The 115,343-nt window shown below is 58.6% G+C and carries 104 protein-coding genes, 1 tRNA gene and 1 pseudogene (1 of these 106 running past the window's edge); 65 read left to right on the top strand and 41 right to left on the bottom strand.

The window, feature by feature from the left end; translation table 11 throughout:
- Positions 1-445: the 3' end of a nicotinate-nucleotide--dimethylbenzimidazole phosphoribosyltransferase gene (gene cobT, locus CR254_RS00530; protein ID WP_097927863.1), read on the top strand. It extends 557 nt beyond the left edge of the window; only the last 445 of its 1,002 coding nucleotides appear in the window; its start codon lies beyond the left edge, outside the window; it ends in the stop codon at positions 443-445.
- Here cobT and CR254_RS00525 read toward each other — a convergent pair.
- Positions 442-1,701 (bottom strand): NAD(P)/FAD-dependent oxidoreductase, encoded by a 1,260-nt coding sequence (locus CR254_RS00525; protein ID WP_097927862.1) that lies wholly within the window; start codon positions 1,699-1,701, stop codon positions 442-444. The two genes, cobT and CR254_RS00525, sit on opposite strands and share 4 nt — an antisense overlap.
- A gap of 79 nt (positions 1,702-1,780) precedes the next feature.
- On the opposite strand from CR254_RS00525, the gene CR254_RS00520 reads away from it, so the two are divergent.
- The 8 genes from CR254_RS00520 to CR254_RS00485 all read left to right on the top strand — a co-directional run bounded on the left by CR254_RS00520 (position 1,781) and on the right by CR254_RS00485 (position 9,927).
- The gene (locus CR254_RS00520; RefSeq protein ID WP_097927861.1) at positions 1,781-2,470 is read left to right on the top strand and encodes an HAD family hydrolase; all 690 of its coding nucleotides are present in this window, start codon (positions 1,781-1,783) and stop codon (positions 2,468-2,470) included.
- Positions 2,451-3,404: a sugar-binding transcriptional regulator gene (locus CR254_RS00515; RefSeq protein WP_097927860.1), complete on the top strand. Its 954-nt coding sequence runs from the start codon at positions 2,451-2,453 to the stop codon at positions 3,402-3,404. The genes CR254_RS00520 and CR254_RS00515 overlap by 20 nt, the downstream gene beginning before the upstream one ends.
- 137 nt (positions 3,405-3,541) lie before the next feature.
- Positions 3,542-4,846, top strand: a complete 1,305-nt coding sequence (locus CR254_RS00510; RefSeq protein ID WP_097927859.1) for an ABC transporter substrate-binding protein — start codon at positions 3,542-3,544, stop codon at positions 4,844-4,846.
- Positions 4,847-4,975: 129 nt separating this feature from the next.
- A complete protein-coding gene (locus tag CR254_RS00505; protein WP_097927858.1) occupies positions 4,976-5,848 on the top strand; it encodes a carbohydrate ABC transporter permease in 873 nt (290 codons plus the stop codon).
- Positions 5,849-5,850: 2 nt separating this feature from the next.
- Entirely contained in the window at positions 5,851-6,681 is an 831-nt protein-coding gene (locus tag CR254_RS00500) for a carbohydrate ABC transporter permease (RefSeq protein ID WP_097927857.1), read from the top strand.
- The gene (locus CR254_RS00495; RefSeq protein WP_097927856.1) at positions 6,681-7,685 is read left to right on the top strand and encodes an ABC transporter ATP-binding protein; all 1,005 of its coding nucleotides are present in this window, start codon (positions 6,681-6,683) and stop codon (positions 7,683-7,685) included. Before CR254_RS00500 ends, CR254_RS00495 begins: the two co-directional genes overlap by 1 nt.
- Positions 7,682-8,449 carry an L-iditol 2-dehydrogenase gene (locus tag CR254_RS00490; protein WP_097927855.1) on the top strand — a complete coding sequence of 256 codons (768 nt, stop codon included), beginning with the start codon at positions 7,682-7,684 and terminating at the stop codon, positions 8,447-8,449. The genes CR254_RS00495 and CR254_RS00490 overlap by 4 nt, the downstream gene beginning before the upstream one ends.
- Positions 8,449-9,927: a mannitol dehydrogenase family protein gene (locus tag CR254_RS00485; RefSeq protein ID WP_097927854.1), complete on the top strand. Its 1,479-nt coding sequence runs from the start codon at positions 8,449-8,451 to the stop codon at positions 9,925-9,927. Before CR254_RS00490 ends, CR254_RS00485 begins: the two co-directional genes overlap by 1 nt.
- Positions 9,928-9,961: 34 nt before the next feature.
- Here the strand turns inward: CR254_RS00485 and CR254_RS00480 are convergent, their stop codons facing one another.
- Genes CR254_RS00480 through CR254_RS00440 form a run of 9 tightly spaced genes read right to left on the bottom strand, consistent with a single transcriptional unit; the run spans position 9,962 to position 18,252 of the window.
- Positions 9,962-10,180 (bottom strand): DUF6500 family protein, encoded by a 219-nt coding sequence (locus CR254_RS00480; protein ID WP_097927853.1) that lies wholly within the window; start codon positions 10,178-10,180, stop codon positions 9,962-9,964.
- Between the two features lie 54 nt (positions 10,181-10,234).
- Positions 10,235-11,380 carry an iron-containing alcohol dehydrogenase gene (locus CR254_RS00475; protein WP_097927852.1) on the bottom strand — a complete coding sequence of 382 codons (1,146 nt, stop codon included), beginning with the start codon at positions 11,378-11,380 and terminating at the stop codon, positions 10,235-10,237.
- Positions 11,381-11,383: 3 nt separating this feature from the next.
- Complete coding sequence (locus CR254_RS00470; RefSeq protein WP_097927851.1) at positions 11,384-12,754, bottom strand: aldehyde dehydrogenase family protein; 1,371 nt, start codon at positions 12,752-12,754, stop codon at positions 11,384-11,386.
- Positions 12,755-12,756: 2 nt separating this feature from the next.
- Positions 12,757-14,121, bottom strand: a complete 1,365-nt coding sequence (locus CR254_RS00465; protein WP_097927850.1) for a glutamine synthetase family protein — start codon at positions 14,119-14,121, stop codon at positions 12,757-12,759.
- Positions 14,122-14,162: 41 nt separating this feature from the next.
- Positions 14,163-14,492, bottom strand: a complete 330-nt coding sequence (locus CR254_RS00460) for a ribonuclease E inhibitor RraB (RefSeq protein ID WP_180955840.1) — start codon at positions 14,490-14,492, stop codon at positions 14,163-14,165.
- 49 nt (positions 14,493-14,541) lie between these two features.
- Positions 14,542-15,579, bottom strand: a complete 1,038-nt coding sequence (locus CR254_RS00455; protein WP_097927848.1) for a TRAP transporter substrate-binding protein — start codon at positions 15,577-15,579, stop codon at positions 14,542-14,544.
- Positions 15,580-15,629: 50 nt separating this feature from the next.
- A complete protein-coding gene (locus CR254_RS00450; protein WP_097927847.1) occupies positions 15,630-16,955 on the bottom strand; it encodes a TRAP transporter large permease in 1,326 nt (441 codons plus the stop codon).
- Positions 16,955-17,521, bottom strand: a complete 567-nt coding sequence (locus CR254_RS00445) for a TRAP transporter small permease subunit (RefSeq protein WP_097927846.1) — start codon at positions 17,519-17,521, stop codon at positions 16,955-16,957. Before CR254_RS00445 ends, CR254_RS00450 begins: the two co-directional genes overlap by 1 nt.
- Positions 17,518-18,252 carry an N-formylglutamate amidohydrolase gene (locus CR254_RS00440; RefSeq protein WP_097927845.1) on the bottom strand — a complete coding sequence of 245 codons (735 nt, stop codon included), beginning with the start codon at positions 18,250-18,252 and terminating at the stop codon, positions 17,518-17,520. Before CR254_RS00440 ends, CR254_RS00445 begins: the two co-directional genes overlap by 4 nt.
- Before the next feature lie 150 nt (positions 18,253-18,402).
- On the opposite strand from CR254_RS00440, the gene CR254_RS00435 reads away from it, so the two are divergent.
- Positions 18,403-19,260, top strand: coding sequence for a MurR/RpiR family transcriptional regulator (locus CR254_RS00435; RefSeq protein WP_097928843.1), 858 nt, complete (start codon positions 18,403-18,405; stop codon positions 19,258-19,260).
- On the opposite strand, the gene CR254_RS00430 is transcribed toward CR254_RS00435, so the two are convergent.
- The gene (locus CR254_RS00430) at positions 19,261-19,734 is read right to left on the bottom strand and encodes an Lrp/AsnC family transcriptional regulator (protein WP_097927844.1); all 474 of its coding nucleotides are present in this window, start codon (positions 19,732-19,734) and stop codon (positions 19,261-19,263) included.
- 148 nt (positions 19,735-19,882) lie between these two features.
- On the opposite strand from CR254_RS00430, the gene cysG reads away from it, so the two are divergent.
- Genes cysG through CR254_RS00400 form a run of 6 tightly spaced genes read left to right on the top strand, consistent with a single transcriptional unit; the run spans position 19,883 to position 25,205 of the window.
- The gene (gene cysG, locus CR254_RS00425; RefSeq protein ID WP_097927843.1) at positions 19,883-21,289 is read left to right on the top strand and encodes a siroheme synthase CysG; all 1,407 of its coding nucleotides are present in this window, start codon (positions 19,883-19,885) and stop codon (positions 21,287-21,289) included.
- Between the two features lies 1 nt (position 21,290).
- Positions 21,291-21,599, top strand: a complete 309-nt coding sequence (locus CR254_RS00420) for a DUF2849 domain-containing protein (RefSeq protein ID WP_097927842.1) — start codon at positions 21,291-21,293, stop codon at positions 21,597-21,599.
- Between the two features lie 3 nt (positions 21,600-21,602).
- Positions 21,603-23,258: a nitrite/sulfite reductase gene (locus CR254_RS00415; protein ID WP_097927841.1), complete on the top strand. Its 1,656-nt coding sequence runs from the start codon at positions 21,603-21,605 to the stop codon at positions 23,256-23,258.
- Positions 23,248-24,000 carry a phosphoadenylyl-sulfate reductase gene (locus CR254_RS00410; RefSeq protein WP_097927840.1) on the top strand — a complete coding sequence of 251 codons (753 nt, stop codon included), beginning with the start codon at positions 23,248-23,250 and terminating at the stop codon, positions 23,998-24,000. Before CR254_RS00415 ends, CR254_RS00410 begins: the two co-directional genes overlap by 11 nt.
- The gene (locus tag CR254_RS00405) at positions 23,997-24,398 is read left to right on the top strand and encodes a DUF934 domain-containing protein (RefSeq protein WP_097927839.1); all 402 of its coding nucleotides are present in this window, start codon (positions 23,997-23,999) and stop codon (positions 24,396-24,398) included. Before CR254_RS00410 ends, CR254_RS00405 begins: the two co-directional genes overlap by 4 nt.
- Before the next feature lie 12 nt (positions 24,399-24,410).
- A complete protein-coding gene (locus CR254_RS00400; protein ID WP_097927838.1) occupies positions 24,411-25,205 on the top strand; it encodes a ferredoxin--NADP reductase in 795 nt (264 codons plus the stop codon).
- 90 nt (positions 25,206-25,295) lie between these two features.
- Here CR254_RS00400 and pepN read toward each other — a convergent pair whose 3' ends face one another.
- Entirely contained in the window at positions 25,296-27,815 is a 2,520-nt protein-coding gene (pepN, locus tag CR254_RS00395; RefSeq protein WP_180955890.1) for an aminopeptidase N, read from the bottom strand.
- Positions 27,816-27,968: 153 nt separating this feature from the next.
- On the opposite strand from pepN, the gene CR254_RS00390 reads away from it, so the two are divergent.
- The 11 genes from CR254_RS00390 to CR254_RS00340 all read left to right on the top strand — a co-directional run bounded on the left by CR254_RS00390 (position 27,969) and on the right by CR254_RS00340 (position 40,743).
- Positions 27,969-30,119, top strand: coding sequence for a malate synthase G (locus tag CR254_RS00390; RefSeq protein ID WP_097928842.1), 2,151 nt, complete (start codon positions 27,969-27,971; stop codon positions 30,117-30,119).
- 73 nt (positions 30,120-30,192) lie between these two features.
- Positions 30,193-30,621, top strand: coding sequence for a GlcG/HbpS family heme-binding protein (locus CR254_RS00385; protein ID WP_097927836.1), 429 nt, complete (start codon positions 30,193-30,195; stop codon positions 30,619-30,621).
- 75 nt (positions 30,622-30,696) lie between these two features.
- The gene (locus CR254_RS00380; RefSeq protein ID WP_097927835.1) at positions 30,697-31,083 is read left to right on the top strand and encodes a RidA family protein; all 387 of its coding nucleotides are present in this window, start codon (positions 30,697-30,699) and stop codon (positions 31,081-31,083) included.
- 175 nt (positions 31,084-31,258) lie between these two features.
- Positions 31,259-32,011 carry a gamma-glutamyl-gamma-aminobutyrate hydrolase family protein gene (locus CR254_RS00375; protein WP_097927834.1) on the top strand — a complete coding sequence of 251 codons (753 nt, stop codon included), beginning with the start codon at positions 31,259-31,261 and terminating at the stop codon, positions 32,009-32,011.
- A gap of 14 nt (positions 32,012-32,025) precedes the next feature.
- The gene (locus CR254_RS00370; protein WP_097927833.1) at positions 32,026-33,402 is read left to right on the top strand and encodes a hypothetical protein; all 1,377 of its coding nucleotides are present in this window, start codon (positions 32,026-32,028) and stop codon (positions 33,400-33,402) included.
- 31 nt (positions 33,403-33,433) lie between these two features.
- A complete protein-coding gene (locus CR254_RS00365) occupies positions 33,434-35,227 on the top strand; it encodes a sensor histidine kinase (RefSeq protein ID WP_097927832.1) in 1,794 nt (597 codons plus the stop codon).
- A 34-nt stretch (positions 35,228-35,261) separates the two neighbouring features.
- Positions 35,262-36,602 carry a sigma-54-dependent transcriptional regulator gene (locus CR254_RS00360; RefSeq protein WP_097927831.1) on the top strand — a complete coding sequence of 447 codons (1,341 nt, stop codon included), beginning with the start codon at positions 35,262-35,264 and terminating at the stop codon, positions 36,600-36,602.
- A gap of 237 nt (positions 36,603-36,839) precedes the next feature.
- Positions 36,840-37,841, top strand: coding sequence for a DctP family TRAP transporter solute-binding subunit (locus CR254_RS00355; RefSeq protein WP_097927830.1), 1,002 nt, complete (start codon positions 36,840-36,842; stop codon positions 37,839-37,841).
- A gap of 103 nt (positions 37,842-37,944) precedes the next feature.
- Positions 37,945-38,652: a TRAP transporter small permease gene (locus tag CR254_RS00350; RefSeq protein WP_097927829.1), complete on the top strand. Its 708-nt coding sequence runs from the start codon at positions 37,945-37,947 to the stop codon at positions 38,650-38,652.
- Positions 38,652-40,049, top strand: a complete 1,398-nt coding sequence (locus CR254_RS00345; RefSeq protein ID WP_097927828.1) for a TRAP transporter large permease — start codon at positions 38,652-38,654, stop codon at positions 40,047-40,049. Before CR254_RS00350 ends, CR254_RS00345 begins: the two co-directional genes overlap by 1 nt.
- A 109-nt stretch (positions 40,050-40,158) precedes the next feature.
- Positions 40,159-40,743, top strand: coding sequence for an exopolysaccharide biosynthesis protein (locus CR254_RS00340; RefSeq protein ID WP_097927827.1), 585 nt, complete (start codon positions 40,159-40,161; stop codon positions 40,741-40,743).
- On the opposite strand, the gene CR254_RS00335 is transcribed toward CR254_RS00340, so the two are convergent.
- Genes CR254_RS00335 through CR254_RS00310 form a run of 6 tightly spaced genes read right to left on the bottom strand, consistent with a single transcriptional unit; the run spans position 40,740 to position 46,644 of the window.
- Complete coding sequence (locus CR254_RS00335; RefSeq protein WP_097927826.1) at positions 40,740-41,012, bottom strand: amphi-Trp domain-containing protein; 273 nt, start codon at positions 41,010-41,012, stop codon at positions 40,740-40,742. The two genes, CR254_RS00340 and CR254_RS00335, sit on opposite strands and share 4 nt — an antisense overlap.
- Before the next feature lie 14 nt (positions 41,013-41,026).
- Complete coding sequence (locus CR254_RS00330) at positions 41,027-42,346, bottom strand: metallophosphoesterase family protein (RefSeq protein ID WP_097927825.1); 1,320 nt, start codon at positions 42,344-42,346, stop codon at positions 41,027-41,029.
- Between the two features lie 28 nt (positions 42,347-42,374).
- Positions 42,375-43,073: a histidine phosphatase family protein gene (locus CR254_RS00325; protein WP_097927824.1), complete on the bottom strand. Its 699-nt coding sequence runs from the start codon at positions 43,071-43,073 to the stop codon at positions 42,375-42,377.
- Positions 43,066-44,142 (bottom strand): HprK-related kinase B, encoded by a 1,077-nt coding sequence (locus CR254_RS00320; protein WP_097927823.1) that lies wholly within the window; start codon positions 44,140-44,142, stop codon positions 43,066-43,068. The genes CR254_RS00325 and CR254_RS00320 overlap by 8 nt, the downstream gene beginning before the upstream one ends.
- Positions 44,139-45,017, bottom strand: a complete 879-nt coding sequence (locus CR254_RS00315; protein WP_097927822.1) for a GAK system ATP-grasp enzyme — start codon at positions 45,015-45,017, stop codon at positions 44,139-44,141. The genes CR254_RS00320 and CR254_RS00315 overlap by 4 nt, the downstream gene beginning before the upstream one ends.
- Complete coding sequence (locus tag CR254_RS00310) at positions 45,010-46,644, bottom strand: phosphotransferase (protein ID WP_097927821.1); 1,635 nt, start codon at positions 46,642-46,644, stop codon at positions 45,010-45,012. Before CR254_RS00310 ends, CR254_RS00315 begins: the two co-directional genes overlap by 8 nt.
- Positions 46,645-46,822: 178 nt before the next feature.
- Here CR254_RS00310 and CR254_RS00305 point away from each other — a divergent pair, with 178 nt between their 5' ends.
- Positions 46,823-48,004, top strand: a complete 1,182-nt coding sequence (locus CR254_RS00305) for a GAK system CofD-like protein (protein ID WP_097927820.1) — start codon at positions 46,823-46,825, stop codon at positions 48,002-48,004.
- A gap of 37 nt (positions 48,005-48,041) precedes the next feature.
- Here CR254_RS00305 and CR254_RS00300 read toward each other — a convergent pair whose 3' ends face one another.
- From CR254_RS00300 to CR254_RS00290, 3 genes are all read right to left on the bottom strand, one after another.
- Positions 48,042-49,022, bottom strand: a complete 981-nt coding sequence (locus CR254_RS00300; RefSeq protein WP_097927819.1) for a zinc-binding dehydrogenase — start codon at positions 49,020-49,022, stop codon at positions 48,042-48,044.
- A gap of 12 nt (positions 49,023-49,034) precedes the next feature.
- A complete protein-coding gene (locus tag CR254_RS00295) occupies positions 49,035-49,631 on the bottom strand; it encodes a TetR/AcrR family transcriptional regulator (protein ID WP_097927818.1) in 597 nt (198 codons plus the stop codon).
- 73 nt (positions 49,632-49,704) lie between these two features.
- Positions 49,705-50,595, bottom strand: coding sequence for a cation diffusion facilitator family transporter (locus CR254_RS00290; RefSeq protein ID WP_097927817.1), 891 nt, complete (start codon positions 50,593-50,595; stop codon positions 49,705-49,707).
- Positions 50,596-50,737: 142 nt separating this feature from the next.
- On the opposite strand from CR254_RS00290, the gene CR254_RS00285 reads away from it, so the two are divergent.
- Positions 50,738-51,706 (top strand): LysR family transcriptional regulator, encoded by a 969-nt coding sequence (locus CR254_RS00285; RefSeq protein ID WP_145996683.1) that lies wholly within the window; start codon positions 50,738-50,740, stop codon positions 51,704-51,706.
- Between the two features lie 125 nt (positions 51,707-51,831).
- Positions 51,832-54,264 carry a GcvT family protein gene (locus tag CR254_RS00280; RefSeq protein ID WP_097927815.1) on the top strand — a complete coding sequence of 811 codons (2,433 nt, stop codon included), beginning with the start codon at positions 51,832-51,834 and terminating at the stop codon, positions 54,262-54,264.
- 42 nt (positions 54,265-54,306) lie between these two features.
- Here the strand turns inward: CR254_RS00280 and CR254_RS00275 are convergent, their stop codons facing one another.
- The 8 genes from CR254_RS00275 to CR254_RS00240 form a co-directional block, all read right to left on the bottom strand.
- The gene (locus tag CR254_RS00275) at positions 54,307-54,765 is read right to left on the bottom strand and encodes a hypothetical protein (RefSeq protein WP_097927814.1); all 459 of its coding nucleotides are present in this window, start codon (positions 54,763-54,765) and stop codon (positions 54,307-54,309) included.
- Positions 54,766-54,999: 234 nt separating this feature from the next.
- On the bottom strand, positions 55,000-56,142 hold the full coding sequence (locus tag CR254_RS00270; protein ID WP_097927813.1) for a M24 family metallopeptidase: 1,143 nt from the start codon (positions 56,140-56,142) through the stop codon (positions 55,000-55,002).
- Entirely contained in the window at positions 56,139-57,362 is a 1,224-nt protein-coding gene (locus CR254_RS00265) for a M20 family metallopeptidase (protein WP_097927812.1), read from the bottom strand. Before CR254_RS00265 ends, CR254_RS00270 begins: the two co-directional genes overlap by 4 nt.
- A complete protein-coding gene (locus CR254_RS00260; protein WP_097927811.1) occupies positions 57,359-59,407 on the bottom strand; it encodes a dipeptide ABC transporter ATP-binding protein in 2,049 nt (682 codons plus the stop codon). The genes CR254_RS00265 and CR254_RS00260 overlap by 4 nt, the downstream gene beginning before the upstream one ends.
- Positions 59,408-59,409: 2 nt before the next feature.
- On the bottom strand, positions 59,410-60,237 hold the full coding sequence (locus tag CR254_RS00255) for an ABC transporter permease (protein WP_097927810.1): 828 nt from the start codon (positions 60,235-60,237) through the stop codon (positions 59,410-59,412).
- Entirely contained in the window at positions 60,234-61,184 is a 951-nt protein-coding gene (locus CR254_RS00250; RefSeq protein WP_097927809.1) for an ABC transporter permease, read from the bottom strand. Before CR254_RS00250 ends, CR254_RS00255 begins: the two co-directional genes overlap by 4 nt.
- Before the next feature lie 71 nt (positions 61,185-61,255).
- Positions 61,256-62,818 (bottom strand): ABC transporter substrate-binding protein, encoded by a 1,563-nt coding sequence (locus tag CR254_RS00245; RefSeq protein ID WP_097927808.1) that lies wholly within the window; start codon positions 62,816-62,818, stop codon positions 61,256-61,258.
- 61 nt (positions 62,819-62,879) lie between these two features.
- Positions 62,880-64,085, bottom strand: a complete 1,206-nt coding sequence (locus CR254_RS00240) for a M20 family metallopeptidase (protein ID WP_180955839.1) — start codon at positions 64,083-64,085, stop codon at positions 62,880-62,882.
- Positions 64,086-64,228: 143 nt separating this feature from the next.
- Between CR254_RS00240 and CR254_RS00235 the strand changes: the two genes are divergently transcribed.
- From CR254_RS00235 to CR254_RS00225, 3 genes are all read left to right on the top strand, one after another.
- Complete coding sequence (locus tag CR254_RS00235; protein ID WP_097927806.1) at positions 64,229-65,014, top strand: GntR family transcriptional regulator; 786 nt, start codon at positions 64,229-64,231, stop codon at positions 65,012-65,014.
- Between the two features lie 126 nt (positions 65,015-65,140).
- Positions 65,141-65,731: a TetR/AcrR family transcriptional regulator gene (locus tag CR254_RS00230; protein WP_097927805.1), complete on the top strand. Its 591-nt coding sequence runs from the start codon at positions 65,141-65,143 to the stop codon at positions 65,729-65,731.
- 28 nt (positions 65,732-65,759) lie between these two features.
- Entirely contained in the window at positions 65,760-66,665 is a 906-nt protein-coding gene (locus CR254_RS00225) for a DMT family transporter (RefSeq protein ID WP_245851324.1), read from the top strand.
- Between the two features lie 23 nt (positions 66,666-66,688).
- Here CR254_RS00225 and CR254_RS00220 read toward each other — a convergent pair whose 3' ends face one another.
- Together CR254_RS00220 and map are read right to left on the bottom strand one after the other, a co-directional pair.
- Positions 66,689-67,045 carry a hypothetical protein gene (locus tag CR254_RS00220; RefSeq protein ID WP_097927804.1) on the bottom strand — a complete coding sequence of 119 codons (357 nt, stop codon included), beginning with the start codon at positions 67,043-67,045 and terminating at the stop codon, positions 66,689-66,691.
- Between the two features lie 74 nt (positions 67,046-67,119).
- A complete protein-coding gene (gene map, locus CR254_RS00215; RefSeq protein WP_097927803.1) occupies positions 67,120-67,869 on the bottom strand; it encodes a type I methionyl aminopeptidase in 750 nt (249 codons plus the stop codon).
- Between the two features lie 280 nt (positions 67,870-68,149).
- Here map and CR254_RS00210 point away from each other — a divergent pair, with 280 nt between their 5' ends.
- The 16 genes from CR254_RS00210 (at position 68,150) to CR254_RS00135 (ending at position 85,108) form a co-directional block, all read left to right on the top strand.
- Positions 68,150-69,322, top strand: coding sequence for an MFS transporter (locus CR254_RS00210; RefSeq protein WP_097927802.1), 1,173 nt, complete (start codon positions 68,150-68,152; stop codon positions 69,320-69,322).
- Positions 69,319-70,482: a thiolase family protein gene (locus tag CR254_RS00205; protein WP_097927801.1), complete on the top strand. Its 1,164-nt coding sequence runs from the start codon at positions 69,319-69,321 to the stop codon at positions 70,480-70,482. Before CR254_RS00210 ends, CR254_RS00205 begins: the two co-directional genes overlap by 4 nt.
- The gene (locus tag CR254_RS00200; RefSeq protein WP_097927800.1) at positions 70,479-70,868 is read left to right on the top strand and encodes a Zn-ribbon domain-containing OB-fold protein; all 390 of its coding nucleotides are present in this window, start codon (positions 70,479-70,481) and stop codon (positions 70,866-70,868) included. Before CR254_RS00205 ends, CR254_RS00200 begins: the two co-directional genes overlap by 4 nt.
- Positions 70,858-72,519, top strand: a complete 1,662-nt coding sequence (locus CR254_RS00195) for an acetate--CoA ligase (RefSeq protein WP_097927799.1) — start codon at positions 70,858-70,860, stop codon at positions 72,517-72,519. Before CR254_RS00200 ends, CR254_RS00195 begins: the two co-directional genes overlap by 11 nt.
- Before the next feature lie 98 nt (positions 72,520-72,617).
- Positions 72,618-73,433 carry a sugar phosphate isomerase/epimerase family protein gene (locus tag CR254_RS00190; RefSeq protein WP_180955838.1) on the top strand — a complete coding sequence of 272 codons (816 nt, stop codon included), beginning with the start codon at positions 72,618-72,620 and terminating at the stop codon, positions 73,431-73,433.
- The gene (locus tag CR254_RS00185) at positions 73,423-73,968 is read left to right on the top strand and encodes a DAK2 domain-containing protein (RefSeq protein WP_097927797.1); all 546 of its coding nucleotides are present in this window, start codon (positions 73,423-73,425) and stop codon (positions 73,966-73,968) included. Before CR254_RS00190 ends, CR254_RS00185 begins: the two co-directional genes overlap by 11 nt.
- Positions 73,965-74,972, top strand: a complete 1,008-nt coding sequence (locus tag CR254_RS00180; protein ID WP_097927796.1) for a dihydroxyacetone kinase subunit DhaK — start codon at positions 73,965-73,967, stop codon at positions 74,970-74,972. The genes CR254_RS00185 and CR254_RS00180 overlap by 4 nt, the downstream gene beginning before the upstream one ends.
- Positions 74,973-74,992: 20 nt before the next feature.
- Complete coding sequence (locus CR254_RS00175; RefSeq protein WP_097927795.1) at positions 74,993-75,913, top strand: tagatose 1,6-diphosphate aldolase; 921 nt, start codon at positions 74,993-74,995, stop codon at positions 75,911-75,913.
- Positions 75,910-77,379: an aldehyde dehydrogenase family protein gene (locus CR254_RS00170; RefSeq protein ID WP_097927794.1), complete on the top strand. Its 1,470-nt coding sequence runs from the start codon at positions 75,910-75,912 to the stop codon at positions 77,377-77,379. The genes CR254_RS00175 and CR254_RS00170 overlap by 4 nt, the downstream gene beginning before the upstream one ends.
- A gap of 51 nt (positions 77,380-77,430) precedes the next feature.
- Positions 77,431-78,168 (top strand): GntR family transcriptional regulator, encoded by a 738-nt coding sequence (locus CR254_RS00165; protein ID WP_180955837.1) that lies wholly within the window; start codon positions 77,431-77,433, stop codon positions 78,166-78,168.
- Positions 78,169-78,184: 16 nt separating this feature from the next.
- The gene (locus CR254_RS00160; RefSeq protein ID WP_097927792.1) at positions 78,185-79,603 is read left to right on the top strand and encodes an L-fucose/L-arabinose isomerase family protein; all 1,419 of its coding nucleotides are present in this window, start codon (positions 78,185-78,187) and stop codon (positions 79,601-79,603) included.
- 95 nt (positions 79,604-79,698) lie between these two features.
- Positions 79,699-80,751 carry an ABC transporter ATP-binding protein gene (locus tag CR254_RS00155; RefSeq protein WP_097927791.1) on the top strand — a complete coding sequence of 351 codons (1,053 nt, stop codon included), beginning with the start codon at positions 79,699-79,701 and terminating at the stop codon, positions 80,749-80,751.
- 30 nt (positions 80,752-80,781) lie between these two features.
- Positions 80,782-82,131 (top strand): ABC transporter substrate-binding protein, encoded by a 1,350-nt coding sequence (locus CR254_RS00150; protein WP_219617964.1) that lies wholly within the window; start codon positions 80,782-80,784, stop codon positions 82,129-82,131.
- A 78-nt stretch (positions 82,132-82,209) separates the two neighbouring features.
- Positions 82,210-83,118: an ABC transporter permease gene (locus tag CR254_RS00145; protein WP_097927789.1), complete on the top strand. Its 909-nt coding sequence runs from the start codon at positions 82,210-82,212 to the stop codon at positions 83,116-83,118.
- 1 nt (position 83,119) lies between these two features.
- Positions 83,120-83,983 carry an ABC transporter permease gene (locus tag CR254_RS00140; protein WP_219617963.1) on the top strand — a complete coding sequence of 288 codons (864 nt, stop codon included), beginning with the start codon at positions 83,120-83,122 and terminating at the stop codon, positions 83,981-83,983.
- A 9-nt stretch (positions 83,984-83,992) separates the two neighbouring features.
- Positions 83,993-85,108: a nucleoside hydrolase gene (locus CR254_RS00135; protein WP_097927788.1), complete on the top strand. Its 1,116-nt coding sequence runs from the start codon at positions 83,993-83,995 to the stop codon at positions 85,106-85,108.
- Positions 85,109-85,169: 61 nt separating this feature from the next.
- Here the strand turns inward: CR254_RS00135 and CR254_RS00130 are convergent, their stop codons facing one another.
- Positions 85,170-86,177: a LacI family DNA-binding transcriptional regulator gene (locus CR254_RS00130; protein WP_219617962.1), complete on the bottom strand. Its 1,008-nt coding sequence runs from the start codon at positions 86,175-86,177 to the stop codon at positions 85,170-85,172.
- Positions 86,178-86,306: 129 nt separating this feature from the next.
- On the opposite strand from CR254_RS00130, the gene CR254_RS00125 reads away from it, so the two are divergent.
- The 5 genes from CR254_RS00125 to CR254_RS00105 are packed head-to-tail and all read left to right on the top strand — an operon-like array spanning position 86,307 to position 92,012.
- Complete coding sequence (locus tag CR254_RS00125) at positions 86,307-87,365, top strand: sugar phosphate isomerase/epimerase family protein (protein ID WP_097927786.1); 1,059 nt, start codon at positions 86,307-86,309, stop codon at positions 87,363-87,365.
- A gap of 40 nt (positions 87,366-87,405) precedes the next feature.
- Complete coding sequence (locus CR254_RS00120) at positions 87,406-88,533, top strand: Gfo/Idh/MocA family protein (RefSeq protein WP_245851323.1); 1,128 nt, start codon at positions 87,406-87,408, stop codon at positions 88,531-88,533.
- Positions 88,518-90,035: a sugar ABC transporter ATP-binding protein gene (locus tag CR254_RS00115; protein WP_097927784.1), complete on the top strand. Its 1,518-nt coding sequence runs from the start codon at positions 88,518-88,520 to the stop codon at positions 90,033-90,035. Before CR254_RS00120 ends, CR254_RS00115 begins: the two co-directional genes overlap by 16 nt.
- The gene (locus CR254_RS00110) at positions 90,032-91,021 is read left to right on the top strand and encodes an ABC transporter permease (protein WP_097927783.1); all 990 of its coding nucleotides are present in this window, start codon (positions 90,032-90,034) and stop codon (positions 91,019-91,021) included. The genes CR254_RS00115 and CR254_RS00110 overlap by 4 nt, the downstream gene beginning before the upstream one ends.
- A 52-nt stretch (positions 91,022-91,073) precedes the next feature.
- Positions 91,074-92,012 (top strand): ABC transporter substrate-binding protein, encoded by a 939-nt coding sequence (locus tag CR254_RS00105; RefSeq protein WP_097927782.1) that lies wholly within the window; start codon positions 91,074-91,076, stop codon positions 92,010-92,012.
- Between the two features lie 71 nt (positions 92,013-92,083).
- On the opposite strand, the gene CR254_RS00100 is transcribed toward CR254_RS00105, so the two are convergent.
- A complete protein-coding gene (locus tag CR254_RS00100) occupies positions 92,084-95,380 on the bottom strand; it encodes a Hint domain-containing protein (protein WP_097927781.1) in 3,297 nt (1,098 codons plus the stop codon).
- A 311-nt stretch (positions 95,381-95,691) separates the two neighbouring features.
- Between CR254_RS00100 and CR254_RS00095 the strand changes: the two genes are divergently transcribed.
- The 7 genes and pseudogenes from CR254_RS00095 to CR254_RS00065 all read left to right on the top strand — a co-directional run bounded on the left by CR254_RS00095 (position 95,692) and on the right by CR254_RS00065 (position 102,552).
- Complete coding sequence (locus CR254_RS00095) at positions 95,692-96,510, top strand: hormone-sensitive lipase (RefSeq protein WP_097928839.1); 819 nt, start codon at positions 95,692-95,694, stop codon at positions 96,508-96,510.
- A gap of 50 nt (positions 96,511-96,560) precedes the next feature.
- Positions 96,561-96,992, top strand: coding sequence for a type II 3-dehydroquinate dehydratase (aroQ, locus tag CR254_RS00090; RefSeq protein ID WP_180955836.1), 432 nt, complete (start codon positions 96,561-96,563; stop codon positions 96,990-96,992).
- A 183-nt stretch (positions 96,993-97,175) separates the two neighbouring features.
- Positions 97,176-98,282, top strand: coding sequence for an ABC transporter ATP-binding protein (locus CR254_RS00085; protein ID WP_097927779.1), 1,107 nt, complete (start codon positions 97,176-97,178; stop codon positions 98,280-98,282).
- 106 nt (positions 98,283-98,388) lie between these two features.
- On the top strand, positions 98,389-99,501 hold the full coding sequence (locus CR254_RS00080; RefSeq protein ID WP_097927778.1) for an extracellular solute-binding protein: 1,113 nt from the start codon (positions 98,389-98,391) through the stop codon (positions 99,499-99,501).
- A 208-nt stretch (positions 99,502-99,709) separates the two neighbouring features.
- Entirely contained in the window at positions 99,710-100,972 is a 1,263-nt protein-coding gene (locus tag CR254_RS18170; RefSeq protein WP_097927777.1) for an ABC transporter permease, read from the top strand.
- A gap of 30 nt (positions 100,973-101,002) precedes the next feature.
- A pseudogene (locus CR254_RS18165) lies at positions 101,003-101,860 on the top strand (ABC transporter permease); the annotation flags it as partial.
- The gene (locus CR254_RS00065; protein WP_145996682.1) at positions 101,857-102,552 is read left to right on the top strand and encodes a hypothetical protein; all 696 of its coding nucleotides are present in this window, start codon (positions 101,857-101,859) and stop codon (positions 102,550-102,552) included. The pseudogene CR254_RS18165 and the gene CR254_RS00065, both read left to right, overlap by 4 nt.
- Here CR254_RS00065 and CR254_RS00060 read toward each other — a convergent pair.
- Genes CR254_RS00060 through CR254_RS00030 form a run of 7 tightly spaced genes read right to left on the bottom strand, consistent with a single transcriptional unit; the run spans position 102,529 to position 108,799 of the window.
- Positions 102,529-103,467, bottom strand: coding sequence for an AEC family transporter (locus CR254_RS00060; RefSeq protein ID WP_097927774.1), 939 nt, complete (start codon positions 103,465-103,467; stop codon positions 102,529-102,531). The two genes, CR254_RS00065 and CR254_RS00060, sit on opposite strands and share 24 nt — an antisense overlap.
- Positions 103,468-103,488: 21 nt before the next feature.
- Positions 103,489-104,286, bottom strand: a complete 798-nt coding sequence (locus CR254_RS00055) for an MBL fold metallo-hydrolase (protein WP_097927773.1) — start codon at positions 104,284-104,286, stop codon at positions 103,489-103,491.
- Entirely contained in the window at positions 104,286-105,068 is a 783-nt protein-coding gene (locus CR254_RS00050) for a TatD family hydrolase (RefSeq protein ID WP_097927772.1), read from the bottom strand. Before CR254_RS00050 ends, CR254_RS00055 begins: the two co-directional genes overlap by 1 nt.
- A 5-nt stretch (positions 105,069-105,073) precedes the next feature.
- Complete coding sequence (locus CR254_RS00045) at positions 105,074-106,168, bottom strand: DNA polymerase III subunit delta' (RefSeq protein ID WP_097927771.1); 1,095 nt, start codon at positions 106,166-106,168, stop codon at positions 105,074-105,076.
- On the bottom strand, positions 106,165-106,773 hold the full coding sequence (gene tmk, locus CR254_RS00040) for a dTMP kinase (protein WP_097927770.1): 609 nt from the start codon (positions 106,771-106,773) through the stop codon (positions 106,165-106,167). Before tmk ends, CR254_RS00045 begins: the two co-directional genes overlap by 4 nt.
- A 6-nt stretch (positions 106,774-106,779) precedes the next feature.
- The gene (locus CR254_RS00035; protein WP_097927769.1) at positions 106,780-107,925 is read right to left on the bottom strand and encodes a D-alanyl-D-alanine carboxypeptidase family protein; all 1,146 of its coding nucleotides are present in this window, start codon (positions 107,923-107,925) and stop codon (positions 106,780-106,782) included.
- A 25-nt stretch (positions 107,926-107,950) separates the two neighbouring features.
- Positions 107,951-108,799 carry an SPOR domain-containing protein gene (locus tag CR254_RS00030; RefSeq protein ID WP_097927768.1) on the bottom strand — a complete coding sequence of 283 codons (849 nt, stop codon included), beginning with the start codon at positions 108,797-108,799 and terminating at the stop codon, positions 107,951-107,953.
- A 135-nt stretch (positions 108,800-108,934) separates the two neighbouring features.
- On the opposite strand from CR254_RS00030, the gene CR254_RS00025 reads away from it, so the two are divergent.
- The 4 genes from CR254_RS00025 to CR254_RS00010 all read left to right on the top strand — a co-directional run bounded on the left by CR254_RS00025 (position 108,935) and on the right by CR254_RS00010 (position 114,516).
- Positions 108,935-109,024: transfer RNA gene (locus CR254_RS00025), tRNA-Ser, on the top strand.
- Between the two features lie 321 nt (positions 109,025-109,345).
- Positions 109,346-110,737 (top strand): IS1182 family transposase, encoded by a 1,392-nt coding sequence (locus CR254_RS00020; RefSeq protein ID WP_097927767.1) that lies wholly within the window; start codon positions 109,346-109,348, stop codon positions 110,735-110,737.
- A gap of 335 nt (positions 110,738-111,072) precedes the next feature.
- A complete protein-coding gene (locus CR254_RS00015; protein ID WP_097927766.1) occupies positions 111,073-112,422 on the top strand; it encodes an MATE family Na+-driven efflux transporter in 1,350 nt (449 codons plus the stop codon).
- An 894-nt stretch (positions 112,423-113,316) separates the two neighbouring features.
- On the top strand, positions 113,317-114,516 hold the full coding sequence (locus tag CR254_RS00010; protein ID WP_097927765.1) for a hypothetical protein: 1,200 nt from the start codon (positions 113,317-113,319) through the stop codon (positions 114,514-114,516).
- 344 nt (positions 114,517-114,860) lie between these two features.
- On the opposite strand, the gene CR254_RS00005 is transcribed toward CR254_RS00010, so the two are convergent.
- On the bottom strand, positions 114,861-115,343 hold a 483-nt coding region (locus CR254_RS00005; RefSeq protein WP_219617960.1), incomplete at its 5' end, for a hypothetical protein.

The raw sequence follows: 115,343 nt of genomic DNA, 5'->3' as shown, positions 1-115,343 counted from the left end.
GCGTGGCACTGGCGTTGATGATGCCGGTTTGGCGCGCAAGGCGGATGCGGTGGATCGCGGTTTGGCGGCGAATTCTTCCCGTGATCCGCTGGACGTTCTGGCCGCACTAGGCGGGCGTGAGGTTGCGGCAATGGCCGGTGCGATTGCACGGGCGCGCTGCCTGAGCATCCCCGTGGTTCTGGACGGATTTATCTGCTGTTCTGCCGCCTTGGTCCTGCATTCGATTGACCCTGACGCCATCGCGCATTGTGTGGCAGGGCATTTGTCAGCCGAGGGCGCGCATGCTCGTGTGCTCGACGCAATGGACCGCCCGCCGCTACTGGATCTAGGCCTGCGATTGGGCGAGGCGTCTGGCGGCACCTTGGCGATTCACATCGTGCGTGCCGCGCTGGCCTGCCATTCGGGCATGGCAACCTTTGCCGAGGCGGGCGTTGCAGGCGGCTAAGCCACTGTCCGCAATGCCTTATGCGCCAACAGGCTTAGATCGAGGGCCTTGGCATATAGCCGTGGTGCGCGCAGCGGTGTTGGCTGGCTCAGAGGCAGGGGTAAGCTGCCCGTGCCCGTCAACATCCCCGCCATCGCCTTGCCAAAGGCCGTGCCCGGCGCGATGCCGCGTCCATTATAGCCGAATGGCGCGTAGATACCGTCGGCCAATTGCACGATGCGGGGCAGCTTATCCGGCGTGATGCCGATGCTGCCGTGCCATGCGCTGTCCCACTTTACGGGGCCAATATCGGGCAGCAGGCGTGCCAGAGTCTTGTCCGCCCATCGCTGGCTAAGGCGCGCCGTTTCAACGATGCGCCCCATTGAGCCGAGGATGATCCGCCCCGCCTGATCGCGGCGCAGGGACACCATGATGGTGCCGCAATCCCAAATCCCTTCACCCCCCGGCAGGATATGCGCAGCCCGCTCGCCAAGCGGCTCTGACGCAAGCTGGAAGTAATTGATACGGCTCTGATATTTCTGAAAGTCAGGCCATAGCGCCCCTGTATAGGTGTTGGTGGCCATCACCACGCGGCGGGCGGTTAGCGTGCCGGTTGCTGTCTCCAGCCGCCAGTTATCGCTATCGCGGGTGATTTCCGTAACGCCGCTTTGGGTTGAAATTGTCGCTCCAGCGGCCGTCGCAATGCGGGCAAGGCCACGGGCATAACCCAGCGGTTGCACTGTTCCCGCGCGGGCATCGAACAGGCCAGCGGTGAAATGCGCCGTGCCGGTGCGCTGCGCTGTTTCCTGCGCATCTAACAGGCGAACCGGTGCACCTAGTTGCTGCCACATCGCGGCGCGGTCGCGCAGGTCCGTCGTTCCGCGTGCGGTGCTTGAAACATGGATCGTGCCCGATTGCGTTGCCTCACATTGTATCTGATGTTTCTCAATCAGCGAGAATACGGTTCGGGGCGCATCGCCCAGCAGGCTGACGAGCGTGTCGCCGATGTCCGCGCCCAGCTTTGCCCGAATGGCGGCGGGGGGCAGCCATAGACCTGCATTGACCAAACCAACATTTCGCCCCGATGCGCCGGTTCCAATCTCCCCTGCCTCCAACACATGCACGCCGCTGCCCGCCTGCGCCAAATGCAGCGCGGTGGACAGGCCGGTAAAACCGCCGCCAATCACGGCGATTTCGGTTGAGATGTCGCCGTTCAACGGCGTGTGCGTGGCTGGCTCGGCGCAGGTGTCGCGCCACAGGCCGGGGGGCTTTGTCATCTAACCTCGTCTGTGCTGGAAAAGAGCAATGACAAAGCCTGACCGATCCGCTTTTCTGCGTCCAGACATGAGGGCGGATATGAACGAAATTGATCTGGTAATTTTCGATTGCGACGGCGTGCTGATCGACAGCGAGGGGTTGAGCGCGCAGGTGCTGATCAAGGCGCTGGCGAAGCTGGATATCGATGTGGATATTGACTACTTCTGCGCAAATTTCGTGGGGCGCAGTTTTCCGACGGTTGCACAGGATATCCGTAACCGCTGGAACGTAGCACTGCCTGAGGGGTTCGAGGCCAGCTATCGCGCCGATCTTTTGGCGGAGTTTGAAACGCATTTACACCCGACTGATGGCCTGGAGGAAATGCTGACCCGACTGCAAACGCCATGGTGTGTCGCGACGAGCAGCAGTCCGGAACGAGTTTCTAATTCTTTGCGTATCACGGGTTTGGCCCACTGGTTCGAGGGGCGTGTTTTCACCGCATCCGAGGTGAAAAACGGCAAGCCAGCGCCGGATTTATTCCTGCATGCAGCCCGAAAAATTGGCGTAGATCCAGCACGTTGTCTGGTTATTGAGGATTCCGTGCCGGGGGTGCAGGCTGCACTGGCGGCCAATATGCGTGTGCTGCGCTATACGGGTGGATTGCACCTGCGCGGCAGGGTTTTGAAGCATCCGGACACTGTAGTAACTTTTGACAACTGGTCTGAGCTAGGCCTATTAGCGCCTGAAATGCATTTCAGGGATGGTGGTCATGGCGGGCAAGGGCGATAGCGGCAAACTGGATGACGCTGCGCGTGCCGGCTGGCTGTATTACGTCGCCGGAAACACGCAGGATGAGATCGCGCGAAAGCTGGGCGTGTCGCGCCAATCGGCGCAGCGGCTGGTCTCAACCGCGGTGTCAGAGAAGCTGGTAAAGGTCCGTTTAGACCACCCAATCGCCCGCTGTATGGAACTGAGCCGTGCACTGAAAGAGCGATTCGGATTGCGCTTTGCCGAGGTCGTGCCAAGCGACCCCGACGCCCCCGGATTGTTGTCCGGCGTCGCGATTGCCGGCGCGGCGGAGATGGAGCGGCATCTGAAATCCAAGGAGCCAAAGATTCTGGCGCTGGGAACGGGGCGCGCGCTGCGGGCCTGTGTCGAACATTTGCCGATGATGAAATGCCCACAGCACCGGATCGTTTCGCGCCTTGGCAACATGATGTCAGACGGCTCCGCCACACCCTATAACGTGGTTATCCGATTGGCCGAACGGGTCGAGGCACGGCACTATCCGATGCCGTTACCCGTTTTGGCCCGCAATCTCGAAGAACTGCAAATTCTGCATTCGCAGGAGCCGGTGCGCAACACGCTGGATCTGTGTGAGCAGGCGGACGTGACCTTTGTCGGTGTTGGGCAGATTGATTTGGGCGCACCGCTGGTTGTGGACGGATTTATGACTTCAGATGAGGTTATCGCGCTAAAGGCGGCTGATGTTGTCGGCGAAATCACCAGCTGGGTGTTCGATCGCAGCGGCAATGTTGTGACCGGCGGGTTCAATGATCGCGTCGCCTCTGCGCCGCTGACACAGGCGCATGACCGGCAGGTTGTGGGTATCGCCAATGGACCGGCCAAGGTTTCCGCCATCCGTGGCGCGCTAACCGGTCAGTTGATCAATGCGTTGATCACGGACGAGGCCACGGCTGAGGCTGTTTTGGCCGCAGGCTAATATTCTTTCATTTACGGTATGTTTTTAGCGCGCGCTGCAAAGGCACGTGCGCAACTGTGTTGACACGAATCAAAACTAATGTGAGTAATTGCTCACGACATAAGCATTTGCCCGATCAAGGGCATTGGGAGGAAACTATGAAAACGACATTCCGCGGCCTTCTGGGCGCCACGGCTCTTTGCACTGTCGCGGGCATTGCATCCGCTGAGACACTGACCATCGCAACCGTGAATAACGGCGATATGGTTCGTATGCAGGGCCTCGCATCCGAGTTCGAAGCACAAAACCCCGGCATCGAGCTGGAGTGGGTTACGCTGGAGGAGAACATCCTGCGTCAGCGCGTCACCACTGACATCGCCACCAATGGCGGCCAGTACGACGTGATGACCATCGGCACGTACGAAGTTCCTATCTGGGGTGCTCAGGACTGGCTGCTCTCGCTGAACGACCTGCCTGCCGAGTGGGACGCAGACGACATTCTGCCAGCGATCCGCGGCGGTCTGACTGTTGATGGTGAGCTGTATGCGGCACCGTTCTACGGCGAATCCTCGATGGTTATGTACCGCGAAGACCTGATGGCTGCTGCCGGGCTGGAAATGCCTGAGGCGCCAACATGGGAGTTCATTCGTGACGCGGCTGCGGCAATGACCGACCGTGACAACGAAGTGTACGGCATCTGCCTGCGCGGCAAGGCCGGCTGGGGCGAGAACATGGCGTTCCTGACTGCCATGAACAACTCGTTCGGCGGTAAGTGGTTCGACGAAGAGTGGAACGCACAGTTCGACGGCGAAGCATGGTCCAACACCCTGAACTTCTACATCGACATGATGAATGAATCGGGCCCTCCCGGTGCATCCAACAACGGCTTCAACGAAAACCTGACACTGTTCCAAACCGGCAAGTGCGGCATGTGGATCGACGCAACTGTTGCGGCGTCCTTCGTGTCTAACCCTGATGACTCGCAGGTTGCGGACTCGGTTGGTTACGCCCTGGCACCTGACAATGGCCTTGGCCGTCGTGGTAACTGGTTGTGGGCATGGTCCCTGGCAATCCCGGCAGGCACAGATTCGCCTGATGCTGCCAAGGCATTCGTTCAGTGGGCAACTTCCAAGGAGTACACCGCACTGGTGGCTGCAAACGAAGGTTGGGCAAACGTTCCTCCGGGCACACGTACATCCCTGTACGAGAACGAGAACTACGTAGACGTGCCATTCGCACAGATGACACTGGACAGCATCAACTCCGCTGACCCGACCAACCCATCTGTCGATCCGGTCCCCTACACTGGCGTTCAGTTCGTCGCTATTCCTGAATTCCAGGGCATCGCGACAGCCGTTGGTCAGCAGTTCTCTGCTGCACTCGCAGGCACCACGAGCGTTGAGGATGCACTTGCCAATGCGCAGGCGCTGACCACCAACGAAATGGAAGATGCAGGCTACTAAGCCGCACTTCCTCCCGCGCGGAGTGGCCGCTCCCGACCACTCCGCGCACATTAATCTCGTTTTGCTGCATGGTTGTCGGATGAAGGACGGGCCAACGGTCCTTTATCCGACCGACTAGGAGTACCTTTCATGTCGACTCAGCATTCACGCACAGCTGCTCGCTTCATGATCGCACCTGCCACAGTTCTGCTGTTGGGCTGGATGCTGATCCCGCTGTGTATGACCCTGTATTATTCATTCCGCCGCTACCGGTTGCTGACACCGGACCGCACCGGTTGGGTAGGGTTTCGTAACTACGAAAACTTCCTGACCAATCCCGCCTTTATGGACGCGCTGACCAATACGCTCGCGCTGGTCCTGGGGGTTCTGATCATCACTGTTGTGTTGGGTGTGTTGCTGGCGATCCTGTTGGACCAACCGATGTTTGGTCAGGGAATTGTTCGTATTCTGGTGATTGCACCGTTCTTTGTCATGCCGACTGTGTCCGCACTGGTATGGAAGAACATGTTCATGAACCCTGTAAACGGCCTGTTTGCCTATGCGGCAAAGGCGGTTGGTTTGCAGCCCTATGACTTCCTCAGCCAGGCGCCGCTACTGTCCATTATCGGGATTGTTAGCTGGCAGTGGCTGCCCTTTGCGACGCTGATCCTGCTGACGGCGATCCAGTCTCTCGACAGTGAGCAGATGGAAGCCGCCGAGATGGATGGTGCCAGCCCGTTGAGCCGCTTCTGGTTCATTACGCTGCCGCATCTTAGCCGCGCAATTACGGTTGTGATCCTGATCCAGACGATCTTCTTGCTGTCGATCTTTGCTGAGATTTTGGTGACCACAAATGGTGGCCCGGGCACGGCCAGTACCAACCTGACTTACCTCGTCTATGCAGAAAGCCTGCTGAACTATGACGTGGGCGAAGGTTCCGCCGGTGGTGTTATTGCCATCATCCTTGCCAACATCGTTGCGATCTTCCTGATGCGGATGATCGGCAAGAATCTGGACGCTTGATCATGGCACGTGCTGTTACACAAAAACGTAAGCTCATCGCCACTCTGGCGGCTTGGACTATCGGGATGGCGATCTTTTTCCCCATCCTGTGGACCATCATCACCAGCTTCAAAACCGAGGCAGAAGCGATTGCTGATCCGCCCTCGTTGTTCTGGTTCGATTGGACGTTGGAGAATTATAACGTCGTGAACGAGCGGTCGAACTATCCGCTGCACTTCATGAACTCCGTTATCATCTCTCTCGGTTCCACGTTGCTGGGTCTGATTATTGCGGTGCCTGCCGCATGGTCGATGGCCTTTGTTCCGGGGAAACGGACCAAGGATGTTCTGATGTGGATGCTGTCCACAAAGATGCTTCCACCGGTGGGTGTGCTGATCCCGATCTATCTGATCAGCCGCGACCTTGGTGTTCTGGATAGCCGCCTTGCGCTGGTGGTGATCCTGACGCTGATCAACCTGCCGATCATTGTCTGGATGTTGTACACTTACTTCAAGGAGATCCCTGGTGAGATTCTGGAGGCAGCCCGCATGGATGGCGCGACGTTGAAGTCCGAAATCCTGTACGTGCTGACGCCAATGGCGGTTCCGGGCATTGCCTCGACCGTGTTGCTGAACATCATCCTTGCCTGGAACGAAGCATTCTGGACGCTGAACCTGACAGCCGCCAAATCGGCGCCGTTGACAGCCTTCATCGCCAGCTATTCCAGCCCGGAGGGACTGTTCTACGCGAAGCTCTCCGCTGCATCCACAATGGCCATCGCGCCTATCCTGATCATGGGTTGGTTCTCTCAGAAACAGCTCGTCCGGGGCCTCACATTCGGAGCCGTAAAGTAATGGGCAATATTACTCTCAAGCAGATCACCAAAAGTTTTGGTGATGTCCAAGTCATCCCGCCGCTCGACCTTGAAATCAACGAAGGTGAGTTCGTGGTTTTTGTTGGCCCGTCGGGCTGTGGTAAGTCCACGCTGATGCGTTTGATTGCAGGTCTGGAGGATGTGACTTCCGGCAGCATCGAGATTGACGGGCGCAATGCCACGGAAACCTCGCCTGCAAAACGTGGTCTGGCGATGGTATTCCAGTCCTACGCACTGTATCCGCACATGTCGGTTCGCAAAAATATCGCGTTCCCGCTGCGCATGGCAGGCATGAGCAAGGAAGAGCAAAACGCCAAGGTCGAGGCCGCCGCAAGCGTGCTGAACCTGACCGATTATCTGGAGCGCCGTCCCGGTCAGCTCTCGGGTGGTCAGCGTCAGCGGGTTGCAATTGGCCGCGCCATTGTGCGTGAGCCTGCTGCCTTCCTGTTCGATGAGCCGCTGTCCAACCTCGACGCTGCGCTGCGTGTCGGCATGCGGATGGAAATCTCGGAGCTGCACAAAAAGCTCGCCACGACCATGATCTACGTGACGCACGATCAGGTTGAGGCGATGACCATGGCGGACAAGATCGTGGTCTTGCAGGCCGGTAATATCGAGCAGGTCGGTGGCCCGCTGGAATTGTACCACCGCCCACGCAATACCTTCGTTGCTGGCTTTATCGGTTCACCAAAAATGAACCTGTTCAGCGGTGAGGAAGCGACCAAGCTAGGCGGTGATACCGTCGGCATTCGTCCCGAGCATCTGAACGTGTCCACCGAAAGTGGCATGTGGAAGGGCCGCGTTGGCGTATCCGAGCATCTTGGCTCAGACACGTTCCTGCACGTCCACGATACGGGCCTGACCGATCTGATCACGGTTCGTGTCAGCGGTGAGATGGCCGTGCATCACGGCGACACGATCTATCTGTCGCCTGATATGGATAAGCTGCACCGCTTTGGCGCGGACGGACTGCGTCTGGCATGACACGGCTGGCAGGTAAGACCGCCCTTATTACGGGGGGGGCACGTGGTATAGGGCTCGCATTTGCGAGGGCCTATATCGCACAGGGCGCTCAGGTCGCACTTGCCGATATCGACCTCGCGGCTGCACAGCGTGCAGCCGACGAGATCGGGGCAATCGCAGTGCAGGTCGATGTCTCGGACCAAGCGAGCATTGATGCCTGTGTGAACAGCACCGCCGACCAACTTGGCGGTATCGACATCCTGATCAACAACGCAGCTTTGTTCGACATGGCCCCCATCGTGGATATCACGCGGGCCAGCTATGACCGGCTGTTTTCAGTGAATGTTGCGGGGTCGCTGTTCATGTTGCAGGCGGTGGCCAAGGTGATGATCGCGCAGGGCCGTGGTGGCCGGATCATCAACATGGCATCGCAGGCAGGGCGTCGTGGAGAGGCGTTGGTCGGCGTTTATTGCGCGACCAAGGCGGCAATCATCAGCCTGACGCAATCCGCGGGGCTGGACCTGATCAAGCACGGGATCAACGTGAACGCAATCGCACCCGGCGTGGTGGATGGTGAACATTGGACCCATGTGGATGCCCTGTTTGCCAAGGCTGAGGGCCTGCAACCGGGCGAGAAAAAGGCGCAGGTCGGCGCCGCTGTTCCATACGGGCGTATGGGCACGGCTGACGACCTGACCGGAATGGCTGTCTTTCTGGCCTCACCGGATGCCGAATATATCGTCGCTCAAACTTATAACGTCGATGGCGGGAATTGGATGAACTAATGGCGCAGAAATTATCTCTGTCTACGCTGGCAAGTTTGCCGGATCAGGTTGCAACACCTGCCTATGACCGTGACGCATTGCGCGCGGGTATCGTCCATATTGGCGTCGGGAATTTCCACCGTGCGCATATGGCAGTCTATCTGGACCAGCTGTTTTCACTGGGTGAGGGGCATGACTGGGCGTTGGTTGGCGCGGGGATCAAATCCTTCGACGCGGATCGCCGTAATATCCTGCTTGATCAGGACTGGCTGACAACCGTGGTGGAGCTTGCCCCGGGCAATCTGACGGCGCGGATCACCGGCTCCATGATTGATTTTTGCGAGATTGATCTGGCGGCAATCATTGCACGCATTTCCGATCCCGCGATCCGCATCGTGTCGATGACAATCACCGAGGGGGGCTATTTCGTAGATGCCGCAACCGGTGGTTTTGATCTGAATGCTGCGGCCATTCAGGCGGATATTGCGGCACCTGCATCGCCACAAACCGTGTTTGGTGTGCTGATCGCTGGCCTTGCTACACGTCGCGCCGCCGGTGCGCCGCCGTTTACGATCCTGTCCTGTGATAACCTGCCCGAGAACGGCCATGTCACAAAGCAGGCGGTTCTGGGACTGGCAAATGCCATGGATGCGGAACTCGGCGCGTGGATTGAGCAGAACGTCGCCTTCCCCAATTCGATGGTGGACTGCATCACGCCTGCCACCTCCGCGCGTGAGCGTGAGATGGTCGCAACGCAATTCGGCATCGAGGACGGTGCGCCCGTCGCCTGTGAGCCGTTCCGCCAGTGGGTGATGGAGGATAACTTCCCTCAAGGTCGCCCCGCATTGGAAAAGGTCGGCGTAGAATTCGTGGCAGATGTTCTGCCATTTGAAACGATGAAGCTGCGCCTGCTGAATGCTGGTCACGCGGCGCTGGCCTATCCGGCGGCGCTGTTGGGGCATACCTATGTGCATGACGCGATGGCCGATCCACTGGTACGCAACTGGCTGATCAGCCTGATGCAATCCGAGGTGATCCCCGTTCTGACACCTATTCCGGGTGTGAAGTTCGAGGACTATCTGGCGATGTGCGTTGAGCGTTTCTCGAACCCGCTGATCGGCGACACGATTGCGCGGCTATGTCAGGACGGGTCGAACCGCCAGCCTAAATTCGTGATCCCTACGATCACGGATGCGCTGGCCGCAGGCTTGCCCGTGGACGGCTTGGCGATGGAGCTGGCATTGTGGTGCAAATATTGCGCGATGACCGCTGATGTCGATTTCGGCTTCGCGCTGGAGGATGAGCGCGCGGCACAATTGCTGGCTGCGGCACAGATCGTCGAAACCGATCCGGCGCAGTTCCTGTCCATCGACGATGTGTTCGGTGATATGGGCCAGAACCCAGTGCTGCAAACAGCCTTTGCCGGTGCTGTTGCGACCTTGGCTGCGCAGGGTGTGGCGGAAACGCTGAGCAGCTTTGCCGCGGCACGTCTAGGATGATTGGTGCGGGCTGGGGGCAAACCTAGCCCGCCGCCTATTTCCCCGCGCGGATCATCTCCCGGATTTTCAGTGCCTTCTCAAAATGATCGAGAGCGTGGGTTTTGATCCACCATTCCGCAGCCTCCATCAGCAGGTCGGGATCGGTGTTTTTATTGGCAAAGAACGCATAGAAGGACAGGCCGACGGTCTCACCCTTTTTCGCGATTTTCTCATCACATATGGCGATGGCTTTGGCGCGTAGGCTGGGTCGCATCGGACGCTCCATTCGGGCCGTGGGAAACCGGGGCGCGTGGCCCCGGTTCCGGTTTTAGAAACAGTCGAGCAGCAGTGCCTTGGTGTTTTCTGCCGTCATCTCAACCGGATTTCCACCAACGCTAGGGTCGATCAGGGCTGATGCGACCAGCGCGTCGATATCGGGGTTGGTGATGCCCATCTCTGTCAGGTTGGCAGGGATGCCAAGCGATGCGTTCAGCTCACCCACAAAGGCGTAGAAGCCCTCATAGCCGCCCTCAATCCCCAGATAGCTGGCGGCAAGGGCCAAGCGGTCCTCGATCGCGGCACGGTTGAACCGCAGCACAGGCTGCATGACGACCGCGTTTGTGGTGCCGTGATGCGTGTGATGCACCGCACCGATAGGGTGGGACAGGGCATGGATCGCGCCCAGACCCTTTTGGAAGGCCGTGGCCCCCATCGCCGCAGCGGACATCATGTGCGCGCGGGCGTCGATATCTGTGCCGTCCTTGAAAACCTTGGGCAGGTTCTCCTTGACCAGACGCATCCCCTCCAGCGCGATACCTTGGCTCATCGGGTGGTAATGGGGCGAGCAGAACGCCTCCAGACAATGGGCGAACGCATCCATACCGGTGCCTGCGGTGATCATTGGCGGCATGCCAACGGTCAGCGCGGGGTCGCAGATCACGACGGCGGGCAGCAGCTTGGGGTGGAAGATGATCTTCTTCTCATGCGTCAGAGAGTTGGTGATGACGCTGGCGCGGCCCACCTCGGACCCTGTACCGGCTGTGGTCGGCACAGCAACGATGGGCGCAATGGTGTCCGCGTCGGCACGGGTCCACCAGTCGCCAATATCCTCAAAATCCCACAGGGGGCGTGTTTGGCCCGCCATAAAGGCAATAACCTTACCCAGATCGAGGCCGGAACCGCCGCCAAAGGCAATCACGCCGTCATGGTCGCCCGCACGATAGGCGGCAACGCCAGCCTCTGCATTTACCTCGGTGGGGTTTGGATCAACCTCGGCGAACATGGCACGGCCTAGGCCCGCCGCGTCCATCAGGTCGCGGGTTTGCGTGGTGATCGGCAGGTTGGCCAGACCCTTATCGGTGACCAGCAGAGGCTTCTTGATGCCCGCAGCGGCACATGCCTCTGCGATTTCGGAGATACGTCCTGCGCCAAAACGGATGGCGGTTGGGTAGGACCAGTTTGCGCTGATGCTCATGTCTCAGGCTTTCTTGAGGTGGTAGGATTTCGGACGTGTCAGGTTTTGGAAGCCGATGACGGACAGGCCGCCCCCGCGTCCGGTATTCTTGCAGCCGGTCCAGCACAGGGCAGGGTCCAGATAATCGGCGCGGTTCATAAAGACGGTGCCGGTTTCGATCTGATCGGCAATCGCCTCGGCGCGGGCGGTGTCCTGTGTCCACAGCGATGCGGTCAGGCCGAATGCGCTGTCATTCATCAGGGCGATTGCCTCTGCGTCGTCCTTCACCTTCATGATGCCAACCACAGGGCCGAAACTTTCCTCACGCATCACGCGCATGGAATGGTCCACATCGACGAGGATTTGCGGCATCAGATAGGCACCGCCATCCTGTGGGAACAGGGCAGGGTTGATCAGGGTTTTCGCGCCAGCGTCAACCGCCTCGGCGATTTGACCGCGGATCATGTCAGCAAAACGCGCCTGCGCCATCGGGCCCATGGTCGTTTCAGCGTCCAGCGGATTGCCTAGCTTGTATCCCTCAACGATTTTCACAGCCTTGGCCACGAACTCGTCATACAGGCTTTCAACAACGTAAATCCGCTCGATCCCGCAGCAGCACTGTCCCGAGTTGAACATCGCGCCGTCGATCAAGGTATCCACGGCGGCGTCCAGATTGGCGTCATCCATGACGTAGCCCGGATCCTTGCCGCCCAGCTCCAGCCCCAGACCGGTAAAGGTACCCGCAGCTGCCTGCTCCATTGCGATGCCACCACCGACGGAACCGGTGAAGTTCACGAAGTCGAACGCCCGCGCCGCAATCAGGGCGGAGGTTGTCGTATGGTCGAGGAAGACGTTCTGGAACACATCCTCAGGAATGCCAGCAGCGTGGAATGCCTTTGCCAAACGCTCACCGACCAGCGGGGTTTGCGAGGCATGTTTCAGCATCACGGTATTGCCCGCGATCAGGGCAGGGGCGATGGTGTTGATCGCGGTCATGTAGGGGTAGTTCCACGGTGCGACGACCAGAACGATGCCGTGGGGCACACGCTTGATCACACGGCGGAAACTGTCGGAATCCTCGACCTCAATCGGGGCAAGCGCATCCTCGGCGATGTCAGCCATGTGAAGGGCGCGCTGCTCGAACCCGCCAAATTCGCCGCCATAGCGCACGGGACGGCCCATTTGCTTGGCCAGCTCGGGGACGATCTCGTCGTTCATGGCGCCAATATTGGCAACGGCGGCGCGCACCAGCTCGATGCGTTCCGCCAATGGGCGGGCGGCCCATGCGGTTTGGGCGACGCGGGCGCGTGCAACGGCGCTGGCCGCGTCATCTGCGCTCAACGGTTCACGCTCGACCAGAACGGAACCGTCAATTGGTGAAATACAGGTAATCATGTTTATGCCCTTTCAAAACCGCGCGCGATTTCCCAATCGGTTACGACACGGTCAAATTCTTCCTGCTCCCATTCAGCGGCGCGCAGGTAATGCTCAACTACGCCGTCGCCTAGGGCGTCGCGCAGGAATTTAGAGCCGCGCAACGTTTCCGTCGCGGCGCGCAGGGTTTGCGGAATGTCCTGCGCCTTGCTGTCCTGATACACGTCGCCAGCGGTTGGGGCGGCCAGCTCCAGCTTTTCCTCGATCCCCTTGATGCCGGCGGCCAGCATAACGGCCTGTGCCAGATAGGGGTTCATGTCCGATCCACCGATGCGGCATTCGACGCGCACGCCCTTGGACCCCGCCGCGCATAGGCGGAAACCGGCGGTGCGGTTGTCGATGGACCAGACCGATTTTGTCGGCGCGAACGTGCCCTTGGCAAAGCGTTTGTAGCTGTTGACATAGGGGGCCAGGAAATAGGTGTATTCCGGCGCATAGGCGATCAGACCGGCCATATAGTGGCGCATCAGATCGGACATGCCCAGATCGGCATCTGGTTCAAAGAAAACGGAATTTCCGTCCTTCCACAGGGATTGATGTACATGGCTGGAGGACCCAACCTTGTTCGCATCCCATTTCGGCAGGAAGGTCACTGCGTGCCCCTTGGACCACGCGATTTCCTTGATCGCGTGTTTCGCGATGGAGTGGTGATCGGCGCAATCCAGTGCTGCCGCGTAGCGGATGTTCAGCTCCTCCTGACCGGCCTCCGCCTCGCCCTTGGACCCCTCGATCGGGATACCAGCAGCATAGAGGTGGTTGCGGATCGGGCGCATCACGCCCTCCTCCTTGGTGGTCTGAAGGATATGGTAATCCTCGTTATAGGCGCTGATCGGTTCCATATCGCGGTATCCACCACGACGGATTTCATCGAAGCTCTTGGCGAACAGGAAAAACTCCAGTTCCGTCGCCATGACAGCGTTCAGGCCCATCGCGTCCAGCTTGGCGATTTGTGCCTTTAGCATGGCGCGGGGGGAATGGGGGACGGGCGCGTGAGTGTTGTGATCCAGCACGTCGCACAGCACCATTGCCGTTCCCTCCAGCCAAGGCACGGGGCGGATGGTGGTCAGGTCGGGCTTCATAATGTAGTCGCCATAGCCCGACGCCCAGTTCGTGGCGGCAAAGCCGTCAGGCGTTGCCATTTCCAGATCGGTGGCCAGCAGGTAGTTGCAGCAATGCGTTTCCTCAAACGCGCTGTCCACAAAGGTCTGCGCGTGGAACCGTTTGCCCATCAGGCGTCCCTGCATGTCCACAAGACAGGCCAGAACCGTGTCGATGGAGCCGTCAGCGACCTGCGCCTTTAGCGCGTCAAATGTCAGGGGGGTGGGCATGTCGGGTACACTCTGTTGTCAGGGACTGGGATTTCAGGGGGTTAGCCCGGAAAATCCCAGGCGGTCTCGTATCCATCGAAGCGGTCGGTGGCCTCGGCCAGAACGCTCTCGATATCGGTAATGTCATGCACGGTTGGCACCATGCGTACGGTCAGGACGCAATCGAAATCATCGCCTGCGCCAATCACCTTTGCCCGAATGGCGCGGGAATGGGCGCGGCGGTTTAGATAGTCAGCGGCCTTTTGCGCCTGATCGCGGGTTGGAAAAGCGGCTGCAAATTCAACTTCGCGCGGCTGGTCCAGATCCAGTTCCTTGGCAAGCTTGCGCAGGATTTTCGCGTTCTCACGTTTTAGATCGGCGTATTCAGACATGCGACTCTCCGGGGTAATGGGGGCGGCGCTATGGCCGCCCCGCATTATATCAGCCGTAACGGTAGGGGCGTCCAGCCTTGACCATATCGGCATTGTACTGCTTGAAGATTTCGACAACGCGACGCTTGGTCTCGCTTTCGGCTGCGATCTCCTCCCAGAACTCAAGGGCGGCGCCCTCAACAGTTGCCCACTCCTCGTCCGGAATCGTGGTCAGCTCCAGCTTTGGTCCGTTGACGCGCAGGTCAGCCTCACCACCCCAGTACCACCACTGACGGTAGTAGTGCGACTGGTCACAGCAAACGCGGAACAGCGCCTGTAGATCCTCGGGCAGTTCGTTCCAACGCTCCATATTGGCAAAGAAGGAACCAGCCCACGCGCCGGAGATGTTGTTGGTCAGGAAGTAGTTGGTCACGTCAGCCCAACCAACGGTGTAATCCTCGGTGATGCCGGACCATGCGATGCCGTCCAGCTCGCCTGTCTGCATTGCGACCTCGATGTCCTCCCATGGCAGGGACACAGGGATCACGCCGAATTTGGACATGAAGCGGCCAGCCGTCGGGAAGGTAAAGATACGCTTGCCTTCCAGATCGGACAGCGAGCGGATCGGGTCCTTGGTCGCGAAGTGGCATGGATCCCACGCACCGGCGGAGATGTGCTTAACACCCACCGCGGAATACTGCTCGTCCCAGATCTCGTTCAGGCCGTACTGGTTGAACAGCACAGGCACGTCCAGCGAGTAGCGCGACGCGAAAGGGAAGTAGCCGCCGAACACGGTCACATCGGTCGGGGACGCCATCGAGTCATCATCCGACTGCACCGCGTCAATCGTGCCGCGCTGCATCGCCTGAAACAGCTCACCCGTCGGGACCAGCTGATCGGCGTAGAACAGTTCGATCTGCATACGGTCGCCGGCGATCTTGTTGAACATCTCAACGGCGGGGGTGATTACATGCTCGGCCAGTGCCGCGCCTGCATAGGTCTGCATCCGCCAGCGGATCGTGCCTTGGGCCAGAGCGGGGGTGGCGAGAGCAGCGGCAGCAACGGGGGCTGCGGCGGCGCCTTGGATAAACTTACGTCTTGAAGTCATATTATCTCTCCTTGGTTGGGGGATTTGGCGGGCTGGACCCGCTCTTGTGATTAATTTCCGTAGACGACCTGCGGCAGCCATGTGGCAATGCCGGGGAACGTCATGACCATGATCAATGCGCCAATCATCACCAGAACGAATGGCGTGATCGAGGAATAGATGTCGCGCAGGGTAATCTCCGGCGGGGCCATCGCACGCATCAGGAACAGGTTATAGCCGAAGGGCGGTGTCATATACGCGATCTGCGTCGTGATCGTGTACAGGATGCCGTACCAGATCAGGTCAAAGCCCAACTCACCCACCAATGGCACGTAGAGCGGCGCCACGATAACCAGCATCGCCGTATCGTCCAGAAACGTACCCATCAGGATAAAGCTGAGCTGCATCAGGATCAGGATAACCCACGGGTTCAGGCCCAGTTTTTCGGTGAACAGCGTCTCGATCGCCTTCACCGCGCCCAGCCCGTCAAACACCGCACCAAATGCCAGCGCCGCAAGGATGATCCACATGAACATGCAGGTGATGCCCAGCGTGTTGCGGACCGAGTTCTCAAACACTTCACGGTTCATCCGGCCCTTGAGCACAGCAGCGAGGAACGCCGCAATCGCGCCAATGGCAGAGCTTTCAACCAGCGAGGTCCAGCCGTTCACAAACGGGATCATCATCACCGCGAAAATACCCACCGGCAGCAGGCCCGCCCGCAGCAGGCGCATCTTTTCCGCACGCGGGATGTTGCGCTCCTCCTCGGACAATATCGGGCCGAGTGCGGGGTTAATCCGGCAGCGGATCACGATATAGGCGATGAACATCGCTGCCATCATCAGGCCCGGAACAACGCCCGCCAGCCACAATTGCCCCACAGGTTGACGCGCAATCATCGCGTATAGCACCAGCACCACCGAGGGCGGCACCAGAATACCCAGCGACGATCCGGCCTGCACCACGCCCGTCACCATGCGTTTGTCATAGCCACGTTTCAGTAGCTCGGGCAAGGCGATGGTTGACCCGATGGCCATGCCTGCAACGCTCAACCCGTTCATAGCGGAGATCAGGACCATCAAACCGATGGTCCCGATCGCGAGTCCCCCTCGCAGCCCGCCCATCCAGACATGGAACATCTTGTACAGATCGTCCGCGATCTTGGATTCCGACAGCACGTAGCCCATGAAAATGAACATCGGCAGCGTTAGCAGCGGATACCATTTCATCAGCTTCATCGCCGCAGCAAAGCCCAGATCATAGCCACCCCGATCCCCCCACAGGAGCAAGGCAGCAACCACTGCGACGAAGCCGATGGCCCCGAACACACGCTGTCCGGTTAGCAACATCAGCATCATCGATGCGAACATAAGTGTGGCAATCATCTCGTATGGCATCAGATCGCCTCACCGCGCAGTCGAAGCACGTCTTTGAAAAGTTCTGACAGGCATTGCAGCAGCATTAGGAAAATGCCGATCACCATGACTGCCTTGATTGGCCACATGTACGGACGCCATGCGGTAGGAGAGCGTTCCATCCGCCCGATCTGTTGATCGCCGGTCAGCAGACCCCCGAAAAACTCCAGCGGATTGCTGCCCCAGAACCCCAGCGAATAAGCGGTGGAGCTAAGCGCCCCCCACATCAACACGCCGAGGTAGAAGAGCAGGAATAGGACTGTAATCAGGTCCACCCACGCCTTTTTGCGCAGGGACCATTCGCCATATAGCAGGTCCATCCGCACATTAGAGCCGAGCTGGATCGAATATGGCCCGCCCAGCACGTAATAGGCCACCATGACGAATTGCGCCATTTCCAGTGTCCATAGCGAGGGCAGGAAGAATGTCTTGGAAATTGAGGACCATAGCAGGATCGCCATCAGCACGAAGATGCCATACATAACGACGCGCCCCGTGTAATAATTCACGCCGTCAATGGCGGTGATAAAGCCACGCAAAATCTTCATTTTGTGGTCTCCGCGATGCTGGCGTTCAGCCACCGGCCCAGCATATCGGCGATTTCGGCCTGTGCCTCGGGCGTGGCGATCAGATCGTTGCGGATCTCGATCATGACATTGGGGTGGCCCGACTTTACCGCATGCTCAATCAAGGTATGCGTCACCCCGTCCTCTGGACCGTAGGGCGCGTTACGCTGGATATTCAGGGTGGTGTAATCCGCGTGGTTCGCCATCATCGCATCGGCTAGGCGTGTATCGCTATCGTGCAAAATGCCGATTTCCACGTCCCGCTGCTTTCCATGATAAACAGGAGTGAAACTGTGGATCGTCACGATCATCGGCGCGGGATGCGCGGCAACGGTTTGGGCAAGCGCGGCGCGGAATGGCTCGTAAAAGCGGGAGACGCGATCGGCCTTGTCCGTGGCGCTTAGGGTTACATTGCCGGGCACTTCGATCCGCTCACTGCGGCTGGGCACTGCATCGGGCGCACTGGGCGGGCGGTTGCAATCATAGGCAAGCCGCGAGATGCCGCTGGCCACCAGTTGCGCGTTCAGCATCTGCGACAGGTGCGTCGCCACGGCCAATGCACCGGGGTCCCATGCCGCATGGCTGATCGCATCCTGCGCGGTCAGACCCAGCCCGTTCAGATCGTCGGGAATGTGGCGCGATGCATGCTCGCAAACCAACAGAGCTGGCGAATCGCCATTGGGGTTTGTGATCTGAACAACCTGTTCTGACATGTGTGTCCCATCTGCGTTTGCGGTTCCAACAGGCACAACGCTCTTGCGCTAGCGACCATATGTCAACACAATATTGTAACGGATCGAACATCCGTCGCCTGCCTGTAACAAAAAACATCAAATCCGGGGCCAGCCGTGACGAAGACCGAAATGACGATAGCCGAGCGTATTCAGTCACAACTGGACACGCTGACCCGTGCGGAGCGGCAATTGGCGCATTCGATCTTGGAAAATTATCCGGCCAGTGGCCTTGGCCCGCTTTCCGCGCTTGCCCGTGATGCGCAGGTTTCAGCACCGACCGTGGCGCGCATGGTGTTAAAGCTGGGGTTCAAGGGCTATCCCGATTTTCAGGCGGAACTGCGTGAGGAGCTGCGCGCCAAGGTGCAAAGCCCGATTGCCAAACACGACACATGGGCCGAGGGCGCGCCGTCGGGTCATGTCCTCAACAGCTTTACCGAGGCGGTGATCGACAATATTCGCCTGACCTTGGCGCAGGTGGAACCGGCCCTGTTCGACGCGGCCTGTGCCCTGATCGGCGATACCAAGCGACCCCTGTTTATCGTCGGCGGCAGGGTGACGCATACCATCGCGGAATACCTGTTCCTGCATATGCAAGTGGTGCGGCGCGGCGTGACGCATATTCAATCCACCTCAAACGCATGGCCTCATTACCTGCTGGATGCGCAGGAGGGCGACGTTTTCGTCATCTTCGATATGCGCCGATACGAGAATAACACGCTAAAGCTGGCCGAGATGGCCCATGAAAAGGGCGCGAAGATTATCCTGTTCACCGACCAGTGGCGCTCACCCATCCATAGCGTCGCGGATATCTGCTTCTCGAACCGCATCGTCGTGCCGTCAGCATGGGATTCCATGGCGACGACATTGTTGCTGGTTGAGACTGTGATCTCCGCCGTGCAGGACGTGAACTGGCAAACCACGCGGGGCCGCATGGAAACGCTTGAGGATATGTTCGATCAGACCAAGCTGTACCGGAAATTCACCTGATTATTCCGGTTCAGGGATAGGCAGCGCGGTGGTGTTCTTGATCTCCTCCATCGAGAGGGTGGAGGTCACGTTATAGACGGAAACCTCGCGGATCAGCGCGCGGTAGAAATCATCATAGGCGCGCGCACTGGCGACGCGGACCTTTAGAATATAGTCAATATCACCGGCCAGACGATGCGCCTCCATCACCTCGGGGCGGTTTTGCACGGCGTTCAGGAACCGCTCCAACCAACCTGCATCATGTTCGCTGGTGCGGATCAAAACAAAGAAACACGCCTCCAATCCCAGCTTTTCAGGGTCGAGCAACGTGGTCTGCCCCTTGATGATTCCAGCCTCACGCATTTTGCGGATTCTGTTCCAGACGGGGGTCTTGGACGCCCCCACCCGACGGGCGATTTCATCCAGTGAGCGTGAGGAATCCTCCTGCAACTCAACAAGGATTTTCCGGTCTATATCGTCCATGCGGATGTTCATTCTGCTAATTCCCCAAATCGCGGTCGAAACGTTCCGACTAGTGCGGTGTAGTGGATCAAAGTTCTTATTTCTAGCCGTATATACCATGAATCTAGGAATTATGTTCTAAGGTGCCATCTGTAGCTGAACCGTGAAGCAGGAGAACGCAATGCGCCATTTCCCAATCTTCCTCAACCTTGAGGGTCGCCGAGTGATCGTATCGGGTGCTGGTGAATGCGCGCTGGCCAAGCTGCGGCTGATCCTGAAATCGGATGCCAATATTGCCGTTTACGGCATCGATCCACACCCCAAACTGGTTGAGCTGGCCGCCGAGGGCCGCTTGACCCTGATCGAACGCTCGATTGAGCAGGGCGATGCCGTTTGCGCCGCGCTAGTTTATGGCGCGAATGAGGACGCTGTTGAGGATTCCCGCGCCGCCGCCATCGGACGGCAGGCAGGCGCGCTGACCAATATCGTTGATAACCTTGAGGACAGCCAGTTCATCACCCCTGCAATTGTGGACCGCGATCCCGTGACCATCGCCATCGGGACGGAGGGCGCGGCTCCTGTTCTGGCGCGTGATATCAAGCGGCGGGTTGAGGAAATGCTGCCCACCAATCTGGGCACACTGGCCCGCATCGGTCAGGCATTCCGCCCCGTTGCGGATGCGCTGCCCATGGGCCGCATTCGTCGCGGGTTCTGGTCGAAATTCTACTTTGAGCGCGGCCCCCGTGCCTTGGCCCAAGGGCCAGACGCCGCGCGTGAGGTTCTGGACGATCTGCTGGCCGAAACGCTGAACGCTGATGTTGATGCGGGCCATGTTGCCCTGATCGGCGCGGGCCCCGGCGACCCCGAATTGCTGACCATGAAGGCCCGCCGCCTGTTGCATGAGGCAGATGTCGTGGTTGCTGACCGCTTGGTCGGCGCGGGTATTCTGGAGCTGGCCCGTCGTGAGGCGGAAATCATCGAGGTCGGCAAAACCGGCTTTGGTCCCTCGTGGAAGCAGGAAGACATCAACGCCGTCATCGTGGCCAAAGCGGCCGAGGGGCACAAGGTTGCGCGGCTCAAGGGCGGCGATGTTGCGATTTTCGCCCGTCTGGATGAGGAGATCGAGGCGCTGGTCGCCCATGGCGTGTCATGGGAAATCGTTCCGGGCATCACCACTGCATCGGCCGCTGCGGCGTCGCTGGGGCAAAGCCTGACCAAGCGCGGGCGCAACAAATCCTTCCGCATTGTCACCGGCCACGATGTCGATGGCTTTGCCGAACAGGACTGGCGCGATCTGGCACGCGATGGCGCAACTGCCGCGATCTATATGGGGCGCAAGGCCAGCACCTTCCTGCGCGGTCGCCTGATGATGCATGGCGCGCCCGAGGATACGCCGATCACCGCGATCGAAAATGTCAGCCGCGCCGATCAGCGCGTGCTGCCCACAACCCTGATCGATTTGCCCGACATGCTGGCGCGTGAGGCCGTGAACGGCCCCGTGATCCTGATGCTGGGCCTGACACCCCGCGCGGCAGAAGCCGTGCTTCCGGCCCTTTCGGCCCCCGAACTTCAAACAGTGGAGGCATAAGATGGCCAAAGTCTTTAAGCCCAAAGTCGTGACCGCAAATGATCTGTTGCTGGGCGACGTTATCTACCTGACCGCAACTGGCACATGGGCACGCGATCACGCCGACGCGCTGGTCGCCCGCACTCAGGAGGAGGCGGACGAGCTGCTGGCACAGGCCAACGCGCAACAACTGACCATCGTCGGGCCATATCTGGCGGAGGCAACGCTGGACGTCAGCGGCACGCCCGGCCCCGTCCACTTCCGCGAGGAATTCCGCACCCGCGGACCATCGAACTACAACCACGGCAAGCAAGCCGAAGCAGGGGTCTGAACCATGTACGATTACACCGATTTTGACCGTGATTTCGTCAATGGCCGCGTGCAGGAATTCCGTGGGCAGGTCGCTCGCCGTCTGGACGGTTCCATGACCGAGGACGAGTTCAAGCCGCTGCGCCTTATGAACGGCCTGTACCTGCAATTGCACGCCTATATGCTGCGCGTGGCGATCCCCTATGGCACGCTGAATGGCGGCCAGATGCGGACGCTCGCCGATATTGCGGATAAGTGGGACAAGGGCTACGGCCACTTCACCACGCGCCAGAACATCCAGTATAACTGGCCTGCGCTGATGGATGTGCCGGACATGCTGCAAGCCTTGGCTGATGTGGGCATGCATGCGATCCAGACCTCGGGCAATACGATCCGCAACGTGACGGCGGACCACTTCGCCGGTGCCGCCGCGGATGAGATCGAGGACCCGCGCCCAACAGCAGAACTGGTGCGCCAGTGGTCCACCGATCACCCCGAATTCCAGTTCCTACCGCGCAAATTCAAGGTAGCCGTCACCGGCTCGCCCAACGATCGTGCCGTGGTAAAGGCCCATGATATCGGCCTGCGCATGGTGCGTAACGCGGCCGGTGAGCCGGGCTACGAGGTCATCGTTGGCGGTGGTCTGGGCCGTACACCAATGGTCGGCAAAGTCCTGTGCGATTACCTGCCCAAGGCGGACCTGCTGCCCTACCTTGAGGCTGTGATGCAGGTCTATAACCTGCACGGTCGCCGCGATAACAAGTATAAAGCCCGCATCAAAATCCTCGTTCACGAGGAGTCGCTGGAGACGATGCAGGCCCGCGTGGGTGAGGTTTTCGACCGCATCCGCGACGATTTTGTCGTGCCGCAGGACCTGATCGACCATATCGAGAGCGGTTTCCAACAGCCCGCATATAAGCAAGCCGACATCGCACCCGTATTTGACGGCCCGCTGCGCAGCTTTATCGATACGAACACCACCGCGCACAAGAACCCTGACTACGCGATTGTCACGATCTCGCTCAAGGGGATCGGCGAAACGCCGGGCGATGCGACATCCGAACAGATGCGCGTCATGGCAGATATGGCTGAGGAATTCGGCCATAACGAGCTGCGCATCAGCCATGAGCAGAACGTGATTCTGCCCCATGTGCATCGTGGCGATTTGCCCGCGATTTACCGCGCGCTGGCGGCGGTTGGTTTGGCGACGGCGAATGTGGGTCTGGTTTCGGATATCATCGCATGCCCGGGCATGGATTACTGTGCGCTGGCGACAGCTCGCTCGATCCCGGTTGCACAGCAGATTTCGACGGCGTTTTCCGATCTGGATGCGCAGCGCGATATCGGTCCACTCAAGATCAAGATCTCGGGCTGCATCAACGCCTGTGGTCACCACCATGTCGGTCATATCGGCATTCTGGGTCTGGATCGCGCCGGCGTGGAAAACTACCAGATCACGCTGGGCGGTGACGGCACCGAAACCGCAACCATTGGTGAGCGGGCGGGCCCCGGCTTTGCCTATGATGAGATTGTGCCCGCGGTCGAGCGTTTGATCGTGGCCTATCTGGACCTGCGCAGCAGTGACGAGGAAACCTTCCTCGAAGCATATCGACGTGTCGGAATGGGCCCGTTCAAGGCGGCGCTCTATCCAGAGAAAACGGAGAAGGCTAATGCGGCCTGAGCAGGATTTCGCCACCGTTGCTGAACGTGTCAGCGCGCTGAACGACCGTTTCCGGCATCATGCCGCAGGCGCCGTTCTGCGCGAGGCGCTGAACGCTAGGGAAACAGGCCGTGTGGCGCTGGTTTCGTCCTTTGGGGCGGAAAGCGTCGTGCTGCTGCATCTGGCCGCGATTGTACGGCCAGACATCCCCGTATTGTTCATCGATACGGAGATGCTGTTCCCCGAAACTCTGCAATATCAGGTGGATGTGGCGGAAAAGCTGGGCATGACCAATGTGCAGATCATTCGGGCCAGTCGCACACAATTGGCCGCGCAGGACCCTGATGGCACGTTGAATCAACGTGATACCGATGCGTGCTGTGCCCTGCGCAAAACCATCCCGCTGGAGGCCGCGTTGACCCCCTATGACGCGTGGATCACAGGACGCAAACGGTTCCAGTCGGGCACCCGCGCCGCCTTGCAGTTTTTTGAGGCTGAAGGCGACCGCCGGATCAAGATCAATCCGCTGGCCCATTGGGATCCGTCGGATGTGCAGGACTATATCTGGAACAACAAACTGCCCCGGCATCCGCTGGTCGCGCAGGGCTATCCGTCCATCGGTTGCGCCCCATGCACGTCCAAGGTGGCCGAGGGCGAAGACCCCCGCGCAGGACGTTGGCGCGGCGCGGAAAAAGAGGAATGCGGTATCCACTTCATCGACGGAAAGATGGTGCGTGGACCGCTCAAGGAGACAGTAGCATGAGCGTGATTGTAACCGATGCGGGCTTTGGCCCCGATGGCTTCAATGCCGGTTTCGCAGCTCCGGGTGAGCAATTGCCGGGGCAGGGTGTGGATGTGCCGAACGACGCCGATGTTGTCGCGATCTTTGACACGGTCAAGGACGCGGCGGTGATCCGTATTCCGTTCCCGTCCAGCGCCGATGGACGTGGGTTCTCCATCGCATCGCGTCTGCGCGATCTGGGGTACAAGGGCACTTTGCGGGCGCAGGGTCATGTAATCGCTGAACAATATCGTAAGGCACGCGGATCGGGCTTCGACGAGGTTGAGATCGACGACACCCTAGCCGCACGTCAGCCCGAACCACAGTGGAAGCCGGTTCAAACCCAGCGCTACCAGTCCAAATTCCGCCGTTCCGCGTAAGGATTTCCCCAGATGACCATTCAACAAGCCGTCAAAGTCATGCCTGATGCGCAGACCGTAACCGAGGTAAAACACTGGAGCGATACGCTTTTTTCGTTTCGCGTAACCCGCCCTGCATCGCTGCGATTCCGGTCGGGTGAGTTTGTGATGATCGGTTTGCTAAAGGATGACGGCAAGCCGCTATTGCGCGCCTATTCCATCGCCTCGCCATCATGGGATGAGACGCTGGAATTCTACTCGATCAAGGTGCCTGACGGGCCGTTGACCTCGAAGTTGCAGAAAATATCCGTTGGGGATCAAGTGATTGTACGGCCCAAGCCTGTCGGAACGCTGGTCACCGATGCGCTGTTGCCGGGTAAACGTCTGTGGCTGCTGGCAACAGGTACTGGTCTGGCGCCATTTGCGTCCCTGATCCGTGATCCCGATATTTACGAGCGTTATGAACAGGTTATCCTGACCCATACCTGCCGCACGGTTGAGGAGCTGGCCTATGGTCAGGAACTGGTTGAGCATCTGCCCGAGGATCCACTGGTGGGTGAGGAAGTCGCGGCCAAGCTACATTACTACCCTACTGCCACGCAGGAAGAGTTTGTAAACAAAGGGCGAATTACCGATTTGATGCGCTCGGGTGAGTTGTATCAGGCGCTTGGCACGGGGCCGCTGAACCCTGCCGAGGATCGCGTAATGATTTGTGGCTCGATGGGCCTGAATCTGGACGTGAAGGAGATTTTGGAGGAGGCCGGTTTCAAGGAGGGCTCCAATTCTTCGCCCGCAGATTTCGTGCTGGAAAAGGCCTTTGTCGGCTGATTTTTACAGGCTGCGAAGTGGCTGCTATGCGGCTGCTTTATGGCTGGCAGATTTGGAGCGGCGGCAGGGGACCCTGCCGCCGTTTCTGTTTCAGGATTGGGCGCGCATGCGCCCGACCATCTCGCCCATATCGCGGCTTACGCCATCGGTGCTGGCGATGCGTTCCAATTGATCGAGGATCAGGGTCTGTCGGTCCTGATCGTAACGGCGCCACGTCTCGAACGCGGCGGACATGCGGGCGGCAAGCATCGGGTTCAGCTTGTCGATCTGGATCAGCCAATCTGCCAGCCAGACATAGCTGGCCCCGTCCGCACGATGGAACGCGGCGGTGTTGCCGATCAAACCACCGACCAAGGAGCGGAAGCGGTTCGGCACCTTCCACGTGAAATCATCGTGGTTCTGGAGTCGCTTGGCCACGTCCAGCGCTTGATCCGCAGGGGCCAGTCCGGTCTGCATGGCGAACCACTTGTCGATCACCAGATCGGTGCCGGACCATTCGGCGTGGAACGCGGCCAGTTCCTGTTTCGCCTGACCGGCACGGACCAGCGGCGCAAGTGCGGCAAGCCGGTCGGTCATGTTGGTCGCGGCGTTCAATGCATCCCGCGCCAGTCCCGTATCGCGGCGTGCAGCGAGCGAGAGCAACCGATTGGCCAAGGTACGCTGCCCCGGTGCATCGCCATCGGGGGAGTAGTCGCCCGTAGGCCGGATCGTGTTGGAAATCCGCATCGCATCAGGGCCAAGGCGCGAGGTCAGCGCCTCCTCCAGCGATTGGTGGCGGACGTAAACCAGATCGGGGTCAACGACTTGCCCACGCTGCGCCATTTGCTGCGCGATCCCCTCCTGCGTGGGCAGGCTGAGGACCAGCGCGCGAAAGGCAGCATCCAGCGTGTCATCGGCCAGCACCGCCTGCACGCCGTCCAGCCACGGGGCCGGATCGCCATCACCGGCCAGCACGTCCAGCGCGAGGGTGCGGCCTGCCTCCCAGCGGTTGAACGCATCGGTGTCATGGGCAAGGCGCACGGCCGCATCACCGGCCTGTCCCTGCTGTTCTAGGATCACCGGCGCGGAGAAGCTGCGCAGCACCGACGGCACCGTGCGGGCCGCGGTTTTGACACGCAATTCCTGCTCGGCCTCGGTCAGGATCAGGGTGCCGTTTGCGACCTCGCCGCTATCATCCAGCAAGCCCCAGCGGATCGGGATCGGCACGGGCAGTTTATCCGGCTGACCCGGTGTCGGGGGCGTGTTCTGGCGGAAGGTCAGGATCGTCTCGCCCCCCTCGAACCGATCCTCAACTGTGACGCGCGGGGTGCCTGCCTGCTGATACCAGCGGCGGAACTGGGTGAAATCATGCCCCGTCGCATCGGTGAACACGGATAGCCAATGTTTAATCGTGCAGGCCTGACCGTCATGACGCTCGAAATACAGCGCCAGCGCGGCATCATACCCATCCGGCCCGACGATTTCGCGCAGCATGCGGATCAGCTCCGCACCTTTTTCGTACACGGTGGCGGTGTAGAAGTTGTTAATCTCCACATAGCTTTCAGGGCGCACCGGATGGGCGAGGGGGCCTGCATCCTCGCGGAATTGACCGGCGCGCAGGCGCAGCACGTCATCGATCCGCTTGACCGGTGCAGAGCGCATATCGGCGCTGAAGCACTGATCGCGGAAAACGGTCAATCCTTCCTTTAGCGACAGTTGGAACCAGTCGCGGCAGGTGATCCGGTTGCCGGTCCAGTTGTGGAAATATTCGTGAGCAATCACGCTCTCGACGCCATCAAAGTCGGCATCCGTCGCGGTTTCCGCACTGGCCAGCACGTATTTGGAGTTGAAGATGTTGAGGCCCTTGTTCTCCATCGCGCCAGCGTTGAAATCATCGACGGCGACGATCTGAAACAGGTCCAGGTCATATTCGCGACCGTATTTTTCCTCGTCCCATTTCATGGATCGGATCAGGCTGTCCATCGCATAGGCACAGCGGTTTTGGTCGCCGTCGCGGACCCAGATTTTCAGGGCAACATCGCGGCCCGACATAGTGGTAAAGTTGTCCTCGACACATTGCAGATCACCGGCGACCAGCGCGAACAGATAGCAGGGTTTTGGCCACGGATCGTGCCATTCGGCCCAGCCATCGCCCTGTGCCGTCAGGTCGCCATTGGACAGTAGGACGGGGTGATCCCCCTCGATCCGCACGGTGTAGACAGCCATCACATCGGGGCGGTCAGGGAAGTAGGTGATGCGGCGAAAGCCCTCGGCTTCGCATTGGGTGATGAATAGATCGCGGCGGTGGTACAGCCCCTCTAGTGTGGAGTTGCCGTCGGGGTCGATCTGCGTTTCGGTAACCCATGTGAACGGGCCATCGGGCAAGGCGGCGGCGGGAACGGTCAGGCCATCCTCGTCCAACACCGGCGTCACTGGGGTGCCGTTTATCGTCGCGCTAAGCAGTTTCAGCGCGGCCCCGTCTAGGCGCAGATCACCAGTGCCGCCGTCAAACGCAATCTCGGCCCGCACGGTGGTGGCTGTCGGGTGCAAACGGAATGTCAGGTGGACGGATTTCACGGGGTGCGAAAACGGTGTGTAATCCTCAAGCCGGATAACGGATGGCTGGCTCATAATGCGTCCCTTCATGAATTTTGCGCATCCTGAGGGGGACGTGGGTTAAGTGCAAGGAGCGGAGATTTCCGCACAGTGAAATCGCGTCCCATTTATGTTGTGTTGGTCGCGAACTGCGTTATCTCAGGTGAAAAGGTAGCTTGGGAGAAGATCATGACCGCACGGATTGAGATTGATGGCCTGCACGTTGCGCAGGAAATGAAGGACTTCATCAGCACGCAGGCCCTACCAGGCACCGGCGTGGATGAGGCAAGCTTCTGGAAGGGTCTGTCCGACCTGATCCACACAATGGGCCCGCGCAACCGCGCATTACTGGCCGTGCGGCAGGACATGCAGGACAAGATTGATAGCTGGCACCGCGACCATCGCGGGCAGGCGCATGATGCAGCAGCCTATACCGCATTCCTGCGCGAAATCGGCTATCTGGTGCCAGAGGGCGCGCCCTTTGCCGTTGAAACCCAAAACGTAGATGCCGAGATCGCCAGCACCCCCGGCCCGCAATTGGTCGTGCCGGTTATGAATGCGCGCTATGCGCTGAACGCGGTGAATGCCCGTTGGGGCAGCCTGTATGACGCGCTCTACGGCACGGATGCTATGGGCGACTTGCCAACGGGTAAGAGTTATGACGCGGCACGCGGTGCGCGTGTGATCGCATGGGCCAAGACGTTTATGGATGATGTGGCCCCGCTGGCGACAGGTTCCCATGCGGATGTCACCAGCTACACGGTCACGGCGGAGGGATTGTCGGCGCAGACCGCTGGCGGTGCTGTTGCCCTGCGCGACGCGGCGCAGTTCGTCGGATGGCGTGGTGAGCAGGCGGCTCCATCCGCGATTTTGCTGGGCAATAACAACCTGCACATCGAAATTCAGGTAAACCGTGACAGCGATATCGGTGCTGCGGACAGCGCTGGCGTGTCGGATATTCTGATGGAATCCGCAATCTCGACCATCATGGATTGTGAGGATTCTGTCGCCGCCGTTGATGCCGAGGACAAGGTTCTGGCATGGGGCAACTGGCTGGGCCTGATGAAGGGCGACCTGAAGGAGGAGGTCTCCAAGGGCGGTAAAACCTTCACCCGTCAGATGAACGCGGACCGCAGCTATCAGACATTGACGGGTGAGGTGACGCTGAAGGGTCGCTCGCTGATGCTGGTGCGCAATGTTGGCCACCTGATGACCAACCCTGCCGTGCTGGACCGTGACGGGCTGGAGGCAGGCGAGGGTCTGCTGGACGCCATGGTTACGACACTTTGCGCCATGCATGATTTGCAGCGCGAGGGCGGAAACTCGCTGCATGGCTCCGTCTATGTGGTGAAGCCGAAAATGCACGGGCCAGAGGAAGTTGCTTTTGCCGACGAGATTTTCTCGTTTGTTGAGAAGGCGTTGGGCCTACCGCAAAATACCGTCAAGCTGGGAATCATGGATGAGGAGCGTCGCACCTCGGTCAACCTGATGGAATGTATCCGCGCGGCTAAAAACCGTGTGGCCTTCATCAATACCGGCTTCCTCGACCGGACCGGTGATGAGATGCACACCTCGATGGAGGCAGGTCCGATGATGCGCAAGGGCGACATCAAAACGACGCCATGGATTACCTCCTACGAGGATCGCAATGTCGATATCGGTCTGGCCTGCGGGCTAAAGGGTAAGGCCCAGATAGGTAAAGGCATGTGGGCCATGCCTGACCTGATGCAGGACATGCTGGAGCAGAAAATCGGCCATCTGAAGGCAGGTGCGACCTGTGCGTGGGTGCCATCACCTACCGCCGCGACCCTGCACGCCACGCATTACCACAAGCTGAACGTGCTGGACCGTCAGGACGAAATTGCCGCCGGTGGCGCGCGCGGCACGTTGCAGGATCTGCTGACCTATCCGGTGGCAGAGGGCCAGAATTGGTCCGATGCGGATGTGCGGGCAGAGCTGGAAAACAATGCGCAGGGTATCCTCGGCTATGTTGTGCGCTGGGTGGATCAGGGTGTCGGCTGCTCGAAAGTGCCCGATATCAACGATGTTGGCCTGATGGAGGATCGCGCGACCTGCCGTATTTCCTCGCAACACATGGCCAACTGGTTGCACCACGGCGTGGTCACACGGGAACAGGTCGAGGAAGTCCTGCAACGTATGGCGGCCAAGGTGGACGGCCAGAATGCAGGCGATCCGGCCTATATCCCGATGGCGCCGAGTTTTGACACCATCGCGTACAAGGCCGCGCAGGAGCTGATCTATGAGGGCACCTCGCAACCCTCCGGCTATACCGAGCCGGTTTTGCACCGTCGCCGCTTGGAGCTGAAGGCGTCCCTGTAAACGCATCGCATTCTTAAAATATCCCCGCCGGAGGCACCTTAAACCTGCCTCCGGCCAACATTCGAGGAAAACCATGAACGAGATTTCACACCGTAAGGCACGGACAATTATCGCTAAAACACTCGCCAAGGGGCGCGAGATGGAGCTGAAACCGCTCTCCGTTGTGGTTCTGGACGCGGGTGGCCATGTTAAGGCGTTCGAGCGTGAGGACGGCGCGGCCCCCGGTCGTTTCGACATCGCGCGTGGTAAGGCATTCGGCGCGGTCATGCTGGGCATGGGCGGTCAAGCGCAGATGGCGCGGGCGGAACAGCAGGCGTATTTCATGGCGGCGGTAAACGGCGTGTATGACGGTAAGGTTGTGCCGGTTCCCGGTGGCATTCTGGTCATGGGTCGCAAGGGCGAAGTGATCGGCGCGATCGGCGTGACCGGCGATACATCCGACAACGATCAGGTTGCAGGTGTTGCCGGAATCGAGGCAGCAGGCTTTGATGCGCAGCCGTAATTATTTCGGGCTGGCAATAGCTTAGGAAATAGTCAAAGGGTTCCCATCGGGAGCCCTTTTTCATGGAGTGTTACAGTGACACGGCAGCTATTTTCGCAAGGTTCGGCATTTGAGGATACTATCGGCTATAGCCGCGCGGTGCGCGATGGCCGTTGGGTTCATGTGTCCGGCACCACCGGTTTCAACTACGCGGATATGACCATTTCGGACGATCCCGCGCAGCAGGCGGATCAGACGTTCCGCAATATTGACAGCGCGCTGCGGGCTGTTGGAGCGTCGATTTCTGACATTGTTCGCGTCACCTATATCGTGCCGAACCGTGATGATTTCGAGCCGTGCTTTCCGGTCTTGTCCAGCTGGCTGGGCGATGTTCGGCCGGCGGCCACGATGTTCATGGCGGGGCTGTATGATCCGCGTATGAAGATCGAGATCGAGGTCACGGCGCGCATCGCCAATGACTGAGGTTTGAGGCCAAAATAGCAGGCTGGAAAGCGGCTGCTTTCCGGCTGCTATGTGGCTGGCAGATTTTGGGCGATTATAGGACGCAATGTTTCGCGATCCGCATCTCGACGCGCTTGGGTCGGGCGGCTATGCTGCGGCGCATCCAATCCAGTGCAGGCCCAATGCAGGAGCGCCCATGTCTCGTCCGGTTATCGGAATTCTCGGCAATAGCCATTTGATTAACGATCAGTACGAGGTGCAGGGCGTCGGCGCGATGAACATTGCCGCCGTGGCCGAGGTTTGCGACGCGATCCCGATGATGCTGCCCGCCGACCCGTCGATGGTCAGTGTTCAGGATGCGCTGCAAGTATGTAGTGGCTTCGTTTTTCCGGGTGCACGGGCCAATGTGCATCCTGATGAATATGGCCACCCCGAAACCGAGGCGCATGGCACATTTGATCGCGCGCGTGACGGGCTGGCCCTGCCGTTGATCCGTGAATCTGTGGCCCGTGGCATTCCGGTTCTGGGTCTGTGCCGTGGCTTTCAGGAGCTGGCGGTTGCCTTTGGCTCAACCCTGCATCCTGAAATTCGCGACATTCCGGGTCGGCTGAACCACCGGATGCCCCCCGATGGCACGGTGGAGGAGAAGTTCGAGAAACGTCACTGGGTCACGCTGAACGCGGATGGTCCCTTTGCGCGGCTGTTCGGTGCAGCGGAGGTGTTTACCAACACTCTGCACGGGCAGGGGATTGAGGATGCAGGCGCACGGGTTGTCGTGGATGGCCGCGCCCCTGATGGAACGGCCGAGGCGATTTATATCGAAGGCGCACCCGGATTTGCCGTGGGCGTGCAGTGGCACCCTGAATATGAGGCAGGGCAGGACCCCGTTTCGCGACCATTATTCGAGGCGTTCGGGCGGGCTGCGGCCGGTCTGCGCCGCGTCGCCTGATCTGATCGCGAAGCATGGCACGTCGTAAGCGGATTGCACCGCCGCCGGTCTGGCTCGCGCCTATGTTGGGCGCGTTGCTGGTTATTTTCATCACCATTGGCGGGTTGTTGCCTGCAGTTCCGCTTTCCTTGGGCGAGGCGGCGGAATGGCGTCGTGCGCTGGGCGGGCCGATCCTGCCGTTGGACGCGCCGCCGCTGGGCAGTTGGCTGATGCGGGTTGCGCTGTTCATAGGTGGGGATGCTATGGCGTCGCTGCGGATTTCGGCCTTGGTCATGGCGGGGGTTCTGCTGGGCTGTCTGGGCCTGCGCAGTCATGTCGCGTTGATCGCTGGGTTGAGCGCGCCGCTGTTCTGGTGGCTGATCCTGTCAGGGTTGAGCACCGGTGTTTTGCTGGCCGCCGCCGCGCCGTTTGCTTTGCTGCTGGAACGTGCCGCCGCGCCGCGCCCCAAGCGTGAGAAGGTCGCCCCGTTGGCGCCGTGGCTATGGTTGGGTCTGTCCGGTGCGTTACTCCTATATGCCGAGCCGCTGCTGATCGCGCCCATGGTTGCGCTGTTCGGGTTGCTGTACTGGCGGGGTACGGCGTGGCGTGGGCCGGTTCTGTCGCTGGGCACGATGGCGTTGATGATGCTGCCCTTTGGCATTTGGTGTGCGGCCACTGGTGGCGCGCCGTTGCTGGGGCTTATCGCGGATCGTGGATCGGTTGCGTGGTGGGAAATCGCCTTGGCCGCCATTGCGCTGGGTCCGTTTTTGTTGAGCGGGTTGCGCGGGGCCACCGATGCGTTGGCGGTGTGGATTTGGAGCGTCATCGCACTGGCGCTGCTGTTGGCGTTGCTGGAGCGGGGCGATCCTATGTTGATGGCGGTGCTGATCGCGCCGCTGGCCCTGCGTCAGGCGGATAGCACGCTACGCGGGCCTGCCTTGATCGCGTTGAGCGGTATCGGGGCCTTTACCGGATGGGCGCTGATGGTCGTGTCGCTGCTATATGCGGGATATGGCGCGGGATTGCCTGCGGTGACGGACCCCCATGCAGCGCGCCGTGCGGATGCGGCGTTTTGCGAGGATATTCTGCTGACATTGGAGGAGGAGGGCGCATCGGCCATGATTGCCGCACAGCGTGCGCCCCTGCTGCCCTGCGCATGGCAGGGTGGTTTGGCTGAGATGCCTGTAATCGGCCTGTCCGTGTGGGATCAGCCGCTGCCGCTGCGTCAAATGCAGGGGCCGCTGGCGCTGGACGATTACGGCGTTTTGGTTGCGTTCTGGCCGGATGATGGCGCCGCATTGGCCGCTGAATTTGCCGAGCGGATTGATCTGGGCGAACGTGCTGTGGCGGATCATGCGGATAGCGAACGGCGCTATTCCCTGTGGTTGGTGCGCAACTGGACCGGTAGGTGACGCGGCTATCGCGTCGCGATAGGGTCACGTTATGAAATTGCGCGCGACATCGTTGCTAGGGCCGGTTGCGGGGGTCGTTCTGGCCGCCGTCATGGTCATGGGGGGCGTGTTTGTCACGGCGGAGCGGTATTACCTGAACCAGTTGGCTGAGGAGGCGGGGGCCTCGATCGAGTTGCAGCGCGAAAACCTGGCCGGTTGGTTGGGGCGGTTTCGCGCCTTGCCTTCGGTTTATTCGCGGCATCCTGCGCTGCTGGCCGCATTGGATGCGCCCGATGATGGGGCGCTGCGCGATCGCCTGAATATCTTGCTGGAGAGCTGGACCTATTCCACCGGTGCCGAGGAAAGCTATCTGCTGGGCATTGATGGGCGGGTTTTGGCGAGCTCTAGCGGGGATACGCGCGCGGGGCGTAATATGGGCCATCGTCCCCATCATTTCGAGGCGATGCAGGGGCGATTGGGGCGCTGGTTCGAGGTGGACGCCCGGACCCGTTTGCGCGGATACCATTTCAGCTTTCCTGTTTGGCGGGGCAGTGAGGTTGCCGGTGTTGTCGTTGTGACCGCGAATGTCGGGGATATGGAGGACGAGCTGCGCCTTAGCCCTGATGAGGTGTTCGTCACCGATGCGCGCGGGTTGGTAGTGCTGTCAGGGCATCCCGATTTGCGCCTGACCCAGATTGGATCGTCGCGCGACGGGTTGGTTGTGCCGGTGGCGGGGCTGACGACTGACCTGTCCGAGGGGGAATTTGAGCTGGTGCGCGGGCGGGCTGATCGCTCGGACCGCAAGGAGCAGGAATTTGTGCATCTGGTCCGGCCCGTCGCGACCGAGGGTTGGATGCTGCATCTGCTGGCGGCCAGCGCGCAGGCCCACACAAAGGCTTATGTCGTTGTCGCGTTGAGTGGTCTGATCGCCACGGTCATTGCCTTGGCCGGATTGCTGGTCGGGGCGCGGGGCCGCTTGCTGCACGACCGGTTGCTGGCGGGTGAGCGTGAGGGCCGGTTGTTGGAGCGTAAGGTTGCGATGCGCACCGCGGATTTGTCAGCGGCCAACCAATCCTTGGCCCGCGAGGTGCGTGATCGCAGCGCGGCCGAGGCGGAGCTGCGCCAGACGCAAAACGATCTGGTACAGGCGGGAAAGCTGGCCGTGCTGGGGCAAATGTCCACGGCGTTGAGCCATGAGTTCAACCAGCCGCTGACTGCCATCCGCTCCTACGCTGAAAACGCCACCGCTTTTGTGGAGCAGGGGCGTGAGGACCGCGCGCGCGAAAATCTGGAGCGGATCATGCGTTTGACCGCCCGCATGGCGCAATTGTCGCGGCGGCTGTCCAACTTTGCCCGTAAGCCGGCGGAGGGAATGCAGGACGTTGCCCTGACGGATGTATTTGACGAGGCGCTGGGCCTGATGGCCGCCCGTTTGACCCGTGCGGGGGTAAAGCCGCGCATCACCGGATTGCGCAATGGGTTGACCGTGCGGGCGGGGGCCATTCGGTTGCAACATGTTTTGATGAACCTGATCGGCAATGCCTTGGACGCGACGGAGGACACGCTAAACCCCGCAATTGATATCGACATTCGTGAGGATGAGAACGGGGTCAACATTACCGTCAGCGATAATGGCCCCGGTGTGCCCGAGGAATTGCGCGAGTCGATCTTTGACCCGTTTTTCACGACCAAGGAAGTCGGGCGTGGTGTGGGTTTGGGGCTGTCGATCAGTTACAATATCATTCGTGATTTCGGCGGGCGCATTCGTGTGGGTGTATCCGATCAGGGTGGGGCGCGGTTCTGTATCCGGCTTGCCTCGACCGATGAGCAGGTGGCGGTGGAATGATGGGCTTTCAAAATCGCGGTATAAGGGGACCGGCATGAGCGAGCGTGTGATACTGGTCGATGATGAAGCCGATGTGCGCGAGGCGATCGCGCAGAGTCTGGAGCTGAAGGGCTATGACGTTTTGGCGTTGCCCAACGCGATGCGCGCCTTGGAGGTCATCAGTGAGGATTTCGAGGGCTGCATCATCAGTGACATTCGGATGCCGCGCATGGACGGCTTGGCCTTTCTGGATGCGATACGCGAACGGGATGCGGAGCTGCCGGTCATTCTGATTACCGGCCACGGGGATGTGCCCTTGGCGGTCAGTGCGCTGCATGCTGGTGCCTTTGATTTCATCGAGAAACCATTTGAGACGGACCGGCTGGCCGATGCGGTGGCGCGCGCGCTGGGCGTGCGGCGCTTGGCGTTGGAGAACCGTGTGCTGCGATCCGAGCTGGAATCGCGTGATTGGTTGGAGAGTAACTTGGTCGGGCGCGCGCCGGTGATGACCAGCCTGCGCCAGCGATTGCGGACCATTGCGGGCAGTGGCGCGGATGTGTTGCTGCTGGGTGAAACCGGATCGGGCAAGGAGCTGGCGGCGCGCGCCGTCCATCGGTTGAGCGATCGGTCGGAGAAGCCCTTTGTAGCGATCAACATGGCCGCCTTGCCCGAAACCCTGATCGAAAGTGAGCTGTTCGGGCATGAGGCTGGTGCCTTTGCCGGTGCGCACCGGGCCCGCTATGGCCGGTTTGAGCATGCACGGGGCGGCACCGTTTTTCTGGATGAGATTGACGCGCTGCCCGTTGCATTGCAGGCCAAGCTGTTGCGCGTGATCGAGGAGCGCAGCATTGAGCGTATCGGGTCAAACGAGGCGGTGCCGCTGGATGTCCGCTTTGTCGCGGCGAGCAAGGCGAACCTGTCGGCGCGGGTTGATGGGGGCGAATTTCGGGCCGACCTGTATTACCGCTTGGCCGTGGTCACGGTGGAAATGCCGCCGCTATCCGCACGGATGGAGGATGTGCCGCGGCTGTTCCAGCATTTGGTCAATCAATCGGCGCTGCGTCACCGGCGCACGCCCGCGCCTATCAATGGTGAGCTGTTTACCCTGATGGCCGCCCGCGATTGGCCCGGTAATGTGCGTGAGCTGCGCAATGCGGCGGACCGGTTTGTTTTGGGGCTGGATGTGTTGACCTCGGACACGCCACGGCTGGCAAAAAACCTGCCCGACCGGATCGAGAAATTCGAGCGTGCCGCCATTGCCGCCGAGCTGACGGGGCAGGGTGGCAACGTCAAGGCGACCTATGAGGCGCTGGGGATCAGTCGCAAAACGCTCTACGATAAAATGCAGCGACACGGGTTGGAGCGGGAACAGTTCCTCAACACCGGCGAGGACTGAGCGCAGTGTCACCCACGCTACACGCGGCGATTGCCCAGATGGGTAGCGGATTGCCCAGCGGCGCGAAAAGTGGCGAAATTACGCCGAAAATCCTGGATGACTGGTTGACGGAATGACCGTCTGAATGTCCGATTGGCTCACGGTCTTGTGAAGGACCCAGGGCACTTTGCGTGACCTGCCTAAAAATGCGTTGGCGGGCAATGACCCGCCGGACAAATTCTATCCGGGAGGATGACCATGAAATTCCTGATGACCGCCGCAGTGCTTGCGGCCACGACGATGACTGCTCTGCCCGCGCTTGCGAGCTGCGAAGAGGGCGAGATCGTCATCAAGTTTAGCCATGTTACCAACACCGACCGTCACCCCAAGGGCATCGCAGCATCGCTGCTGGCCGAGCGTGTGAACGCTGAAATGGATGGCGTTGCGTGTATGGAAGTATACCCGTCCAGCCAGCTGTATAACGACGATCAGGTTCTGGAAGCGATGCTACAGGGCGACGTTCAGATGGCGGCGCCTTCGCTGTCCAAGTTCGAGCAGTTCACCCGCGTTTTCCGCATCTTCGATCTGCCCTTCATGTTCACCAACATCGAAGCTGTTGACGCATTCCAGGCATCCGAGTCCGGCGAAGCGATGAAGGAAAGCATGGTCCGTCGCGGTCTGCGCGGTCTGGAATTCTGGCACAATGGTATGAAGCAGATGTCTGCAAACGTACCTTTGGTTGCGCCGACCGATGCTGACGGATTGAAGTTCCGCGTTCAGGCATCCGACGTTCTGGTTGCCCAGATGGAAGCAATGGGTGCAAGCCCGCAGCCGATGGCCTTCTCCGAGGTTTACGGTGCATTGCAGACCGGCGTTGTTGACGGTCAGGAAAATACCTGGTCCAACGTTTACGGCCAGAAGTTCTTTGAAGTGCAGGACGGCACCACTGAAACCAACCACGGCGTGCTCGACTATATGGTCGTGACATCCGAGGAGTGGTGGCAGGGTCTGGACGCGCCTGTGCGTGATCAGCTGGCAACCATCCTGCGTGAAGTGACCGAGACACGTAACGCTGAATCCTATGCTGTAAACCAAGCTGCACGCGCAGCAATCGTCGAAGCTGGCGGCACCATCCGTGAGCTGACACCCGAGCAGCGTCAGGTTTGGGTTGATGTGATGCGCCCTGTTTGGGATCAGTTCGTGGGTGATGTCGGTCAGGACAACATCGACGCGGCACAGGCGATCAACGAAGCGCTGTGATCCAACGCGACGTTTCTAACTGAGTGGCGGCCCTTCGGAACACTCCGAAGGGCCGTTTTCAGAAGATGGGTCGCCCTATCCCTTTCATTTCGGAGGATGGACCATGAATATGGTTCCGCAAAGCGGTACGCCAGCAGGGCGTGCGACACGCTTCGTCAGCGCCTTTGAGGAAAACGCGATTGCGCTGATCCTCGGTCTGATGACCATGATTACGTTTGTGAATGTCGTGCTGCGATACGGCTTCGGCTCGTCCCTGCTATGGGGGCTGGAGGTCGTGACCTATCTGTTCGCATGGCTGGTGTTGTTCGGTATGAGCTATGCCGTGAAAATCACCGCGCATTTGGGCGTGGATGCCCTGACCAATGTTTTACCGTCGCGGGGCAAGCGGATTGCGGCCATCGTCACCGCCATTATCTGCGTTGCCTATGCGTTTCTGTTGTTCAAGGGCGCATGGGATTACTGGGCGCCCTTTGCCAATCTGGACCAAACCACGGGTCGCTGGTTCCCCACAGGGTTCAATGAAAACACACGTGAGAACGGCTGGTACGAAACGCAGTTCATCCCGATGCTGGAGTTCCTGCGGTTTCTGGAACCAACGCTGCTGATCGAGGGCGATCCGCCCTATTCCAAGCTGCCACGGGTTATCCCCTATATCATCCTGCCCATCGGCACGGCGCTGTTGCTGTTCCGGTTTATCCAGGCCGCCATTCGGGTTGTGCAGGGCAAGCAGGATAGCCTGATCGTTAGCCACGAGGCCGAAGACGCCGTCGAGGAAGCCGCCGAGAAAATGGCGCGTGAGGAGCGGAACTGATGGAAGTCATTATCCTGTTTTTGGGCATTATCGCCCTGCTGATGATCGGTGTGCCGATCGCGATCGCGCTGGGGATGTGCTCGATCATGTTCCTGCTGGCGTTCAGTGATACGTCGCTGGCATCCATCGCGCAGTCGCTGTTTCAGGCGATGGCGGGGCATTACACGCTGCTGGCGATCCCGTTCTTTATTCTGGCGTCCTCGTTCATGTCGACGGGCGGTGTGGCCAAGCGGATCATCCGTTTTTCCATCGCCTGTGTGGGCCATATGCGCGGCGGTTTGGCCATTGCGGGTGTGTTTGCCTGCATGATCTTTGCTGCGCTGTCCGGTTCATCGCCTGCGACGGTGGTTGCTATCGGTTCCATCGTTATCACCGCGATGCAGAAGGTCGGCTATACCAAGGAATTCGCAGCGGGCGTTATCTGTAACGCGGGTACGCTGGGCATTTTGATCCCGCCCTCCATCGTGATGGTGGTCTATGCATCGGCGACCGATGTGTCGGTTGGTCGTATGTTCTTGGCTGGTGTTATTCCGGGCTTGATGGCTGGCGGTATGTTGATGGTCGCGATCTATGTGGTTGCGCGAATCAAGAACATGCCAAAGGGCGAGTGGCTGGGTTGGGGCGAGGTTCAGGACAGTTTTCGTGATGCGTTCTGGGGCTTGCTGTTGATCGTAATCATTATGGTCGGCATTTACGGCATTCCGGGCATAACCAAGGCACTGTTCACGCCAACGGAGGCGGCTGCGGTTGCGGCGCTGTATGCGTTCCTTGTCGCTAGCTTTATCTACCGCGATATGGGGCCGCTTTCGGCGGCTGAGGAGGGCGGGCGCCCGACGCCGCTGCTGTCGAAGCCATATGCCCTGCTGACCGCGTTTTTCCATGCAGATACCCGTCGGGTTCTGTTTGATGCGGGTAAGTTGACCATCACGCTGATGTTCATCATCGCAAACGCTCTGATCCTGAAGCACGTTTTGACGGATGAGCAGATCCCGCAGCAGATCGCGGAATCGATGCTTGGCCTCGGCCTTGGCCCTGTGACGTTCCTGATTATGGTGAACGTGATCCTGCTGATCGGTGGTCAGTTTATGGAGCCATCGGGCCTGCTGGTTATCGTGGCACCGCTGGTGTTCCCGATTGCCATCGCGCTGGGGATTGATCCGATCCATCTGGGCATCATCATGGTGGTGAACATGGAAATCGGGATGATTACGCCTCCGGTCGGATTGAACCTGTTCGTGACCTCGGGTGTGGCGCGGATGCCGATGATGGGTGTTGTTCGGGCGGCGCTGCCATTCCTGGGCGTGCTGTTCATCTTCCTGATTATCGTGACCTATGTGCCGTGGATTTCCACCTGGCTGCCGACATTGATGTTGGGGCCGGAGATCATAACGAACTAGCGCTGTTGCGATTGAGTGAAACGAGGGGGCGTGCCGCAGGGTGCGCCCCTTTTCCGTTGTCGGAACCATTACACCATGCTGACCGTTTTGCGTATAAAGGAGAACATGGATGGGACAGCAAAATCACCACGCGTTGAGCGAGGTTCTCGATCAACTGGATGCGTCGATTGAGGGGGACCAGATCGCGATTGCCGATGTGATCGAGGCACTGGGCGGGCGGTCCTTTGCGTCGCTGATCCTGGTGTTTTCCCTGATCTCGACCTCTCCGGCCAGTGCGATACCGGGGATCACGGCGATGGTCGCGGTGATCGTGTTCACATTGCTGGTGCAGATGATGGCGGGACGTGATGCGGTTTGGCTGCCTGACTTCATCACCCGTCGGCAGTTGGAAACGGAAAAGCTGCGCACGGGCATTCGCTGGCTGCGCAAGCCGGTGAAATTTGTGGAGCGGTTTCTGAAGGTGCGCCTGACATTCCTGTTCCACCGGCCTTGGCTGTGGTTGCCGCAGGTGCTGATCCTGTGCCTGACCCTGTTCATGCCGTTTCTGGAGTTGATCCCCGCATCAGGCTCTATCGCATCGGCGGTGATCGCATTGTTCGCAGCGGGGCTGTTGACGCGGGATGGTGCGATGGTGATCGCGTCCTTTGTTGTATTGTCCGGCGTGGTGGTTCTGGTTTGGCAGATCGGGTTCTAGGAGGTGATCTGCGGCGTGCCCTTGCTCGGAGCAGGCTGTGCAGGATCAGTCCATGAAACGCGCAGGTTGAACTGGTTTTGACCGTCCTCGCGTTGCGCCTTGATCCGCACGGTCATCAGGCCGCCAGTGTCCAGCACCAACTCCTTATCCCCATCGCCAAGGGTCATTTGCCCCTTTGAAAACCCCTTGGAAAGGGCGGTCAGCAGGGTCTTGATGGTTTTGGCGTCCTCTAGCGATTCATGCGTAAAGCGTGACGTGTCATCAGCCATCTTAGTCACCTTCGTCATATGTAGCGTTCGGGGGCGAAATGTTTGGCCCGTGGGTAATCGCGGCTGAGGCCGATGACATCCCCTGACGGGAAGATCAACGTGGCACCCGCGCCGATGCCGTCCAGCCCCTCTAGCCGCCGCGATGTGCGGTCCAGCGTGACATCGCCCTCCAGATGCAGCAAGCCGCGTTTGGCCAGCAGGCGCTGCCCCGAGTGATTGTTGACATGCCCCTGCACAACCATGTGGATGCCGATCCGGTGCAGGCGGTCCACACCGCGATTGGTCAGCTTACAATCCGAGGGCCGGTATTTTGTCCGCACGAGGTTCGCCAGCGGGCCAAAGTAGAAACCCAGCGAGGCGTTTTTGGCGCCGTTGCGGTAGCGTTCGTTCAGGGCCTGCGTGCCGCCCTTGGCCAGTAGCTTACACATATTATCGCAAAGGCCGGCATGGACGAACAGCATTGAGCCGCTGCGCGCGATCACGTCCATATTCTCGTAAAACCACGCATAGGGGCCGTTGGGGGTAAAGAAGATGTCATGGCATTTCAGCGCCGCCGCCATTAGCTGCCGGTTGGTTAGGCCAGTGATTGCGGCCTCACGATCGAACTGCTCGCGTTTTTCGGCCAGCTTGCGGATTTCCTTGGTGATAACCTTGGGGCGCAATTGGTCGCGGGCGGCGATGGCAAAGCGTTCGGACCAGTCGGGCAGGGGGTGCAGGCGGGCGGAGCAGGCGTCCTCGGACGGTAGGTCGATCATATCCTCGGGGGTGACGTAGCGATCGTAAACCTCGCGCAGGGCAGGCAGGATTTTGCGGCCCATCCGCACGAATAGGTGGTCGGTCAAGGGGGATCGGGGGCCGCGCAGTGCGCCGATGGCCAGCTTCATTCGCAGGTCGTGGTTACCGGCAAGGATGTGCAAATCCGCGCCCGAGCGGTGCAATTCCCCCAGCGCGTCCAGCATGGCGAGGTTGCTAGGCCCCTTATCAAGGCAATCACCGCCCAGAATGATTTTTGCCTGTTGGCCAAATGGCGTCAGGGCAAAGCCGTTGCGATCCGCATTCCGCTGGATCACGCCGGACGCGACGAGGGATCGCAGGAACCCCTCGGCATCGGCATGGGGGTCGGACAGGAAAACCAGCGGCTTTTCCGGCCACTCCCAGCCGCCATGGGCGCGGGCCTTTTTCAGGCAGGCGGTAATCAGTGGGCGGGCGGATGATCCGGCGGAAACGTGCCATGGCTCCAACTGTCGCGGCAGGTCCGTCAGATCAGCGGCGGTGTCGAAAACAGGGGGCAGTAGGCGGGTTGCCGCGTCTGAGGAATAGCTGAGATGATCCACGATGTTGCCCCCGTTGGTGCGGTGCGGATCAGTCCAGCGGCTCCTGCTTTTCAGGTCGGACCTTCCAGTCACCTGCAAAGTGGGACCAATTATCATGCGGACTGTAACAGAACTGTAACGGCCGCGCGTGAAACATGGAAAGTTGTGCAACTTGTGCGCGTTGCAGAACGCCCAGATGATAGGCGGCGTGCCGGAATGATGCGCCGTGCCCGACAAATATGGTCATGCCGCCGGTTTTGCGCGCCTGCATTACGTCGCGCAGAATGTTGGCCACGCGCTGACCCGCCTGCATCAAGCTTTCGGCACCCTCAAGAGGTAGGGTGTAGTAGCTGTCGGATTTCCAGCCTGCGGGCAGGGCGGCGTGGCGTGGATCGGCGGCGATGACTTGCTCAATCTCCGCGACGGTCAGGTTTGCCGCGCTGCCAAGACCACGTTCGGCAAGGTCTGAGCTTTCGCGTATTTCGGCAACGATATGGCCATGGGCGCGCAGGCGGTCCGCGATTTGGGATGCGGTTTGCCAAGCGCGCAATTGGCGTGAGCAGTGGATCACGGGGTTTAGGGCAACGTCTTGCGACCACAGGGCCTCGGCCAACTCATCACCGCAGGCGCGTGCCTGTGACAGGCCTGTGTCGGTCAGGGCATAGGGTTGCCGCGCAGATGGTGCCCCCGCGCGTTGGTGATATTCCCCGTGCCGGACCAGTGTAGCGATATGGCGCGCGTCACCCATCCAGCAAGCGCCGTCCGATTTCGCTGAGCGCATCGAAATCTACGCGACCGGAAACCTCGCTGACGCGGACGTTTCGTAGTGCATCGAGGAAGGGGGCCGCAGTGGGGGTGTTTCCGTTCGGCTCGAACCGGCCATCGGCATGTTGGTGGAACGCTCCCGGGCTTTTCATAATCGCCGAAAGCAGGTCGGGGCGTCGATCCAGATTAACTTCGGTCACGGTGGTTGGCGTTGTCGCCGTGCGCGACCAGTTCAGCACCCAGAAATCGGTCAGCGGCGCGGCCAGTTGCATGCGGTTGGGGCCGTAGATATCTGCAATGAACAGGTCGTATTTATCCTCAAGCGTCCACAGATCGTCGGCGGGCATTGCCTCTAGCTCAGCACGTCGCGCGGGTGTCAGCATGGCGTGCAGGCGTGGATTGCCCAGGATTGTGCCGGGGTTGATCCGTGGATGCTTCGGAATGCCCAAGGCCTGTGCGGGGGTGCCGTCGCGCACCAGCAGCCGGTCATTGGACACGAAGCGGCTATCTGGATGTTCCATCATTTTCAGGACGGAGGTGGATTTACCGCCACCGGACAGCCCCGATATGGCGAGGCTGCGTGTTGGCCCCGCAATGGCCGCCGCATGGCACAGTTGCCACCCGTCGCGCAGGCAGGTGCTGAGGATTTGTGTGTTGATGAAGTTGATGACCGTGCTGACATTTTCGTTCAGCGGGCCAAAGGCAATGGCAACCTCGGGCGATTGAACGAAGGTCACGCCGCTGCGGACCTTTTTGATCATGCGCGCGCCGTCAATATCGGCCACCGCGTCCTTGCGGCCCATTTTGCCGGCATCGCGCGCCCATTCGACCCAATCGGGTTCATTGGGCAAAGTTTGGTCGGGCAGCAGGTGCACGGTGATTTGTCCGGCTGTATCGCTAAGCGTTTCAGCGAAATAATCCGTCAATTCTGTGCGCAATGGCTGCGGGCACAGTACCGTCATGCCGATATCCCCTGCACGCAGGTGAAATGGCGTCGCAGTCGTGGCCGGTGTCAGGTCGAGCTGGGCGATGATGTCTTGGACTGTGGTCATGCGGATACCTTGCGCAAGACATGATCAGATACAAGGGTTGAGGCATCGATGCCGCACCCCTGTAACGCGCCGCGATATCCGCCAAAGGCTGAAACCTCGAACACGATCGGGCCGGTGGGGGTCAGCGCGACATCCACGGTGGTAAAGGTCAGGTCGAATGGTTCCTGGGCCCGTTGGCCCAGCGCGATCAGGTCTGCATCCGGTTCAAAGGGCGCGTATTTTCCGCCGCTATGGATGGTTGTGTTCCAACTGCCCGCCTGCCCAACGCGGCTATAGGTGCATAGATATTCGCCGTTCAAGAACACCATGCCCAGATCCTGTCCCGACAGGTCCATTTTTTGCTGGATATACATCACCGGATTGGCGGAGTGGAATCCGTCGATTTGCGCGGCGGCGTCGGGGCCATTATCCAGCAGCATCATGCCGCGTGCTTTGGTGGAAAACAGTGGCTTGAACACAGCGGAGCCAAAGCGACGTAATGCATCGGCGGCGGCGGCCTTATCCTCGGTTATGATGGTGGGGGGCATGGGGATATCGGCATTGGCCAGCGTGATCGTACAGGCGAGGCGATCCACTAGGCGCAGGATTGCCTCCGGTCTGCTGAAGATGCGCACGCCCTTTGCCTCGGCTATGCGCAGCATCTCCAACCGGTCCAGCGCGTGGGGGGTGTAATTCTCGGATATCTTTTTGATTATCAGGCCGTCCAGCGTGCACAGGTCCACGCCGTCATGCATCAGCGCGCCGGTGGACAGGTCCAGTGTAACATCGCCCATATCGATAACGCGGCGGTATCCGGTCCGCTCGTACAGCGCATCCGCCAATGTTTCGGTGGACCATTTGCCGGGCGTGCCGATGACGCCAATTCGTTTAGTCACTAAACAACATCCTTATGGGAAGCCTGAACCGCGGTTCCTTGCCCTCGGGCACGGCGAGCGCGGATTCCAGTATATATCGGGCGCGCAGGATCATCCGGCGCGCATGGCCGTGATCCATCACGAACCGTGTGGAGCTGGCGAAGGATCGGGCCAAGCCCAGTGCCAGACGGTATTCGAAGGTCGTATCCTTGTGCCGCCGCGCATATTGCGCCGCCATTTTATGCATATCGCCAGCGACCAGTGCGATCCGTGCGCGGGCGCCGGCGTCCAGAATTTGCAGGCGGTAATTCGACACCATAAAGACGGACACGTCCTGCACGTAATCCATATAGCGTGAGCGGTGCAGATCGATGAACCTGATTTTGCGCTCAACCGGATCGTAGATGACGTTGTCGAGGTTGAAATCCCCGTGAATCCAGACAGAGAAGGTGGCGCTTAGCTGGTGTTCCCGTTCGGCGGCGGCGGCGATCAGCCGGTCCAGGCTGTTCACATGCATGCCCTGCACATGTTTGCTTTGCGTCGCATAGGTGGGGTGCAGGCGGTAAACGTCTGGCATCCGCTTTGCCATCTGTTGCATCGCGTGCATCTGCGCGGGCTCATCGGTACGGGTTTGGCGCCAGATGTCGCGCACGGTTTTGTGCAGCATGGATTGCGCATCGGCCAGTTGGGCATCCGATCCGCCCAGCACGATATCCTCGAATGTTTCGCCGTTGAGGTGTTCAATCAGCAGCGCGGCAGAGTCCCCGCGTTTTTCATAGGACAGGATTTTAGGAGCCAGACCGGGATAGACGGAATTCCAGCTTTTAACACCGACGCGCTCCTCCTTAACCTTTTTGCGGTCACCATCCTTGAACACGGCGTCAATCGGCTTGCCCTTGGCGTTGCGCATATTCACGCTGGAAATGGCACTGCCGGAACGGGTATCGGCCAAGGGTTGCAGTGAGATATCCTGATCGTCGCCGCCCACCCCTGCCAGCACGCTACGCAGGGTGAAGTAGCGGTCGAATTGCACGGTTTGGCCAATATTGATCGACAGGATCGCCTCACTAATCGCCTGTAGGGCCTCTCCCATCCGGTAAATCTCATTCGCGGCCAGCAGTGCATGGGCCAGATCGCCCGTATGTTTGCTGTCCTGCATGTCGCGGGTATAGGTTCGGAACAGCTGCTCGTAAAAGCCGTCCAGATCGTTGCGGATTTGGCCGATCTGCACGGCGAGGCGGCTATCGCGGCTGTGCAGGGCGTCATTCACGCGGGTCAGGGTTTCCTGCACCTGCTGGATCGGTTCCACATAGGCGTCGGGGCGCAGCAGCTTGGCCCGCTCTACATTTTCAGCATGTTGCACGGATCGCCGTGCAAGGCGTGAGATCAGGTCCACATTGCGCGCAATCGTATCGACGCCCTGTAGGTGCAATTGGCGGGTCTGGTTGCTTTTACCGCGCAGCATTCCGGCCAGACAGGCCCTGCGCACGCGGGCGGACAGGTTTTGAGAATAGCCTGCACGTTGGACCAGACCCTGTGCTACCTCGGTCCGTGGACATGCGAAGTAATCGCCCAGTCGGGTGATCTGTCCGTCCAGCTCTGCCAATAGGAATGACAGGTTTTCCGAGACCGCCTCAGGCAATTTCATCGTGAACGCTCCGGTTCGGTTGTAGCCTGTGCAAAATGGCAGTGAGCATGCCCAATTTGATGACAGGTTGTAGGTTCACACGTATGGAGGGGGGCGGCAACATGGGGGCCTTATCCCCGACTCGGGTGACAGTTCTAAGACATAGCGCAGCCTGCGCATCGGAAAGGGCCGACATATCATGGTGAAGATCGTGATCGAGCGTCAGATTGAGCTGCCCGACGCCCTGCGCGTGTCGCGTGCGTTGAGCGCACCACATTTGGGGCCGCGCATCCTGTTCTTTAGCGGGGGCAGCGCGCTGAACGATATCTCGCGTCAGTTAAAGCGGTATACGTTCAACTCCATCCACCTGATCACGCCCTTTGACAGTGGCGGCAGCTCGCAAATTCTGCGCGAGGCATTCGACATGCCCGCGGTCGGGGATTTGCGAAGTCGCCTGATGGCATTGGCGGATGAGACCGTGCTGGGTCAGCCCGACATCTATGCGCTGTTCACCCATCGCCTGCCCAAGGACGCCACGCAATCCTCCCTGCGGGCCGAGGTGGCGGCGATGATCAAGGGCGCTCATCCTCTGGTGAAGGCGATTTCACGCCCCATGCGCACCCTGATCCAGTCGTTCCTACAGGATTTCGCGGATGATGCGCCGGACGGGTTTGATTACCGCAATGCCAGCATCGGCAATCTGATTATCGCAGGGGGATACTTGAGCAATGATCGCGCCTTGGAGCCGGTTCTGTTCCTGATGTCCAAGATGGTGGATGTTCGCGGCACTGTGCGCGCCGTCGTGGATGAGAATTTGCAGCTAGGTGTTGAATTGCGGGGCGGGCGGCGCGTTATCGGGCAGCGGCACATCACGGGTAAGGAGGTCGCGCCACTGGAGACGCGCATTACCCGTGCGTTCCTAAGCGACGGAACCGCTGAAATCCCCGCCGTCGATATGCCCCTGCCCAAGCGGAACAGGAAGCTGATCGCGCAGGCCGATGTGATTTGCTATCCGCCGGGCAGTTTGTATTCCAGCGTCATCGCCAATCTGCTGCCCGCAGGTGTGGGGCGGGCTATCGCGGCGCGGAATGTGCCAAAGCTGTATTTGCCCAGCCTAGGCACCGATCCTGAGGCGCTGGGCCATAGCCTGTCCGATCAGGTTGCGGCACTGCTGGCCCCATTGCGGGCGGATGCGGGTGGGGATTTACCGGCGCATCATTTCATCACCCATGTGCTGTGCGATTTGTCGTGGAGCGTGGAGGATTGCGTCGAGGTGACAGCGCAGCACGGCATTCCCTGTTTGCGCTTGCCGCTGATCGGGGATCGTGCGGATCGCTATGCGTCACAGCGGGTTTGCGAGATTTTGATCTCAACCGATTGAGGGGGCCATCCACCGACTGGCAGATGGCCCTGTTTTCTTAGGCGCGCAGCATAACCTTACCCGCGCGGCCCGGTGTCAGGGCGGCGGTCAGGGCATCGGTCAGGTTGTCCAGCGGATAGATGCCGCCATCCTCCAGCTTCATCGCGCCGGTGGCGGCCAGTGTGACCAGTTCAACGATCAGTGCTTTACGCTTTTCGGGCTGCATGTCGCGGCTAACGCGGGAACCCCAGAAGCCCTTGACCGTGATGTGCTTCATGATCAGCGCGCCCGAGGACAGTGGCATCGGCGCACCGGTGGCGGTGCCAAAGACGACCAGCTCACCATCCACACCCAGCAGATCCACCAGATCGCTGGACAGGTCACCGCCCACGGAATCGATGGCGGAGGTTGCACCGGCCTCTCCGATCAGGGCGCGTGCCTGATCCAGCCAATCGGCATCGGCGGTGGACAGGACATTTTCGATGCCCAGTGCCTCCAATTCGGCCACGGCCTCGGGGCGGCGCACGAGGTTTAGCAGGTTGATGCCGCGTGCCTTGGCCAGCACGGCCATAATCTTACCCACTGCGCCGTTTGATGCGGTCTGGATGATCCAGTCGCCCTTGGTCGCCTGTAGCGTTTCAAGCAGGGATATCGCGCTGAACGGCATGGCGATCAATTGCGCGCCTGCAACGTCGGAAATCGTGTCGGGCAGGGGCAGGATCGTGGCGGCGGGGGCGGTGAAATATTCAGCCCAGCTGCCGTGCATTCCTGCGGCCGTGACGCGCTGACCAACCAGTGCTGCATCAACACCGTCGCCCACAGCCTCCACAATGCCCACGGCCTCGGACCCGCCGATGGCGCCGGGCAGTTCAGGCTTGTAGCCGTAATCGCCGCGCACGGTCCACAGGTCATGGTTGTGGATCGGGGACAGGATCATCTTGACCAGCACCTCACCCGCATTCGCGGTGGGCTGTGCCACATCAGAGGTGGTCATGACGTTAACGGGTTCGCCGAATGTATCGTGTGTTGCAGCTTTCATATTGAAAATCCTTTAATTATTAGGGGTCAAAAGTGTGGCCGTATCGGCCAATGCGTTTTCCAGCGGGCGCTGATCCTGCGCCAACTTCGCCAAAATCGCCGCGCCCAGCCATTTGGCGTAAAGCATTTGCGCGGTGATTTGCGGGTCGGGGAATGAGCGCAGCGAACCATCGACAGCGCCCTGTTGCAGCAGGGTTGCGATGCGATCCACCAGCTCACCCACGCCGTTATTCAGGATCACCCGCATGTTTTCTGACAGGTCGGCAACTTCCGCACCCAGTTTGACGACGAGGCACTGGCTGGCAATCCCCTCGGCCCCTGCCTGTGCCAGCCAAGCGGACCAAAATTTATCCAGCTTATCGCGGGCCAAGCCCGTACTGGCGATCAGGTCATCAACGCGGGTCAGGTAGTCATCGACGTAGTCCTGTAGCAGGGCCTGACCGAAGGCCTCCTTGGACGCGAAATAGTAATAGAATGAGCCCTTTGGAACATTGCTTTCGGCCAAGATGCGCGAGATGCCAACGCCGCCAAATCCATGTTTCAGGATCAGCCCCCGACCAGCGGTCAGGATGTTCTGGCGTGTCAGATCGGATTTGGTTTGCTCTGTCATAGATGGCAGATAGGAAGTAATAGACCGGTCGTCTAGTGGTGCTGCGTGGAAAATCCCGAGGGCGCATGTCCCCCTAATTCAGGACGAGGGCGCCGGACTGTTTCGACTTATGCTCAGGCTCCACATGGATCGTGACCCGCGCGCCGTCAAATGCGTGCTCAAGGGCGTTTTCGATCTCGTCGCAAATCTCATGCGCCTCGAACACAGTCATGTCGCCTGCCACGATCAGGTGGAATTCGATGAAGATGGCGGGTCCGGCATGGCGGGTCAGCAGGTCATGTACCTCGCTGGCGCCATGGGCATGGGCGGTGATGATATCGCGGATTCGGGTCAGGGTTTCGGGTGGCACTGCCTCATCCATCAGGCCGCTCAGCGATTCCTTGATCAGTTTCGAGCCGGACCACAGGATATTCACGGCGACAAAGGCCGCGAGGATCGGATCGAGGATCCACCATCCCGTGCCAAGCGCCAGCAGGATGCCCGCCACCACGCCGACCGAGGTGACAACATCGGTTAGCAGGTGCCGCCCATCCGCGACGAGGGCAGGGGATTTATGCCGTCGACCATAGGTGATCAGGATATAGGCCCAGATGCTGTTCACCACCGTCGCGGCAAAGTTCACCACGATACCGGTAAGGGGCAGGTCCAATTCAGCAGGGTTCATCAGGCCGAAATAAGCCTCGCGCAGGATCAGTAGCGCGGCGATGACGATCATCACGCCCTCTAGCACGGCGCTGAAAAACTCTGCCTTATGATGGCCATAGGGGTGGGTTTCGTCCGCAGGCTTTGCCGCGATATGCACCGCGATCAGCGCGGCAAAGGCAGTCACGACGTTAACCGTGCTTTCCAAGGCGTCAGAATACAGCGCGATGGAGCCAGTCATCCGGTAGGCGAGGATTTTCATCGCCAGCACGGCAAAGCCAACGGCCAAGCTTCCCAAGGCCAGTTTCATGGTTGTGGACATGCTGCTTCCCCCGCGCAGATTCTGGTGTCTGATAGTGCGGTGCCGCGCACAGTTAAACGCCTCATTCGGATAGGCGCTGATTTGACATGGTGTGGGTGCTGCCGCAGAGTTCCGGCTTTCCCAAAACAATAGGGGCGCGGATTTGTCACTTCCACGGGTTTCCTTGCAGGCATTGGATGCGTTTGAGCGTGTGGCGCAATCGGGATCGATGCAGGTTGCGGCCCGTGAAATGGGGCTGTCGATTTCATCCGTCTCGCACCAGATTGCGCGGCTGGAGGAACAACTGGGCGCCACATTGTTTGACCGGTCGTCGCGGCCCTTTACCCTAACACGAGAGGGAGCGCAGGCGGCGCAGCATTTGTCCAAGGGCCTGATCCATTTACGCCGTGCCACCAGCGAAACAGTGATTTCGGGCCTGCTGGGCACACGGTCCCTGCGGCTGGGTATTGTCGAGGATTTCGAGAGCAGCGTAACGCCAGAGCTGGCGGTGATACTCGCCCGCCAGATGCCCCATGCGGCGCTATCCATTGGCAATATTCTGAGCCACGAGGCGGATGACATGCTGCGGCGGGGGGGAATTGATGTTGCTGTTTCCTCGAATATTGCGGGGCGCAGTACGGGCGTTTCTAGCCTGAAATTGGTGCATGATCCCTTTGTCATGGCGCTGCCCAAGGATTTGGACGTGGTGCCTGCGGGTTTGTTGAAGGGTAGCGATCTGCCCTTTATCCGGTTCAGCGGGCGGCATTTGATTGGCAAGCAGGTGGAGGCCCATCTGGCGCGCAACCGGATTGATCTGGCGAACCGGTTTTCGTTCGATAGCGTGCAATCCATGATGGCTGTCATCGCAGGGGGCGAGGGATGGGCCGTTGTCACGCCCATCGGGTTCATGCGCGCCCAGCGGTTTGCCGACAGGGTCCGGTTGCACCCCCTGCCGATTGCGGCATTTGCGCGAACCTTGACCGTTAGCGCACGGGCGGATTTTGACGATCAGACCTTGCAGGCCATCACCGGTTTGCTGCGCCAGATTGTGCGGCGTGAGGCGGTTGAACCCGCCTGTGCGATGTATCCGTGGTTATCAGAGCAATTCACCGTTTTGGGTGAGGGCGATTGAGCGCTGCCGATATGATTTTGCAAAGACAGTTTCGAAAATACAGGAACTGATTCGTTCACATTGACCGAACTGCTGCTTGTGCGGATGCATGTTCGCAGGGTTATTTTCAAGTCGGGATAGATGTCATGCGGGATCAGGTTCGTGTTGTTGTGATTGGGGGTGGCATCGCAGGATGTTCCGCATTGTACCACCTGACGCAGGAGGGCTGGACCGATGTGATGTTGATCGAGCGGGATGAGCTGACCTCCGGCACGACATGGCATTCGGCAGCGCAGGTCACGAATTTTGGTATGACGCAAACCATGGTCGGGCTGAAAACGCATTCGATCAACCTGTACAAGGAATTGCGCGACGATCTGGATTATCCGGTCGGCTATAATTACGGCGATGGCGGCATTCGTTTGGCCAATACCGAGGCGCAGATGGATGGCTATCGCCATTTCGCCTCGATGGCAGCGGGGATGGGCGTTGATTTTGAGGTGATCGGTGCGGAAGAATGCGCGCGGCGGCACCCTCTGATCTCAACCGATAACCTGTTGGGCGGGCTATGGGACCCGACGGATGGTGATGTTGACCCCGCGCAATTGTGCCAAGCATTGGCCCGTCGCGCCCGTCTGGCCGGTGCCGAGGTTAACCGCCACACGCCTGTCACTGGCCTGACTCAGCATGCAGACAGCACATGGACCGTTCACACCGAAAAGGGCGATGTGAAATGTGAGATTGTCGTGAATGCTGGCGGCTATCGTTGTAACGAGATTGGCGCGATGATGGGGGTGCAGCATCCTGTCGCCTCGATGGAGCATCAGTATTTCCTGACCGAGGATATTCCGTCAATTGCGGAGGCGGGCCATCGGATGCCGCTGCTGCGCTGCCCGATCAGCGATTATTATTGCCGTCAGGAAAAGGGTGGCTTGCTGCTAGGATTTTATGAGCAGGATTGTCGCACTTGGGGCATGGACGGGATCGATCCGAAATTCACCAACGCCCTGTGCCCCGATGATCTGGACCGCATCACCGATGTGTTGGAGGGCGCGTTCGAGCGGATGCCAGCCCTGATGGAAACCGGTATCAGGCACGTCGTTAACGGCCCGATCACCTATACAATCGACGGTGCGCCGCTGGTTGGTCCGATCCCCGGTAAACGGAACGCCTATTGCATCATCGGCCTGCGCGCAGGTCTGGGTGAGGGCGGTGGCCATGGTTGGATGTTGGCGCAGCAGATTGTGCATGGTGAGGCGCAATACGATACGTGGGTGATCGATCCACGACGCTTTACCGGTCATGCGACGGTTGAACTGACGGCGCTAAAGGCGATTGAGGATTACCAGAACGAATTCCGGTTCCACTTCCCCCACGAACACCGCCCCGCTGCCCGCCCGATGAAGACGACCCCGCTGACGCAGGTTTTCGTCGCTGAGGGTGCCGAGATGGGCATCGTCAACGGGTGGGAGCGCATCGACTATATCAAGCCGTCGCCGGATTTTGAGGAGACGCTGGGCTTCCGCTTTAACGAGGTGCACGACGTTGTTGCGGCGGAGGTGCAGAACGTCATGACCGGCGTTGGCATGACCGAGGTATCAGGCTTTAACCGGTTCGAGCTGACGGGTGGTGACGTGCACAGCTTCCTCGACCGGATGATGTGCGGCACGGTGACGAAACGCTGGGGGCGTGTCGGATTGGGCTATCTGCTCAACGAACATGGAATGCTAAAGGGTGAGGCGACGATTGCGAATATCCCTGCCTCGGACCGTGGACCGAACCGTGTCTGGTACGGGTCGGCTGCTGCGTCGGAATTCCATGACATGGATTGGTTGCAAACCCATTTGCGCGCGGATGAGGATGTGCAGATCAAATCGCTGACCAATGCGCAGACGATCCTGGTTCTGGCCGGGCCGAAATCGCGGGACGTTCTTGCCGCCGCCGCGCGGGGCGATTGGTCGCGTGAGGCATTCTCGTGGCTGTCGGTGCGTGAAACCCATATCGGCATTGCGCCTGCAACTGTGCTGGGCATCAGCTTCTCAGGCGAGCTGGCCTATGAGATCCACGTGCCCAACGAAAACCTGCATGCGGCCTATGCCGCGCTGCGCAAGGCGGGGCAGGCGCATGGTCTGCAATTATTCGGCGCACGGGCCGTGGATTCGATGCGGGTGGAAAAGGGCTTCCTGCATTGGAAGGCCGATATCCTGACCGAATTTGATCCGTTTGAGACAAGCCTGAACCGCTTCATCAAGATGGAAAAGGATGATTTCGTGGGCAAGGAAGCCTTGCAAAAACGGGTCGAGGCCGGACCGCAGCGACTGCTGGTCACGATGACCGTCGATACCACTGATGCGCCCGCGCATGGTGGTGCATCCGTTCGGTCCAACGGTCAGATTGTCGGGACTGTTACCTCGGGCGATTGGGGGCATCGCACGGGTTTGAACATCGCCTATGCCTTTGTTGATCCGGCATATGCGACCGCTACGGGCCTGACCATTGATGTGATTGGCGCGCCTGTTGCTGCGGAAATCATTGAGAGCGGCCCGTATGATCCCGATTACAGCCGCATGCGCGCCTGACGTAATGCTGTCGGCCTGCTGTATCGCAGGCCGACGCTGATCCTAGGCCGCGACCGGTTGTTTTGCGGTGTCCAGCTTAGACATCACAAACCCCATCAGAGCGGCCATGCCGACATGCCCGATGAACGAGGATTGGGTGTAGACGCCGAAATCCATCATGAAGCTGCGCCCGACCAGTTGGGCGAGAAACCCTTGGGCGATGAACCACAGGACGAACCCTGCAATCGCGCCCGACACGATCAGCTTGGTGCGTGTGACCAAATGCGTTGCCAGCACAAAGCCTGAAAAGGCGAATATCCCCACCGCGAAATGGATCAGGAAGGCGACCATATAGGACAGGCTGATCCCCAGATAGATGTTAAACAAGCCGGCCACCAGATTGGCGGGTTGTAGGGCCACGCCGAACAGCAGTGGGGATAGCAGATGTGCGTAGGCTTCGAAGGCGAGTTCTCCGATCAGGCCGGCAATGAATAGATTTCTAAGGGTCAGGCGGTTCAACATCCGGGTCGAATCCTTATGTAAATGAATAACTTGAATGCCGGACATATGGGTTTTCGCCAATGGAATAAGGGCCTGTGCGTGAACGTGAACCCCTGTGATCGCAACTATATTGCGCGGTGGATTTTGAGAATTTTGCGCGCAGAAATGTGCCGCTATTTCTACGCCCGACGACATAAAAATAGGGCGCAATCAGGTGTGCCGATTGCGCCCTGATCCGTCGGATCTGTGCGTGCCTTACAGGATTTCGGATGCTTGCAAAATTCGGCGTGGTGTTTTGGTCAGCAACTGGCATCCGTCCTGCGTAACGACCACGGTTTCCGACAGGGCCAGGCCCCACGCCGTGGTGTACAGGTGAAAAATCTGGCCCTGTGCAAATTGCCAATTCGCGGCGGGATGCAGGCTGAGCGAGGTATCGGATGAGCGGGGCGTTTTTGCGTATAGGCCCAGTTGATAGCCGGTGATGTTGGGGTAGGTCTCGCGCAGGCCCTCGGCCAGCATTGCGTCGCGCAGCACGGCATCGGCATCTGCTGCTTTGACCCCCGGACGGATCGCCGCGAATTGCGCGTCTTGCAGGGTCTGCATCCGCGCCATGGTTGCGATATCCTCGTCCCGTGGGGCTCCAATCGCGATTGAGCGCATGAAGCGGGCGGAGTAGTTCGCGATACGTGGCACCAGCTCCACATGCAGGATGTCGCCATCTGCCAGCCGGTTTTCGGTGAAGGTGGCGTGCAAAAATCCCATTCCGTGCCCGCCCGCACTGGCCCGACGCGAGATGGAGATCGGCCCGACCCAATAATCATCGGACCCGTTTGTCAGGTAGTGATGCGCCGCGATTACGGCGGCGTCCCGTGGGCGCATTCCCGGTTCTAGCGCAGCTGTGATCGCGGCCATCGCGCCATCTGCAATTGTAGCGGCGCGGGTGGTGTTTTCGATCTCGCCCGCATCCTTGACTGCGCGAATTTGGTTCGACACGTCGTGCAGATTGGTAAACCGAGCTTCGGGCAATAGCTCACCCAACCGGTCGCGCGTATAGGCCGTGAACCCGAATGAGGTAAAATCTGCGCCGATATTGGCAGGGGCGAAGCGTCCGATCACCTCGGCCATCACGGCGTGGGCGTCGGCGTGATCGGCATAGCCCAGGACCGTGCCGACCCATGTCGCGGCACGACAGGGAACAACGTCGATTTCGCGTAGAACCCAGACCGGATCACCGTCCAGCGGCACAACAACGCCCCGATAGAAGGTTTCGGACACCGTGTAGCCCGTCAACCATGCCAGCATTTCGGCATGGTCGCACAGGAAAACATCCGCCCCCACGGCGCGCATTTGGGTGCGCAGCCGTTCGACGCGGTCGAAATAGGGGGCGGGGATGGTCATGCTTCCTCCAGCCCGCAGATTTCAGCGATGGTCAGGATGTAGACCTTTACGCAATCAATGAACTGGGTCAGGCGCACACGCTCATCCGGCATGGTGTTGAATTCGCCACCCGGTCCGCAGACCACTCCCTCGATGCCTGCGGCGGCCAGGTGGGCCGCGTCGGTGCCGTAAAAGCAGGATGGTGCGATGGGGCCGGTTGGCTGTGGGGCGCCGCGCACGGCCTCATATGCCTTGTTCACGGCCTTTACGATTGTGGCGTCGCGTGAAACCTCGAACGGAGGCATTTGTGGTTTGCCCTTGCGCTGATCGTAGCTGTCCACGGACCATTTCAGGCCGGGATATTCCAGTTCCAGCGCGCGCAGCAGGGTACGCATATCCTCCATCACGCTGTCGATGGTTTGCGAGGGGGCGTAGCGGCATGTGCCGAGGATTTTGGCGCGGTCGGCAACCTGTGGAGGGCGCCATTCCTCGAATGTGTCACCCAGACCAGCGCGAACAACGCCGACATGGCCGCGATTTACCTTGCGGTGATCGTCGGATTTGGACCCCTTGAACGTCAGGTTGTTAATGCGCGGGACTAGGGCGGCGGCGGCGGCCAATGCATCGCAGGCTTGCTCACGCTTGGACAAATGGCGGGTGTCGCCTGTCAGCTCGATCTGGAACGAGAACGCGCCGGCGTGTAGTGTCATTGCCGCAATATCTGTGGGTTCGGAATTCACGAAGTAATCCGCCGTGACGCCCTGTTCCAGCATGCGAACCGTACCAATTCCGCCCTGCAATTCGCCAACCACAAAGGACAGGATGACATCGCCGCGGGGGCGCAGGCCTGCCTTGAGAATGGTTTCCATGGCACACAGATAGGCGGCGTCGCCTGCCTTCATGTTCGACACACCGATACCGTAGATGAATTCGTCATCCACAACGCCGCCCCATGGATCCACGGTCCAGCCGGCTGTTACGGGATTGGTGTCGAGGTGGCCGTTAAACAGGATGCTCTTGCCGCCACCTGTCCCCTTGAACCGGCCGATGGCGTTTACGCGCTCACCCTCAACGGGTTGCAGTTCAGCCTCCAGCCCGATTTCGCGCAGGATGTCGGCCATATGCGCGGCCAGGGCGCGCTCACCCTCGGTTTCGGAGAAGCTCTTGTGCTGCACCATATCCTGTAGGCGCGCGATGCAGGCCTGTTCGTCAACAGATGCGATCAGATCTTCGGGGGTCATTGCTGGGTCTCCAATTGGTCGGAAAAGCGCCAGATCGGCGGCACGGCGGATAGCGTGCTGGCGTCGATATGGCAGAGGATTTCATGGTCCGGCGCGGGATGGCGACGGGGTGGTTGCTGGCTGTCGCAAATCGCGCCCACATGGCGGGGGCAGCGGGATGCAAAGGGACAACCGGCGAGATCTTCGGTGCGTTTGGGCAGGCTTCCGGTCAGGCGCACGCGGCGCGTTTCGCTGTCCGGATCAACGGAGTGCGACGAGGATAACAGCGCCTCGGTATAGGGGTGCCATGGCGCGGTATCGAGTGAGGCAACCTCGCCCATTTCGACCATCTCACCCAGATACATCACGGCAACGCGGTCCGCGATGTGGCGCAACATGCCCAGATCATGCGTGATAAAGACGAGGGCGGTTCCGCTCTCGGCCTGAATTTCGCGTAGCAGTCGTGCAATTGCCGCCTGAACCGCCGCGTCGAGGCCGGAGGTGATCTCATCACAGATAATGACATCGGGTCGCGCGGCCAGCGCACGGGCAATCGCCACCCGTTGCTTTTCGCCGCCCGACAATTGGTGCGGATACCGTTCGGCATAATCGGCGGGCAGGCGAACGCGGGTTAACAGGCGCGCAACCTCCGCCGCGCGATCCTGTGGTGCCAGATCGGTTCGGATCAGCTTTAGCGGACGGCCGAGGATCGTTCCGATGGAGTGGCGCGGGTTCAGCGAACTGTCAGGGTTCTGGAAGATCGTCTGGACCCGTGCACGCCATGCGGGGCTGTTCGAGGGTATAATTTCGTTCCCCAAACGGGTCACGCCGTCATGGGCGTACAGGCCGGAAAGCGCGCGGGCCAGCGAGGATTTACCGCAGCCGGATTCGCCCACCAGTGCCAGTGTTTCACCGCGCCGTACCTTGAACGACACGTTGTTAACCGCCCGAACATGGGGGCTGATCCGATTGCGCAGCGAGTCGATCAGCCGCTGCGAGCCATAGGACACCGTTAGCGACTCCACCTGTAGCAATGCATCGTCGCCACGGGGCGAGGGGGCAGGGTTCGGTGCCGCAGGCGTGTGTAATATCTGCCCCTTGGCCACGCGGGCGCAGGCGGTGCGCCGGTCATCGCTATCGGTCAGGCGAACCTGCTGCGCATCACAGATGGCCGCGTCATGATGCGGGCACGAGGCGGAGAAGATGCAGGGCGGTATTTCCCCACGCCGTGGTGCAGGCAGGGCCGCCGTACCGGCAAGCCCGCGATTTGTGCGACCATCAGATGGGCGCGGCAGGCTGGCCATGAGTGCCTGAGTGTAGGGGTGTTTCGGGTCGGAGAAGACGGTTTCGACCGCGCCCTCCTCAACGATACGCCCGCCATAGATGACTGCAACGCGGTGTGCGATATCCGACACCGTGCCCAGATCATGGCTGATAAACAGCGCCGAAACGCCGGTGCGTGCCTGCAAATCCCGAAACAGGTCCAGCAGCGTTGCCGCCGTGGTTGCATCCAGCGCCGAGGTTGGTTCATCAAACAGGATCAGTTCGGGTTCGCATGCAAAGGCCAGCGCCAGCACAACGCGCTGTTTTTCACCGCCCGAAATCTCATGCGGGAAACGGGTCAGCATGGCCTGCGGATCGGGCAGGCCGACCATCTCGATCAGCTCCACCGCGCGGGCGGTGGCGGCCTGACCCTGGGCAGTTGTGTGGCGCTCCAACGTTTCAATCAGGTGGTTGCCCACGGTTTGCACGGGGTCCAGCGTGGTGGCGGCGTTCTGGAAAACCATCGCGATGCGTTGCCCGCGCAGCTTTTCCAAAATCGCACCGCTGGCCGCAGTGATGTCCTGATCGCCCAGCAGGATAGTGCCCTGTTCGGCATGCACCTTACCGGGCAAATCGCGGATGATGGCATTGGCCAGCGAGGATTTGGCAGAGCCGCTTTCGCCCACCAGTCCTAGCACCTCACCCTTGGCAATCCGCAGCGAGATGTCGTCGAGGATACGCACGGGGCCGGACGGGGTGTCGTACCACAGGCCGTAATCGTTCAGTGTCAGCGTGTCTGTCATGATCAATCCGCCGTCTTTGGGTTGAGGACATCGCGCAATCCGTCACCGAGTAGGTTGAAGCCGATCGCGACCAGCGCAATTGCAATGCCCGGTGCGATGACGGGCCATGGGCTGCGGAACAGGTGGTCGCGTGCTTCGGCGATCATCAGGCCCCATTCGGGCGAGGGGGGTTGCGCGCCAAGGCCCAGAAAGGACAGTGTGGCCAATGTCATGATGGCGAATGCGACGCGGATTGTTGCCTCTATAATCACGGGGGCGATGGTGTTCGGCAAGATCTCGGCCAGAACGATCCAGCCCAACTTCTCACCCCGTGCCTGTGCGGCAGCAACGTAATCCAGCGCGCGAACCTGCAATGTGACGGAGCGTGCAATGCGCGCCATTCCGGGGGCAAAGGCGATGCCGATAGCCAACACCGCGTTCAAGGCTGAGGAACCGAGCGCCGCAAGGATCATCAGCGCGAACAGCAGTGACGGGATTGCCATGATCGCATCGGTCAGGCGCATAATCACCTCATCCGCCCAGCCGCCTAGATAGCCGGACAACACGCCGATAATCGCGCCTAGTCCGGTTCCGATCACGGTGGCGAGGATGGCTAGCAGCACCGTGGAGCGTGCCCCGATCAGGATGCGTGAAAACAGGTCACGGCCATACCAGTCGGTTCCAAACGGAAATTCCATTGAGGGCGCGGCAAAGCGTGATCCGAAGTTGAACGATTCAGGGTCATTCGGGGCAATTACAGGGCCAAAGATAGCGACGATCAGCAGGATCGTGACAATCAACAGGCCAAGGGCACCCTGCGGGTTGCGCAAGAGGGCGTAAAACGTGCTCATTTGAACTGGATCCTCTTGTCGAGTGCGGCATAGGCAAGGTCGGCCATCAGGTTGGCGAGGGCATAGGTCAGCGCCATAATCAACGCGCCCGCTTGCAGCATGGGCAGGTCACGGTTCTGGATGGCGAGGATCAGCTGGCGGCCAATGCCGGGAAAGGCGAAGACCTCCTCAACCACGATCACGCCGCCGATCAGATAGCCGACATCAAGTGCGATAACGGTAATCGCGGGCAGCATGGAGTTGCGCAGCGCGTGACCATAGATCACCTGCCGCTTGGACAATCCGCGCAGGCGGGCGGCGCGCACGAAATCGCTTTGCAATGTGTCCACCATTTCAGACCGGACCATGCGGCTGATATGCGCGATCAGGATGATCGTCAGCGTTATGACGGGCAGGGCGATGTGGTGCAGGGCGTCGCCGAAATCCTCGGAAAACGGGGTGTAGCCGGATGCGGGAAACATCCCGATTGCCGGACCGGCCAGCCATGCCAGCAGCAGCGTTGCCAGCACGAATTCGGGCAGGGACACGCCCAGATAGCTGACGACGGACAGGCCCAGATCGGCGGGCCCACCGCGGCGGCTGCCTGCGATAACGCCCAGCGGGATGGCGATGACGCACACCAGCAGCAGCGAGAACACGGCCAGAATGGCGGAGCGTCCCAGCGCATCCAGAATGGTGGGGCCTACCGGTTGTCCGGTGCGCAGCGAGGTGCCGAAATCACCTTGCAGCACCCCGCCCAGCCAGCGTCCGTATTGCACCAAGGCCGGATCATCCAGACCGAGTTTCGCATTCAGCGCCGTCAGCGCCTCGTCCGTTGCATACTCGCCTAGGATCATTGTGGCTGCGTTTGCGGGCAGCAACTGCGTAACGCTGAATACAATCAGCGAGACCAGCAGTGCCGTAAGAGCCAGATAGGCAATACGGCGCAAAAGGAAGGTGGCCGACATGGGTGCTCCTCAGTCGTCGGTGGGGCCAAGAAAAACGCGGCGAGGGAGGCCCCCGCCGCGTCTTTTGCAAATCAGCGCGTTGGTGCATCCGCAGCTAACGCGACAGTGTGCAGAGCATAATTCGCACCACGCGGGTTCTGGACGTAGTTCTCGACATAATCGGCCTGTGCGCCGAGCAGATCGAAGAAGCACGGCACCAGTGCCGGCACCTCGTCGCGCATCAGTTTTTGCGCCTGTGCGTATAGATCGGCGCGGGTTGCCTCATCCGTGGTTTGATCTGCCTCGAGCACGAGTTGATCGAATTCGGCGTTGTTCCAGCGGGTTTCGTTCCAGTTCGCACCGGAGGTGAACAGCAGGTTGAAGATCGTCCCCTCGGTTGGCTGCATGTTGTAGAAACCAACGTAGAACTTACCCTTTTTCCAGACCTGATCCAGATAGGAGGGGTGGTCCATCGTCTGAACCGAGATATCGAACCCACCGGGGCGCGCCATTTCGCGCAGAACCACCGCCATAGCGGAACGGTAACCGGGGCGGGTGGAGGCGATCAGCTCGATCTCGATCCCGTCCGGATACCCTGCTTCGGCCAGCAATGTTTTTGCCCGCTCTGGATCATAGGATTTCAGGGGTGCATCGTCGTTATAGCGATAGGCGCTGTTCACGGGGGAATCGTTGCCGGGGGTGCCGTAGCCCTCTGCGACCAACTCGACCATTGCCTCACGATCGACGCAATAGGACAGGGCCTCGCGTACCTTGGGGTTGTTGAATGGCTCCACAGTGCAATCCATCACAACGTCGAGGAAACGGCCCGAGGGGGAACGCAGACCGGTCACACCGTCGCTATCGGCGATGCGGGCGTAATCTGTTGGCTGGATCTCGGTCAGGATATCGACCTCTCCGGCCAGCATGGCGGCGGCGGCACCGGCGGCATCGGGGAAGCTCTTAACCTCGACACGATCCAGATAGGGCTGGCCCTCGATGAAGTAATCCGGGTTCCGCTCAACAATGGCGACATCATCGGGGCGGTATTCTGCCATGCGGAACGGGCCGGAGCCGACGGGCGTTTGCATCAGGCTGTCGAAATCGCCCTCAACAATGCTGGCGGGCAGGATTTTTGCCGTTGGATAGGTCAGCGCGACTGGCAGGTCGGCATAGGGGGATGCGGTGCGGATGATGACGGCAAAGTCGCCATCTGCGACAACCTCGGAAATCGGGCCAAGGTTGCGGCTGCCCGGTGCAGCGGTTGCAGGGTCCAGCAGCTTGGCAAAGGAGGCAGCAACATCAGCGGAGGTGACAGGCTGCCCGTTCGAGAACACAGCATTTTCACGCAGGGTAAAGCGCCATTCGGTGGCGTCCTCGTTCGCGCTCCATTCCGTGGCCAGATCGGGTTGGGCGGACATGTCGGGCGCCAGAACGGTCAGGCCGGAATATAGCAGCTCGCCCAGCAGGTATTCGGAGTTCAGCCGCGACAGCATCGGGTTCAGAACCGATGGTGTGATATTCAGCGCCAGACGCAGCGTACCGCCAGGCTGGATGTTTTGCGCCTGTGCCATTTGCACAAGGCCGGGCATGGTGGCCAATGTGGCGCCTGCTGCGGTGGCTTTCAGAAAGCCGCGACGGTTAAATGGAGAAGTCATTGGGGAGGTCCTTCTGTTGGGTTGGGTATAGCAATCCTGTCTCTGCTCTTGATGGCGGATATCAGGGTAGTTCAGACAGAAAATATGCAACTGCATCAGACAGTTCACATAAATCCTGAATGGTCGTGAATTCATCTGGTCCGTGGACATTGCGATCCGGTCGCATCAGGCCGCCCAGCAGCATGTGACGCAATCCGGCCCGTTGTACCCAGCCGAAATCAGATGATGTGCCAGACCCGTATCGCGTGAACGCGGATACTGGCAGGTTAAAGGCGCGGGCGCGGGCCTGCGTCCAGCGCTCGGTGGCGGGGCCGTCGGGATCTGCAACAGGCGGCAAGTGGCCGGTGATTTGCATGCCCCAATCCAGCGCGGCGCTGTTATCCAAGGCATTGGCAAGGGCGTTGCGGATTTCGGCAATCACCTCTGCTTCGGTTTCCTCGGCTATATAGCGACGATTGATGGTCATCGTGCACGAACCGGGGATGGCCGATCCCTTGTCGCCGCCATGGATCGCGGTGACGTTCAGGCGTGCGCGCAGTGGGCCGGTGGCCCATGGCGGTGGGGGCAGGGTGGTTTCGCGTGCCTCAACCGTGGATTTCAACAGTTGCATGGCCATCATTGCCGGCAGGGCAATCTCTACTGCGTTTACGCCGCGCTGAGGCTCACCCGAATGACAGGCCTGACCGGTAATCGTAACGGTAATATCTAGCGATCCGACGCAGCCCGCCCAGATGCGGGGTTCGGCGGTGCCGTTCAGGTTTAGGAGAACCTCGGGCAGGGGTTGTGTTTCGGCAAGGTAGCGGATGCCCGGATAGGTGCCGCCCTCCTCATCCGTGCAAAAGGCCAGAACGGGTTTGAACGCCATCTTTGCGTCGCCCTGCGCGGAAAGCCGCAGCAGCGCATCGCGCACGGCGACGATTGTTCCCTTCATATCGGCGGTGCCGCGACCGATCAGTTTGCCGTCGCGCTGGGTCACCTGAAACGGGGGCACGGACCAGCCGTCGCCAGCGGGCGCGGTGTCGGTGTGGAAGTAGATCATCGCCTCAGGCAGGTCATGCGTGCCCGGGATATCCGGCGTCAGCAGCAGGTTCACCCGTGCGCCTGATAGGCCCGGCCCCTGCCATAACTCATCCGGAACAGTAACCCGCATGGCGGTGCAGCCGAGCGGGGCGAAAAGTTCCTCAACCAAATCCGCGAAGCCCGCATAGTTATCGGCGGGCGGCATCGGTGTCGCCAATTCCACTAGGCGCGACAGGGCGGCAACCATGGAACCTGCATCCGGGGCAGGTAGGGCGGAGAGCTGGGAATTTGATTCTTCATTTCTCATACCTATATAGAAATACGGATAGACCTCAGGATGCAAGTGTGGTTTCAAGTTATTTGTCGAACAGCATGTGAACGGAGATTGCGATGACGGACAGAGCCAGCACCGCCGAACAGCTGCAAGATGACGCAGAGTTGACCGATACCTTGGTCAAGGCGCCGCTGCATGAGCAGGTCAAGGACCGGATCATGCGCCGGATCATTCTGGGCACATGGGGGGAAGGTTTTGTCCTGCCGCCTGAAACAGAATTGGCCAAGCAGTTCAGTGTTTCATATGGGACGATCCGTCGAGCGATGGCTGATCTAACCGCGCAGGGCGTTATCATGCGTCGGCGCAAAACGGGTACGGTGGTAACAGGGCGCACCCCGCATCATTCAATGTCGCAGTTTTATCGGTATTACCGGCTGCATTCGAACGAGGGTCAGTTGATGACCTCTGAAACCCGTTTGATTGACACCTGCCATCGCCCTGCAACCGCAGCGGAGGCGCAGCGGTTGGAGATTCAGGTCGGGGCGCCTGTTGCCTTTATGCTGCGGGAACGTCTGTATCAGGGCCGTGTTGTTATGATTGATCGGGTGACGCTGCCATTATCGCGGGCGCCTGACTTTCCTGCGGATGTAAAGGACGCGCCTGTTTTGCTGTATAAGTGGCTGCTGCAAAACCACCGCCTGCAAATCGCCGCCGTTCGGGAGCGTCTGGCCGCCCGTATCGCCACGGCTGAGGATTTGCGGCTGATGCATCTGGATTTAACCGAGGTGCGCGCCTTGCTGGATATCGACGCTGTGTCCTACGATTCAATGAACCGCCCTCTGGTGGCCATGCGTCATGCGGCTCTTACGGAAGATCACTGCTATATCAATGAGATAAGGTGATTTTGATGAGTGTCAGATCTAGAGTGGTGCTTTGACTGCTCCCCTCTAGTTGGAGTTGGGGCGCTATTATATCTTGTTAGGGTTTGAAGATAGGTATACCGGTCTACCTATCGTGGAGATGCTTTGATGACCGAACAGAAAAAAATACCGACACAATCTGCATATGACCGTTTGATGCAGGCGGCCATGATCCTGTTTTACAATCACGGCATTAGCGGCACGGGCATCGATGCGATTGTTGAGCGGGCAGGCGTCGCAAAGAAGAGTCTTTACAATAATTTCGCCTCCAAGGCCGACCTCGTGAACCAATATATCGAGGCGCGTCATGCGGAATGGCTGGCGCTCTATGATGACCGCTTGGTGGCTGCAAAAAATCCGCAGCAACGTATTCTTGCGGTTTTCGACGCCTATCAGGATCACGCAGAATTCGCCTATGAGCGAGGGTTTCGCGGTTGTGGTCTGCTAAATGCCGCGGCTGAGTTAGAGGTGGGTGACATCGGGCGGATTGCTGTCAAACGGCATAAAGAACAGGTCGAGAGCATCCTCGCAGGGCATTTGTCGGAGCTGCTGCCCAATGATCCCGCGCGCGTGATTATACTGGCAGCCCAGATTTCGTTTCTATTGGAGGGTGCAATGTCCCGGGCTGGGCTGGAGGGCAGCAGTGCGCGGGTTGTCATGGCAAGGGTGATGGTCGTCGACATGTTGCAGGGGCTTTGATGTGATGCGGGGGCAAATCGGGGGTGTCTTGGCCATCCTGTTTTCAGCTTTTGTCTGGGGAACAACCGGCACGGCAGCAACCTTTGCCCCTGATGTCAGCGCTGCGGCGATTGGCGCAGCGGCAATGGGTGTGGGTGGTGTCGCACAAGCCCTCGTCGCGGGACGTGGCATTGTGCGATCATGCGCCGCGCTGTGGAATCAGCGTCATCTGGTGCTGCTTGGCGCGGTTTCCGTCGCGATTTACCCGTTGGCCTTTTATGGTTCGATGCGGTTAGCCGGCGTAACCGTTGGGACCGTCATTACAATTGGCTCCGCGCCATTGCTGTCAGCGCTGATCGAGTATGTTCTGGATCGCAGTAAGCTGACCTTGCAGTGGTCCGTTGGGGCGCTTGTCGGGTTGATCGGCATGGGGTTGATCTGCGCAGCGGAAAACGTGTCCCATGGTGACGTAGGCGGCGGTGCATCTGTGCCACTAGGTGTGTTCTTGGGCCTGATCGGTGGCCTGACCTATGCACTGTATTCATGGAGCGCGCGCAAAATGATGTTGCAGGGGACGCGCTCATCGGTGGCAATGGGGGCTACGTTTGGTATCGGCGGTCTGTTGCTGATGCCGGTGCTGGTCGTTACGGGTGGGCCGTTCCTGACCTCGTGGAACAATGCGGCGGTCGGAATTTATATGGCCGCTGTGCCGATGTTTCTGGGCTACCTTACCTTTGGCTACGGGCTTTCGCGCGTGCAGGCGAGCATGGCAACGGTAATCACACTTCTGGAGCCGGTGGTGGCGGCTGTTTTGGCCGTTTTGATCGTCGGGGAGCGTTTGCCTAGCCTCGGATGGGTTGGCGTTGGCATGGTGGTTGGGTGCCTTGCGATTATTACGCTACCTATTGGTTTGGCGCGCAGGCCGGTTGCGCAGCCCCGTTTTGAGCAGCCGTAGTCATGGGGTTCTAAGCGTGCAGTTCAGGAAAGCTGAACCGTTAGCGCGAGTGCAAAGATCGCAGTTGTGATTGGTCCCCACAGCGTTCGCTCCGCAGATGATGGCGTGATCCAGTTCAGCACCATCATGATTGCGTTTATCGCGACGGCGACCCATCCCGTCCATGACGGCCACTGGGGCCAGTGGCCGCTAGTGGATAATATGGCGAGCGCCATTCCCGCCAGCAGAACAATTGATATGGCTGCTACGATACGGCCGGAGCGCGGCAATGGTCCCTCAACCTGTCCGCCCTGCGTAATCCGGCCCCACGGGGCGCCGATTATCAGTGCGATCTGAAAGCCGATAACACCAAGGATCAGCATGCAGTAGATATAGGACATGTGAACCTCTCTGGATTAACAGCATGATTTTGGGGCATCAAATCGGAACGTCCATGTGGTTGCGAAACGCAGTATCAGCTTGGCACTGTTACGATAATAGGCCCACGATCTGTCGCGACAACGGTATGCTCATATTGAACAACAGGTGCGGCGGGGGCGCTATATAGCGTCCAACCATCATCGCCGTCAGTTGCCCACAGGCCGCCTTTCGACAGGAATGGTTCGACAGTCAAAACCAGCCCCTTGTTAATGCGGCGCTTGTCGCCGCGTGTGGGCCAGGTCGCAATCTCCTCGGGGTATTCATGGATGGTTCGGCCAACACCGTGGCTGCACAAGTTCTGTATCAGTGTATAGCCACGATCAGACGCAAATTTGCCAATGGCCTTGCCAATTCCGGCAATAGGTTTGTTGCTGGCCACTTGATTGACGCCAATCTGCATTGCGCGTTTTCCGTCCCTGCAAAGGCGGTCCAGTGACGGCTTTACCGGTCCAACACGGAATGTCGCGCCATTATCAGCGAAATAGCCGTTCTTTGAGGCTGATACGTCTATATTGACCAAGTCACCCGCCCGAATGATGCGATTGCCGGGAATGCCGTGGGCAATTTCCTCGTTTATGCTGATGCACGTTGCGCCAGGGAAATCATATGTCGATTGCGGGGCAGATACTGCGCCCTCGCGCTGTAATAGAGCGCGGCCAATCTCATCAAGCTCACCGGTTGTCATGCCCGGCTCCATGGCTCTGGCCATTGCATGCATCGTGTTTGCAACGATACGTCCGATTTCCTTTAGAGCATCGAGTTCATCTTCATGTGTAATCGTCATTCGCTGCCCTTGGCTGTTCGCTGCCGGGACATTCTAAGGGTGAGCATACGACATGTCTCGCCTCAAATTGCTGCCGGTAGATCGACCGTAATTATTCGGTTTCGCCCGGCTGCGTTGCGGGTGCTGTAGGCAGCCGCCCTAGAGCATTCCGGGGTGCGTGGCTTTCCCTGTTTCGCCATATCCGCCGCATTGATGTGAAATGCATTTTGACAGGTGACTTGAATCACTTTATTGAGTAGTACAAATTTGTTCTAACATATATGTCGGGATAAGAGCGCGAATGGCACAGCCGCATCACAGCAACGACCAAGCCCGCTATGTGCGCGCGCACGGCGCTGCGCAGTTGCTGTTCTGGAGCGGTTTTTACTATTTGCTGCCCGCGCTTTCCGCCAATATCGCGGCTGAGACGGGGTGGCCGGTGCTGCACATCTCAACCACATACACGCTGGCCTTTATCTTCTGGGCGCTGTGCGCGCCGGTGGTTGGTGGTTTGATTGATGCAGGGCACGGGGCGCGGGTCATGCGGGGCGGTGCCATTGCCGCGATCATCCTGCTGGTCGCCGTGTCGCAAGTGTCCGACCGCATGATCTTTAGTGCTTTGGTCGTGCTGCTGGGGGCCTGTATGGCGGCCACGCTTTATGAGCCGTGCTTTGCCGTAATGATGCGACGATTGCAGCCTGCCGGCTCAGATGCTGTCGCGACGGTGACGTTGATCGCAGGGTTTGCGACTTTGCTGACATTTCCGCTGGTGATCGGGCTGTCATCGGTGATGGGCTGGCAGCATATCGTGCTGGTCTTTGCCGGGCTGGCCAGTATCGGGCTGATGTTTCTACCGGTTGAGGGCGCACCTGCGACCCAGATCGTGCGTGATGCCTCCAAATTGCCGTTGGATCGGGGGCCGGTGCTGATCGCGCTGTCCTTTGGTCTGGTGATGATGGGGCACTCAATTCTGCTATTCCTGCTGCCCGTCGCGTTGAGCGCGGCCCATAGCGATGCGACTGCTGCAATGTTGGCATTGGCGATTTTGGGGCCTGCCCAGATAGCAGGTCGGACATTGTGGAAGTACTACGGCGGTGCCTTTAGCCCCCAAAATTGCGCGATGGTTATGTTCATCTGCCTCTGCGTTCCGGCGGCATTGCTGCTGGTGTTAGGGACGGGGTCCATTGCGGTATACGTCGCGCTGATTATTCAGGGCGCGTGCTACGGCGTTCACACAATTTTGCGTCCCAGTTTGGCACAGATCTACCTAAAACCCTCGCATATGGGGCGCGGTTTGGGGGCAATTGCGATGGTCGGTTTGCTGATGATGGCGACGGGACCGGCTGTCGGAGGGTTGATCTGGACCCTATCGGGGCTGTCGGGACTGATGCTGGCGATACTGGTGTTGAACGCGATTGCTCTGCTGCTGGGAATTGCCCTGCGCAGGACACCACCACGTGAGGGGACGCTATGATTTCGGATGTTTCATTTGCGGGCGGTGCGATGACGCCATTCAACCGGCGCAAGGATGGCAGCTCGTTCCGCGATTGGGCGCGACGTGCGACCCGTGATGCGCTGACGGATGCGGGCTTGCAAGCGTCCGATATCGATAGCCTGATCGTCGCATCCGAGAGCGACTTTTTCACCCTACAGCTAAACCCCGCAGCACTGCTGGCGGATGAATGCGGTCTGACCGGCGTTGCGGCAAAGCGGGTTGAGGGGGGCGGTGCCTCGGGCCATTTGGCGGTCCATGCCGCTGTGGCAGATGTGGCCAGCGGTATGGCGCGGCGCGTGCTGGTTTTGGGGGTGGAGCCATCTGCCTCGCACCTGCGCGGAGCGGATGTTGGTGCGCTGTACAGCCTGTCCTTTGATGCGTGGACTGATGGGATGACGGGGGTGGATTCAACCTCGCTATATGCATTATCGGCGCAGGCGTTTATGGCGCGCACCGGTGCAACCGTTGATGATTTCGCTGCTGTTGCAGTGCGCAACAGGGCGCATGCGCGGGCCAACGCGAACGCGCATTTGCAGCTGGATATTACGGCGCAGGATGTTGCTGCCTCACCGGTTGTGGCCTCACCCTATCGGCGGTTGGATTGCTCGCCGCTTAGCGATGGGGCGGCTGCGATTATTCTGGCGCGGACCGCAGATTTGCCTGCGCGATCGGGGCGTGCGCGGTTTCGGGCGGCGGCCAGTGCGACGGATACCGTGCGACTGGGTGAGCGGCACGATCCCGGATTTTTCGCGGGCAAACAGCGTGCGGCGCAACTTGCATATGCAATGGCAGGGGTCACGGCTGCGGATATCGGCGTGGCCGAGGTATATGACAGCTATTCCGGCGCACAGCTTCAGGCGTTGCAGGCCTTGGGGCTGGCGAATTCACGTGCACTAGCGGCGGAGCGTGACGGCTATTTTGCGGCGGATGGCATGGTGCCGGTGAATCTGTCCGGCGGATTGCTGGGGCAGGGCGCGCCGGTTGGGGCGACAGGGGTCGCGCAAATTCTGGCGGCGGCATTGCAGCTTGAGGGCCGCTATTTTGGCAGGCAAGCGCAGAACCAGCCTCGATTTGCACTCGTCGATACGCATGGCGGCATCGCGACATCAAATGCGGTCAGCATTCTGGAGGCCCCATGAAACATCACCTTGGTCTGGATTACACGATACCGGTGGGCGATCTGGCCCCCTATTTCGAGGCGTTGCAGGCCGGAAATGCGCTGGCCAGCGCATGCGGTAAGTGCGGTCATGTGGCCTTTCCAGCTCGAGCCCAATGCGGTGCCTGTGGTGCAACGGACCTGAGATGGAAGCCGCTAACGGGCAGGGCGCAAATCCTGTTCCGCACGGATGCTGCCAGCAGCAGCTATGCCTTGGTCAAATTCGACGGGGCAGACAGCAGCAGCACCGTCGGGCTGTGCAATCCAGAACAAAAAACATCGTCTGGCCGCTTGGCTGTTCCGATTGGGGACGCTGCGGGGCTGTGGCTGACACTGACAGATAATAAAGGGGAAGAAGATGAACGTTGAGGTTTTTGAGGCGTGGTCCGCAGATGATCTGGCAAAGATTGGCCTGATCCGGCAGGACGGCGCGATTGCGATCGACATCGCACCGGATGCAAACATCTACCACATGACCGTCGGCGCGCAGATCGCGGCAGGGCGGCAGGATGCACGCGCTATGACGTTCGAGGGGGTCGATGGCTCCTTGCAGAATTGGACCTTTGGTGAGATTGACGCACAAGCCTCGGCATTGGCGAGTGAGCTGCGCGCGCGGGGCTATGGTCGCGGCGATCTGATCGGCTTGCACACCGGTATGCGCCCTGAAACCGCAATCGCGCATATGGCCGTGTGCAAGCTGGGCGCGACCGCCGTGACCCTGTCGCAGCTATACGGGCCGGATGCGCTGGCGCATGCGATGAACCATAGCGAGGCGCGTTGTTTGCTGAGCGTTGAGGGCGCGTGGGCCCCGTTGCGCGCCGAGGCAGCGACCTTGTTCCCGCACCTGACCGATGTATTCGTGTCGGGCACCACCGGTGATGAACCGGATCTTACCGTGATCCTAAACACGCCGGCGGCGGATGATTTCACGCCGGATTATACCGGTGCCGATGATCCGGCCCTGCTGATGTACACATCCGGTTCGACCGGCATGCCCAAGGGGATTTTGCACGGGCATCGTGTGCTTGCCTCCTATCGTCCGTCGATCAGCCTGTTTTTCGACCTGTCCATGCATGATGAGGATGCGGTGTTCTGGTCCCCGTCCGATTGGGCGTGGGTTGGCGGATTGCTCGACATGCTGTTCCCCGCATGGCTGGCTGGCCGCCCCGTTGTCACATCCGAGGCGCGGTTCAAGGCGGCATGGGTCTATGACTTTATGGCGCGGCACAAGATCACGCATACTTTCCTAGCCCCAACCGCGATCAAGCGTTTAGCCGAAACAGCGCAGCCACGTGATGAATATGATCTGTCCTTGCGCGTGATCTGTACCGGTGGGGAAGCATTGGCCGCTGAAACGCTGGCATGGGCCGAAAATAACCTGAAGGTCGTGTGTAACGAGTTCTATGGCATGACCGAGGTGAACCATCTGATCGGCAATTGTGCGGCGCTGTATCCACGCCGTCCGGGGTCCATGGGCGTTGCCTATCCGGGGCATGATGTGCGCCTTGTCGATGCGGATGGGAACGACGTTGCCGATGGTGAGCAGGGCGAGATTGTAACGCCGAACACCGCGCCAACACGTTATCTGGGCTATCTGAAAAACGCGGAGAAGGATGCGGAGCTGCGGCTTGGCGATTTCATGCGGACCAATGATTTGGCTGTGCGCGATGCAGACGGGTATTTCTGGTACAAGGGACGTTCGGACGATCTGATCAAATCCTCGGGTTTCCGCATCGGTCCGGCAGAGATTGAAGAATGCCTGCTGGCCCATCCCTCGGTGGCCGAGGCTGGCGTGATCGGCAAACCGGATGCGGATCGTGGTAGCATTGTTAAGGCGTTCATCCGCCTGAGCGTCGGCGCAATCGGGGATGATGCCCTGATCGCGGAGCTGAAAACCCACGTGCGTGAGCGGTTGGCCCCCTATAAGGCACCGCGCGAGATCGCCTTTGTCACTGATTTCGAGATGACATCGTCGGGTAAAATCAATCGCCGCGCGTTGCGGGCCAGCGAAACCGCGTGATAGGCGGTTGACCTGCGTGATTTGTTAGTACTAATATGTAGTAACAATAAGAAGCATCGGGGATGGTGATGAAGTTTGGAATTCATGCAGGGCTTTGGATGAAGACCTGGGCCGATGATCCGGCCCCGATCTTCAAGACTGCGGCGGATATCGGATTTGACGGGGTTGAGGTTTCGCTGCTGGGCATTGGCATGGATCGTGCCGAGCTGATCGGAAAACAGGCTGCGGATTGCGGGTTGGAGCTGACATGCTCTACCGGCCTAGGCCCTGATGCGGACCCGACATCGCCTGATGCGGATGTGCGTGCAAATGCTGTCGCGACCCTGACCGAAGCGGTCGCGATCACGCAGAAGCTAGGCGCGCGCGGTCTGGCTGGCGTCGTTGCTGCCCCTTGGGGTGTTTTCGATCCAGCTAACAAGATCGCGCGGGCCGAGCGCGCGGCCAAGACATTGAACTCCCTGGACGATGTCTTGGCCGACGCCGGCGTAAAGCTGGGGATCGAGGCGCTGAACCGGTTCGAGGGCGACCTGACCTCAAACGCTGCGGAAACCTGTGCAATTGCGCGGGCGGCAGGGTCGGATCATATCGGCGTCCTGCTCGACAGTTTTCACATGAATATCGAGGAAAAAGACCCGCCAGCAGCCCTGCGCGCGGCGGGTGATACCTTGGTCCATTACCACGTATCCGACAATGATCGCGGTGTGCCGGGCAGCGGGCGTTACGACTTCCCCGCTGATGCCGCCGCGCTGCGTGACATCGGCTATGACGGCTGGGTTGTGGCGGAGATGTTCGTGATGGCGGGCAATCCTGCCAGTGCCGACCTGAACATCTGGCGCGATATCGAACCCGATCCAACACAGGCCGCGATCCAAACGCTCAAATATCTGAGGGAGGTTTTTGACCATGTCAGCTGAGCTATTTTTCACCCAACTGCACCAGAAATTCTCGGATCAAATGGCGCATCTGAATGCGTTGGATGCGGCTGTCGGGGATGGCGATCATGGCTCGACCATGTTGCGCGGTTTGACCAAGGCAGCCGGTGCTGCGGATGGCCTGCGCGCCAAGGCATTTATGCGCGCATCGGGTGGCGCATCCGGCACGCTGTTCGGGCTGATCCTGATCGCGATTGAGTCTCATTTGGACACCGGCGCCGATCTGGCGCAGGGCCTGCAAACCGCCTGTGACCGCATTTGCGACTTGGGTGAGGTAAAGGTCGGCGACAAGAGCATGGTTGATGCGCTGTCCCCCGCCGTTGATGCGCTGAAGGTCGGCGATCTGAATGCCGCCATTGCTGCGGCCGCCGCAGGGCGTGATAGCACCAAACCGCTCGTCGCACGGCGTGGACGTTCGCAATATGTTGAGGAGGGGGGCAAAGGCCATATCGACCCCGGTTCCGTTTCGGTTGTGATCTTCCTGCAAACTCTGGCCGAGGTGGGAGCCACCGCATGAAAAAGCTGTTTAACACCCCGGAAACAATGGTCGACGATATGCTCGACGGTTTCGTCACGGCCTATCCACAGGTCAAGCGTGGCACCAGCGATCCGCGTGTCATCGTGCGCGATAGCAATGCGAAAAACGCGGATGAGAAGGTCACGCTGCTGATCGGCAATGGCTCCGGCCACGAACCTATTGCGATGGGTTTTGTTGGGCAGGGCCTGCTGGACGCGAATGTGGTGGGCGATGTGTTTGCCGCACCCTCCGCCGATCTGGTGCTGGATGGCATTGCCGAGGTTTCGGGCAAGGCGGGCACGATCCTGCTGATCTCGCAGCATTCCGGCGACATGATTAACGGGCGCGCGGCCACGATGATGGCGCAGGACGAGGGCATTAACGTGCTGCACCTGCCGATGTATGACGACATATCCGCTGCGCCGCCCGAGCGTAAGAAGGATCGTCGCGGCGCCCCCGGTACGATGTTCATCTACAAAATTCTTGGTGCGGCAGCCGAGGAGGGCATGCCCCTGCAAGAGCTGTTCGATCTGGGTGAGGCAGTGCGTGACCGCATCGTCACCTTGGCTGCGGCTGTGTCGCCGGGTGTTTCACCACTGACCGGCCAGCCGATGTTCAGCCTGCCGGATGATGAGATTTTCCTGGGCATGGGCGTACATGGTGAACCCGGTGTGGGTCGGGTCAAGGTGGGGCCGATTGCGGATCTGGTTGATCTGATGGTGGACAAACTACTGGCCGACCGCCCCATCGCGGATGGCGGGCGTGCCTGCGTTATCATCAACGGCATGGGCGGCACCACAATGATGGAGCAGCTGACCATCTGGAACGAAACCCGTGACAAGTTGGCGCGCCATGGCATCACCGCCATTGCCCCGATGATCGGTAGCTATGTGACGACACAGGAAATGGGCGGGTTCTCGATCTCACTCATGGAACCGACCGATGCGATGCTGACCTATTGGCGTGCAGGTTCCGACACGCCCTCCTTCCCCTCAATCAATTGATCCCAAAAGGAATTGACCTAATGAGCACAGATATCTTGAAACTCGATGGCTCGGTCTTTGGCGTGGCTGTGGATCAGGGCAGCGGGCTGGAGGCGGCAATCAAAGCTGCACGTGGTGCTGCCGCGCAGGATGATGACCTGCTGCAATTCAAACGCATCGTGGTTGAGGTGCTAAGCCCCGACGCGACGACCCTGTTGGTGGATGCCAATTACGGGCGTGAGTTGCTGCCGCATTACGACGCGAACTGCACCAAAATGCTGGCCTTTGAGGCGGATGTTTACAAAATCTCCGACGAGGATCGCATCACCGCACTGCCCTCAAATCTAGAGGTTTCCGACTTTCCCGATCTGGGCGCTGAGATCCTGAAATTCTTCCTCTACTTCGGCCCGAATGACACCGCTGAACTGAACCAGCGTAAGTTTGACTTGGTTGAGGATATCGGCCAGCGCTGCCGTGCCAATGGCGTGACCTATTTGTTCGAGCCTATCGTTTATGATCGCGCGATCCCCGATGGTACGTCCGCGGAGTTTGCGGCGATCAAGCCGGGCTTGGTGCAATCCGCCACCCGTTCCTTTGCTGATCCGAAATTCAATATCGATATCCTCAAGGTTGAGGTGCCCGTCAATTTCGACTTCGTTGAGGGTGCCGGAACCGCGCAAATGTCCCGCGCCGATGCCGAGCGTGCCTTTGTTGAGGCGGCGGAGGCGGCAGGCGATGTGCCGCTGCTATATCTCAGCGCGGGCGTTACGTTTGAGCAGTTCCGCGACACGCTGAAATTCGCGCGCAAGGCTGGCGTAAACCCGCTCGGCTTTATGTGTGGCCGTGCCATCTGGAACGATGCAATCGGCATTTTCGGTGCTGAAGGCCCCGCCGCGATGGAGCGTTGGATGCAAAGCGTCGGACGTCAGCGTTTGGCCGCGTTGAAAGAGGCGATCGGATGAAACTGCTAGACATGCATCGGGACGTCGCCGCGTTCCTTGATAAGGTTCAGGGTTTGCGCATTGCTGATGCGCAGATTACGACCTCAGCCGTGTTTGACGTTGTCGACCCCTCGTTCGACACGGTTGCTGCACAGGTTTCGATGGGAACTGCGGCTGATATTGATCACGCGGTTTCGGCCGCGCGTGCGGCGCTGTCCGGCCCATGGGGCACAATGACGGCCCATGATCGCGGTCAGTTGCTGTGGAAGCTCGCCGACGCGATTGAGGCGAACAAGCAGATTTTTGGTGAGCTGGACGCAATCGATAACGGTAAGCCGATGCATGTCGCGCGTGATGTGGATGCGGTCTATTCCGCCCGCCACTTCCGCTACTTCGCTGGCTGGCCGAGCAAGTTTGAGGGGCGGACGATTCCGGTCTCCTCACCCGGTAAGATGAACTTCACCAAAGTGGAGCCGGTGGGCGTTTGCGGTTTGATTACGCCGTGGAATTACCCAACGCTGATGGTTGCGTGGAAGCTGGCTCCGGCCCTTGCCGCGGGCAATACTATCGTGCTGAAGCCGGCAGAGCAAACGCCGCTAACCGCGCTGTATCTGGCTGATTTGGCGCGTCAGGTTGGTTTTCCAGCAGGTGTTCTGAACGTCGTGCCGGGGCTGGGCCGTGATGCAGGGGCCGCGCTGGCCGCGCATCCGGGTGTGGACAAGGTGGGCTTTACCGGTTCCACCGAAACCGGGCGGCGCATTGTTGAGGGGTCTGTTGGCAACCTCAAGAAAGTGTCTCTGGAATTGGGCGGAAAGGCAGCGAATATCCTGTTCGCGGATGCTGATCTGGATAAGGCGGTCGCTGGTTCGTTCTGGGCGTTGTTCGGCAATAACGGCCAATCCTGTACGGCAGGTGCGCGGTTGTTTGTGCATCGCTCGATCAAGGATCAGGTGGTCGAGCGTTTGGCCGAAATGGCCAAGGGACTGTCCGTTGGTCCCGGTATGGATGCAAAACCGCACGATCTGGGCCCGGTGATCTCACGCCCCCAGATGGAAAAGGTGCTCGGCTATATTGATGCCGGTCGCGCACAGGGAGCGGAGGTTGTCGCGGGTGGTGCCCGGCAGGGTAAGACCGGCTATTTCGTCGCGCCAACCGTGATGCAATCCGTGACCGACAATATGACCGTCGCGCGCGAGGAAATCTTTGGCCCTGTTCTGTGTGTTCTGGATTTCGATGATGAGGAAGAAGTCATCGCACGGGCAAATGATACCGAGTTCGGATTGGCTGCTGGCGGCTGGACACAGGATTTGGCACGCGCAATGCGCCTGTCCGAGCAGCTAAAGGCCGGAACTTTGTGGATCAATACATGGGGCGATACCGATCCGGCCTCACCATTTGGTGGCATGAAGCAAAGCGGCTACGGGCGTGAAATGGGTGAGGAAGCCATGGCACTATACTCGCAGACCAAAAGTGTCTGGCTAGGATAGAGAATTTCTGATTGGATAGTATCAATTGAAGTTATCCATAAGATGGACCCCATGAAAACCAGCACGCCTCCAAAATATCAGGTCGTTCACGACGCTATATTGTCCCGCCTGATGGCGGGGCACTATTCGATCGGTACACGGTTGCCGACAGAGGAATTGCTGTCCAAAACCTTTGACGTCAGCCGTGTCACAATCCGTAAAGCGTTGGAGATGCTGGTCCGTGCCGGTTATCTGACAGCACGGCAGGGCAGTGGTTATGTTGTGGCGACGCTGTCGCCGCCCTCGTCCACCTGCATGGCCTCGTTCACTGATCAGGTCCTGAATGAGGGGCGTATCCCCGGGGCAAAGTTGCTGGGCGTCGATAATCCGACGACTGAAATCAGCGCGCCTGTTCGGGAATTGTTTGACGAGCCTTTGGTGTTGGTCCAGCGCCTGCGCACGGTCGATGGCCTACCGCGGATGTTTACGCAAACGTGGATACCGGTGCGTCTTGCGCCGAATATGGCAGCCTCGGATTTCCCTGAAACGGGGCAGGAACAATCAATTTTACGGATTTTACGGCGGAACTTCGGCGTGGAATGGACGACAGCTTGCGAAACGCTGGACTCTGTCATCGCCAACCCTGAAATCGCCACGCGATTGGATGTCGCGCCTAATACGCCGATCCTGTCACAGGCCTGCACGGCCTTTGATCCATCGGGCCAGCCGGTCTTTTTTGATCAGGTTTATCGTCAGGGCCCGATCAATTTCGACCTTTCGGGCGGTGCCGCCCAACAAACCAGCGCTTAGCAATCGGAACAGCTTTATGTCTTTGACCATCGGCCTCATCAACGCATCCTTGCCCAGCTATTTCCCGCAACGCCACGGTGTGTTCGAGGCAGCGCGCCAGATGTTGGACGAGGTTGCGCAGCAGGGCGGGTATACCATTGCCGAGGCATCGAGCATTCCGATGGATGCGGCGCAGGCACGCGACGCAATGGCCGAGGTTAAGGCCGCTGGTGCCGATTTCATTCTGTTGCTGCATGGTGGTTTCACCATGGGCGATGTGGTGCGAGAAATTGCGCGGGACAGCCTGCCATTAGGTGTTTGGGCAACGCCAGAGCCGGTGCTGACAGGTGATGTGCAGCTCAACAACTTTGTATCGCTGAACATGTCGATGTCGATTGCCCGTGGCGTGCGCGACTTGGCGAAAAATCCGGTGCAATGGTATCTGGGCGCGCCTGAGGATACGGCTCTGACCGCGCGGTTGATCCAAACCCTGCGCGCATTATCGGCGCGTAAGGCGCTGAGCGGTGCACGGGTCGGGGTTGTGGGCGGACTTGCCCCGACATTCTATAATATGGAAGTGTCCAGCGATACGCTGCTAGGTGCGCTTGGCGTGTGGGTCGAGCATGTCGATATGCATAAAATGACCGACTTGATGTCCGCGCAAACGGATGCGGATGTCGCGGCGGAGCTGTCGGCAATGGCGCAGGCAGCCACGGTTCAGGGCGTGTCTGATGTGCAGATGGGCCTGACCGCACGTGCGGTTTTGGCATTGCGCGCAATTGCGGCTGAGGGTGGATATGACGCGCTGGCCGTTTCGGACTGGCCCGCACTTCAGGAAAATCCGGGTATGCATCCCGGCGCGGCGTTTAGCTGGCTGGAGGAGCAGGACCAACTGCCCGTCGCGTCCGAGGGCGATGTGCTAGGCGCGGTGACGCAATTGGCGGTCAAGGCGCTGACAGGGCGGGTTGGATGCTTGCTGGATATGACATCTCCTGATCTGGCTGCGGATCAAATCCTGATGTGGCATGGCGGCGGCGGGCCACTTTATATGGCCAAGGATGATGTCGCGTGGATCAATCACCCGATGATTGGGCGCGGAACCGAAGCAAGCCCGATTTTCGGTGCCATCGCAGATTACGAATTCGCCCATGGCCCCGTGACCGTTGTGCGTGTCGCACGCCATGGCACAGCGCAGTTTGTGGTCGAGGGCGAGGTTCAGCAGGGCTCAGCAGCGGGCTTTACCGGGTGTCGCGGCTGGGTCGGGAACTTCACCGGGAATCAGGGGCCATGCACGGCCAGTGACATCGTAACGACGGTTATGGAGCAGGGGTTGGAGCACCATTTCGTGCTGGTCCCCGGTCATGAAGCAAATGTGTTTGGTGAGTTTGCCGCATGGTGCGGTATGCAGTCGCTGGACGTCATTTCATCACATTCCGGACTGCCCAAGCAGTCGTGAGGATACATCTTAATTGTTGACAGACATGCTGGTTTCCACTTTATTTGTACTAACAAATTGAATGGAATAATTCCACGCAGCGAGGGGAGGCCTAGGTGACAAAAGTTCAGCTCAAGGGCGTACGGAAAGAATTCGGAGCGTTCACCGCTATTTCGCAGATCGATCTGGAGATTGCCTCTGGTGAGCTGGTCGCGCTTCTGGGGCCTTCTGGCTGTGGTAAAACAACGACGCTGCGCATGATGGCCGGTTTGGAAGTACCTACACTCGGTCAGATCCTGTTCGATGATGAGGACGTTTCCGAGGTGCGCGTTCAGGACCGCAATGTCGGTATGGTGTTCCAGCGTTACGCCCTGTTCCCCCACATGACGGTTGAGAAAAACGTGATGTTCGGGCTCAAGGTTCGCGGCACTCCCAGCGACGAGATCAAGCGCCGGTTGGAGGAAATCCTCGACGTGGTGCAGTTGGATCAGTTCCGTCATCGGTTCCCGGCGCAGCTATCGGGTGGGCAAATGCAGCGGGTTGCGATTGCCCGTACATTGATCACCAACCCCTCGGTTCTGATGATGGATGAACCGCTGGCCAATCTGGATACCAAGCTGCGCGGTGAAATGCGGCGCTTTATCCGCGACTTGCAACAACGCCTTGGCATCACGACTGTTTTCGTGACCCACGATCAGGTTGAGGCGATGGAACTGGCCGACCGCGTCGCCGTCATCTTCAACGGCGAACTTGCTCAATATGATGCCCCAGATGCGCTGTACCAACGCCCCAACAGCATTGAAATCGCGGATTTCATGGGTGCCAGCAATATCTTTAAGGCGCAGATCACCGGCGGGATTGCCCGCACAGCCTTTGGCGATTTGCAGTTGGATCAGACGGTTTGTCAGGTGCGTGATGGCAGTGGGCATGTCCTGCTGCGGGCCGAGGCGATCGATCTGCTGCTCAGCGATGCCGACGCCGATCAGAACCTTATAGCGGGCAAGGTAACGGGCCGCGAATTCTTTGGCGCGACTGTGAACTACACCGTTGATTGCAACGGTGAGGCGATCACCGTGAACGAACAATCCCGACGCATGGTCGATGTCGGGCAGGACGTGTGGCTGACAATCCAGCCGCAACGCATCTGGGTCATTCAGAACCCAGTCTAATAACGATCAACTGTAATGGGAGGAAAAGTAATGAAAAAAACACTAATAAGCTTGTCTGTTACCGCCACTCTGTTGGCAAACACAGCAATGGCGCAGGATGCTGATGCCGTCGCATTCCGCGATGCGTTCCTAGCTGGAACCGCAACGTGGGAGGATGTTCAGGCGCGCGCGGCTGAGGAAGGCGCCGTTAACCTGTACTACTGGGGCGGCAGCGATCCGATCAACATCTGGATGGACCGCGTTGTCACGCCTGACCTTGCTGAACTGGGCGTCACGCTGAACCCTGTGCGGATCACCGGCACGAAGGACGCGATTGATCTGGTTCTGGCCGAAATGGGCTCGGGCCGTGGCTTGGGCGAGGGTAGCGTTGATGCGATCTGGCTGAACGGCGAGAATTTCGCGACACTGCAACGGCAGGACGCCTTGTTCGGTTCGTTCGCTGGCATGCTACCGAATAGCGGTAATGTTGAGTGGAACGAGGAAGATCCACGCTCGCTGCTGAACCTGCGTGATTTCGGTGTTGAAACCAATCAGGCCGAGATGCCGTGGTCGGGTGAGCAATATGTCTGCGCGACAAACACCAACCGCTTGGCCAGCGAGGATGTGCCCCACACCTTTGCGGAGCTGTTGACCTATCTACAGGAAAACCCCGGTAAATTCACCTATGTGAAGCCTCCGCACTATGTCGGTAACACCTTCGTTCAGGCCGCAGTTTATGCGCATAACCCAGATGGCACCGGCGCTGAACCGTTCCAGAGCTCGATTGAGGATATGGGTGCAGAGGAACTGGCGCGTCTGATCGCACCGGGTCTGGAATATCTCAAGGAGCTCGACCCCTATCTGCTGGGCGCGCAAAGCGGAAACGCGCTTTATGCAGAGGATAACGCAGCACTGGACGGGATGTTCCTGAACGGTGAGGTTGATATCGCCTGTAAATTCGGTCTGTACGCTGTGGCAACTGGCCTGAATAACGGCACCTACCCTGAGGGCGCCGAGGCATTTGTCTTCCCCGAAGGCAACATGATCAAGAACAAGAACTATCTGGCCATTCCGGCAAATGCACCAAACCCCGCCGCGACCCTGATCATGGTTGATTACATGACCTCGGTTCAGGCGCAGGTGACCAAGCTGCAATTCACCGGTATGCCCCCGGGCGTTGATCCATGGACGCTGACAGATGAGGAAGTGCAGGCGCTGACCGATGCCTCCCCGGGTTTGATCGGCGTAACACAGGCCGAGCTGGACGCGAACACAGCCCCCGATACCAACGCATCGCTGGTCGATGTGATCGAGGCGACTTGGCTGGAATATATCGAGCGTGACAGCACCGACAGCATCGACGTGATCGTTGCGCGCGCGGTCGAAAACCTCGCACAGTAACCTCGGTTCCTGAGTTGATACGCTAGGATCCCGCCCCCGGTCGGGGCCCTGGTTGTCTATCGCCATAAAGGACAAACTATGCCCAGCCCCAGAACAACGGAATTGGCCCGCCACCGCAAAGAACGCATGTGGATGTGGGTACAGCTATCACCCGTCCTTGCCGTATTGACCGTTTTGTTCGGCGGCGCATTGGTATTGGCGGTGATGCAATCGCTCGGCTTTGCGCCATGGTTCGGCGTGAATACCTTCCCTGATTTCAGCTATTTCGGCGCGCTATGGGGCGATTGGTCGTTCTGGCAGTCGCTAGGGCTGACGCTGTATTACGCGACGGTTTCGACCGTTATCGCGCTGATATTGGGCACGCTGCTGGCGCTGGCCTTGGTCCGTACGTTCCCCAGCAAGAAGCTGTATAAGTACCTGTATAAGCTGCCGCTGATGATCCCCTACACGGTGGGTATCGCGCTGGCGGTTATCATGCTGGGCAATGGCGGTATGATCTCACGCATCTTTGCCTTTGTCGGCTTGATTGGTGATCCGTCCGAATTTCCGCAGATTTTGAAAACCCATTATGGCTGGGGCATCATCGCGGTTTACGTTTGGAAGCAGACCCCCTTTGTCACGCTGACCCTCTATGCGGTTCTGCTGGGAGTAGGGCGTGAGACTGAGGAAGCGGCCGCCATTCTGGGCGCGAATAAACGCCAGATTTTCTTTCAGGTGACGCTGCCGCAAATCCTGCCGGGTATCGTGTCATCCACGCTGATCATCTTTGCCTTTAACATCGGCGCGTTTGAGGCTCCGTTTATTCTGGGCGGTGGTTTCCCGGATACTCTGCCAGTGGTCGCATGGCGTTATTTCAACGATGCGGATTACACATTGCAGCTGCAAGGCATGGCAACAGTTGTGTCCATCGCATTGATCGCAAGCGGTATTTTGTACAGCTACCTTGCCTTCTATCGCCGCTATGAACGCCGCATCGGGAGAAACTAATATGGCTCGTCGTCAAATGAAAAGCGCCCTGAACACCCGGCTTTCTTCGTTTCAGAAGATCTATCTGCTGCTGATTGCGGGCTTCATCCTTGGGCCGTTTATCCCACTGATTATTCAAAGCTTCGCGTTCCGCTGGGCGTGGCCGGATATGTTGCCTAGCACATGGTGGCTGGAGCAACGCGACCGCTCGATCCTGCCGCTGGCATGGGATTACGTGCTGTCCCCCTATAGCCGCGTGTGGGAGGCGACGCTGAACACCGTCTTTATCGGGACAGTTGTTACGGCCATTTGCCTTGCCATCTGCCTGCCAGCCGCACGGGTGCTGGCGCGTGAGAAGTTCAAGGGCAAGGCTGCGTTCGAATTCTTCCTGTCTATGCCCCTGATCGTGCCCGAGGCGGCAATCGGTATTTCGCTGCTGATGATCTTTATCAAACTTGGGCTGGCTGGCAGTTATCTGGGCATCATCATCGTGCACCTGATCCCGACGATCCCCTATATGATCCGTATGTTGACGGCGGTGTATCAGGGCCTTGGCCGTGATTTCGAGGAGCAGGCAATGATCCTTGGCGCGTCCAAGTGGCAGGTCATGCGGCTGGTCACATTGCCAATGCTGCTGCCCGGTGTGGTTGCGGGGGCGCTGTTTACGTTCCTTGTGTCTACGAACATCTTCTTGCTGACGTTCTTTATGGGGCAGGGGCAAATCATCACGCTGCCGACCTTGCTGTTCTCGAAAATCGCGGGTGGCACATTGGATGCGTCCGCCGCCGGGATCACGCTGGTCGTTACCATTCCGGGTATCATCCTGCTGCTGATCACCGAACGTTTCATTAAAGAAGAGGCCTTCGGTAAGGGCTTTGGAAATTAAGGATTTATCATGACTTCGTTGAAAGATATCGCCGCCCGTTTCCCGACACTGGATGCCGACCTGATGCGTAGCCGCTTGGCCCGTCCTGCGGCTGGCGCACGGGTGATCATCGACACCGATACCGCGAACGAGATTGACGACCAATACGCGTTGGCATGGGCGTTGCTATCACCGGAACGGGTGAATGTGATCGGTGTGACGGCGGTTCCGTTCTCGTTTCAGCATCATAAGGAGGGGCTGATCAAATCTGTGGAAATCCTACAGAATGGCGGCCCGCAGAATGATGTTGAGGAAAAGTTCATGGGCGGCCTTGGCGGCTGGGCGCAGCGGATCGTCGATGCGGGCAGGACCGGGCATGACGTGAAGTTCGTAACGCCTGAGCAGGGTGTTGAGCTGTCCTATCAGGAAATCCTGACCATCTACGATAAATGCGGTGTCGCGTCCGAGGGTAAGGTTTTCCGTGGATCGCCTGCTTATCTGAGCGATTATGACACGCCGATTGAATCGGACTCGACCCGCTTTATCATTGAGCAGGCGCGCAACCGTGCGGATGGTCCTGTCTATATTCTGGCCATGGGCGCACTGACGAATATCGCGTCGGCACTGCTGCTGGCGCCGGATATTATCGACAATATCGTGGTGATCTGGACGGCGTCCTTCCCCAGCTATGCGCCGTTCTGTAACGAGCCGTCGCTGAACTTGGTACAGGATCGCCTTGCCTCACGCTTGCTGTTTGAATGTGGTGTGCCGCATGTCTATCTGCCCGGCTATCACGTTGGCGCGCAGTTGAGCATTTCGCACCCCGAGATGGAGCAGTTTGTGAAGCCCAAGGGCGCGATTGGCGCCTATCTGTGGCACCTGTACACGAACAACCCGCTGCATGAGATGTTCGCGATCACCCAGCCTGAAACGAAAACATGGGTGATTTGGGACATCATCAATGTGGCATGGTTGTTTGATGAGAAATACGTCTCGATGCATATGACGACCTCGCCCGCTTTGAACGAGAAGCTGTATTGGGAAACCGACCCCAGCCGTCATCTGATGGCAGAGGCTTACGATCTGGATCGGGATGCTATTTTCGAGGATCTGTTTGAAACACTGTCGCGCGCGCCGGGCCTATAAGCGCGCAGCACAGTTGCAACGGCTCCTGATCGGGCCGTTGCAGTTACACCCCGAGGGCTCACTATCTGCGTGCCGTGCTGCCCCTGACAACCAGTTCCACGGGCAGGGGGGCGGCATCTGCGCCTGCGGTGTTTTCATGGCGGATCAGCCTGATAACAGTCTCGGCCGCGCGGGCGCCCATGCGTCGTCGCGGCTGATGGATCGTGGTCAGGGATGGCAGGAAATGTTCCGATAAATCAATGTCATCAAAGCCAACGACGCTGACATCATCAGGCACGCGCAACCCTTGCCGAGTGACGTGGCCGATGAAACCCATTGCGCATTCATCACTGGCACAAAAAACCGCTGTTGCACGCTGATCCGCCGGTTGGGCCAACCATTGCCGCGCGGCAGAAACGCCTGAGCCCAGCGTGAAATCCCCAGCGAAATAATCGTTCTGCTCAATGCGATGATCCAGTGCCTGCATCGCACTGCGCCAGCCATCGTGGCGGGCGGTGCTCAACACATTGCCCACCGGTCCGGCGATATGCGCGATCCGGTGATGGTTTAGCGCGCTGAGGTGCTCCACTGCCAACCTTGCGCCCTGCACATTGTCGATGGCGATGGTGGGCAGAGTGCTGTCCTCGATCCATTCACAGGCCATGACCAGCGGCAGGTCGGTATTCGTCACGCGCAGCGGGTCCAGTGCACCATCCAGCAGGATGATCCCGTCGGCACGGCCATCACCGGACAGGTCCATCACATCCAGATCGTGATCGCCCAGCGGGGCTGAATCCGCGATCAACACGCCGAAACCATGCGATGCAGCAACTTCGGTAACTGCTGATAAAATGCGGCTAAAGAAGGTGTTGGCCAGATTTGGTGCCAGAACCAAGATCACATTTGTGCGCTGCGTTCGTAAATTACGTGCGACAGGATTTACGCGATATCCGGTCTTTCGCACGGCGGACATAACGCGGTCGCGGGTCGCCTGTTGCACGCGGTCGGGATGAGCCAATGCGCGGCTGACCGTCGCCGTCGAAACGCCTGCAATCCGCGCCACATCCAGAATTGTCGATTTGCCAGTCACCATGCGGGTCCTTTGACATGAGAAGCGGGTTGACGGAATCGCGAATGGCCTACACTCTACATGTAAACGATTACATGGGCGATTCCGATCGACCCATACGCCCCGACAAGAGGGCACTGGGAGGATATTATGAAGACCATCAAGGGCCCCGCGCTCTTCCTTGCGCAATTCGCAAGTGACGAAGCACCGTTCAATTCTTGGGATTCCATTACAAAATGGGCCGCCGATTGCGGGTATGAGGGTGTGCAGGTTCCCAGCTGGGATGCGCGCCTGATTGATCTGGACAAGGCAGCCGACAGCAAAACCTATTGCGACGAATGGAAGGGGCAGGCCGCCGAAAACGGCGTTGCCGTGACCGAGCTTGCAACCCATTTGCAGGGCCAGTTAGTTGCGGTCCACCCCGCCTATGACGCCGGATTTGACGGCTTCGCGCATCCATCCGTTCATGGTGATCCAAAGGCCCGTCAGGAATGGGCCGTCGATCAGATGTTCAAATCGATCACGGCGTCGCGCAATCTTGGCATTGGTGCCCATGCGACATTTTCGGGCGCGTTGGCGTGGCCCTATATGTACCCGTGGCCCCAGCGCCCTGCCGGTTTGGTTGAGCAAGCCTTTGATGAGCTGGCCCGCCGTTGGCGTCCTATTCTGGACCATGCTGAGGATAACGGCGTCGATATTTGCTACGAGATTCACCCCGGTGAGGATCTGCACGATGGCGTTACGTTCGAGATGTTCTTGGAGCGTGTGAACAATCACGCACGGGCCAAGATGCTGTACGATCCGTCCCACTACGTTCTGCAATGCCTTGATTACCTGGACAACATCGACATCTACGCCGAACGTATCGGGATGTTCCACGTCAAGGATGCGGAATTTAATCCGACTGGCCGACAGGGCGTTTATGGCGGTTATCAGCCATGGGTGAACCGCGCGGGGCGCTTCCGGTCCTTGGGCGATGGGCAAGTTGATTTCGGGGCTGTCTTCTCAAAAATGGCGGCACTAGATTTCGACGGCTGGGCCGTTGTTGAGTGGGAATGCTGTCTAAAGCACCCCGAGGATGGCGCGCGTGAGGGCGCTGCCTTTGTCCGCGATCACATCATTCGCGTAACAGATCGTGCCTTTGACGACTTCGCTGATGGTGGCGCTGATGAGGCGGCCAACCGCGCAATGCTGGGTCTGGACCGCTAAGCATCGGCGGCGACAAACAAAAAACTAGGAGGAACGCGGCATGAGTGATCGCATCAGGCTAGGTATGGTCGGTGGTGGTGAGGGCGCATTTATCGGCGCTGTGCACCGCATCGCGGCCCGTATGGATGACCATTTCGAACTGGTCGCAGGCGCATTTTCATCGGATGCAGAACGTGCGGAACGGTCGGCGGAAACGCTGCGCGTTGCCCGTTCCTATAGCGATTATGTGGAAATGGCCAAACGTGAGGCCCGCCTGAAAAGCGGGGCGGAGGCTGTGGCCATCGTCACTCCAAACCACTTGCACTGGCCCGTGGCGAGGGAGTTCCTGAAACGCGGCATCCACGTGATTTGCGATAAGCCGCTGACCTCGACCCTTGCCGATGCGCGTAAGCTGGCAAAGGCGGCGGAAAGCTCTGGCGCGATGTTCATCCTGACGCATAACTATTCCGGCTACCCGATGATCCGGCAGGCCCGCGCAATGGTTGAGGCAGGTGATCTGGGCAAAATCCGGGTTGTGCAGGTGGAATACTCGCAGGATTGGTTGAGCCGCACCGTCGATAATAAACAGGCTGCGTGGCGCACAGACCCCGAAAAATCCGGTGCGGGCGGGTCCACTGGCGATATCGGAACCCACGCGCATCACCTCGCCGGATATGTGACCGGTTTGCAGGTGGAGGAACTGGCCGCCGATCTGCACACCTTTGTTGATGGTCGCGCGCTGGACGACAATGCGCATGTGATGATGCGCTATCAGGGCGGGGCGAAGGGGATGCTGTGGTGCTCCCAAGTCGCCGCCGGCAACGAAAACGGCTTGCGGTTGCGCGTCTATGGTGAAAATGGCGGTCTGGAATGGGATCAGGAAAATCCGAACCAGCTGTGGTACACGCCGCTGGGTGAACCGAAACGGCTGCTAACCCGCGCCGGTGCAGGCATCGGTGATGCGGCTGCGCGGTTGTCGCGGACGCCAGCGGGCCATCCTGAGGGATATCTGGAGGGCTTCGCGAATATCTATTCCGACGCGGCCGCGCTGATCACTGCTGCGCGGGATGGGTCCACGCCGGATGCAGGGGCGCATGTCCCGGGCATTGCGGATGGTCTGGCTGGTGTTGGTTTCGTTGATGCCTGCGTGCGTTCATCCAAGCGTAATGGCGCATGGGTCTCGATGTGAGTGGCGATCCGGTTCTATCCCTGAACGGTGTCTGCCGTGATTTCGGGCAGGTGCGGGTTTTGCATAGCGTGGATTTCGCGCTGCATGCAGGGGCGGTGCATGCGCTGATTGGAGAGAATGGCGCAGGCAAATCCACCTGCATGAAGATCCTTGGCGGTTATCTGTCTGCCTCGGACGGGGCGGTTCGGCATAACGGGCAGGACACCGTTTTCGCCAGCGCCCAACAGGCTGAATCCGATGGCGTCGTGATGATCCATCAGGAATTCAATCTGGCTGAGCAGTTGAGCGTGGAGCAAAACATCTTTCTAGGGCGTGAACTGCGCAAAGGGGTGTTTCTGGACCACGCCCAAATGCGTAAGCAAACGCAGGACTTGCTGGACCGTTTGGAAACCAGGGTTGATCCGGCTGCGCGGGTTGAGGATATCTCCGTCTCTGACAAGCAGATGGTTGAGATTGCAAAAGCCCTCAGCCGCAATGCGCGCGTGCTGATTATGGATGAGCCGACTGCCGTTCTAACCAATCGCGAGGCCGCCGTTCTGTTCCGGCAGATCGAGCGCCTGCGCGCCGATGGCGTGGCAATTCTGTACACCTCGCATAAGCTGGATGAGATTGCGCGTCTGGCCGACATGATCACCGTTTTGCGCGATGGTCGTGTTGTGGCGCATGGGGCAGGTGCGGAATTTGACGAGGATCGCATGGCGCGTGATATGGTTGGCCGCGATCTGACCAACCTGTACCCCGACCATGACGGACCGGTCGGGCAGGAACCTGTTTTAGAAGTTGAGAACCTGACGGTTCCGGGTTTGGTTGAGGGGCTAAGTTTTAATCTGGCACCGGGGGAGGTGCTAGGTTTCGCGGGATTGGTCGGGTCAGGCCGGACCGAGGCGATGGAGGGGCTGATGGGCCTGCGGGCCGCAACGGGCACCATCCGCCGCAACGGTCAGCCCGTAACGATCCGCCGGATGAGCGACGCAACGCAGGTAGGGCTGGGTTACCTGACCGAGGACCGTAAGGGCCGTGGTCTGATCCTGTCACAGGGCATGCGCCCGAACCTGACGTTGCTGGCATTACGCAAATTCGTTCGCCGCCTGATTGACCGGCGGGCGGAGGAAGCGGCGCTGGACACCGCAATCACCGAATTCGACATTCGCGCCCCGCATCGCGATGTGGCGGTTGGCAATCTGTCCGGTGGCAACCAGCAAAAGCTGCTCTTGGCCAAAACCATGCTGAACGCGCCAGAGATCGTCATCATCGACGAACCCACGCGGGGCATCGATATCGGCACAAAGCAGCAGATCTACGCCTTTATCCGAACCTTGGCCGAGCAGGGGCGTGCGGTGATCGTGATCAGCTCCGAGATGGCAGAGGTGATCGGGTTGGCGGATCGCGTCGTGGTGATGCGGCAGGGGCGCAAGGCAGGTGAGCTGACCCGCGCAGAAATTTCAGAGGACTCAATTGTCCGCCTCGCCATGGGGCTGGATGGCAAGGATTACGCAGCATGACCGAACAAACCAAACCCCGTCGGCCACGGCTGGACCTACAGGTATTAGGCCCGATTATCGCATTGGCCGTGCTGATCGTGATCGGCGCGCTGATGAACGAGAACTTCTTGGGCTACGGCAACATCACCAACGTGCTGTCCCGCTCCGCCTTTATCGGGATCATTGCGGTTGGCATGACCTTTGTAATCACGGCGGGCGGGCTGGACCTGTCGGTCGGGTCCATGGCGGCGTTTATTGCGGGGTGCATGATCCTGGCCATGAATGCGCTGGTGCCGATGATGGGTACGGGCTGGAGCACGATTTTCGCGGGAATGGCGATTGCGCTGGCTCTGGGCCTTGTCGCTGGCCTTGCTAACGGATTGCTGATTACCCGCGCGCGGATCGAGGCATTTATCGTCACGCTGGGCACGATGGGGATATTCCGCAGCCTCGTGACTTGGCTGGCGGATGGGGGCACCATTAGCCTCGATTTCACGCTGCGTGGGGTTTATCGGCCGATGTATTACGGCGGTATCCTTGGGGTTAGCTGGCCGATTATCGTGTTCGCGGTGGTTGCCATCGCCGGTGAGATTGCAATGCGCCACACCAGCTTTGGCCGTCATTGCGCTGCCATCGGCTCGAACGAGCAGGTTGCGCGCTATTCCGCCATTCCCGTCGATCGGGTGCGGGCGTGGACCTATGTCCTGCTGGGCATTCTGGTTGGTATTGCCACCATCATGTACGTGCCGCGACTGGGCAGCGCGTCCTCCTCCACCGGTGTGTTGTGGGAACTGGAGGCGATTGCAGCCGTGATTATTGGCGGAACCATGCTCAAGGGCGGCTTCGGTCGTGTTTGGGGCACTGTTGTCGGCGTGCTGATCCTCGGCCTGATCGACAACCTGCTGAATCTGACCGATCTGGTCAGCCCCTATCTGAACGGCGCTATTCAGGGGGTGATCATCATCCTCGCTGTAGTGCTGCAACGTCAGAAAAAGGCCGAGCGTTAACGGCCACAATTTTTTGCGGGCAACGACCCGTTTAACGAAAGGGAGAAATACCATGAAGATGATTACAACTTTGGCGCTGGCCACCATGATGACCGTGCCGGCCTTCGCGCAGGACACAACGGTTATCGGCGTGTCCATTCCTGCGGCGACCCATGGCTGGGCCGGCGGCATGAACTTCCACGCGCGTGAGGCGATTGAGCGGTTGGAGGAAACCTATCCGCAGCTTGATTTCGTGCTGGCTACGGCCTCCGATCCGGGCAAGCAGGTTTCGGATGTCGAGGATATGATGGCCACGCGCAATATCGACGCGCTGGTGATCCTGCCATTCGAGAGCGATCCACTGACTGGCCCTGTTGCCGCTGTTGCGGATAGCGGTGCGTGGGTGACGGTTGTTGACCGCGGTCTGGCGGTTGAGGGGATCGAGGACCTGTATGTTGCAGGCGACAACCCCGGCTTTGGCCGCGTTTCGGGCGAATTTTTCGTCAGCCAGATGCCAGAGGGCGGCAATATCGTCGCGCTGCGCGGTATTCCGACCAGCATCGATAACGAGCGTGTAGCCGGTTTCGAGGCTGCGATTGAGGGTTCGGGCATCGAAATCCTCGATATGGAGCACGGCAACTGGAACCGTGATGACAGCTTCGAAGTGATGCAGGATTTCCTGTCCAAGCATGCTGATATCGACGCTGTCTGGGCCTCGGATGATGATATGGCCATTGGTGCGCTCGCCGCGATCGAGGCGGCTGGCCGTACGGATGAGATGTGGGTACTTGGCGGTGCCGGTATGAAGGAAATGATCGCCCGCGTGCGCGATGGTGACACCATCGTTCCGGCTGACGTGACCTACCCACCAGCAATGATCGCAACGGCGATTGAGCTGACCGCGCTGAACTTCGTTTCCAGCGCACCGGTTTCTGGCGATTTCATCATCGGTTCGGTGCTGATCACACAGGACAATGCAGAGCGTTTCTACTTCCCTGAATCGCCGTTCTGATCCAGCCGGTTATCCTAAACGCGAAAGCCCCGCAGTTTTTACTGCGGGGCTTTTTTGTATTCAGCCTCAGCTCAGGCAGAGTGGGCAAAGCGCGGCGGTAATTCCCACGCTCTGAGTGTTTCGCGCGATGACGGTCCATAGCCCTGCGGGCCGCTGACGGCCAGTTCGGGGAACAAGGAGAACAGCTCGCTGCGCCCTGCGGGATCCAGCGCATCATAGGCCATCTCACCCGGGTGGAAGCTCTCAGACTCGATCCCCTCAGCAAAGATAATCGCGTGGCGGTCGAACATCAGGTGCACATATTCAATCGTGCCGCCGCTGACCTGCCGGATCGTGGTGCCGTTGACCATATGCTTGGCCGCGACCAGCATTTCATCCACGCCATGGCTCAGCCGCAATGCACTGTCACGGATCAGCATGCGGTGCTGCGGGGACACTCGCAGCGCGTTGCGATTATCGAAAACGCCCGCGTCAAATTCGATAGGGGCTAGCAAGCCAGTTGCCTTAACCGTGCGCTGTCCGATCCAGCGGATCGGTTGCAGGCCGTGGTCGCGCGTCACAACCAGATCGCCCGGCTTTAGCTGACCCGCGGCACGGGGGCCGGTGGGGGTCATGATACGCGCATTGGCATCGAAGCAGATGATCCGCTCAATCTCGCTGAAGGTGACAACGGTACCGTCCTCCAGCGTGAATGTGCCGTCCTCTAGCCCGCCAAATGTAATGTCGGCCTGTGTTAGCTTTTCACCAGCTAGGTTGGTTAGTCCTGCCAGCGACAGTGTATCGATGTCGACATCGCCGGGATCCTCACCACCGGTGACGCTGATCGTATCACCACCCGCACCGGTGGAGGCACCAGCCACAAAGTTGAACAGATCGTCGTTCAGGCCACCGGTCGCTGTGTCATTCTCAAACAGGCTGATCGTGTCCTCACCATCACCACCGTTTAGTGTGTCGCTGCCCGCATTACCCTGAAGGCTATCACTGCCCGTGCCGCCATCGATGCTGTCATCGCCCGAACCGGTAACAATCGTATCGTTGCCGCTGCCGCCACTGACGTCACGATCGCCAGAGCTGCCGCTGGCTGCATAGCTGTCATCGCCGCCAGCAAGGTCATGATCGCGATTGTTCGACGTAATTGCATCTGCGTTTACGTTGTCAGCCTGATCCGAGAAGATGACGTCTCTGATCGACGAGAAGGAGCCGTCAGCATTCGTCTGATCGTTGATCGTACCGTTGTTATTGTTGCTGAAGGTGACATCGATACCGTGTGCCGTCAGGCCCGACGCATCAATGACATCAGTTCCAAGGCCACCGGAAATCGTGTCCGTGCCGAAATTATCCAGCAACTGGAATGTATCCGCGCCACCGTCACCGCTAATGCTGTCATTCCCCTGACCGGCCGAAATCAGGTCAGCGCCGTCGCCGCCTGAAATCGTGTCTGCGCCCGATCCGGTTGTGATGGTGTCATCACCGTCCAGGCCTGCGACTGTGATCGCACCAACCGCGCTGGAATCGTAAGAATCATTGTTATTGGATAGGACGAGGGTCTCGATCTCCGTGAAATCGGTAATCTCACCAGTTCCGCTTTCCTCGATCGTTCCTGTTAGGTTGCCGCCGGTGTAATTGGTGATGATCGCATCAACGCCGTTTGTCGTCAGGCCGATGGCGGATAGTGTATCCAGATCGGTTCCGCCCTCGGAACCTAGGATTGTATCTGCACCAAAGCTATCCGTTAGCAGGATAAGGTCGGCATCATCGCCCGCATCGATCAGATCGTCGCCGGTGCCACCATCCAGCGTGTCGTTGCCCGATGAGCCGTACAGCGTATCATTACCTGCACCACCGCTGACGGAGTCATCGCCCTCGTCACTGGCATCGCCGATGATGGTCGCGCTGGAGAAATTCTCGGTGTCGAAGGTAAATCCCGAATTCACCTCACGTGAGGTCAGCGTCACGGTAAAGCTGGACCGGTTCACAAAGTCGAGCGCGACCTGGTTCTCCTCCTGCTCCAGTGCTGTCAGGGTGGTTTGGTCGTTATCGCGGCTGCCAGAGAAGCTGAAGCTGTTCCCGTTATCCACCACGGTGACGGATGAGGGGTCTGCGATCTCATAGCTGGTGAACTCGGATGTTGCGACGGTAACACGCTCAACATCGGTCGTTGAGCCGCCAACGAACGTTTCATCCAGATCGCGGAACACGAATGTACCGTTCAGGGTGATCGGCTGTCCGACATCCGGTCCGGATGCGGCGAAAAACTCGACAACAATCTGGGCTTTATGACCACCAAAGGAGTTTGCAGTATTCGCGCCCAGGTTCAAAACTACGATGTTGGGATCGGCCGCGTCGGCGTTGTTCAAATCGACCTGCATGGCCGAGGCAGTGATGCCGTCTGCCTCGGTGATCGAGAGAATGGTGAAGCGGGCATCAATTACGACGCCATCCGCTGTTGTCGCAACGTTCTCATAGATGATCGACTCACCTACGGTTTCGTTGCTGGCACCGCCGTCGGATGTACCGCTTGCGTCAATATTCGCGCGGTTGAAGTTAAAGGCCGCAGTATCCTGTGTCGGATCGCGCACGTCGGAACCATCGCCGTAAACGATGTCATCGCCGTCGCCGCCCTCAACGGTGTCGTTATCCTCGGCGCCTAGTAGGGAATCGTTTCCGATGCCGCCCAGCAGGCTGTCATTACCTGTTCCGCCGTCCAGACTGTCATCGCCATCGCCGCCATCCAGCGTGTCGTTACCCGCTTGACCGCGCAGCGAGTCATTATCTGCGCCACCGATCAGGCTGTCATTGCCGGCACCGCCATCCAGGCTGTCATCACCAGCTTCACCCTCAATCGTGTCTGCACCGGCCTGACCACGCAGCGAGTCATCGCCGTCGCCGCCAAAAATATGGTCGTCATTGCCAAGGTTCGGACCGCCAGTTGCGCCGGGCAATGTCTCGTTCGAGCTGGGCATCGTGTCGTAATCGATGCTCGATGGGGTCGCGTCCGAGGAATAGGTCGCCGTATCTCCAGCATAGGCCTGCTGATCGCTATCCGCGATGATTGTGTAGTTAATACCATTGATTTCAATGGAGTAGATAGTGATGAAGTTTCCGCCCGAAACCTCCCACACGTCCACTGCCAGCAAGCGGGCGGAGTTGGAGGAGGAGCTTTGATAGGTATTGGTCGTCGAGTCGAAGATGTACCCCAACGCATTCTCTGTGCCCGACCCCTGCGCCCTGAGCGATGTATCATCGTCCGAGATATGCAGTTGCAGTGTTGGCGGATCGGTTGGAACCTCAAAGAAGAAATCGCCGCCAGAGGAGCCAAAATTCAGATCGTCATCGGTATAGACCGAATAAGTAAAGATATTGGCCATTGCTCGTCCCCGTAGACAATCTGATTCATGTCGCCTTTTTGCCTAAGGCTATATCGCGGCGAAACCATGGCGGATGGTTGGAAAACGACGCAAATTTTAGCATTCGTCTATAGCAGCGATACGATTTTTGTCAAAGAAAGCTGTGGTCTGGGTGTGTTTAGATCACCACCACACGTTGTGCGTGTATTGGTGTAGGGATACGCCAAATTGCTTCCAAGTTCCACGCGGATAGGGCAAACATGTATACCAGCCTTTGTAGCGCGCTAACATGGCGGGATGCTGGGGCGAAATGAGCTTTGGGGGCTGCCGACGTGATTTCCGATTGGAACGACGCCTATGCAAATGGGGCCTATATTCAGGGGGCTGAGCAGTTTCCTGAGCAGTGGATACAACAGGCCGCACAGTTTCGTGAGGGGTTGATCGCCGCAAATAGAGCGCGCCTTGACCTTGGTTACGGTGCGTCAGAGCGTGAGCGCTTCGATCTATTCATGCCAGAGGGTCCGGCAATTGGTCTGGCTGTGTTTGTTCATGGTGGCTATTGGCGGATGTTCGACAAATCGTCATGGTCACATCTGGCGCGAGGCGCGGTTGAGCGGGGCTATGCCGTCCTGATCCCGTCCTACACCCTATGCCCACAGGCCACGATTGCGGAGATTACGGGGCAAATCGCACGCGCAATTTCGCAAGCGGCAGGCATGGTCAGTGGTCCGATCCACCTTAGCGGCCATTCCGCGGGCGGGCATCTGGTGTCACGCATGGCTTGCGCGCTCAGCCCACTGGGACAGGGGGCAGCATCGCGGTTGGGGCATGTTCTGTCGATCAGTGGCCTGCACGACCTGCGCCCCTTGTTAAAGACGGATTTGAACCGAGAGTTGCGTCTGGATTGGGCCACGGCAACAGCCGAGAGCGCGGCGTTACAGGCCCCCCGATCCGGAACGCGCCTAACCGCATGGGTTGGCGGGGATGAACGGCCCGAATTTATCCGGCAGTCAGAGTTGATTGCGAATATCTGGACCGGATGTGCAGTTGATACCTCGCTGGTGGTGGAAGCGGGCCGCCACCATTTCGACGTGATCGACGGATTGGCGGATGCGAACAGTGCCATGGTGGACCATTGGCTTTCGCAATGATCTCCTGCACGGTGGCGCCACCTTTGACACGCTGAAATCTGGAGAAGACCATGACCCGCGCCGTTCACATCCTCAACGGGCCGAACCTGAACCTGCTGGGGCAGCGTGAACCTGAGATTTACGGCGCGGATACCCTCGCCCAGATTGAGGAGCAGTGTCAGGCATTGGCGGGGGAATTGGGGGTTGTCCTGACCTTTCGCCAGACAAATTCCGAGGGTGGATTGGTCGATTTCATCCATCAGGCCCGGTCCGAGGGCGCGCAGATTGTCATCAATGCAGCCGCCTATACCCACACCTCTGTCGCGGTTTTGGATGCGCTGAAAACCTGTGACGGATTGCAGGTTATTGAGCTGCATTTGTCGAATCCGCACCGGCGCGAGGCGTTCCGGCATCACTCCTATGTGGCGCTTGCTGCGACGGGCGTCATCGCCGGCTTTGGCGCGGGGGGCTATTTGATGGCGCTTCGGGCTGCTGCTGGTTGAGGTCAATCGGCCTGATTGGGCGATTCTGACGGGAAAAATGATCTGTTTCGGTTGGTTTCGCCGCTTAATTCGCCTGTTTTGAAGTGTCTGCCTCTGTGGCGTTGCATCTTGGGAAAACACCGTTAGGCTCGTTTGTGTACTGGCATGACTGCTGGGTAGGGACAACAAACAGGGAATTCCAATTTGGCCGATACTCCAGCGAACGACGGCTTCGTAACATTTGATAGGGTGCAAAAAAGCTACGACGGCGAAGCGCTTGTTGTGAAAGACCTGAACCTCTCTATTGGTAAGGGTGAGTTTTTAACCATGCTTGGACCATCAGGTTCTGGCAAAACGACTTGCCTGATGATGCTCGCAGGTTTTGAAAGCGCTACGCACGGCGAAATTAAGCTAGACGGCGTTTCAATCAACAACATCCCACCGCACAAACGTGGAATTGGGATGGTTTTTCAAAACTATGCTTTGTTCCCACATATGACCGTGGCTGAGAATTTGGCCTTTCCACTCGAAGTCCGTAAAATGGGCAAGTCCGAGCGTGAGATGAAGGTTAAGCGCGCCTTGGACATGGTCCAGATGGGTGAGTTTGGCGGACGCCGCCCCGCACAGCTTTCAGGTGGTCAGCAGCAGCGCATCGCCTTGGCCCGCGCACTGGTTTTCGACGCAGAGCTGGTCCTGATGGATGAGCCGCTGGGCGCCTTGGACAAGCAGTTGCGTGAGCATATGCAGTTCGAGATTAAGCACTTGCACGAACAGCTTGGCATTACAGTTGTTTACGTCACCCACGATCAGGGCGAGGCATTGACCATGTCGGACCGTGTCGCGGTGTTTAATGATGGTCGCATTCAGCAACTGGCCCCGCCAGAGGATCTGTATGAACGGCCCGAAAACAGCTTCGTTGCGCAGTTCATCGGTGAAAACAACACCTTGGCTGGCACGGTTGAGCGGATCATCGACGGCGTGGCCGAGGTACGTCTGTCCTCGGGTGAGATTATCAACGCCGAGCCTGTAAATGTCAGCCAGCCGGGCGAAAGCACGCTGATCTCCATTCGGCCTGAGCGGGTCGAGATTGACCACACCCGCTTGCCTGCCGACGCACATCTGATCGACGCGGAAGTGCTGGAATGGATTTATATGGGCGACATCTTCCGCACCCGCTTGCGGGTTGCCGGAAACGATCAATTCGTCATCAAATCTCGGAACTCGGGCGATCAGCGTAAGCTGGTTCCGGGGGAACGCATCAAGATCGGCTGGGCCCCTGGCGACGCCCGCGCGCTTGAAGTGACCGAGTGAGAATAGCCGCGTGAGCGTGCACGTCTCGCGCGGCGATCACCGCATCTACCGGACGCCCGGATCGATAGATGTGGAAACAAATCTAACCGGGACAGGGAATTTGAACATGAAACTCAAGACAATGATGATCGGTGCGACTTCTGCACTGGCTCTCACTGGCGCGGCTCATGCAGATGGCCATATGGCTGACAGCATGACGGTCGTTAGCTGGGGTGGCGCATATCAAACTTCGCAGCAGAAGGCCTATTCCGAGCCTTACGCCGAGGAAAACGGTGTCGAGTTCACTTGGGACGAAAGCTCGGGTGAGGCTGTTGCCCGTCTGCGCGCCATGTCCGAGGCAGATAACATCACTTGGGATCTGGTCGATGTTGTTGCAGCAGACGCGATGCGCCTTTGCGACGAAGGCATCGCAATGGAAATCGACCATGATGAACTGCTCGCCCCCGGCGATGACGGCTCGTCCGCATCCGAAGATTTCGGCGACCTGATCGTTTCCAACTGCTTTATCCCGCAGATCGTATACTCGACAACATTCGGCTACCGCACCGATGTTGCAGAGTGGGGCGGCGCAGAGCCAACCTCCGTTTGTGACGTTTGGGATATGGAAGCATTCCCGGGCCAGCGCGCGCTGGAAAAGCGCCCAATCGGCAACGTAGAATGGGCCCTGATCTGTGACGGCGTCGCATATGAGGACGTTTACGACCTGCTCGAAACACCTGAAGGTGTTGCACGCGCATTGGCCAAGCTGGATGAGATCAAGGACGATACCGTCTGGTGGTCCGCTGGCGCAGAAACACCTCAGCTCCTTGCAGACGGTGAAATCGTGATCGGCTCGACCTATAACGGTCGCCTGTTCTCGGTCATCGAAGAGCAGCAGCAGCCTGTCGGCATGTTGTGGGATTACCAGATGTTCGATCTGGACGGTTGGATCGTTCCAGCTGGCCTGCCTGAGGATCGTCTGGCCCGTACGCTCGACTTCCTGCGCTATGCGACTGACACGCAGCGTCTGGCCGATCAGGCGAAATACATCGCTTACGGTCCTGCACGTGCATCCTCTGCACCGCTGGTCAGCACACATGCCGAGCTGGGTATCGACATGGCGCCACATATGCCAACCGACCCTGCAAACTCGGTGAACACGTTCCTGTTCAACTACGAGTGGTGGGCTGATAACCGCGACGATATCGACGCACAGTTCCAGTCCTGGTTGCTGCAGTAATTGTAGCTATGTGACTATGGATGCGGCGCTATTGGTGCCGCATCCACCCCGATCACGCCACGGATCGGGACATTGCGGGATGTTGAGACGCGACCTCCATATCCCTCAATGTATGTCGAGCCTGAGATGATTTCGGTCCGCCATTGGCGTTCAGGGACATACGGCAAAATCAGAAGTCAGCACGCGCACGCGCGGAGGAAAATGCCTGATGACCACCTCTACCGAACCTGTTGTTGCTGCTGATGGGCTGCCGCTAAAGCGATCGCTGGCACGCGCCCTGCGCCGTCAGAAAATCAGAGCGCTGCTGCTGATTGCGCCACTATTGTTGTTCATCGTGCTGACCTTTCTCGTGCCGATCGGCAACATGCTGCTACGTTCGGTTGATAATGCTATCGTTGAGGAGACGATCCCCCGCACGGTTGAGGCCCTGCGCGGCTGGGATGAGGCCGGCGATGTTCCTCCGGGTGAAGATGTTTTCGAGGCACTCTACGCCGACATGCTGATCGCAACGGATGCGAAGCGGCATACTCGGCTCGGCTCGCGGCTTAACTATGAATCCTCGGGCATGTCATCGCTTTTCCGCAAAACGAACGAGCGTCGCCTAGGGCGGTTTGAGCTAGAGCAACCGCTCGCCCCACAATTCGAGGATATCGACGAGGATTGGATCACGCTCGAAACATGGCGCGTCATTAAGTCGAATTCAGATCCTGTAACGGCGGGCTATTTCCTTGCTGCGATGGATTTGCGGGCCACCCCCACGGGGATTGAGCCGGTTTCCGATCTGCAAGCGATCTATGTAAAGCTGTTCGTCCGCACGATGATCCTGTCGGTCACGATTACGGCGATGTGCTTTCTGCTCGGCTATCCAATTGCATGGATTTTGGCCAACTTGCCGTCGCGCAGTGCGAATATGCTGCTGATCCTAGTGCTGCTGCCCTTCTGGACATCGCTGTTGGTTCGGACCTCTGCATGGAAGGTGTTGCTGCAACAGCAGGGGGTTATCAACGATCTGCTGGTGTGGGTCGGTGTGCTGGCCGATGATAATCGTCTGGCGATGATCAACAATGCGACGGGCACGGTGATTGCGATGACGCATATCCTGCTGCCGTTCATGATCCTGCCGCTGTATTCGGTGATGAAGACGATTTCGCCAACATATCTGCGTGCAGCTAAATCGCTGGGCGCAACGGATTGGACGGCGTTCTGGCGCGTGTACTTCCCGCAAAGTGTGCCTGGTATCGGTGCGGGCGCGATCCTCGTGTTCATCCTCGCCATTGGTTACTACATCACGCCGGAACTGGTGGGTGGTACGGATGGTACGTTCATTTCGAACCGGATCTATTACCACATTTCGTCGAGCCTGAACTGGGGCCTCGCAGCCGCACTGGCGACGATCCTCCTCGCGATGGTTCTGGCCCTGTACTGGGTTTATGATCGCCTCGTGGGCATCGACAACGTGAAGCTGGGGTAAACCATGTCACTTCCATCATACGCCTCCACCGGTCAAACCGTCTGGTATTATAGCTTCCGCGTGATTTGCGGGCTGATCTTCGCCTTTCTAATCATTCCGATCCTGGTGATTATCCCGCTCAGCTTTAACGCGCAGGACTTCTTTACCTTCACGCCAGAGATGCTGCGGCTTGATCCGGCTGGGTTCAGTCTCAAGCATTATCAGGATTTCCTGAGCGATAGCGGATGGCAGCAAGCGCTACGCAACTCGTTTATCATCGCACCTATCGCAACTGTGATCGCGGTTAGTTTTGGCACCTTGGCGGCGATTGGTTTGAGCCAGAGCCACGTTCCGTTCCGCGGAACGATCATGGCGATCCTGATTTCTCCGATGATTGTGCCGCTGATTATCTCGGCGACTGGCATGTTTTTCTTCTACTCGAAGATGGGTAATTTTCTGGAGGATCAGTTAGGCTGGGATCAGAATTTCGTTGGGTATATCAAGATTATTCTGGCCCACGCTGCACTGGGTATTCCCTTTGTTATCATCACTGTAACGGCAACTCTGGTCGGGTTTGACAAGTCACTGACACGTGCGTCCGCCAATATGGGGGCAGGGCCGGTTCGGACCTTCTTCAAGATCCAGATGCCGTTGATCCTGCCCGGTGTGATCTCTGGCGGACTGTTCGCCTTTATCACTTCGTTTGATGAGGTGGTGGTCGTGATCTTTATCGGATCTGCGAATCAGCAGACCCTGCCTTGGCAAATGTTTACCGGCCTGCGTGAGCAAATCAGCCCGACGATCCTCGCAGTTGCAACAATTCTGGTGGCCATTTCCATCGTTCTGCTTACAACTGTGGAACTGTTGCGGCGCCGTTCCGAGCGCCTGCGAGGGATGTCGCCTGGATGAAGCTAACTGCTTTAACTGCTGCTACTTTACTCGCCTCGGCCCAACTGGCTGGGGCGTGTACGTCTGATGGTATGCTCTTTTTTGATGAGAGCCCCTATATCAGCCTGATCGTCGCCCCCGATGACATGCCGTTAAGTGATAGCGCAGGCATCACCGTCACGGGTGCCTATACCGGTACGGAGCCTCGGGCCGCCGGTGGTCCTGCACCGGTCGGGTTCTTTCTGCGTGAGGGTGAGATCATCAACCGCAACGGGGCCCGCATGGATGGTGTGCTGCTGATTGATGAGGATGGTGCACGGATCACGCGACGCGATCTGGCCGGTATCGATAGCGCAGAGGGCCGCCTCGAAATGGCCGACCGTGCGCAGGCGGAGGGGATTTCCCTGTTGCAATCGCACCTGCTTATCTCGGACGGACAATTGGATATTCATGAGGTTGAGGACGCCCCACGTTTTACCCGCCGTGTATTGATCGAAACGGATGAGGGTATGGGCATCTGGCAAAGTGCACAGCCGTTAACGCTATACGCCGCCGCCGTGGCTGTGGAGCGTGCCTGTGCACCGCGTATGGCGCTGAACCTCGATATGGGATCGTATGATTACTGTGTTTCCGACGGCCGGTTCTGTGGCCTGCGCCGCGACACCGACCGCCTGTCCAACCTGATCCGGTTAGAGCGTGGACAGCGCCCATAGCCAGAATGACACGCTGAGGACGGACATCGCAGTTCCCAGCAGCACGATTGAGGCGGCGACGCCCTTTGCCCGGTCATACATATTCGCGAACACGTAAACACTGATGCCCGGCGCCATCGCTGCGGTGATCACTGCAGCGCGCACGAATTCAAAGGGCAAGCCGAACACCTCGACCGAGATAAACCACGCGATCGACGGATGAACCAGCAGCGACAGCGCACTAATCATCAGTGCTTGGGGCAGTTGGGCCGAGAATTTGTAGCGTGTCAAAACCGCGCCAAGGCCGAACAGGGCCGCAGGCAGGGCTGCACGCACGATCAAATCAACCGCTGCCCAAACAGGTTCGGGCAGGGTAATGCCGCTAAGGTTGACGATAAATCCGCAGGCAAGGCCGATCATCAGCGCATTGCGGAACATCGCATGTAAAACAGCATTAACCGTACCAGCGACACCACGCCCATCAGCACGCGATACCTCCATCGCGGTGATGCCTAGCAGATAGCAAAACGGGGCGTGGATCGCGATAATGGCAAAGTTGGCATCGACCGAACCGGGACCATAAGCGCGCTCCATAATCGGAATGCCCAGTAGAACCGAGTTTGAAAACAGTGCGCCGAAACCCACTGCAACCGCCTCACCCGGGCGGCGCTTGAATATCCAACGTGCGCCTAGAACGCCGAGAGCGAAGGAGATCGTCGCGCCCGTATAAAAGCTGATCAGCAGCCGTATATCGAAAAACGTCCCCAGATCCAGTCGGGCCAGCGCCGAGAACAGCAAGCATGGGATCGCGAAATTCTGCGTGAATAACATCAGGCCGTCAGCACCGGCATTGTTAAACATTTTCAGGCGGGTAGCGATGTAGCCCGCGCCCATGACGAGGAATACAGGAAGGACGATTTCAAGCAGGCCTAGCATGCGCTAGTGGCCGGGATACACTTATAAGTCATAGGTGATTTTCATACCATCATAGGCTGCGGTGACGTGGTCTGGAGTATCGCGACATACAGTCGCGTAATCTAAATCGATATGCATATTGGTCAGAACGGCGCGTTTTGGCGCGGCGCGTGCGATCCAGTCCAACGTCTGTGCGTAGTGGCTATGCGTGGGGTGCGGCTTGTAGCGCAGGGCATCGACAAGCCAGCAATCTAGCCCCTCAACCGCCTGCCATGCGGCATCGTTCATTTCCGCAACATCTGGTAGATAAGCAAAATCACCGATGCGCACGCCCTGCGCGTCAATGCTGCCATGGTTCACGGTAAAGGGTGTGATTTCGATGGTGCCACCTGCGCCGGTAATCTCAATCGGGCCATCTAGGGGCTTCAGATACAGGATCGGCGGATAGGGGCTGCCCTCGGGCGTTTGAAATGCGTAGCCGAAGCGATCCATCAGCGCGCGCCGTGTTGGCGCATCGGCCCAAACCGGCAGCCGTGCGCGCAGGTTGAACACGATCATCCGCAGGTCATCCAGCCCATGTACGTGATCGGCATGTTCGTGAGTGTAGACAACACCATTTAACGTGCCGACACCGGCATCCAGCAGCTGACTGCGCATATCGGGTGAGGTATCGACCAGAACGCGGGTGACATCCTCACCCTCGAACCGCTCAATCAACAGCGAGCAGCGTCGGCGTGTGTTGCGCGGTTCATCCGGGTCACAGGCCCCCCAAATTCCACCAAGACGAGGAACGCCACCAGACGATCCGCAACCCAATATGGTGAAAACCATCTTTGCCATCAGTTGCTGCCCGCTGCGCGTGTGAACAAGCGTTCGAAGTTCGCCTCGGTCTGGGCGGCGAATGCATCCGGTTCGACACCAAAAACATCCGCACCGACGCAGGCGGTGTGCGCCGTATAGGCAGGTTCGTTCCGTTTTCCACGATAGGGGACAGGCGCGAGGTAGGGGCTGTCCGTTTCAACCAAAATGCGGTCCATGGGGGCGGTGGCAAAAATCTCACGCACTTCCTTGGATTTGGGGAAAGTCGCGATGCCTGACATGCTCAGGTAAAAGCCCAGCTCCAACGCGGTCGCGGCCAATTCAGGGCCGGAGGAGAAGCAGTGCATGACGCAATTGAATGAGCCGTTTGCGTGTTCCTCGCGCAGAATTCTGGCCATATCCTCATCCGCGGCGCGGGAATGGATAATCAGGGGCAGGCCGGTCTGGCGGCATGCCTCGATATGACGGCGCAGGCTGAGCTGCTGCATATCTGCGCTTTCAGCGGTGTAGTGGTAGTCCAGCCCCGTTTCGCCAATGCCGACCATGCGCGGGTGCTGCGCAGCCTGAAGCAACTCATCCACCTCGATCAGGGTATCGCTGGCCACGCTCATCGGGTGGATGCCATAGGCGAACCACACTTGGGGGTGCTGTTCCGCGATCCGAATGACGTTTTCCAGACCTGAGCGCTTGGTACAGATGGTGACCATACGGTTAACGCCAGCCTGCTGCGCACGGTCGATGACCTGCTGCAAGTCGTCGTTGAAATCGGGAAAATCGAGGTGGCAGTGACTATCGGTGAGCATGGGGCCTACTGGAGTTGTCGTCTGGCTGTAGCATCTATCGCAAGAAAGGTATCAAGGATGACCTGCGCAGGGTCAAGGTTGACCAGCCGCCCATGACCGATCCGTGCGCTACTTGTTTCAGCTAATTGGGCCCAATCCTGCGCAGCTATGACGCTAGGTGAAAGCCGCTCTAACAATTCCGCCTCACCTGCCACAGCGGCGGGCGGGGCGGCACCTGTTGCACCGGTTCGGGCAAGGCGGGCCAGCAGCAGGGCAATCAGGCGTAGGGTCAGGTCGTACCGCTCCTCCGCGCCGCGTCCCGCACAGGCATCGGCCATACGTGCAATCAACGCACGGTCCAGACGCGGGGCGGCAGACAGGATCGCGATCAGGTTGCCATAGATCACCAGCCCCTCATCCGCGATTAGGCGCACGGCTTCTCCCACGCTACCGCCGCTTAAACTGGCTAGTGCTTCAGTGTCCTGATCTGGTGCGAAACCGGCATCCATCATCGCACTGCCCAGCGAAGCGGGGTCCAGCGCGCCCAGTCGCAATTCGCGGCAGCGTGACCGGATCGTGGGCAGCAATCGGCCGGGTTGATGGCAAACCATCAGGAACAGAACCTTCTCGGGCGGTTCCTCAAGGATTTTGAGCAAAGCGTTCTGCGCCGGCACGTTCAGATCATCCATCGCGTCGATAATCGCGACACGCCAGCCGCCATCGGCCGCGCTCATGGTAAAGAACGTCTTGAGCTTGCGAATTTCCTCGACCGTGATTTGCTTGCGCAGCTTCTTGGTTTTGTCATCCCATGGGCGGCGGCACAGCAGAACGCGCGGCTCGCCCAACGCGGCGATGCGGCGAAATTCGGGGGTGTCCGGCTCGATATACAGCCCAGCATCGCCCTGCGGCATATCGGCGATCATCCAGCGGGCGATGCGCCACGCCAACGTCGCCTTTCCCACACCACGGGGACCGGTCAGCATCCACCCGTGATGCAGGCGTCCGCCGCGCACCACGTCGAGAAAGGCATCCTCGGCCTGATGTTGACCGTGCAATGCTGCGGTTTCACGGGGATGGGGCGCGCCCTCAATCCGGTCCGGTTCTGGGATTTCGTCGCTCACAACAGGGTCTCAATTCGGGTGGCGATATCCTGCGCGACATCGGCAACAGGGCGGTCGCCATTAATCAGGGTGCAGCGTTGCGGGTTTGCGGCGGCCAGTTCGGTAAAGCCCGCGCGCAGGGCATGCTGAAAACTTGCGCCCATATCCTCGAACCGATCCTCACCGGATTTTCGAGCCAGCCCACGGGCAAGCGCGGCATCTGGGTCAGTATCCAGGATCAGCGTCACGTCGGGTTCCATCCCGATCATCAGGTCATGCAGTCTGTCCACGGTGTCGCGCAAATTGCTGCGCGCGGCCCCCTGATAAACACGGGTGCTATCGGCGAACCGGTCGCTAATCACAATCGTACCGGCGGCAAGGGCAGGGCGGATCGTGCGCTCCAGATGATCGCGGCGGGCGGCTGTGAACAACAGGATTTCCGTTTCCGCCGACCAGCGGCCCGGATCCCCCTCAACCAGTAGGCGCCGAATATCCTCGGCACCTGCTGATCCTCCGGGCTCACGGGTCAGGATTACCTGCTTGCCCTGCGCGGTCAGATGCGCGGCCAATAGGCGTGCCTGAGTGGACTTTCCTGACCCGTCTATGCCCTCGAAGGTAATGAACATCGTCCCTCAGTCCGATCCGAACATGCTGTCAAAGGCATGTGAGGCCAGCAATCCGGCGGAGGATACGATGCGCGTCATCGGTCCACCCTCTGCCACATCGGTTTCTGCCAGCAACGGGATGGTCATGGTGCCAACGCCCGGCGTCTCGATCAGCAGATCGGCAATATGTTGACCGGCGGCGATTGGTGCCGCGATTGGTCCGTCATAAACCACCCGGGCCGTTGCATCGGCTGCGCGACCACGGGGCAGAGTGGCGAGGATTTCCTCATCCGCGACCAGACCCACCTGTTGCTCCGCCCCCAGCCAAACATCTGCCTGCGCGACGACTGTGTCGGCATCAAAGAAGGTCACATTCTCAAATTCCCGGAATGCCCATGCTGCGATGCGCTCGCTCTCATTCGTGCGATCAGCGGTGCTTTGCAGGCCGGTAATCATGAACACAATCCGGCGTCCATCACGCACAGCGGACCCGACGAGGCCGTATCCTGCCTCCTCAGTATGTCCTGTTTTCAGGCCATCCCCGGCAATCGAGCTGTATAGAAGCGGGTTGCGGTTGGGCTGCGTAATGCCATTCCATGTGAATTCACGCTCGGCGAAAAAGGAGTAATGCTCGCCAAACTCACCCAACATACGCTGCGCGAGGAATACGAGGTCACGTGCGCTCATCCGATGCGACTCAGCGGGCCATCCGGTGGAGTTGGCAAAGGTCGATCCCGTCATGCCCAGCTCACGCGCACGCTCGGTCATTTGATAGGCGAATGCGCCCTCGGAACCGGCCAGATGTTCGGCGACCACGATGCAGGCATCATTACCGGACAGAACGACGATGCCGCGGATCAGATCGCGCACAGTCGGGTTATGCCGTGTTTCGAGGAACATCGTGGACCCCGGATAGCCATGCGCATTTTCACTAACGGGGAATGTATCGTCGAGCGAGACGCGCTCCTCCTGAATTGCCTCGAACAACATGTTCAGGGTCATCAGCTTGGACATAGAGGCCGGCGGAATCGGCTCATCCGCATTTTTTTCCAGCAGAACCGCACCAGTATCATAGTCGATAACCAAAGCGGCTGTTGCCGCCGTATCAATGGTTTGCGCCGAAAGCGGCAGCGAAAACATGACTGAAATTATGATCAGAAAACGCAAAATCATCAGAGAAACTCCTCTGTTTTAATACTTAAAGTGCGACGGCGAGGGCGTCGGTGAAGCCCATCTCTCGTAGCGTGTCGCGGATCACGGCTTGCTCCGCTGTGGTGCTCGCAGGGCCAACAACCACACGGGTCAATGCGCCCGCCGCGACGGTTTTCGCGTTCAATCCCTCAGCCTGTAAACGCTCGACTAGCGCCGCTGCATTGGCTGCTACGCCAAAGGTGCCGACCTGCATATAGGGTCGCTCAGGTGCTGCATCGGTGGTTGGTGCGGATGTTGGGGCAGGGGGCGGTGTTGGCTCCGGGCGTGGTTCAGGCACTGTTGTTGCGACCGTCTCAACTGGCGTCACCTGTTCAACCGGTTCGGGAGTTGGGCTGTCGGCCTCGGCAACCGCATGCTCAACCGTTGGTTCTGCAATGGGGGTGGGCTGTGGTGCTGTTACAGTGGTCATGCGCACAGCCACAACATCCAGCTCGACCGAGACACCGGGCTGAATGCCAAGCTGTTGCGCCGCGTCGGCTGATAATTGGAATGGCGGGCCCGGAATTGATGGATCGCGGCGGAACAGCGCGGCCGTAATCGTGCGGCCTGTTGCAACCTCGGTAATGCTGGCCCGCTCCGCCGATGCCACATCAGGGTGCGCAATCCACGCCCCGCCCAGCGAGGGGCGACCGTCCCACGCAGCCAGCGCGCGAACCGAATACAGATCAGGCCGTGGGGTCGCGACCTCCACCTCGGTCGCCTGCGGTGTTGCGGCTACAGGTGTTTCGCTGGGGGCTTGCGCCTGTTGCGAGTCGACGACAGGCTCACACGCAGCGATCGCCAGCAGCGCGCATGCAGTTCCAGTCGCACGCATGTGCCATATCGAAAATTTCATGATGTCCGCCTCATTGCCTGTGATCGCAGCCCTCTATGTGGCCATCGCTCAGGCGGAACTCTAACGCAGCACGACGAATGAGGAAAGTCTGGTACTGGACGTTCTCTGTCAACTTCGTGTAGGAACATTTTTGCTGGAGGTGTGGCCGAGCGGTTTAAGGCACCGGTCTTGAAAACCGGCGTGCGTGAGAGCGTACCGTGGGTTCGAATCCCACCGCCTCCGCCATTTAATCTGGCGAACATACTGGAATTCCTTGTTTATTTGTGTTCCATGATGCGTGGGGTACATTTCAAGGTACAGTTTTGTGTAGCCTTGGCGCGGTTCCACGTTTCAAATCTAGCCGCTTCGGCGATGTTTTGCCATCAGGTCTAGCTAGCCTTCTTTGGCAGAGAGTCGTTTTCGCTTTTCTCGCTGGGCACGCATGATTTTAACTCTGATCGCCTGCAGGCCTATTGTTGGTTCCGGCCTATTCTGTTGAAAAACTCCTGTTGATTTGGGTCTTTGCTGCTGATTCAATTGCCTTATTGATGTCGGAGATTGATCGCGATGATGGGACCACGTCAGGAAGCACAATCTGCTCTGTTCTATGATTTCTCGATAGAAGGTCACGTCCCCACGGATCACGTGTTGCGAGCGATTGATGGCGTTGTTGATCTGTCCAGCGTCCGGACACATCTGACTGAGTTTTACAGCTTCACTGGGCGGCCCTCGATTGATCCAGAATTGATGATGCGGATGTTGTTGGTTGGATACGTCATGGGCATTCGATCAGAACGGCGTCTGTGCGAAGAGGTCCATCTGAACCTCGCCTATCGTTGGTTCTGCAAGATGGATTTGTCGGATCCAATTCCAGATCACTCGACATTTTCCAAGAACCGGCACGGGCGTTTCCGTGACAGCGATGTGTTGCGCCATGTGTTCGAGACGGTGGTCGCCCAATGTATTGAGGTAGGCCTAGCAAGCGGTCACCGGTTTGCGGCCGATGCCAGCATTATTGCAGCGGATGCCAACCGTCAAAAGTCCACACCCAAGGCAGATTGGAACCCAGAGGCCATTGATCCTGCTGATGCACCCCGCGCAGTTCGCGAGTACCTCGACACACTGGACGACGCCGCTTTTGGCGCAGCCAGCCCAGTTGTGCCCAAGTTCATCTCACACTCAGATCCGGCATCTCAATGGACAGGTGCCCGTGGCGGTCCGGCATATTTTGCATATTCTACGAACTATCTGATCGATACAGATAACGCTGTGATCCTTGATGTCGAACCCAGCCGATCCATTCGGCAAGCCGAGGTTGGGGTCGTAAGAACCATGATTGATCGCGTTCGCAAAACGCATGACCTCAAGCCTGAACGTTTGATAGCTGACACCGCTTATGGCTCAGGCCCAATGCTGGATTGGTTGGTTGAGAAACGCGGGATCGCGCCACATATCCCTGTAATCGATAAATCAGGCCGCAAGGATGGTACGTTTGAACGGGCTGAGTTTACATTTGATGCTGAGAACGATCTCTATATCTGCTCCAGCGGCAAAGAGCTGAGGCAATACAGGCGTGCCTTCACAAAACCGAGGTCTGGTCCCAATAAAGATGCAACCATCCGCTACCGTGCCCGGAAATCTGATTGTGATGAATGTCAGCTCAAACAACGTTGCACACCCAAAGAGCCACAACGCAAAGTTACTCGCTCAATTTACGAACCTTCCCGTGATGTCGCACGCGCCCTATCGCAAACACAGCAATATGCCATCTCGCGAAAGCTACGCAAAAAGGTCGAAATGTCGTTCGCCCATCTAAAACGTATTCACGGCTTAAGTCGGCTTCGATTACGTGGACCATGTGGCGCTCACGACGAATTTATCCTCGCCGCAACCGCTCAAAACCTCAAAAAGTTAGCCAAACTAGCCCCGAACCCAATTCGGGCCAACACCGTTCAGTGAAATCAAGGCGGGAACCAGTCGCCCCGTGATACAGGCTGGGAAACCATGAGTTTTTCAACAGAATAAGCCCTTACCAGACTTTGGCCTTGCCCTGAAACGCTGCGATGCGGCTTCCCGAGAGCGGACATTCGTGCATTCCGCAGCAATTCAGAGCCATCAATGATCTCACTGTGGGACTTCGTCCACCTGCCGGATCCTCGCTCTATGTGGGCGCACTGCAGTTTGCGATCCAAAACCGTCGCAATGAGCAGACAAACCAAAGAAGTGAGGCTTGACACCTATGCCGATTAAAAAATACCTGCAGTTTCAATGTATGATTAAAAAGGCTCTCCCGTTTGAAATTTATCGATTATCGGCTCTGGGGCTCGATTTTCCTCGTTGCGTTCTTCCCTGTGATCTATTCGACTGCCCGAATTTTCTTCCTTAACTCAATGCCAGAAACTTGGAACCTTAGTATTGCCGCTCAGTCTGCTTGGCTTCACTTAGCGTATGAGGTCCTACAAGAGGCGCTTCTTTTGCCACTCTATTTTCTGTTCGGACAGGTAATTCGTGACCTTCCAGCATTACGTGAGCGCATTAGCAGCGCCTTCACTGTAACACTTGCTGCGTATGCCGTTTTAACGATTATTATCTTGTTAGTGGCTGATCAGTTTACGGCAGCAATGTCTCAGCAAGCAGAGCTCCAAGAACTAACCGCAAAGTACATTCGGATGGAATCCGTGGGGATTATGGTTGGCTTGCTGAATGATGTATGCATTGTTGTTCTTGTTGCTCTCGGTTTACATCATCTAGTGCTTCTGCTGGTTGTCATACGGGCGTTCACAACTATCGCACTCGATGCTTTCTTTGTAGGCCAGCTGTCATGGTCGTTGGATCTTGGGGTAACAGGTGTCGCTTTGACAAACATTGGCGTAGGAGCGCTCTTGTTAATACCTTCGGCGATTATTCTGCATCGGCTTGAGCTGATAGGAAAGATTAAAGAGCGATCACCCAAACGTTGGATGCGGAACTGGTTCCGCGTTGCGTTTAGATCCGGTCTTGAGTCTGGTGTGCGGAATTTGGCATTTTCGCTTATGATTTTACGCCTAATGAATGAGGTCGAAGAAGCCGGGCTGTTTTGGGTTACGAACGGGTTCATCTGGGGTTGGCTACTCTTGCCAGTTCTAACGCTCGGAACACTGGTGCGACAAGATGCAGGCAATCATGACGGAAGGCTGGGCCCGCGCTTCATAGGGTATATTTGGCTTACCTTGGTGATCACCGTGGTGTGGGCCCTAACGATCCCAGGCTGGACATGGTTTATCGCTTCCGCAATGGGTTCACCCGAGGCCGACAGGGTTGCTTCGCTGGCCTTGCTCATGCTGGGCTTTTATGTCGTATTTGCGTTCAACCATATGCTCGACAGCTATTTCTACGGCGTTGGCCGGACAGATTTGATGCTTTATCAGTCATTGTTTGTGAGCATATGCTACTATGGATCAGCTTTCATTTTCTACAGAGTTGGTTTTTTTGAACCAGACCTCCAACAAATAGCATTTCTTTTTGGCGGCGGCATCTTGATCGACTCAATCCTCACTCTTTGGCAATTTAAGCGGTCGGGGTATTTTGTTGTTGCTCGCCAAAATGCTGGTGGTGCTGAGGTGGCAACGAATGGGCAGTTAGGGGAACACCGCCAGGGCGTTTGATCAGCTCCTAGAAGATCTTAATGGGTCGTCTAATGCGATTTCAGTCATGCACTACTAGCAAGGGCCTTTGTGTAGACTACTGTCGTTTTGGGCTCGGAACGAACTTCTGCGGTGCAGCGCGGCGACCATGATCTGACCAGGTATCTGCGACACTAGCGGCCCAAAGCTGTCGTCCACTTACTTTGCGCCAAACAGCCGCTTCGAGCCCAGATCGACCAATACTGCACGAGGCACCAATGTCTGCGAACACGATAAAGCGTGAGCGCTGCTTCAGCCTCTAAACTCCCAAACTAGCAAATTGCCTATGTGTTTCTGCTTATGTCCGCTGCCTATGGCCGTGAGGACACTGGTTGAAATATTACCCAAACAGTGGTTTAATGTTCGCATCAAAATATTTCGTACGAAATATATTGCTAAGCCATCATCTTTTTAAACGAAACAAGATTTAGAAAAAATTGCACTACAAATTTGAGGCGGTCCATTGAATAGCACGAAAATTTCATTTCTATGCCCAGAAACGGCAGCAATAATAGAGTGTATCTACATGCATTCGCCAAAGCATCGAGATGGTAGTACTGGAAAATCTCAGTGGACTATTTCACAGGAAGAAGAATCTGGTTCGTTCAAGAATACTTGTGAAAAAAACTGGACGGAGGGAAGGGACGGCTGGGGAATACACACAGTCGGGAATAAAATAGCTTATCTTGGCTATGACAGAGAGGTCGGCAAAGTCTTTCTCGCTAAATATGATAACCACGCAGAGGGTGAGTGGCGCGGATATCCATGCAACTATAGAATCAACAATCAGGTGCCTCCCCGGGAGATACTTACCGATTGGCTTTCAGAAGGCATTCTAACGCGCTCGAAAGTTCGCAAAATTACGCGAGGGCAGAGATGCGCGATTTAAATATTACAATCGAGGGGTCTTGGTGGGACACTCTGCTTTACAAGGGGAAGCTTCACGCCCTAACTCCCGAAGGAGATTGGGCCGTTTTTGACTGGGACGCTCTTACTTCTGACTTAGAGGAAGCAATTGAAGCAGCTGCGCGACCTGCGCTTCAGTTTTCTTTCCGAGCAAGCAATGCAATTAGCAATGGAACTTTGACAAGAGACACCGTAACAAGAGCCTTCGAACAATTGACCGTTTTCGATTTTGACCTCTCGTCAAAAAAGATGGCAAAATACCTGCTGGCAAAGTCAGACGTTTCTGGAGCATTCCCTAATACATCAATGAATATGCACTATGATCGAATGATAATGTCATCGCATAACGGCGTTCACATCGAATACGTAAACTCCGATCACATAGGCGTTCATATCCTTAAGAAAATATCTTCGGTAGCAACGCGTCAGATCGCTGCCGCTTATGGTCGCATTGCTTGCGCTTCAGGTGATGCTGGACTACGTCAATTGGATCTCAATCTGGAGCATGGCTTCAAGCCATCTGAAAGCGATGGCCTTGAACTAAATAGCCAACCCTGTGACGCTTGTGATTGGATGTATCAAAACATCTCGGCCCTCTCATACAGCGGAGGCAGCTATCTGGCGAAATTCATAAAAACCGGAGAATTTTTTAGGCCAACAAAAACAGATGACACATTCAGTGATGGCGATGGCGCTGAAATCGAAAGAATTAAGTTTGAGGAAAACATCGATCTCAATGATGGGATCGATGACGAAAGCTCGGAGCAAGATCATGCGCTATCTTGGGGATCGCACGACAAGATTTACAAGGTATCTGGAAGCAGAATCAGTGCTTATCGCTTCGCGGCTTCGGGGGAGAGGCGGCTCCTAGGACATAGGCAACTACCAGCCGATGCAAGCGAAATTGTATCGGTTAGGTCCGCGCTGTTTGGTGTCATTGTAGAGTTTGATGAAGCAGTAGTGGTCATAAAAGGTGACGGCACACTTGTTGATTTCAAAGGAGAGCCTGTTAATATCTCCACATTTTCGAGATCTCGGCGTTATGAAAACCAGCTACATTTAATAGCGGACGACAGTATACAAGTAAAATCGATCAATAATAAATTCGAAAACGAGTATTTTCTTAAAAAAGCATTTGGTTCGAAAGCACCACATGAATGGTTTGGCTGAAAACTCCGACCATTTAAGTGCTTCTCAGTAGGAAGTTTCATGTGATCGCGTGCCGGAACCGGATTCACCTAACCACTCAAGGCCCACTTCAGGGTAGGGGCGAACGACTTCAAGGTGGGACACTCCATTTTGAAAGCGGAGATTCCATATTCGCCCGCAGAGCCACGCAATAAGCCGACCTTTGGATTGACGTATTCAAGGACAGCTTCGTCCGCATAAAAGACCTTGGCGCAGAGCACAGCGGATGTCCGGTTTCCGCCCTCACCGCACCAAGCTCGTGGCCGTGCAAGAGCCCCCTTTCAAGGCAAGAGTCGAAGGATAGCCCGCCGAGCTCAACGGGTCATTTACTGCATCCCCGGTTCATCGTCCGCGACATCGTTTATGATCTGTTGCGCGTCCCGCTTCTGCTGCCGCTCGATATCGTTCCGCGTCAGAAACGCCCGCACCCTACGGATCTGTTCGTCCAATCGGAAGATGCGCGCGAAGAGTCTGCTCTCCACGAAAGCCAGCCGTTTGGCGAGTTTCACGATCTGTGTCCGCAGTTTTGGTGGCGCGTTCTTCACAAGCGTGGGGTCCTGCATCGTTGTCTTGCCTGTGTCCGGATCGTAGGCGAGCGTTTCGTTTTCGGCCTCAACCAGGACGGCCTCGATCGCGGTGACGCCCAGATCAAAGGACTCTTTGGCGCGTCGCGCCGCTGCCGTTTGTTCCTGCGCCTGTTGCCGCTCCGCCCTGACAGCCTGCTTTTCTTTCTCAATGGCCTCCGCTTCCTGCGCCATTGCTGTTTCCAGACTGGCCTGCCGCGTCTCCAGCCTCTTCATATCCTCGGC

Origin of the sequence: Pontivivens marinum, from assembly GCF_900231835.1 — a bacterium.
Classification (GTDB): domain Bacteria; phylum Pseudomonadota; class Alphaproteobacteria; order Rhodobacterales; family Rhodobacteraceae; genus Pontivivens; species Pontivivens marinum.
The sequence above is the reverse complement of the archived record's forward strand: the minus strand, read 5'-3'. Positions and strand labels throughout refer to the sequence as shown.

Excerpts from the sequence above, each read along its gene's own strand:
- CR254_RS00525 (WP_097927862.1), bottom strand. The coding sequence starts at position 1,701 with ATGACAAAGCCCCCCGGCCTGTGGCGCGACACCTGCGCCGAGCCAGCC.
- CR254_RS00520 (WP_097927861.1), top strand. The coding sequence starts at position 1,781 with ATGAACGAAATTGATCTGGTAATTTTCGATTGCGACGGCGTGCTGATC.
- CR254_RS00515 (WP_097927860.1), top strand. The coding sequence starts at position 2,451 with ATGGCGGGCAAGGGCGATAGCGGCAAACTGGATGACGCTGCGCGTGCC.
- CR254_RS00510 (WP_097927859.1), top strand. The coding sequence starts at position 3,542 with ATGAAAACGACATTCCGCGGCCTTCTGGGCGCCACGGCTCTTTGCACT.
- CR254_RS00505 (WP_097927858.1), top strand. The coding sequence starts at position 4,976 with ATGTCGACTCAGCATTCACGCACAGCTGCTCGCTTCATGATCGCACCT.
- CR254_RS00500 (WP_097927857.1), top strand. The coding sequence starts at position 5,851 with ATGGCACGTGCTGTTACACAAAAACGTAAGCTCATCGCCACTCTGGCG.
- CR254_RS00495 (WP_097927856.1), top strand. The coding sequence starts at position 6,681 with ATGGGCAATATTACTCTCAAGCAGATCACCAAAAGTTTTGGTGATGTC.
- CR254_RS00490 (WP_097927855.1), top strand. The coding sequence starts at position 7,682 with ATGACACGGCTGGCAGGTAAGACCGCCCTTATTACGGGGGGGGCACGT.
- CR254_RS00485 (WP_097927854.1), top strand. The coding sequence starts at position 8,449 with ATGGCGCAGAAATTATCTCTGTCTACGCTGGCAAGTTTGCCGGATCAG.
- CR254_RS00480 (WP_097927853.1), bottom strand. The coding sequence starts at position 10,180 with ATGCGACCCAGCCTACGCGCCAAAGCCATCGCCATATGTGATGAGAAA.
- CR254_RS00475 (WP_097927852.1), bottom strand. The coding sequence starts at position 11,380 with ATGAGCATCAGCGCAAACTGGTCCTACCCAACCGCCATCCGTTTTGGC.
- CR254_RS00470 (WP_097927851.1), bottom strand. The coding sequence starts at position 12,754 with ATGATTACCTGTATTTCACCAATTGACGGTTCCGTTCTGGTCGAGCGT.
- CR254_RS00465 (WP_097927850.1), bottom strand. The coding sequence starts at position 14,121 with ATGCCCACCCCCCTGACATTTGACGCGCTAAAGGCGCAGGTCGCTGAC.
- CR254_RS00460 (WP_180955840.1), bottom strand. The coding sequence starts at position 14,492 with ATGTCTGAATACGCCGATCTAAAACGTGAGAACGCGAAAATCCTGCGC.
- CR254_RS00455 (WP_097927848.1), bottom strand. The coding sequence starts at position 15,579 with ATGACTTCAAGACGTAAGTTTATCCAAGGCGCCGCCGCAGCCCCCGTT.
- CR254_RS00450 (WP_097927847.1), bottom strand. The coding sequence starts at position 16,955 with ATGCCATACGAGATGATTGCCACACTTATGTTCGCATCGATGATGCTG.
- CR254_RS00445 (WP_097927846.1), bottom strand. The coding sequence starts at position 17,521 with ATGAAGATTTTGCGTGGCTTTATCACCGCCATTGACGGCGTGAATTAT.
- CR254_RS00440 (WP_097927845.1), bottom strand. The coding sequence starts at position 18,252 with ATGTCAGAACAGGTTGTTCAGATCACAAACCCCAATGGCGATTCGCCA.
- CR254_RS00435 (WP_097928843.1), top strand. The coding sequence starts at position 18,403 with ATGACGATAGCCGAGCGTATTCAGTCACAACTGGACACGCTGACCCGT.
- CR254_RS00430 (WP_097927844.1), bottom strand. The coding sequence starts at position 19,734 with ATGAACATCCGCATGGACGATATAGACCGGAAAATCCTTGTTGAGTTG.
- cysG (WP_097927843.1), top strand. The coding sequence starts at position 19,883 with ATGCGCCATTTCCCAATCTTCCTCAACCTTGAGGGTCGCCGAGTGATC.
- CR254_RS00420 (WP_097927842.1), top strand. The coding sequence starts at position 21,291 with ATGGCCAAAGTCTTTAAGCCCAAAGTCGTGACCGCAAATGATCTGTTG.
- CR254_RS00415 (WP_097927841.1), top strand. The coding sequence starts at position 21,603 with ATGTACGATTACACCGATTTTGACCGTGATTTCGTCAATGGCCGCGTG.
- CR254_RS00410 (WP_097927840.1), top strand. The coding sequence starts at position 23,248 with ATGCGGCCTGAGCAGGATTTCGCCACCGTTGCTGAACGTGTCAGCGCG.
- CR254_RS00405 (WP_097927839.1), top strand. The coding sequence starts at position 23,997 with ATGAGCGTGATTGTAACCGATGCGGGCTTTGGCCCCGATGGCTTCAAT.
- CR254_RS00400 (WP_097927838.1), top strand. The coding sequence starts at position 24,411 with ATGACCATTCAACAAGCCGTCAAAGTCATGCCTGATGCGCAGACCGTA.
- pepN (WP_180955890.1), bottom strand. The coding sequence starts at position 27,815 with ATGAGCCAGCCATCCGTTATCCGGCTTGAGGATTACACACCGTTTTCG.
- CR254_RS00390 (WP_097928842.1), top strand. The coding sequence starts at position 27,969 with ATGACCGCACGGATTGAGATTGATGGCCTGCACGTTGCGCAGGAAATG.
- CR254_RS00385 (WP_097927836.1), top strand. The coding sequence starts at position 30,193 with ATGAACGAGATTTCACACCGTAAGGCACGGACAATTATCGCTAAAACA.
- CR254_RS00375 (WP_097927834.1), top strand. The coding sequence starts at position 31,259 with ATGTCTCGTCCGGTTATCGGAATTCTCGGCAATAGCCATTTGATTAAC.
- CR254_RS00370 (WP_097927833.1), top strand. The coding sequence starts at position 32,026 with ATGGCACGTCGTAAGCGGATTGCACCGCCGCCGGTCTGGCTCGCGCCT.
- CR254_RS00365 (WP_097927832.1), top strand. The coding sequence starts at position 33,434 with ATGAAATTGCGCGCGACATCGTTGCTAGGGCCGGTTGCGGGGGTCGTT.
- CR254_RS00360 (WP_097927831.1), top strand. The coding sequence starts at position 35,262 with ATGAGCGAGCGTGTGATACTGGTCGATGATGAAGCCGATGTGCGCGAG.
- CR254_RS00355 (WP_097927830.1), top strand. The coding sequence starts at position 36,840 with ATGAAATTCCTGATGACCGCCGCAGTGCTTGCGGCCACGACGATGACT.
- CR254_RS00350 (WP_097927829.1), top strand. The coding sequence starts at position 37,945 with ATGAATATGGTTCCGCAAAGCGGTACGCCAGCAGGGCGTGCGACACGC.
- CR254_RS00345 (WP_097927828.1), top strand. The coding sequence starts at position 38,652 with ATGGAAGTCATTATCCTGTTTTTGGGCATTATCGCCCTGCTGATGATC.
- CR254_RS00340 (WP_097927827.1), top strand. The coding sequence starts at position 40,159 with ATGGGACAGCAAAATCACCACGCGTTGAGCGAGGTTCTCGATCAACTG.
- CR254_RS00335 (WP_097927826.1), bottom strand. The coding sequence starts at position 41,012 with ATGGCTGATGACACGTCACGCTTTACGCATGAATCGCTAGAGGACGCC.
- CR254_RS00325 (WP_097927824.1), bottom strand. The coding sequence starts at position 43,073 with ATGGGTGACGCGCGCCATATCGCTACACTGGTCCGGCACGGGGAATAT.
- CR254_RS00320 (WP_097927823.1), bottom strand. The coding sequence starts at position 44,142 with ATGACCACAGTCCAAGACATCATCGCCCAGCTCGACCTGACACCGGCC.
- CR254_RS00310 (WP_097927821.1), bottom strand. The coding sequence starts at position 46,644 with ATGAAATTGCCTGAGGCGGTCTCGGAAAACCTGTCATTCCTATTGGCA.
- CR254_RS00305 (WP_097927820.1), top strand. The coding sequence starts at position 46,823 with ATGGTGAAGATCGTGATCGAGCGTCAGATTGAGCTGCCCGACGCCCTG.
- CR254_RS00300 (WP_097927819.1), bottom strand. The coding sequence starts at position 49,022 with ATGAAAGCTGCAACACACGATACATTCGGCGAACCCGTTAACGTCATG.
- CR254_RS00295 (WP_097927818.1), bottom strand. The coding sequence starts at position 49,631 with ATGACAGAGCAAACCAAATCCGATCTGACACGCCAGAACATCCTGACC.
- CR254_RS00290 (WP_097927817.1), bottom strand. The coding sequence starts at position 50,595 with ATGTCCACAACCATGAAACTGGCCTTGGGAAGCTTGGCCGTTGGCTTT.
- CR254_RS00280 (WP_097927815.1), top strand. The coding sequence starts at position 51,832 with ATGCGGGATCAGGTTCGTGTTGTTGTGATTGGGGGTGGCATCGCAGGA.
- CR254_RS00275 (WP_097927814.1), bottom strand. The coding sequence starts at position 54,765 with ATGTTGAACCGCCTGACCCTTAGAAATCTATTCATTGCCGGCCTGATC.
- CR254_RS00270 (WP_097927813.1), bottom strand. The coding sequence starts at position 56,142 with ATGACCATCCCCGCCCCCTATTTCGACCGCGTCGAACGGCTGCGCACC.
- CR254_RS00265 (WP_097927812.1), bottom strand. The coding sequence starts at position 57,362 with ATGACCCCCGAAGATCTGATCGCATCTGTTGACGAACAGGCCTGCATC.
- CR254_RS00260 (WP_097927811.1), bottom strand. The coding sequence starts at position 59,407 with ATGACAGACACGCTGACACTGAACGATTACGGCCTGTGGTACGACACC.
- CR254_RS00255 (WP_097927810.1), bottom strand. The coding sequence starts at position 60,237 with ATGAGCACGTTTTACGCCCTCTTGCGCAACCCGCAGGGTGCCCTTGGC.
- CR254_RS00250 (WP_097927809.1), bottom strand. The coding sequence starts at position 61,184 with ATGTCGGCCACCTTCCTTTTGCGCCGTATTGCCTATCTGGCTCTTACG.
- CR254_RS00245 (WP_097927808.1), bottom strand. The coding sequence starts at position 62,818 with ATGACTTCTCCATTTAACCGTCGCGGCTTTCTGAAAGCCACCGCAGCA.
- CR254_RS00240 (WP_180955839.1), bottom strand. The coding sequence starts at position 64,085 with ATGGTTGCCGCCCTGTCGCGCCTAGTGGAATTGGCGACACCGATGCCG.
- CR254_RS00235 (WP_097927806.1), top strand. The coding sequence starts at position 64,229 with ATGACGGACAGAGCCAGCACCGCCGAACAGCTGCAAGATGACGCAGAG.
- CR254_RS00230 (WP_097927805.1), top strand. The coding sequence starts at position 65,141 with ATGACCGAACAGAAAAAAATACCGACACAATCTGCATATGACCGTTTG.
- CR254_RS00220 (WP_097927804.1), bottom strand. The coding sequence starts at position 67,045 with ATGTCCTATATCTACTGCATGCTGATCCTTGGTGTTATCGGCTTTCAG.
- map (WP_097927803.1), bottom strand. The coding sequence starts at position 67,869 with ATGACGATTACACATGAAGATGAACTCGATGCTCTAAAGGAAATCGGA.
- CR254_RS00210 (WP_097927802.1), top strand. The coding sequence starts at position 68,150 with ATGGCACAGCCGCATCACAGCAACGACCAAGCCCGCTATGTGCGCGCG.
- CR254_RS00205 (WP_097927801.1), top strand. The coding sequence starts at position 69,319 with ATGATTTCGGATGTTTCATTTGCGGGCGGTGCGATGACGCCATTCAAC.
- CR254_RS00200 (WP_097927800.1), top strand. The coding sequence starts at position 70,479 with ATGAAACATCACCTTGGTCTGGATTACACGATACCGGTGGGCGATCTG.
- CR254_RS00195 (WP_097927799.1), top strand. The coding sequence starts at position 70,858 with ATGAACGTTGAGGTTTTTGAGGCGTGGTCCGCAGATGATCTGGCAAAG.
- CR254_RS00190 (WP_180955838.1), top strand. The coding sequence starts at position 72,618 with ATGAAGACCTGGGCCGATGATCCGGCCCCGATCTTCAAGACTGCGGCG.
- CR254_RS00185 (WP_097927797.1), top strand. The coding sequence starts at position 73,423 with ATGTCAGCTGAGCTATTTTTCACCCAACTGCACCAGAAATTCTCGGAT.
- CR254_RS00180 (WP_097927796.1), top strand. The coding sequence starts at position 73,965 with ATGAAAAAGCTGTTTAACACCCCGGAAACAATGGTCGACGATATGCTC.
- CR254_RS00175 (WP_097927795.1), top strand. The coding sequence starts at position 74,993 with ATGAGCACAGATATCTTGAAACTCGATGGCTCGGTCTTTGGCGTGGCT.
- CR254_RS00170 (WP_097927794.1), top strand. The coding sequence starts at position 75,910 with ATGAAACTGCTAGACATGCATCGGGACGTCGCCGCGTTCCTTGATAAG.
- CR254_RS00165 (WP_180955837.1), top strand. The coding sequence starts at position 77,431 with ATGAAAACCAGCACGCCTCCAAAATATCAGGTCGTTCACGACGCTATA.
- CR254_RS00160 (WP_097927792.1), top strand. The coding sequence starts at position 78,185 with ATGTCTTTGACCATCGGCCTCATCAACGCATCCTTGCCCAGCTATTTC.
- CR254_RS00150 (WP_219617964.1), top strand. The coding sequence starts at position 80,782 with ATGAAAAAAACACTAATAAGCTTGTCTGTTACCGCCACTCTGTTGGCA.
- CR254_RS00145 (WP_097927789.1), top strand. The coding sequence starts at position 82,210 with ATGCCCAGCCCCAGAACAACGGAATTGGCCCGCCACCGCAAAGAACGC.
- CR254_RS00140 (WP_219617963.1), top strand. The coding sequence starts at position 83,120 with ATGGCTCGTCGTCAAATGAAAAGCGCCCTGAACACCCGGCTTTCTTCG.
- CR254_RS00135 (WP_097927788.1), top strand. The coding sequence starts at position 83,993 with ATGACTTCGTTGAAAGATATCGCCGCCCGTTTCCCGACACTGGATGCC.
- CR254_RS00125 (WP_097927786.1), top strand. The coding sequence starts at position 86,307 with ATGAAGACCATCAAGGGCCCCGCGCTCTTCCTTGCGCAATTCGCAAGT.
- CR254_RS00120 (WP_245851323.1), top strand. The coding sequence starts at position 87,406 with ATGAGTGATCGCATCAGGCTAGGTATGGTCGGTGGTGGTGAGGGCGCA.
- CR254_RS00115 (WP_097927784.1), top strand. The coding sequence starts at position 88,518 with ATGGGTCTCGATGTGAGTGGCGATCCGGTTCTATCCCTGAACGGTGTC.
- CR254_RS00110 (WP_097927783.1), top strand. The coding sequence starts at position 90,032 with ATGACCGAACAAACCAAACCCCGTCGGCCACGGCTGGACCTACAGGTA.
- CR254_RS00105 (WP_097927782.1), top strand. The coding sequence starts at position 91,074 with ATGAAGATGATTACAACTTTGGCGCTGGCCACCATGATGACCGTGCCG.
- CR254_RS00100 (WP_097927781.1), bottom strand. The coding sequence starts at position 95,380 with ATGGCCAATATCTTTACTTATTCGGTCTATACCGATGACGATCTGAAT.
- aroQ (WP_180955836.1), top strand. The coding sequence starts at position 96,561 with ATGACCCGCGCCGTTCACATCCTCAACGGGCCGAACCTGAACCTGCTG.
- CR254_RS00080 (WP_097927778.1), top strand. The coding sequence starts at position 98,389 with ATGAAACTCAAGACAATGATGATCGGTGCGACTTCTGCACTGGCTCTC.
- CR254_RS18170 (WP_097927777.1), top strand. The coding sequence starts at position 99,710 with ATGACCACCTCTACCGAACCTGTTGTTGCTGCTGATGGGCTGCCGCTA.
- CR254_RS00065 (WP_145996682.1), top strand. The coding sequence starts at position 101,857 with ATGAAGCTAACTGCTTTAACTGCTGCTACTTTACTCGCCTCGGCCCAA.
- CR254_RS00060 (WP_097927774.1), bottom strand. The coding sequence starts at position 103,467 with ATGCTAGGCCTGCTTGAAATCGTCCTTCCTGTATTCCTCGTCATGGGC.
- CR254_RS00055 (WP_097927773.1), bottom strand. The coding sequence starts at position 104,286 with ATGGCAAAGATGGTTTTCACCATATTGGGTTGCGGATCGTCTGGTGGC.
- CR254_RS00050 (WP_097927772.1), bottom strand. The coding sequence starts at position 105,068 with ATGCTCACCGATAGTCACTGCCACCTCGATTTTCCCGATTTCAACGAC.
- tmk (WP_097927770.1), bottom strand. The coding sequence starts at position 106,773 with ATGTTCATTACCTTCGAGGGCATAGACGGGTCAGGAAAGTCCACTCAG.
- CR254_RS00035 (WP_097927769.1), bottom strand. The coding sequence starts at position 107,925 with ATGATTTTGCGTTTTCTGATCATAATTTCAGTCATGTTTTCGCTGCCG.
- CR254_RS00030 (WP_097927768.1), bottom strand. The coding sequence starts at position 108,799 with ATGAAATTTTCGATATGGCACATGCGTGCGACTGGAACTGCATGCGCG.
- CR254_RS00020 (WP_097927767.1), top strand. The coding sequence starts at position 109,346 with ATGATGGGACCACGTCAGGAAGCACAATCTGCTCTGTTCTATGATTTC.
- CR254_RS00010 (WP_097927765.1), top strand. The coding sequence starts at position 113,317 with ATGCGCGATTTAAATATTACAATCGAGGGGTCTTGGTGGGACACTCTG.